Source organism: Bacteroidota bacterium (assembly GCA_020402865.1).
Lineage (GTDB): Bacteria > Bacteroidota > Bacteroidia > Palsa-965 > Palsa-965.
Map to the genome: position 1 here is coordinate 5,001 of JADBYT010000026.1, position 115,343 is coordinate 120,343.

At 48.4% G+C, this 115,343-nt stretch carries 107 protein-coding genes and 2 rRNA genes (2 of these 109 cut by a window edge); 69 read left to right on the plus strand and 40 right to left on the minus strand.

Features of this window, described 5'->3' with window-relative positions; genetic code table 11:
* The 3 genes from IM638_16090 to IM638_16100 form a co-directional block, all read left to right on the plus strand.
* Window positions 1-2,262 (plus strand): 23S ribosomal RNA (locus tag IM638_16090) (it extends 554 nt beyond the left edge of the window).
* 56 nt (window positions 2,263-2,318) lie between these two features.
* Window positions 2,319-2,430: ribosomal RNA gene (rrf, locus tag IM638_16095) — 5S ribosomal RNA — on the plus strand.
* A 239-nt stretch (window positions 2,431-2,669) separates the two neighbouring features.
* The gene (locus tag IM638_16100) at window positions 2,670-4,505 is read left to right on the plus strand and encodes a hypothetical protein (GenBank protein MCA6364556.1); all 1,836 of its coding nucleotides are present in this window, start codon (window positions 2,670-2,672) and stop codon (window positions 4,503-4,505) included.
* A 90-nt stretch (window positions 4,506-4,595) separates the two neighbouring features.
* Here IM638_16100 and IM638_16105 read toward each other — a convergent pair whose 3' ends face one another.
* From IM638_16105 to IM638_16115, 3 genes are all read right to left on the minus strand, one after another.
* Window positions 4,596-5,825: a cysteine dioxygenase family protein gene (locus tag IM638_16105; protein MCA6364557.1), complete on the minus strand. Its 1,230-nt coding sequence runs from the start codon at window positions 5,823-5,825 to the stop codon at window positions 4,596-4,598.
* A 183-nt stretch (window positions 5,826-6,008) separates the two neighbouring features.
* On the minus strand, window positions 6,009-7,268 hold the full coding sequence (locus tag IM638_16110) for a 3-deoxy-D-manno-octulosonic acid transferase (protein MCA6364558.1): 1,260 nt from the start codon (window positions 7,266-7,268) through the stop codon (window positions 6,009-6,011).
* 7 nt (window positions 7,269-7,275) lie between these two features.
* Complete coding sequence (locus tag IM638_16115) at window positions 7,276-8,034, minus strand: hypothetical protein (protein MCA6364559.1); 759 nt, start codon at window positions 8,032-8,034, stop codon at window positions 7,276-7,278.
* Window positions 8,035-8,199: 165 nt separating this feature from the next.
* On the opposite strand from IM638_16115, the gene IM638_16120 reads away from it, so the two are divergent.
* The 12 genes from IM638_16120 to rfbB all read left to right on the plus strand — a co-directional run bounded on the left by IM638_16120 (window position 8,200) and on the right by rfbB (window position 18,065).
* Window positions 8,200-9,321: a DegT/DnrJ/EryC1/StrS family aminotransferase gene (locus IM638_16120; GenBank protein MCA6364560.1), complete on the plus strand. Its 1,122-nt coding sequence runs from the start codon at window positions 8,200-8,202 to the stop codon at window positions 9,319-9,321.
* Between the two features lie 24 nt (window positions 9,322-9,345).
* Complete coding sequence (locus IM638_16125) at window positions 9,346-10,659, plus strand: UDP-glucose/GDP-mannose dehydrogenase family protein (protein ID MCA6364561.1); 1,314 nt, start codon at window positions 9,346-9,348, stop codon at window positions 10,657-10,659.
* Between the two features lie 9 nt (window positions 10,660-10,668).
* Window positions 10,669-11,658, plus strand: coding sequence for an SDR family oxidoreductase (locus IM638_16130; GenBank protein ID MCA6364562.1), 990 nt, complete (start codon window positions 10,669-10,671; stop codon window positions 11,656-11,658).
* Window positions 11,655-12,041, plus strand: a complete 387-nt coding sequence (locus IM638_16135) for a hypothetical protein (GenBank protein MCA6364563.1) — start codon at window positions 11,655-11,657, stop codon at window positions 12,039-12,041. Before IM638_16130 ends, IM638_16135 begins: the two co-directional genes overlap by 4 nt.
* A gap of 93 nt (window positions 12,042-12,134) precedes the next feature.
* Entirely contained in the window at window positions 12,135-12,548 is a 414-nt protein-coding gene (locus tag IM638_16140; protein ID MCA6364564.1) for an STAS/SEC14 domain-containing protein, read from the plus strand.
* 183 nt (window positions 12,549-12,731) lie between these two features.
* Window positions 12,732-13,121: a hypothetical protein gene (locus tag IM638_16145; GenBank protein ID MCA6364565.1), complete on the plus strand. Its 390-nt coding sequence runs from the start codon at window positions 12,732-12,734 to the stop codon at window positions 13,119-13,121.
* A gap of 144 nt (window positions 13,122-13,265) precedes the next feature.
* Window positions 13,266-13,592, plus strand: a complete 327-nt coding sequence (locus IM638_16150) for a hypothetical protein (protein MCA6364566.1) — start codon at window positions 13,266-13,268, stop codon at window positions 13,590-13,592.
* Between the two features lie 3 nt (window positions 13,593-13,595).
* Window positions 13,596-14,018 carry a hypothetical protein gene (locus IM638_16155; GenBank protein MCA6364567.1) on the plus strand — a complete coding sequence of 141 codons (423 nt, stop codon included), beginning with the start codon at window positions 13,596-13,598 and terminating at the stop codon, window positions 14,016-14,018.
* Window positions 14,019-14,070: 52 nt separating this feature from the next.
* Complete coding sequence (locus IM638_16160) at window positions 14,071-14,658, plus strand: N-acetyltransferase (GenBank protein MCA6364568.1); 588 nt, start codon at window positions 14,071-14,073, stop codon at window positions 14,656-14,658.
* Complete coding sequence (locus IM638_16165) at window positions 14,655-15,683, plus strand: Gfo/Idh/MocA family oxidoreductase (protein ID MCA6364569.1); 1,029 nt, start codon at window positions 14,655-14,657, stop codon at window positions 15,681-15,683. The genes IM638_16160 and IM638_16165 overlap by 4 nt, the downstream gene beginning before the upstream one ends.
* Before the next feature lie 23 nt (window positions 15,684-15,706).
* Window positions 15,707-16,993, plus strand: coding sequence for a nucleotide sugar dehydrogenase (locus IM638_16170; GenBank protein MCA6364570.1), 1,287 nt, complete (start codon window positions 15,707-15,709; stop codon window positions 16,991-16,993).
* A 19-nt stretch (window positions 16,994-17,012) separates the two neighbouring features.
* Window positions 17,013-18,065, plus strand: a complete 1,053-nt coding sequence (gene rfbB / locus IM638_16175; protein ID MCA6364571.1) for a dTDP-glucose 4,6-dehydratase — start codon at window positions 17,013-17,015, stop codon at window positions 18,063-18,065.
* Window positions 18,066-18,126: 61 nt separating this feature from the next.
* Here the strand turns inward: rfbB and IM638_16180 are convergent, their stop codons facing one another.
* Together IM638_16180 and IM638_16185 are read right to left on the minus strand one after the other, a co-directional pair.
* On the minus strand, window positions 18,127-19,185 hold the full coding sequence (locus IM638_16180) for a YceI family protein (GenBank protein ID MCA6364572.1): 1,059 nt from the start codon (window positions 19,183-19,185) through the stop codon (window positions 18,127-18,129).
* Between the two features lie 111 nt (window positions 19,186-19,296).
* Complete coding sequence (locus IM638_16185; protein MCA6364573.1) at window positions 19,297-20,448, minus strand: AraC family transcriptional regulator; 1,152 nt, start codon at window positions 20,446-20,448, stop codon at window positions 19,297-19,299.
* 319 nt (window positions 20,449-20,767) lie between these two features.
* Here IM638_16185 and IM638_16190 point away from each other — a divergent pair, with 319 nt between their 5' ends.
* The 3 genes from IM638_16190 (at window position 20,768) to IM638_16200 (ending at window position 23,842) form a co-directional block, all read left to right on the plus strand.
* Window positions 20,768-21,109, plus strand: coding sequence for a type II toxin-antitoxin system RelE/ParE family toxin (locus IM638_16190; GenBank protein MCA6364574.1), 342 nt, complete (start codon window positions 20,768-20,770; stop codon window positions 21,107-21,109).
* A 67-nt stretch (window positions 21,110-21,176) separates the two neighbouring features.
* Entirely contained in the window at window positions 21,177-21,467 is a 291-nt protein-coding gene (locus tag IM638_16195; GenBank protein ID MCA6364575.1) for a helix-turn-helix transcriptional regulator, read from the plus strand.
* Between the two features lie 98 nt (window positions 21,468-21,565).
* The gene (locus tag IM638_16200) at window positions 21,566-23,842 is read left to right on the plus strand and encodes an RNA-binding transcriptional accessory protein (GenBank protein MCA6364576.1); all 2,277 of its coding nucleotides are present in this window, start codon (window positions 21,566-21,568) and stop codon (window positions 23,840-23,842) included.
* Between the two features lie 28 nt (window positions 23,843-23,870).
* Here IM638_16200 and IM638_16205 read toward each other — a convergent pair whose 3' ends face one another.
* Window positions 23,871-25,199 (minus strand): T9SS type A sorting domain-containing protein, encoded by a 1,329-nt coding sequence (locus IM638_16205; protein ID MCA6364577.1) that lies wholly within the window; start codon window positions 25,197-25,199, stop codon window positions 23,871-23,873.
* An 81-nt stretch (window positions 25,200-25,280) separates the two neighbouring features.
* Between IM638_16205 and IM638_16210 the strand changes: the two genes are divergently transcribed.
* Window positions 25,281-26,027 (plus strand): capsular biosynthesis protein, encoded by a 747-nt coding sequence (locus IM638_16210; protein MCA6364578.1) that lies wholly within the window; start codon window positions 25,281-25,283, stop codon window positions 26,025-26,027.
* Window positions 26,028-26,034: 7 nt separating this feature from the next.
* On the opposite strand, the gene IM638_16215 is transcribed toward IM638_16210, so the two are convergent.
* From IM638_16215 to IM638_16225, 3 genes are all read right to left on the minus strand, one after another.
* On the minus strand, window positions 26,035-28,467 hold the full coding sequence (locus tag IM638_16215) for a TonB-dependent receptor (GenBank protein ID MCA6364579.1): 2,433 nt from the start codon (window positions 28,465-28,467) through the stop codon (window positions 26,035-26,037).
* A 200-nt stretch (window positions 28,468-28,667) separates the two neighbouring features.
* The gene (locus IM638_16220) at window positions 28,668-29,153 is read right to left on the minus strand and encodes an outer membrane beta-barrel protein (GenBank protein ID MCA6364580.1); all 486 of its coding nucleotides are present in this window, start codon (window positions 29,151-29,153) and stop codon (window positions 28,668-28,670) included.
* A 41-nt stretch (window positions 29,154-29,194) separates the two neighbouring features.
* Complete coding sequence (locus tag IM638_16225) at window positions 29,195-31,093, minus strand: TonB-dependent receptor (GenBank protein MCA6364581.1); 1,899 nt, start codon at window positions 31,091-31,093, stop codon at window positions 29,195-29,197.
* Between the two features lie 190 nt (window positions 31,094-31,283).
* On the opposite strand from IM638_16225, the gene IM638_16230 reads away from it, so the two are divergent.
* On the plus strand, window positions 31,284-32,447 hold the full coding sequence (locus IM638_16230; GenBank protein MCA6364582.1) for a sigma-54-dependent Fis family transcriptional regulator: 1,164 nt from the start codon (window positions 31,284-31,286) through the stop codon (window positions 32,445-32,447).
* A gap of 10 nt (window positions 32,448-32,457) precedes the next feature.
* Here the strand turns inward: IM638_16230 and IM638_16235 are convergent, their stop codons facing one another.
* On the minus strand, window positions 32,458-32,985 hold the full coding sequence (locus tag IM638_16235; protein ID MCA6364583.1) for a septal ring lytic transglycosylase RlpA family protein: 528 nt from the start codon (window positions 32,983-32,985) through the stop codon (window positions 32,458-32,460).
* A gap of 130 nt (window positions 32,986-33,115) precedes the next feature.
* On the opposite strand from IM638_16235, the gene IM638_16240 reads away from it, so the two are divergent.
* The 4 genes from IM638_16240 (at window position 33,116) to IM638_16255 (ending at window position 37,698) form a co-directional block, all read left to right on the plus strand.
* The gene (locus tag IM638_16240) at window positions 33,116-33,847 is read left to right on the plus strand and encodes a polyprenol monophosphomannose synthase (GenBank protein ID MCA6364584.1); all 732 of its coding nucleotides are present in this window, start codon (window positions 33,116-33,118) and stop codon (window positions 33,845-33,847) included.
* 88 nt (window positions 33,848-33,935) lie between these two features.
* On the plus strand, window positions 33,936-35,006 hold the full coding sequence (locus tag IM638_16245) for a PD40 domain-containing protein (protein MCA6364585.1): 1,071 nt from the start codon (window positions 33,936-33,938) through the stop codon (window positions 35,004-35,006).
* A 17-nt stretch (window positions 35,007-35,023) separates the two neighbouring features.
* Window positions 35,024-36,253: a M20/M25/M40 family metallo-hydrolase gene (locus IM638_16250; protein MCA6364586.1), complete on the plus strand. Its 1,230-nt coding sequence runs from the start codon at window positions 35,024-35,026 to the stop codon at window positions 36,251-36,253.
* Window positions 36,254-36,354: 101 nt separating this feature from the next.
* Window positions 36,355-37,698, plus strand: a complete 1,344-nt coding sequence (locus IM638_16255; protein MCA6364587.1) for a dihydroorotase — start codon at window positions 36,355-36,357, stop codon at window positions 37,696-37,698.
* Window positions 37,699-37,757: 59 nt separating this feature from the next.
* Here IM638_16255 and IM638_16260 read toward each other — a convergent pair whose 3' ends face one another.
* The 7 genes from IM638_16260 to IM638_16290 all read right to left on the minus strand — a co-directional run bounded on the left by IM638_16260 (window position 37,758) and on the right by IM638_16290 (window position 44,697).
* Complete coding sequence (locus tag IM638_16260; protein ID MCA6364588.1) at window positions 37,758-38,255, minus strand: DinB family protein; 498 nt, start codon at window positions 38,253-38,255, stop codon at window positions 37,758-37,760.
* A 143-nt stretch (window positions 38,256-38,398) separates the two neighbouring features.
* On the minus strand, window positions 38,399-39,886 hold the full coding sequence (locus tag IM638_16265) for a hypothetical protein (GenBank protein MCA6364589.1): 1,488 nt from the start codon (window positions 39,884-39,886) through the stop codon (window positions 38,399-38,401).
* 186 nt (window positions 39,887-40,072) lie between these two features.
* On the minus strand, window positions 40,073-41,218 hold the full coding sequence (gene dnaJ / locus IM638_16270) for a molecular chaperone DnaJ (GenBank protein ID MCA6364590.1): 1,146 nt from the start codon (window positions 41,216-41,218) through the stop codon (window positions 40,073-40,075).
* Between the two features lie 34 nt (window positions 41,219-41,252).
* Window positions 41,253-41,822 carry a nucleotide exchange factor GrpE gene (gene grpE / locus IM638_16275; protein ID MCA6364591.1) on the minus strand — a complete coding sequence of 190 codons (570 nt, stop codon included), beginning with the start codon at window positions 41,820-41,822 and terminating at the stop codon, window positions 41,253-41,255.
* A 158-nt stretch (window positions 41,823-41,980) separates the two neighbouring features.
* Window positions 41,981-42,652, minus strand: coding sequence for a TlpA family protein disulfide reductase (locus IM638_16280; protein ID MCA6364592.1), 672 nt, complete (start codon window positions 42,650-42,652; stop codon window positions 41,981-41,983).
* Between the two features lie 47 nt (window positions 42,653-42,699).
* Entirely contained in the window at window positions 42,700-44,019 is a 1,320-nt protein-coding gene (gene murA, locus IM638_16285; GenBank protein ID MCA6364593.1) for a UDP-N-acetylglucosamine 1-carboxyvinyltransferase, read from the minus strand.
* Between the two features lie 9 nt (window positions 44,020-44,028).
* Window positions 44,029-44,697 (minus strand): DUF4290 domain-containing protein, encoded by a 669-nt coding sequence (locus IM638_16290; protein ID MCA6364594.1) that lies wholly within the window; start codon window positions 44,695-44,697, stop codon window positions 44,029-44,031.
* A 212-nt stretch (window positions 44,698-44,909) separates the two neighbouring features.
* Between IM638_16290 and IM638_16295 the strand changes: the two genes are divergently transcribed.
* A complete protein-coding gene (locus IM638_16295; GenBank protein MCA6364595.1) occupies window positions 44,910-45,800 on the plus strand; it encodes a lysophospholipid acyltransferase family protein in 891 nt (296 codons plus the stop codon).
* Here the strand turns inward: IM638_16295 and IM638_16300 are convergent.
* The 4 genes from IM638_16300 to IM638_16315 form a co-directional block, all read right to left on the minus strand.
* Entirely contained in the window at window positions 45,791-46,735 is a 945-nt protein-coding gene (locus IM638_16300) for a phosphatase (protein ID MCA6364596.1), read from the minus strand. The two genes, IM638_16295 and IM638_16300, sit on opposite strands and share 10 nt — an antisense overlap.
* A 63-nt stretch (window positions 46,736-46,798) precedes the next feature.
* Window positions 46,799-48,169 carry an ABC transporter permease gene (locus tag IM638_16305; protein ID MCA6364597.1) on the minus strand — a complete coding sequence of 457 codons (1,371 nt, stop codon included), beginning with the start codon at window positions 48,167-48,169 and terminating at the stop codon, window positions 46,799-46,801.
* 17 nt (window positions 48,170-48,186) lie between these two features.
* Window positions 48,187-49,152 carry an ATP-binding cassette domain-containing protein gene (locus IM638_16310; GenBank protein ID MCA6364598.1) on the minus strand — a complete coding sequence of 322 codons (966 nt, stop codon included), beginning with the start codon at window positions 49,150-49,152 and terminating at the stop codon, window positions 48,187-48,189.
* Window positions 49,153-49,375: 223 nt separating this feature from the next.
* Window positions 49,376-51,148 carry a T9SS type A sorting domain-containing protein gene (locus tag IM638_16315; protein ID MCA6364599.1) on the minus strand — a complete coding sequence of 591 codons (1,773 nt, stop codon included), beginning with the start codon at window positions 51,146-51,148 and terminating at the stop codon, window positions 49,376-49,378.
* 405 nt (window positions 51,149-51,553) lie between these two features.
* On the opposite strand from IM638_16315, the gene IM638_16320 reads away from it, so the two are divergent.
* From IM638_16320 to gldN (IM638_16340), 5 genes are all read left to right on the plus strand, one after another.
* A complete protein-coding gene (locus IM638_16320) occupies window positions 51,554-53,275 on the plus strand; it encodes a hypothetical protein (GenBank protein MCA6364600.1) in 1,722 nt (573 codons plus the stop codon).
* 77 nt (window positions 53,276-53,352) lie between these two features.
* On the plus strand, window positions 53,353-54,699 hold the full coding sequence (locus IM638_16325) for a 1-acyl-sn-glycerol-3-phosphate acyltransferase (protein MCA6364601.1): 1,347 nt from the start codon (window positions 53,353-53,355) through the stop codon (window positions 54,697-54,699).
* A gap of 132 nt (window positions 54,700-54,831) precedes the next feature.
* The gene (gene gldN / locus IM638_16330; protein MCA6364602.1) at window positions 54,832-55,728 is read left to right on the plus strand and encodes a gliding motility protein GldN; all 897 of its coding nucleotides are present in this window, start codon (window positions 54,832-54,834) and stop codon (window positions 55,726-55,728) included.
* 72 nt (window positions 55,729-55,800) lie between these two features.
* A complete protein-coding gene (gene gldN, locus IM638_16335; protein ID MCA6364603.1) occupies window positions 55,801-56,616 on the plus strand; it encodes a gliding motility protein GldN in 816 nt (271 codons plus the stop codon).
* Window positions 56,617-56,831: 215 nt separating this feature from the next.
* Complete coding sequence (gene gldN / locus IM638_16340) at window positions 56,832-57,785, plus strand: gliding motility protein GldN (GenBank protein MCA6364604.1); 954 nt, start codon at window positions 56,832-56,834, stop codon at window positions 57,783-57,785.
* A gap of 107 nt (window positions 57,786-57,892) precedes the next feature.
* Here gldN (IM638_16340) and IM638_16345 read toward each other — a convergent pair whose 3' ends face one another.
* Genes IM638_16345 through IM638_16355 form a run of 3 tightly spaced genes read right to left on the minus strand, consistent with a single transcriptional unit; the run spans window position 57,893 to window position 61,181 of the window.
* Window positions 57,893-58,564 (minus strand): DUF2461 domain-containing protein, encoded by a 672-nt coding sequence (locus IM638_16345; GenBank protein ID MCA6364605.1) that lies wholly within the window; start codon window positions 58,562-58,564, stop codon window positions 57,893-57,895.
* Between the two features lie 41 nt (window positions 58,565-58,605).
* Entirely contained in the window at window positions 58,606-59,751 is a 1,146-nt protein-coding gene (locus IM638_16350) for an AI-2E family transporter (GenBank protein ID MCA6364606.1), read from the minus strand.
* A 53-nt stretch (window positions 59,752-59,804) separates the two neighbouring features.
* Window positions 59,805-61,181: a hypothetical protein gene (locus tag IM638_16355; protein ID MCA6364607.1), complete on the minus strand. Its 1,377-nt coding sequence runs from the start codon at window positions 61,179-61,181 to the stop codon at window positions 59,805-59,807.
* A gap of 144 nt (window positions 61,182-61,325) precedes the next feature.
* On the opposite strand from IM638_16355, the gene IM638_16360 reads away from it, so the two are divergent.
* From IM638_16360 to IM638_16475, 24 genes are all read left to right on the plus strand, one after another.
* Entirely contained in the window at window positions 61,326-63,275 is a 1,950-nt protein-coding gene (locus IM638_16360) for an ABC-F family ATP-binding cassette domain-containing protein (protein ID MCA6364608.1), read from the plus strand.
* A 175-nt stretch (window positions 63,276-63,450) separates the two neighbouring features.
* Entirely contained in the window at window positions 63,451-64,503 is a 1,053-nt protein-coding gene (locus IM638_16365; GenBank protein MCA6364609.1) for a hypothetical protein, read from the plus strand.
* A 1-nt stretch (window position 64,504) separates the two neighbouring features.
* Window positions 64,505-65,266: a hypothetical protein gene (locus IM638_16370; GenBank protein MCA6364610.1), complete on the plus strand. Its 762-nt coding sequence runs from the start codon at window positions 64,505-64,507 to the stop codon at window positions 65,264-65,266.
* Window positions 65,267-65,605: 339 nt separating this feature from the next.
* On the plus strand, window positions 65,606-66,025 hold the full coding sequence (locus IM638_16375) for a hypothetical protein (protein ID MCA6364611.1): 420 nt from the start codon (window positions 65,606-65,608) through the stop codon (window positions 66,023-66,025).
* 193 nt (window positions 66,026-66,218) lie between these two features.
* A complete protein-coding gene (locus IM638_16380; GenBank protein ID MCA6364612.1) occupies window positions 66,219-67,079 on the plus strand; it encodes an ATP phosphoribosyltransferase in 861 nt (286 codons plus the stop codon).
* The gene (hisD, locus tag IM638_16385; GenBank protein MCA6364613.1) at window positions 67,079-68,371 is read left to right on the plus strand and encodes a histidinol dehydrogenase; all 1,293 of its coding nucleotides are present in this window, start codon (window positions 67,079-67,081) and stop codon (window positions 68,369-68,371) included. Before IM638_16380 ends, hisD begins: the two co-directional genes overlap by 1 nt.
* A 3-nt stretch (window positions 68,372-68,374) precedes the next feature.
* Window positions 68,375-69,427, plus strand: a complete 1,053-nt coding sequence (gene hisC / locus IM638_16390) for a histidinol-phosphate transaminase (protein ID MCA6364614.1) — start codon at window positions 68,375-68,377, stop codon at window positions 69,425-69,427.
* 47 nt (window positions 69,428-69,474) lie between these two features.
* The gene (gene hisB / locus IM638_16395) at window positions 69,475-70,608 is read left to right on the plus strand and encodes a bifunctional histidinol-phosphatase/imidazoleglycerol-phosphate dehydratase HisB (protein ID MCA6364615.1); all 1,134 of its coding nucleotides are present in this window, start codon (window positions 69,475-69,477) and stop codon (window positions 70,606-70,608) included.
* Window positions 70,609-70,927: 319 nt separating this feature from the next.
* Window positions 70,928-72,304: an anthranilate synthase component I family protein gene (locus IM638_16400; GenBank protein ID MCA6364616.1), complete on the plus strand. Its 1,377-nt coding sequence runs from the start codon at window positions 70,928-70,930 to the stop codon at window positions 72,302-72,304.
* Between the two features lie 4 nt (window positions 72,305-72,308).
* Window positions 72,309-72,890: an aminodeoxychorismate/anthranilate synthase component II gene (locus IM638_16405; protein MCA6364617.1), complete on the plus strand. Its 582-nt coding sequence runs from the start codon at window positions 72,309-72,311 to the stop codon at window positions 72,888-72,890.
* The gene (gene trpD / locus IM638_16410) at window positions 72,887-73,891 is read left to right on the plus strand and encodes an anthranilate phosphoribosyltransferase (protein ID MCA6364618.1); all 1,005 of its coding nucleotides are present in this window, start codon (window positions 72,887-72,889) and stop codon (window positions 73,889-73,891) included. Before IM638_16405 ends, trpD begins: the two co-directional genes overlap by 4 nt.
* Window positions 73,888-74,700: an indole-3-glycerol phosphate synthase TrpC gene (gene trpC / locus IM638_16415; protein MCA6364619.1), complete on the plus strand. Its 813-nt coding sequence runs from the start codon at window positions 73,888-73,890 to the stop codon at window positions 74,698-74,700. The genes trpD and trpC overlap by 4 nt, the downstream gene beginning before the upstream one ends.
* Before the next feature lie 14 nt (window positions 74,701-74,714).
* Window positions 74,715-75,362 carry a phosphoribosylanthranilate isomerase gene (locus tag IM638_16420; GenBank protein MCA6364620.1) on the plus strand — a complete coding sequence of 216 codons (648 nt, stop codon included), beginning with the start codon at window positions 74,715-74,717 and terminating at the stop codon, window positions 75,360-75,362.
* A complete protein-coding gene (trpB, locus tag IM638_16425) occupies window positions 75,340-76,530 on the plus strand; it encodes a tryptophan synthase subunit beta (protein ID MCA6364621.1) in 1,191 nt (396 codons plus the stop codon). The genes IM638_16420 and trpB overlap by 23 nt, the downstream gene beginning before the upstream one ends.
* Window positions 76,523-77,323, plus strand: a complete 801-nt coding sequence (locus tag IM638_16430) for a tryptophan synthase subunit alpha (protein ID MCA6364622.1) — start codon at window positions 76,523-76,525, stop codon at window positions 77,321-77,323. Before trpB ends, IM638_16430 begins: the two co-directional genes overlap by 8 nt.
* Window positions 77,301-78,317 (plus strand): 3-deoxy-7-phosphoheptulonate synthase, encoded by a 1,017-nt coding sequence (gene aroF, locus IM638_16435; protein MCA6364623.1) that lies wholly within the window; start codon window positions 77,301-77,303, stop codon window positions 78,315-78,317. The genes IM638_16430 and aroF overlap by 23 nt, the downstream gene beginning before the upstream one ends.
* Window positions 78,314-78,910 (plus strand): imidazole glycerol phosphate synthase subunit HisH, encoded by a 597-nt coding sequence (hisH, locus tag IM638_16440; GenBank protein MCA6364624.1) that lies wholly within the window; start codon window positions 78,314-78,316, stop codon window positions 78,908-78,910. Before aroF ends, hisH begins: the two co-directional genes overlap by 4 nt.
* Complete coding sequence (hisA, locus tag IM638_16445; GenBank protein MCA6364625.1) at window positions 78,907-79,644, plus strand: 1-(5-phosphoribosyl)-5-[(5-phosphoribosylamino)methylideneamino]imidazole-4-carboxamide isomerase; 738 nt, start codon at window positions 78,907-78,909, stop codon at window positions 79,642-79,644. The genes hisH and hisA overlap by 4 nt, the downstream gene beginning before the upstream one ends.
* Before the next feature lie 5 nt (window positions 79,645-79,649).
* Window positions 79,650-80,414, plus strand: a complete 765-nt coding sequence (gene hisF / locus IM638_16450; GenBank protein ID MCA6364626.1) for an imidazole glycerol phosphate synthase subunit HisF — start codon at window positions 79,650-79,652, stop codon at window positions 80,412-80,414.
* A gap of 6 nt (window positions 80,415-80,420) precedes the next feature.
* Window positions 80,421-81,125, plus strand: coding sequence for a hypothetical protein (locus IM638_16455; protein MCA6364627.1), 705 nt, complete (start codon window positions 80,421-80,423; stop codon window positions 81,123-81,125).
* 5 nt (window positions 81,126-81,130) lie between these two features.
* Window positions 81,131-82,018: an alpha/beta fold hydrolase gene (locus IM638_16460; GenBank protein MCA6364628.1), complete on the plus strand. Its 888-nt coding sequence runs from the start codon at window positions 81,131-81,133 to the stop codon at window positions 82,016-82,018.
* A gap of 2 nt (window positions 82,019-82,020) precedes the next feature.
* Entirely contained in the window at window positions 82,021-82,620 is a 600-nt protein-coding gene (locus IM638_16465; protein MCA6364629.1) for a bifunctional phosphoribosyl-AMP cyclohydrolase/phosphoribosyl-ATP diphosphatase HisIE, read from the plus strand.
* Between the two features lie 173 nt (window positions 82,621-82,793).
* Window positions 82,794-85,133 carry a TonB-dependent receptor gene (locus tag IM638_16470; protein ID MCA6364630.1) on the plus strand — a complete coding sequence of 780 codons (2,340 nt, stop codon included), beginning with the start codon at window positions 82,794-82,796 and terminating at the stop codon, window positions 85,131-85,133.
* 6 nt (window positions 85,134-85,139) lie between these two features.
* Window positions 85,140-85,940, plus strand: coding sequence for a DUF4249 domain-containing protein (locus IM638_16475; protein ID MCA6364631.1), 801 nt, complete (start codon window positions 85,140-85,142; stop codon window positions 85,938-85,940).
* Window positions 85,941-86,008: 68 nt separating this feature from the next.
* Here the strand turns inward: IM638_16475 and IM638_16480 are convergent, their stop codons facing one another.
* The 7 genes from IM638_16480 to IM638_16510 form a co-directional block, all read right to left on the minus strand.
* On the minus strand, window positions 86,009-86,398 hold the full coding sequence (locus IM638_16480; protein ID MCA6364632.1) for a hypothetical protein: 390 nt from the start codon (window positions 86,396-86,398) through the stop codon (window positions 86,009-86,011).
* A complete protein-coding gene (locus IM638_16485) occupies window positions 86,395-86,742 on the minus strand; it encodes a DUF2304 domain-containing protein (protein MCA6364633.1) in 348 nt (115 codons plus the stop codon). Before IM638_16485 ends, IM638_16480 begins: the two co-directional genes overlap by 4 nt.
* A 57-nt stretch (window positions 86,743-86,799) precedes the next feature.
* Window positions 86,800-87,393 (minus strand): transferase hexapeptide repeat family protein, encoded by a 594-nt coding sequence (locus tag IM638_16490; GenBank protein ID MCA6364634.1) that lies wholly within the window; start codon window positions 87,391-87,393, stop codon window positions 86,800-86,802.
* Window positions 87,394-87,549: 156 nt separating this feature from the next.
* Window positions 87,550-88,752, minus strand: a complete 1,203-nt coding sequence (gene hflX / locus IM638_16495) for a GTPase HflX (GenBank protein ID MCA6364635.1) — start codon at window positions 88,750-88,752, stop codon at window positions 87,550-87,552.
* Between the two features lie 65 nt (window positions 88,753-88,817).
* Window positions 88,818-90,086 (minus strand): hypothetical protein, encoded by a 1,269-nt coding sequence (locus tag IM638_16500; GenBank protein MCA6364636.1) that lies wholly within the window; start codon window positions 90,084-90,086, stop codon window positions 88,818-88,820.
* Window positions 90,087-90,308: 222 nt separating this feature from the next.
* Window positions 90,309-90,638: a cytochrome c gene (locus IM638_16505; protein ID MCA6364637.1), complete on the minus strand. Its 330-nt coding sequence runs from the start codon at window positions 90,636-90,638 to the stop codon at window positions 90,309-90,311.
* Between the two features lie 13 nt (window positions 90,639-90,651).
* Window positions 90,652-91,110, minus strand: coding sequence for a cytochrome B (locus IM638_16510; protein MCA6364638.1), 459 nt, complete (start codon window positions 91,108-91,110; stop codon window positions 90,652-90,654).
* Between the two features lie 163 nt (window positions 91,111-91,273).
* On the opposite strand from IM638_16510, the gene IM638_16515 reads away from it, so the two are divergent.
* From IM638_16515 to IM638_16525, 3 genes are all read left to right on the plus strand, one after another.
* Window positions 91,274-94,351, plus strand: a complete 3,078-nt coding sequence (locus tag IM638_16515; GenBank protein MCA6364639.1) for an amidohydrolase family protein — start codon at window positions 91,274-91,276, stop codon at window positions 94,349-94,351.
* A gap of 13 nt (window positions 94,352-94,364) precedes the next feature.
* Window positions 94,365-95,687 (plus strand): amidohydrolase family protein, encoded by a 1,323-nt coding sequence (locus IM638_16520; GenBank protein MCA6364640.1) that lies wholly within the window; start codon window positions 94,365-94,367, stop codon window positions 95,685-95,687.
* 80 nt (window positions 95,688-95,767) lie between these two features.
* Window positions 95,768-96,154 (plus strand): hypothetical protein, encoded by a 387-nt coding sequence (locus IM638_16525; protein MCA6364641.1) that lies wholly within the window; start codon window positions 95,768-95,770, stop codon window positions 96,152-96,154.
* A 5-nt stretch (window positions 96,155-96,159) separates the two neighbouring features.
* Here IM638_16525 and IM638_16530 read toward each other — a convergent pair whose 3' ends face one another.
* From IM638_16530 to IM638_16540, 3 genes are read right to left on the minus strand one after another with little or no spacing between them, the layout of a single operon-like run.
* On the minus strand, window positions 96,160-96,879 hold the full coding sequence (locus IM638_16530; GenBank protein ID MCA6364642.1) for a pyridoxine 5'-phosphate synthase: 720 nt from the start codon (window positions 96,877-96,879) through the stop codon (window positions 96,160-96,162).
* 35 nt (window positions 96,880-96,914) lie between these two features.
* On the minus strand, window positions 96,915-98,180 hold the full coding sequence (locus tag IM638_16535; protein ID MCA6364643.1) for a cation:proton antiporter: 1,266 nt from the start codon (window positions 98,178-98,180) through the stop codon (window positions 96,915-96,917).
* A 21-nt stretch (window positions 98,181-98,201) separates the two neighbouring features.
* Window positions 98,202-99,083, minus strand: a complete 882-nt coding sequence (locus IM638_16540; protein ID MCA6364644.1) for a universal stress protein — start codon at window positions 99,081-99,083, stop codon at window positions 98,202-98,204.
* Window positions 99,084-99,305: 222 nt separating this feature from the next.
* Between IM638_16540 and IM638_16545 the strand changes: the two genes are divergently transcribed.
* From IM638_16545 to IM638_16565, 5 genes are all read left to right on the plus strand, one after another.
* On the plus strand, window positions 99,306-100,001 hold the full coding sequence (locus IM638_16545) for a DUF4386 domain-containing protein (GenBank protein MCA6364645.1): 696 nt from the start codon (window positions 99,306-99,308) through the stop codon (window positions 99,999-100,001).
* On the plus strand, window positions 99,998-100,426 hold the full coding sequence (locus tag IM638_16550) for a hypothetical protein (GenBank protein MCA6364646.1): 429 nt from the start codon (window positions 99,998-100,000) through the stop codon (window positions 100,424-100,426). Before IM638_16545 ends, IM638_16550 begins: the two co-directional genes overlap by 4 nt.
* Window positions 100,427-100,604: 178 nt before the next feature.
* Complete coding sequence (locus IM638_16555) at window positions 100,605-101,336, plus strand: acyl-CoA desaturase (GenBank protein ID MCA6364647.1); 732 nt, start codon at window positions 100,605-100,607, stop codon at window positions 101,334-101,336.
* 11 nt (window positions 101,337-101,347) lie between these two features.
* The gene (locus IM638_16560; protein ID MCA6364648.1) at window positions 101,348-102,142 is read left to right on the plus strand and encodes a DUF1295 domain-containing protein; all 795 of its coding nucleotides are present in this window, start codon (window positions 101,348-101,350) and stop codon (window positions 102,140-102,142) included.
* Window positions 102,139-103,170, plus strand: coding sequence for a class I SAM-dependent methyltransferase (locus tag IM638_16565; protein ID MCA6364649.1), 1,032 nt, complete (start codon window positions 102,139-102,141; stop codon window positions 103,168-103,170). The genes IM638_16560 and IM638_16565 overlap by 4 nt, the downstream gene beginning before the upstream one ends.
* On the opposite strand, the gene IM638_16570 is transcribed toward IM638_16565, so the two are convergent.
* From IM638_16570 to IM638_16590, 5 genes are all read right to left on the minus strand, one after another.
* Window positions 103,167-104,303, minus strand: a complete 1,137-nt coding sequence (locus IM638_16570; GenBank protein MCA6364650.1) for a hypothetical protein — start codon at window positions 104,301-104,303, stop codon at window positions 103,167-103,169. The two genes, IM638_16565 and IM638_16570, sit on opposite strands and share 4 nt — an antisense overlap.
* Window positions 104,304-104,609: 306 nt before the next feature.
* Window positions 104,610-106,235, minus strand: coding sequence for a PD40 domain-containing protein (locus IM638_16575; GenBank protein ID MCA6364651.1), 1,626 nt, complete (start codon window positions 106,233-106,235; stop codon window positions 104,610-104,612).
* A gap of 103 nt (window positions 106,236-106,338) precedes the next feature.
* Window positions 106,339-107,088: a menaquinone biosynthesis protein gene (locus IM638_16580; protein MCA6364652.1), complete on the minus strand. Its 750-nt coding sequence runs from the start codon at window positions 107,086-107,088 to the stop codon at window positions 106,339-106,341.
* Between the two features lie 29 nt (window positions 107,089-107,117).
* On the minus strand, window positions 107,118-107,933 hold the full coding sequence (locus tag IM638_16585; protein MCA6364653.1) for an EI24 domain-containing protein: 816 nt from the start codon (window positions 107,931-107,933) through the stop codon (window positions 107,118-107,120).
* Window positions 107,934-108,008: 75 nt separating this feature from the next.
* On the minus strand, window positions 108,009-108,743 hold the full coding sequence (locus tag IM638_16590; GenBank protein MCA6364654.1) for an alpha/beta hydrolase: 735 nt from the start codon (window positions 108,741-108,743) through the stop codon (window positions 108,009-108,011).
* A 161-nt stretch (window positions 108,744-108,904) separates the two neighbouring features.
* Between IM638_16590 and IM638_16595 the strand changes: the two genes are divergently transcribed.
* From IM638_16595 to IM638_16625, 7 genes are all read left to right on the plus strand, one after another.
* Entirely contained in the window at window positions 108,905-109,258 is a 354-nt protein-coding gene (locus tag IM638_16595) for a 30S ribosomal protein S6 (protein ID MCA6364655.1), read from the plus strand.
* 27 nt (window positions 109,259-109,285) lie between these two features.
* Window positions 109,286-109,555, plus strand: coding sequence for a 30S ribosomal protein S18 (locus IM638_16600; protein ID MCA6364656.1), 270 nt, complete (start codon window positions 109,286-109,288; stop codon window positions 109,553-109,555).
* A gap of 20 nt (window positions 109,556-109,575) precedes the next feature.
* Window positions 109,576-110,025: a 50S ribosomal protein L9 gene (locus IM638_16605; protein MCA6364657.1), complete on the plus strand. Its 450-nt coding sequence runs from the start codon at window positions 109,576-109,578 to the stop codon at window positions 110,023-110,025.
* A 146-nt stretch (window positions 110,026-110,171) separates the two neighbouring features.
* Window positions 110,172-111,407: an ABC transporter permease gene (locus IM638_16610; protein MCA6364658.1), complete on the plus strand. Its 1,236-nt coding sequence runs from the start codon at window positions 110,172-110,174 to the stop codon at window positions 111,405-111,407.
* Between the two features lie 120 nt (window positions 111,408-111,527).
* Window positions 111,528-113,795 carry an aconitate hydratase gene (locus tag IM638_16615; GenBank protein ID MCA6364659.1) on the plus strand — a complete coding sequence of 756 codons (2,268 nt, stop codon included), beginning with the start codon at window positions 111,528-111,530 and terminating at the stop codon, window positions 113,793-113,795.
* 77 nt (window positions 113,796-113,872) lie between these two features.
* Window positions 113,873-114,847, plus strand: a complete 975-nt coding sequence (locus tag IM638_16620; GenBank protein MCA6364660.1) for a hypothetical protein — start codon at window positions 113,873-113,875, stop codon at window positions 114,845-114,847.
* The gene (locus tag IM638_16625) at window positions 114,844-115,056 is read left to right on the plus strand and encodes an RNA-binding S4 domain-containing protein (GenBank protein MCA6364661.1); all 213 of its coding nucleotides are present in this window, start codon (window positions 114,844-114,846) and stop codon (window positions 115,054-115,056) included. The genes IM638_16620 and IM638_16625 overlap by 4 nt, the downstream gene beginning before the upstream one ends.
* 90 nt (window positions 115,057-115,146) lie before the next feature.
* Here IM638_16625 and IM638_16630 read toward each other — a convergent pair whose 3' ends face one another.
* On the minus strand, window positions 115,147-115,343 hold the final stretch of the coding sequence (locus tag IM638_16630) for a choice-of-anchor D domain-containing protein (protein ID MCA6364662.1). 5,971 nt of this gene lie beyond the right edge of the window; 197 of the gene's 6,168 nt are visible here — the last part of the coding sequence; the start codon falls outside the window, past its right edge — the gene reads right to left on this strand; the stop codon is at window positions 115,147-115,149.

The window sequence follows — 115,343 nt, forward strand, 5'->3', positions numbered from 1 at the left end:
AAGCGGTCGGAGTCCGCCTTTGGCGGATGACGGCGTGCCTTTTGCATAATGAGCCTACGAGTTACTCCTGACTGGCGAGGTTAAGTTCTTATTTAACGGAGCCGAAGCGAAAGCGAGTCCAAATAGGGCGATTAGTCAGTCGGGGTAGACGCGAAACTTTGTGATCTATCCATGGGCAGGTTGAAGTTCTGGTAACACAGAATGGAGGACCGAACCCGTTGACGTTGAAAAGTCTTGGGATGACCTGTGGATAGGGGTGAAAGGCCAATCAAACTGAGAGATAGCTCGTTCTCCCCGAAATGTTTTTAGGAACAGCCTCGGATATAGAAGTATGATAGAGGTAGAGCTACTGATTGGGCTAGGGGGCTTCACCGCCTACCAAACCCTGACAAACTCCGAATGCTATCATATATCTCCGGGAGTGAGGCTGCGGGCGCTAAGGTCCGTGGCCGAGAGGGAAATAACCCAGATTAGCAACTAAGGTCCCTAATACATAGTTAAGTTGATCAAACGAGGTGGGATTTCTATAACAGCCAGGATGTTGGCTTGGAAGCAGCCATTCATTTAAAGAGTGCGTAACAGCTCACTGGTCGAGAGATCCTGCACGGAAAATAATCGGGCATCAAACTATGAACCGAAGTTCTAAACCTCTGCCTTTGGCAGAGTGTGGTAGGGGAGCATTCAAATCTGCATCGAAGGTGTGGCGCGAGCCATGCTGGAGCGATTTGAAAAGAAAATGTAGGCATAAGTAACGATAATTAAAGTGAAAAACTTTAACGCGAAAAGTCTAAGGTTTCCTGATCAACGTTAATCGGATCAGGGTTAGTCTGGTCCTTAGGAAAACCCGAAAGGGGTATCTGATGGAAAGAAGGTTAATATTCCTTCACCTGCTATACATTAAAAGTGACGCAGGGACGTGGTGGTTGCGTACAGACGGATGTGCGCCTGAGTGGAGTCTTCGGACAAAGCGAAATCATAAAATCCCTGCCAAGAAAAGCGAGTATAGCAGCCAGTACCGGAATCCGACACAGGTAGACGGGATGAGTATTCTAACGCGCTCGGGTGAGCCGTGGAGAAGGAACTAGGCAAATTGACGCTGTAACTTCGGGATAAAGCGTACCGTCTCTGACGGTCTCAGTAAATTGGTTCAACCAACTGTTTAACAAAAACACAGGGCCCTGCAAAAACGTAAGTTGACGTATAGAGCCTGAAACCTGCCCGGTGCTGGAAGGTTAAGGAAGGGTGTTCGGCGCAAGCCAAAGCTCCTGACTGAAGCCCCAGTAAACGGCGGCCGTAACTATAACGGTCCTAAGGTAGCGAAATTCCTTGTCGGGTAAGTTCCGACCTGCACGAATGGTCTAATGAGTTGAACACTGTCTCCTCCACGAGCCCGGTGAAATTGTAGTATCGGTGAAGATGCCGGTTACCCGCCACGGGACGGAAAGACCCCGTGAACCTTCACTACAACTTTGCATTGATTTTGAGCAACAAATGTGTAGGATAGTTGGGAGACTATGAAGCAGCATCGCCAGGTGTTGTGGAGTCATCGTTGAAATACCAACCTTTTGTTGCTTAGAACCTAACCCGCCAAAAGCGGGGACATTGCATGGTGGGTAGTTTGACTGGGGTGGTCGCCTCCTAAAAAGTAACGGAGGCTCGCAAAGGTACCCTCAGTACGGTTGGTAATCGTACGCAGAGCGCATTAGTAAAAGGGTGCTTGACTGTGAGACAAACACGTCGAGCAGGAGCGAAAGCTGGCTAAAGTGATCCGGTGGTTCTGCATGGAAGGGCCATCGCTCAAAGGATAAAAGGTACTCCGGGGATAACAGGCTGATCTTACCCAAGAGCTCATATCGACGGTAAGGTTTGGCACCTCGATGTCGGTTCGTCACATCCTGGGGCTGGAGAAGGTCCCAAGGGTTCGGCTGTTCGCCGATTAAAGTGGCACGCGAGCTGGGTTCAGAACGTCGTGAGACAGTTCGGTCCCTATCTGTAGTGGGCGTTGGAGATTTGAGAGGGCCTGACTCTAGTACGAGAGGACCGAGTCGGACAAACCTCTAGTGTACCTGTTGTGCCGCCTAGGTGCAGCGCAGGGTAGCTACGTTTGGTTGAGATAAGCGCTGAAAGCATATAAGTGCGAAGCTCGCCTCAAGATGAGATCTCCCTGAAGAGCCGTTAAAGACTATGACGTTGATAGGCTACAGGTGTAAAGGCAGTAATGTCAAAGCCGAGTAGTACTAATTGCTCGATCGGCTTTCTTTGGTGCCCACTTTTGGTGTATTTTCTTCCAATATGTTTTTTATAGAATTGTAAAGATTCATGGTGGCTATAGCATCGGTGATCACCTCTTCCCATATCGAACAGAGAAGTTAAGCCCGATTGCGCAGATGGTACTGCCCTACAAGGTGGGAGAGTATGTCGCTGCCAGTTTTAGATAGAAACCCCGGTCATTTGACCGGGGTTTCTTGTTTTATACCTTTTTCTGTTTTTACGTCTTTCCGTTACAATTGCTATTGCCTATTTTTGCTCTTCATACTATGAATATCTCCCGATCCCGACTGCTATTTCATCTTTTCATTTTCGGGATAGCTTTTTTCTGTTCCGTTTCGGCGTTTGCTCAAACTCCTGTAAATAATCGCGTACCGAAAAAAGACACAATTTCGATCCCTGTGGATTCAACCAAGCATTTTCGTTTTCGCGAAGAAATGTTTGTGGCGGGGGGCGTAATTCCTGAACTTACCCCAATCAAAATAAAACTTGATAATTTTCAGTTTACAGGATTCCGGCATCTGACTCTGGGTAACTTAGGAGCACCTTCTCTATTACTTCAACTTCCGGGCGTGCCGTTTGAAGCATTCAGAAGCCGCAACAGCAGTTTTTCGTATTTCGGGTACTTTAACTTTAACCGTGCATATTATACCTCGGTAAAGCCTTATACATTAATCCGTTACGTAGTAGGGCAGCGAAGGGCAAGTGAAACGGAAGTACTTCACGCTCACAACTTTGGCCCTAATTGTAACATCACTTTTGGTTTTTTACGTCAACGGGCTGAGGGATTTTATAACAGGCAGGCCACAAACAACACAAGCGTCAGACTAAATGGTTGGTATTGGTCGCCGGCAAACAGGTATGCTTTGACGGCTGATTTTTACTGGACAGGTCACGATGCCCAGGAGAACGGAGGAATTCGGTCAGTTTCTTCGTTTGAAAATACGCAGCAGCTCGATCGAAAGCTGGTGGCTGTGAACTTGTTTGATTCAGAAACAAGGCAGCGAGAAAGAAGTGGACGAGTGAAGCAGTATTTTGCTTTTGGAAAAGTTGTGGATACACTGGTTTTTCGTGGCGACAGCCTTGATGAACGTGATACGGTAAAAATTAAATATAGAATCAGACCGCGGACAGCATTTACGCATACACTTCGTTTCAGTGATGAGTCGTGGTGGTTTTCTTCGGGAACTTCTGATACTGCATATTTTGATGCTGTTTTTCGCGATAGTGCTCAAACGCTTGATTCAACCGGTTTGTGGCGGTTGAGTAATGCAATTGCAATTGAGCTTTTTCCTGCCTGGAAGCAAACTATTTTTCCTATATCGGGTTCGGCAGGACTCCGGCATGAAATAGGGAGGCTGCGAAACGACACTATCCGGCATGATTTTCAGAATGTATTTCTGGAGGCTGTAGCGCGGATTGCAGATAAAAAGTCATCTATGCTGCGAATGATAGAAGCTGGAGGCTGGTATGGTTTGGCCGGAGAGAACGCCGGCGACTTTAAGTTTTCAGTGACTGCAGCAGATCGGACTATTTTATGGAAAAAATGGGTGCTTCAGGCTTCGGCAGATGTGTCGCAAACTTTACCCGTTTTTTTGACGCGGCATTTTTCGGGTAATCATTACCGCTGGAAAAATGAATTTGTGAAGGAAGGTGTACTTCGAGCCGGCCTCTCGGCTATGTATGGTACAAAAAACTTCTCGTGGGTACAGCTTGCTGCCGATCTGTTCAGTTACAGCCGTCCGGTGTATTTTAACAGTAACAGTATGCCGACTCAGCTCAACGGTTCGATTCAGGCATTGCAGGTGTCGCTTTCACATTTGTTGAACCTGAACGCGTTTCATATGCGTGGCTCGATTACGTGGAATAATTTGCCTGAAGCAGCAGTAATCAGACTGCCGGAGTTTGTGGTGCGTCAGTCGTTTTATTTCGATTTCAGGCTGTTTAAACGGGCACTGCAAATGCAGGCAGGTATTGATGCCGAATGGTTTTCCGGCTATTTAGCTCAGGCCTACAATCCCAATCTGGCGCAGTTTTACCTGCAAGACAGCCAGGAAATTGGTAATTATCTTTATTTCGATCCGTGGCTAAGTATTCGTATAAAACCGGTTCGTGTGTTCATTAAAGCTGATCATGTGAATGCTGGTTTATTTGGCCGTAAATACTATATCGCGCCGTTATATCCACACAATGATCTGGCATTGCGCTTTGGGATTTCGTGGGTGTTTAACGATTAAAATATTAGTATTTATTCACTGATACAGATTTTCAAAAATCATTATCCAAAAAAAACGTCCGGTAAAATTCTGCCGGACGTTTTTTGTATTTCACACAATTTTTCTGTTTAGCCATTGTTCTCTAATTATCTCCCTGAATTGCATAAAGTCGCAGTCTGAACCGGGCGTATAGCTTTCGATTTTCTCTTCGGCACCGATGTAGTCAAAGAATCCGTAATGCCCGGTGTCGTCTGCATCATACATATAACATTGTATGGTTATACAGGTTGGGCCCTGGGGGTTAGGATTAATGAGTTGGTGAAACTGATTTAGAGTGGGACTAATCCAGGTGATATCGTCTTTGCGAAAAACAGCACCTTCGGGGTTGTAGGTTTTTGCTGCACCGAGATAGGCGTAGAGATGTACTTTTATTTCGCCATGAAGTACTCTGATCAACGCGTTAGCGCCGGCATGGTTGTGTATGCTGCTGAAACTGCCGGGAGGCCACACTTCCATTACATAGGGAATTCCAGGCGACTCACCGCCGTTCTGACCAAGTGTGATGCGGAGATAGATTTGTTTGGAAAGTCCGGCCGGCTTTTTATCGCTTTTATCTTTCAGTGTTTCATAACACCAGCAGCCGGGGGTGGCAATGTTGTATTCAATGGCTTCTGCAAAATCAGGGAATTCTTCATCATTTAGAATAAATTTTTCCCCAGCCACATTTTCATACAACTTCTGTCCGATGCTGTTCAGATTTGCTTTGGGCATAAATGCCGACGTAGCGATATCTTTCATGGTCAGCTCATCCATGCCTTTTACCTTTAGCGGTACATTTTGCTGAACCGGATCGCGGAGCAGGCGCAACGGTTGTATGAATGCCGGATTGAAATTGTAGTCGGAAAGGCTTTGAAGAAATGCGCCGGTGTCTTTGGACGGGAAAAAATATTCGAACATCATCGTTTCGAGCCGGGCCTCACCTACTCCAAAGCGGTAACAATGATTGTTTGCATCAAGACTTACCCACCAGAATGCGTTTTTATCTGTAGTTAGTCCTTTGGCTGTTTCGAATAAAACCTGTGTGTTTTGTGCTTTGTAGCGCAGCAGTTTGATAAAGCCGATATTTAGAATGAGTCGTAATCCTTCGGTGTTATCGGTATTACTGAAAGATAGTTCGGTAGAAAAGCCTGGTGTTACTGGTGTTTTAAATTTGAAGATAAGCACACCCTGCCCGGCAATCAGGAATTTATTGGCAGCGCCGGGAGCTGATGCGCGCAGCGTCTGTGGTTGTCTGAAACGTACTTCGCGTGTAATACTCTGGTTGGGATTGGAATGTGACATAATTGGGTTATTGTGTTTAAAACAGACGATAAAGAACTAAAAAAATACACTTTTTCTTTCAGGTAGTTTTACCTGAAAGATGAGGGAATTGAATTTGAAATTGTAATTGAAAAGGAGGGGGGCTCGGAACGTGTTATCTGCAACCGGTATTTTCTTGCTGAACGAACAGGGATAAAATTCAGGCTATACCATTTTTTGTAGTTGAGAAAGAGCGAGTTGTGTAGCGCCTTTATGTTGCTGGACGTAATGCCCGGCTTTTTTTCCGGCCTGAGAAGAAAATCCGGTATCGGAGAGAATTTCGGCTAATATTTGCTTCAGCGAGTTTTCATCATTCACGGCAAAGCCGCCACCACAGCTAAGCAGCCCTAATGCTTCGTTAAATTTCTGATGTCTTGGGCCAAAAATTACGGGCACATTCCACACCGCGGCTTCGAGGGTATTGTGAATGCTTTTGCCAAAACCGCCGCCAATGTAGGCGGCTTGACCAAAGCCGTATAGTGCTGACAGCATGCCGATATTATCAACAATAAGAACGGTTGCTGAGGTTGCTGTTTGAGGCGTGGCTGCTGAAAAGCGGATGATGGAAGCAGGGGGGAGTTTTTCCTGAGCAAGCAGTTTTTCGATTTGCTGCAAATGTGTTTCGCCCAGTTCGTGCGGGGCGATGAGGAGTTTCCATTTTGAGAGTAAGTATGGTGCCAGTGCCGGGATGAGCAACTGTTCATCGGCAGGCCAGGTGCTGCCGGCCACAAACACGCTGGCATTTGCCGCAAAGGCTTCGGCTACCGGGATGCTGCGCGATTGAGCGGCAATATCAGCCACCCGGTCGAATCGCGGATCGCCACCGCGACTGAGGTGTGTAATGCCAATTCCACGCAGCAGTTTTTCCGATTGTTCATCCTGCACAAAAACGTGTGTATATCCCTGCAGCGCCTCTCTGAAAATGCCGCCCCAGGGCTTAAAAAACGCCTGCGAAGGCCTGAAAATGCCAGCTACAAGAATGTGTGGCACCTGGCGTGCGCGCAATTCATTGAGGTGATTGAGCCAGAATTCGTATTTGATGAAAATGGCCGCTTGTGGTTTTACCAGCTCTGCAAATTTCCGGGCATTGGCAGGCGTATCGGCGGGAAGGTAACAGATGATGTCGGCCCCGGTATAGTTTTTTCTTACTTCGAATCCGGAGGGGGAGAAAAAAGTGAGTAACAGCCGGTGGCCGGGCTTTTCGCGGCGCAGTGCTTCGAGAATGGGGCGGCCCTGCTCAAACTCACCAAGCGAAGCGCAATGCATCCAGATTACCGGCTCATCGCTGCCTGCGAGTTTGGCGGCAAGTTGCTGTTGCCAGTTGCGGCGGCCGTTTACCCAGAGGCGGGCTTTGGGTACAAACCATGCGGCAATGCCAATGGCTGCGCGGTAAAGCAGAATGCTAAGCGTGTACAGTGCCCGCATAAAGAAATCAGTAGTAGTAGTAATCGCGTGCCGGGCGGCGGTAAATTGGAATGTTCCAGCCCACACGTATGCCCCAGAGCAGGTCAACCCGCTGCTGCGTATCGGGCCGCATCAGATCATAATCCCACGAACGCATGCTGCGTGTGAAGCCTTGCATACATTCAATGCCAGCAAAAAAGTTAACCCGCTTCTTACGCCCCTGAAACCAGTAGCCCAGAAATTCCTGCGTAAGAAACCCGCCGGTAAGACGATCATAGCCTTTCAGGTATTGGTCGCTGAGCGGAGGCGTAAGGCTGCCGTTGTCGATGATGCGTATGCGATGCTGGATATAGCCTACACCGCCGGTAAGCATGAGGCCTGAGTTTTTATTAAGACCAAAAGCTTTCGGGAAAATTTTACCTGCAGAAATGCTGAGAGTAAATCCGCGCTGGTAAAGCTGCACATCGGAGTATTTTCCTTCTTTATTTATTACCAGTCCGTCGCTGGTGGCAATACTGTCGAGGATGCCGGTTTCTCTAAGGTTTTGTCCGAACATATAGCCCCATTGCATCCCGAACCAGTAGTTTTTTTTTGTTTTGCCCCAGAACGATGCACCTGCACTGGAATTATTGCCAAAACGCAGGGCAAGATCACCTCCGGGCATTTGTGCGGCATACGAAAAGCCGAAGCCAACACAGCTTACTGTGGAGTCTTTAACATTTTGCTGGGCCTGTGCCGCTGAAAAAGCGGTTAGTGCCATAAGCGTTAAAAGCAGGTGTCGGATCATTGTTTGTAAAGATATGCAAAAACGCATCCTGAAAGGGAAGTAAGCACCTGCGGGCGGGCGAAAATGCCTATCTTCGTGCCGTTTTCCGCAGTTGAAATAATGGCGGAAAGGTAAATCATCGTTCACGTTATTGCTACCGGCATTATGCAACAGGCAACGAAAAAAATACAAATGGTCGATTTGCTCGGCCAGTATGAACATATACAGGCAGAAATTGATGCTGCAGTTCTCGGTGTTATCCGTTCTTCGGCTTACATCAACGGGCCTGAGGTAAAAGAGTTTAAGGCCGAACTGGAAGCCTATCTCGGTGTAAAGCACGTAATTCCCTGCGCCAATGGTACCGATGCCTTGCAAATTGCCATGATGGCGCTTGGCCTCAAGCCGGGCGATGAGGTAATTACTGCCAACTTCACCTACGTAGCCACTGCCGAAGTAATTGCCCTGCTTGGCTTAACGCCGGTACTGGTTGATGTATATCCCGGCACGATGGATATTGACGTGGAAGCCATTGAGCGTGCCATTACACCCAAAACCAAAGCCATTGTACCCGTGCACCTCTTTGGTCAGTGTGCCGATATGGAACGCATAATGAAACTGGCCGAAAAGCACAACCTCTTTGTAATTGAAGATACTGCTCAGGCCATTGGTTCAGATTATACATTCAGTGACGGGCGTAAAGCCAAAGCCGGCACCATTGGTACAATTGGCTGTACATCGTTTTTCCCTTCAAAAAACTTAGGCTGCTACGGCGACGGCGGCGCCATTTATACCCACAGCGACGAGCTGGCCGATAAAATGCGCATGATTGCCAATCACGGCCAGAGCGTGCAGTATTACCACGATTCAATTGGTGTAAACTCGCGTCTCGACAGTATTCAGGCAGCCATATTGCGTATCAAGCTTCGTCATCTCGATAACTATGCTGCCGCACGTAACCGCGCAGCAGCGTGGTATGATTCGCACCTGGGCAATCATCCTAAACTCACCATTCCGGCCCGTGTTAAGCACAGCGATCATGTATTTCACCAATATACGCTTCAGCTGAAAGGCACAGATCGTCAGGCTTTCCGCGATTTTATGGCTGAGCGCGGTATTCCTACCATGATTTACTATCCGGTGCCGCTGCATTTGCAGAAAGCATACCGCGATGAGCGTTACCGCGAAGGTGATTTTCCGGTTACCGAACAACTTTGCGCTTCGGTAGTATCCCTCCCCATTCATACCGAACTCGACGAAACCACACTGCAGTTTATTACCGACAGTGTGCTTGAGTTTGTGAACCGATAACTGACACTCCTTTTACAGAACGATATGAATATTGCAGTAGTAGGCACCGGCTATGTCGGTCTGGTTACCGGCACTTGTCTGGCCGAAACCGGAAATCATGTAATCTGCGTGGACATTGATGCCGCTAAGGTGGAGAAGATGCGCAACGGTATCATTCCCATTTACGAGCCGCACCTTGATGTGCTTTTCGAACGTAACATCAAACAAAACCGGTTGCAGTTTACCACTAACCTGGAGCAGGCTATTGAAAAAGCGCAGATTATTTTTCTGGCGCTGCCCACCCCTCCGGGTGAAGACGGGTCTGCTGATCTTTCCTACGTATTGGGCGTGGCAAAACAGCTGGGTAATCTGATGAAGGAATACAAAATTGTGGTGGATAAAAGCACTGTGCCTGTAGGTACGGCCGAAAAAGTACACGCCGCCATTGCCGAAAACTGTAAAACCGATTTTGACGTGGTTTCGAATCCCGAATTTCTTCGTGAGGGATTTGCAGTAGATGATTTCCTGAAACCGGATCGTGTGGTGATTGGTACCAGCAGTGAGCGTGCCCGCAAACTCATGGAAGAGCTTTACAAGCCATACGTGCGTCAGGGCAATCCGATTATTTTCATGGACGAAAAATCGGCTGAGCTTACCAAGTATGCTGCCAATGCATTTCTGGCCACCAAGATTACATTCATGAACGAAATAGCCAACCTCTGTGAGCGTGTTGGCGCTGATGTGGATAAGGTGCGCATTGGTATTGGCTCTGACGATCGCATCGGTAAACGCTTTTTGTTTCCCGGCATTGGTTACGGCGGAAGCTGTTTTCCGAAAGATGTGCAGGCGCTTGCCCGCTCAGCTTCTGAAGTAAATCAGGAAATGCGCATTCTGGAAGCTGTAATGAGCATTAACGAAAAGCAAAAAACAATTATTCTGCCCAAGCTCAACCGTTATTTCGATGGTAACCTTAGCGGGAAGAAAATTGCCATCTGGGGCCTGGCGTTTAAGCCGGATACAGATGATATACGCGAAGCTCCGGCGCTGTACATAATTGACGAGTTGCTCAAAGCCGGCGCTTCAGTTGCTGCTTATGATCCGGAGGCAATGGATAATGTAAGCAAACAGCTGAACGGCAAAATTGAATTCGGTATGGATGAATATGCCGTGCTGCAGGGCGCTGATGCATTGGTTATCTGCACCGAGTGGAGCCTGTTTCGCACACCCGATTTTGCACGCATGAAAGGACTGCTGAAAAATGCTGCCATTTTTGATGGCCGTAATCTTTACGGACTTGATCAGATGGAAGAAAACGGATTTTATTACGCCAGCATCGGCCGCGCCGTTGTACTCAACTAAGCATTACGTATGAGCACTCACCGCAAACGTGTATTAATTACCGGTGCCGCCGGTTTTCTGGGTTCGCACCTCTGCGACCGTTTCATTGCCGAAGGGTGTCATGTAATTGGCATGGACAACCTCATTACCGGCGATCTGAAAAACATCGAACATTTGTTTCATCTTGAACAATTTGAATTTTATCATCACGATGTTTCAAAGTTTGTACATGTCCCCGGTGAGCTCGATTACATATTACACTTTGCTTCTCCCGCAAGCCCGATCGACTATCTGAAAATACCAATTCAAACGCTCAAAGTAAGCTCGCTGGGCACACATAACCTGCTTGGTCTTGCGCGGGTGAAGAAAGCGCGAATTCTGGTGGCTTCTACTTCTGAGGTTTATGGCGATCCGATGGTGCATCCGCAAACCGAAGATTACTGGGGCAATGTAAACCCGATTGGCCCGCGCGGGGTATATGATGAAGCCAAGCGATTTATGGAAGCCATGACAATGGCTTATCACACCTATCACGGCTTGGAAACACGCATTGTCCGTATTTTCAATACTTACGGGCCCCGTATGCGTTTAAACGACGGACGTGTATTGCCGGCGTTTATCGGACAGGCGCTGCGCGGCGAAGACCTTACCATTTTTGGCGACGGTACGCAAACCCGCTCGTTTTGCTATGTGGATGATCTGGTAGAAGGTATTTACCGCCTGCTGATGAGCGATTGTGCCGAACCGGTTAACGTGGGCAATCCGCAGGAAATAACCATCAGCGACTTTGCCGAAGAGATCATTAAACTCACCGGGACTTCACAAAAAGTAGTCTATCATCCGCTACCTCAGGATGATCCGAAACAACGCCAGCCCGATATTACACGTGCCCGCAACCTGCTTGGCTGGGAACCCAAAGTGGACCGTGCAGAAGGCTTGCGCCGCACGTATGCCTATTTTAAAGGTCTCAGCCACGACGAACTTTACAAAAAAGATCACCGGCAATTTGATAAAAAGTGAGCAGAGTACTTCTTACCGAAATGGCCGAAGTGACACTGCACGAGAATAATATTCTTCGGGTAAAACTTCTGGTGGACGATGAAATCACCTTAGACATGCTCAAGCGTTACAAGGCGCAGGTGTTCGAGTTTTTAGGCCCTGATCTTCGTTGTGGTGTGTTGCTCGATACACGGGATGTTTCACTTTACAGAATAAAACCGGAAGTACTGGCTTATCAGTCGGATAATGAATTTTCGAAATTTCAGACCGGTATGGCAGTGATTGTCAATAATCGTGTGGTGAAACAACTTTTTGCAATGTACAACCTGATGTACAGGCCTACTGTAATTACTAAGGTTTTCCGTGACGAAGAAACCGCCATTGATTGGTTGACGAGTTTGTAATTCTGCATGTAATTAATTTTTCAAGGTATTTCAGTTGGGTTGATGTTCTTGTTTTCATCATCTTTGTATGAAAATAAAAATCTCCCATTACCAATGACTAATTCCGGGCATGCTGTTTTTCGAGCTGTTTTTGCTGATGTAAAGACAGAAGAGAACGGATTGTTACATGTTCAGGTGAAATTTGAGGGTGAACTCACCAGAGAAATGCTGCTCGAACATAAACAGATTATTTTCGAGCGCACCCGTCACGTTATCGCTGCAGGCGAAAAACTAGGTGTGTTATTTGATGTCAGGCAGATTTCGGTGCTGAAAATTCCGCAAACGGTAATGAAAGAAAACGCCACAGAAGATCCGTTTCTTGAGCTACAGAAAGGGGTTGCTTTATTGGTAAATTCCAAACTTTTTCAGCAAATAGCTACTTTTTACATTCGCATTTACAGGCCTTCAGTGGCCACGCGTGTTTTTACCGATGAAGCAAATGCCCGTCAATGGTTACTGAACCTCTAATCTTTCCTCCAATTTTCTTCAGTCCCTTTTTTGCAGCTTGTTTCCGGTCTGAATGTCGTCCCGGCGTTCCCAGTGAAAATTTTATCGGTGGTTTTTGTTAGCTAATCGAAATAATACGCTCACCGGGGAGTTGCGGTTATACTTTTGCGCCATAAAATGTCCCCCATGATACCTAAGGTTACAATGAAAAGCATTGACATTCAGACAAAAGAGCATTCGGCAGGTACACTAGGGATTGTGTTGAATTTCGACGAAGAACTAACACCGGATTTTGCCGAATTTTTGGGGCGGGAAGTGTCGGAGCGGGTAAGGCCGGCTTATTCCGGACTGCTGATCGAAACGGGCGATACACTTTTTCTGACCATTGATAATGTGGTGGTTCAGAATCTGATTCACCAGCTTGCGTTGCAACAATTTACCCGTGGAGTAGCTGTGGTAAGCCAAAGCCGAATCACCCGTCAATTGTTGAGCGGGGTTCTTTTACGGAGCATTACTCCCGTGCCGATCAGGGTTTTTTCAGACACGATTTCTGCATTTGACTGGCTTGAAAACCGGACCCTACTCTTTCAATAGTCGGTGCGTTCTTTGCGCTGGTCGATTGATAATTGTCAGCAATCGAACTGTATTGAAAACCGCAGGAAAAGGAATTGAATTTGATAAGGGTAGGCAATGAGGCGAAATCAACAAGCTAAGGATATACCCACATTTTATACAGATATGGCCGAAGTCAGTGTAACCGGTGGCATACTAATGGTCAGAATACTGGATGAGCAGCCGGATAAAGAAGCCATTGTAAGGCATTGCCGCATATTAAACGGAAAGCTGAACGGGGTAAATTATCCGGCAATACTTGATTTGCGTTATCTTGAGAATATAGCTGATCTCAAAATCGATGATTTTCTTTGCTTTGAGAAAGCTGTTTCATCGGAAGTGATAATCTTGGTAAGGACAGCTGCAAAGGCGTCTGGATGTAGTATTTTCACGGTTTGTGAAAATGAAAGTGATGCCATTGGCAGGCTCCGAAAATCTGTGCAATTTGACTGAACTATGCAGGAACTGATTTACAATGAGCACGCATTTGTTGTGAAGGGTAGTTATTCATCGCTGATGGCTAATGTAACCTGCTATGAAAACCGGCTGTTGCATGTAAAAGTGGTGCTTGATGCGGAGCTTACGCTGGATATTATTAAGGCACATAATCAGATGTCTGTTGAGTATCTGGGAGAATGCGTTTTTGATGTGTTGTTTGATATACAGGATGTTTCGTTGTTCAGGGTGCCCAATAAGGTGTTGCGCTACTGGGCCGAGCCCAATGAATACAGCCAATACGTGGGTAAAATGGCGATATTGGTAAAAAGCAAACCACATATGCAGCTGGCTAATTTTTACATCCGTTTTTTCAGGCCGGTGAACCCGAGTCGTTTTTTTACTGAAAAGGACAAAGCACTGAGCTGGATTTATGGCGGTTAAATAGCATTCTTTTGTGCTGAAAACGCCTATCTTTGAACCTCTTTGGTAAACTATGGAAAAAGAATGGTATGCCCACCCCACAGCCGTTATTGATGAAGGTTGTGTAATTGGCAAGGGATCCAAAATCTGGCATTTCTCGCATCTTATGCCCGGCTGTGTGCTGGGCGAAAACTGCAACATCGGACAGAACGTGGTGATTTCGCCTGAAGTAATTCTGGGGCGGAATGTGAAAGTGCAGAACAACGTTTCCATTTACACGGGTGTAAGCTGTGATGATGATGTGTTTTTGGGCCCTTCGTGCGTTTTCACCAATGTGGTTAATCCGCGCAGTGCAGTTAACCGCCGCGGACAGTATTCGAAAACCCACGTGGGGCGCGGCGCCAGTATCGGGGCTAATGCCACGATTGTGTGCGGCCATGATATCGGCGAGTTTGCTTTTATCGGCGCAGGTGCGGTAGTTACCAAAACTGTTCCGGCTTATGCGCTGGTAGTGGGTAACCCTGCACGGCAAATGGGCTGGATGAGCGAATATGGCCACCGCCTTGAATTTAACACCGAGGGGATTGCTGTTTGTCCGGAAAGCGATGAACCGTACAAACTCGAAAACGGCGCCGTGCGCAAACTGGGAAAAGCCTTATGAGTGAACCAATAAAATTTGCCGTAGTAGGCCAGGGGCATATCGGAAAACGCCATGCCGAAATGGTGCGCCGAAATCCTGATACCCGCCTGGTGGCCGTGTGCGATGTAATGCCGAAAGAACAACTGGGGCTTGCCGGCATTGAAGAACCCTGCTATCAGTCGATAGACGATTTGCTTGCCGCACATCCCGATGTGGAAGTTGTGAACGTGTGTACACCCAATGGTTTGCATTCCTCACATGCACTCAAAGCACTTTCGGCCGGCCGCCATGTAGTGGTGGAAAAACCAATGGCGCTGTCGCGCCGCGACTGTGAGCAGATCATTCACACTGCGCTCGACAAGCATAAACAGGTTTTCTGCGTGATGCAAAACCGGTATTCGCCACCATCCGTGTGGATGAAAGACGTGGTGGAAAACAAGATTATTGGTGATGTGTATATGGTGCAGCTAAACTGCTACTGGAACCGCGATGCCCGCTATTACAAAGCCGGCTCATGGAAAGGCAAGCAGGATCTTGACGGCGGCACCCTGTTTACACAGTTCTCGCATTGGATTGATTTGCTCTACTGGCTTTTCGGCGATATCGACAATATACAGGCCCGCTTTGCCGATTTCAATCATGCCGGGCTTACCGAGTTTGAAGATTCGGGTTTTGTAAGTTTCCGTTTCGTAAACGGCGGTATGGGCTGCATCAACTTTTCTACTGCGGTTTGGGACACCAACCTCGAAAGCAGTATTACTGTGGTAGGCAGCAAAGGCAGTGTAAAAGTAGGCGGTCAGTATATGGATAAAGTAGAATACTGCCATATTGATGGCTATACATTGCCCGAACTCGCGCCCACCAATCCGGCCAACGACTACGGGTCATACAAGGGCTCTGCCAACAACCACCATTACGTAATTCAGAATGTGGTTGATGCGCTTCGCGGGAAAACGTCTATTACTACCAATGCACTCGAAGGCCTTAAAGTGGTAGATATGATAGAACGCATTTATGCCCTGCGCGGGACCGACCGTAAATCCTGATTTTAATGAGCAACACCATGAGCATTTATAACGATATTCTGAATAAAAAAGCCAAAGTAGCCGTAATTGGTCTTGGTTATGTGGGCCTTCCCATTGCCCTTGCTTTTGCGCGTAAGGTAAAAGTGATCGGCTTCGACATTAACGCCTCACGTGTGGCGATGATGAAGAAGGGCGTTGATCCCAGCAATGAACTTGCCAAAGAAGATTTCAAAGGCTGTGACATAGAGTTTACTGCCTCGCCCGATAAACTGCGGGAAGCACAGTTTTTTATCATTGCTGTGCCCACGCCTATTGACGAACACAATCTTCCCGACCTCAAGCCGCTCATCGGAGCTTCAAACACGGTTGGTAAAGTGCTCAAGAAAGGTGATTATGTAGTGTATGAGTCCACGGTTTATCCAGGATGTACTGAGGAAGACTGTATTCCGATTCTTGAACGTGAATCGAAGCTGAAATTCAAAACGGATTTCAAAGTGGGTTACTCGCCTGAGCGTATTAATCCGGGCGATAAAGAGCATACCATTACCAAAATTCTTAAAGTGGTATCGGGTTGTGACAAGGAAAGCCTTGATAATATTGCAAAGGTTTACGAAATTATTGTAGAGCCGGGTACACACCGTGCTCCCAGTATCAAAGCTGCTGAGGCCGCCAAGATTATTGAGAACACCCAGCGCGACGTGAATATTGCACTGATGAATGAGCTCTCGATTATTTTCGGGCGTATGGGGATTAATACGTATGATGTACTTGAAGCCGCCGGCACCAAGTGGAACTTTCTGAAATTTTCGCCCGGGCTTGTGGGCGGGCATTGTATAGGAGTGGATCCTTACTACCTCACATACAAAGCGGAAGCGCTGGGCTATCATGCCCGTGTAATTAATTCGGGACGATATGTAAACGACTCGATGGGTTACTATGTGGCCAAGAACACGGTTAAAAAAATTATTGCAGCCGGTAAAAATATTTCAAAGTCGAAAGTGCTTGTAATGGGCGCCACGTTTAAGGAAGACGTGAGCGACATCCGCAATTCGAAAGTGGCTGATATTGTAAAAGAGCTTAAATCGTTTGGGGTAACCGTACATGTGGCCGATCCTCATGCCGATAGTGAAGAATTGAAACATGAATACGGTTTCGGACTGAACAAAACCGGCAAAGGCTACGATGGCGTTATTCTGGCAGTAAGTCATAAGGAGTATAAAAACCTTGATGAAAAGTATTTTGCATCACTGCTTTCGCCCAAAGGGGTTGTGGTAGATGTGAAAGGTATGCTGCGCGGGAAAATCCGCAAACTCAATTACTGGAGCTTGTAACAAAAAATAAGTCACGGAAATGAAAAACGTACTTGTTACCGGAGGAGCCGGATTTATCGGGTCGCATGTAGTTAGAAGGCTGGCGAATGCCTATCCTGATTATCATATTGTAAATCTGGATAAACTCACTTATGCCGGAAACCTTGCCAACCTGAAAGATGTGGAAGGCCGCACAAACTACACCTTTGTGCGTGGCGATATTGTTGACGGTGCTTTTGTGCAGGAATTATTTGCCAAGTACGATTTCAGTTTTGTGGTTCACCTTGCGGCTGAGTCGCATGTGGACCGGTCAATCTCAAACCCCATTGAGTTTGTAATGACCAATGTGGTAGGTACGGTTAATTTGCTGAATGCGGCCAAACATCACTGGCAGGGCAATTACGAAGGCCGCCGGTTCTATCATGTTTCTACCGATGAGGTGTACGGCTCGCTTGGCGATACCGGTATGTTTACCGAAGAAACCCGCTACGACCCGCACAGTCCTTATTCGGCATCCAAAGCAAGCTCCGATCATTTCGTGCGTGCTTATCACGATACCTATCAGCTTCCGGTGGTGCTTTCAAATTGCTCCAACAATTACGGCTCACATCATTTCCCCGAAAAACTCATTCCGCTTGCCATTCACAATATTGTAAACCGCCGGCCCATTCCGGTTTACGGCACCGGCGAAAATGTGCGCGACTGGCTTTGGGTTGAAGATCATGCCCGCGCCATTGACGTAATTCTGCACAAAGGTAAACTGGGCGAAACCTACAACATTGGCGGCCACAATGAGTGGAAGAATATTGATCTGATACGTTTGCTTTGCAGTTTGCTTGATAAGAAACTCAACCGCAAAGAAGGCGAATCGGCCAGTCTGATTACGTTTGTAAAAGACCGTGCCGGGCATGATATGCGATATGCTATTGACGCGTCGAAACTGAAAGACGAACTTGGCTGGGTGCCCAGCGTAACGTTTGAAGAAGGCCTCGATAAAACGGTTGACTGGTATCTTGCCAATCACGATTGGTTGCAAAATGTGACCTCGGGCGATTACATGAATTACTATGAGCAGCAGTATGTAAAGCGTTAAACGTTTCGTACTACATGAAAAGCGACAACAGGTGAATTCCTGTTGTCGCTTTTTATTTTGGTTATTTCGAGCTGGCCGAAAGTATAAACTGAATTTTCATTTCGTTTTTAATGGCCTGGTCGCCGAGGCCGCTGAAGAAGGAGGATGAATTGTATTTCACACCCCATCTGGTACGGTCTATGATAACTACGGCGAGTAGTTGGGTAAGCCCCGGATAGTTCATTACGCGGGCATTAAATGTAATCGGCTGTGTATTTCCGCAGAGCGTGAGGTTTCCGCTAAGCCGGCAGGAATCATTGTTTAATGCTTCAGATTGGCTGAGTACGAAGCGGGCTTCGGGAAATTTTCCGGTATTGAAAAAGTCGGGGCTTTTGAGGTGGCTGAGCAGGTCGGTGTTGGAGTGATTCATTGCCTGCATATTCATCACGAGTTCGCCTTTTACGGGCAGGTTGCCGTTGAAGCTGCACCAGCCGCTTTTTACAGGTAAGCTGCCCGTGAGGCTGTAGTCGCCCACTTCGCCGTAGCCGGTCCAGATGGCGGTGCTTTTGGCGGGATCGAAAGAGCTCGCGGCAGTGTCGTTTGCCCCGGCGGGTGCAAGTGTGGCTTCGGTTTCGATAAGTGCGGTGCCCTTGTAACGTTTGCCGTTTTGATCTTCGGCAATGTAGAACCACAAGGCATCGCCGCCGGTTAACACTTCCTGCCGGCGCCAGCTGGCCGGGTCAATGTAGGTAACGCCGGCTTTGAGTATGGCACCGGGGCAGTTGTAGGTTTTGGCAAATTCGTCGGGCGTCATGGTGATGCGCAGGTACCAGCCTTCATCGGTATATACATAGCTGCCATACTCAATGAGTTTGAGGTCGCCTGCAACGGCTGTAACGGAGGTGTTGTGTTTCCAGATATACATGCCGTTTTCGAACACCGCCGGCGTGGGATTCGGATCATGTCCGCCGATAAGGCCAACCGGCAGGCCGCGAAGTTTTTTGGGGAGGAGCCGGTTTGGTTCGGTATCGGTGGTGTCGATGCCGGGATTTTTGGCTGTGGTTTTTGGTTGGAGACTATCGCCGCAGGCATTAAAAAGCAGTGAGGCAAAAAGCAGGGCGGAGGAGAAAATGAGTTTCATTTCGGTTGCTGATTTAGGGTGAATGACCGTGGCAAAGGTGCAATGCCCGCAAACAGCAATCGCCTCAGAACAGGATCTGAGGCTTTGGGCTAATTGTCTGATAATGAATAATCAGGAATGAATTGAGACGAATTCGCCCGGCGTTTTTCCGGTTTGCGCGCGGAAAACACGGTTAAATGTGGCCTTTGAATTGAAGCCGGCATCGAGCGCGATGGCCAGCAGTGTATGTTGTTTGTGCTGCCCGTTTTCGATTTGCCGCATTACCTCTTTTACCCGGTATGCATTAACAAATGCCTGAAAGGTTTGCCCGGTGCCACGGTTAATGGTGGAAGAAACCAGTTTGGCCGGCTGGTTAAGTTGCCGCGCCAGTTGATAAAGTGATAATTCGGGATTGAGAAACGGTTTTTCGGTTTCCATCAGGCTGATGATTCCGGCCAGCAGTTCTTCATTGACCCGCAGCGGTTCGGTTTTATCTGCAGCCGGAATATCCATATCCACCACCAACCCCGGCTCATCTTCCAAAAGCTGCGGCAACGTTTCAGTTTGCACATGTGTGTGTATTACCGAAATCTGGTTTTGTCTGATACTGAACCAGCACACACCGAGCAACATAATTCCCTTTACAAGATCAGAAGGAAGAATAATACTGTTTATTCCGGTAATTTGCTGCGCAATGCGCCAGCCGGCACCGGCTACCAACAGCAGGAAAACCCCGGTTAACAGTTTGCGTAATGCGGAAAGCGAAATCTTATCTGTATCCGAAAACTGGTTTTCCACCCGCTTTTTCCAACGCACCAGCTGTAATAGCGATAAAATGAGGTAGCCGGTAAGCTGTAACTGATAAATCCAGAAATACACCTGATTCCAATACCATTCAATTTTCTGCCAGAGCTGCCATTTGGCCTCCACATCAAGCGAAAAAGCATAGCATTCGAACAGAAACACGAAAGCAACCGGCAGCAGATGAAAGGCAATGAACAGCTTTTTGCCACCGGTAAGTTTATGCACATACCACCAAAGCAGCGGCCCGATTGCAAAACGCAGACTTACGGGCAAGAAGTACAGTTGCGGATTTGCATCATACACACCACCCGCCAGCAAGAGATTATGAAACAGGCCGCCCGCCACAACCAGCTGCACCGCGGCAAGAATACGGTTTGCTGCTTTATTGCTTTTGTTTAAAAGGAGCACAGGTACCGAGAGTAAACCGGCGGCAATTACAAGAAGTAAAAAAACAGTTTCTGTATGTAAGGATAATGTCATGTGCGGCCAAATTACTCATACCATCCGAATTAATATACACCCTACCCGCACGTGTAAGGCTGAACGTCTGTTGAAAAGTAAACAGCCTTAAAATTGGAGCAGATATGAAATTTGAAATACTTTCGCGGCCTTGAATTGAATCGTACAATTTATTTTTTACTTGTTTATCACTTGAAAAGATGGTTACTCAAAGACGAAAGATGCACAGCGAGACGAAAAAATAATCCATTGTAAATTATTGGGTTAGGCCTTAAGGGCTGAGGAAAGAGTGTTGAATTTTTAAAAAAAATTGTTTCCTTATGGGGAAACTTGTAATTTTATGGAGAAAAGGAAGTTCAGGGTGGAGTTTCTGGATGAAGCTGCCTCATTTTTGGAATCTTTGGACAGGAAGGCGCGGGCAAAGATTATTTACAACATTACAAAAGCGCAGTATGCAAACGACCAGGAATTATTTAAAAAGCTAACGGATGAAGTCTGGGAGTTCAGAACACTGTATAACCAAACCTGCTACCGGATGTTTGCCTTCTGGGATAAGCGAAACGGGACAGATACGGTGGTTATTGCTACACACGGCATGGTAAAGAAAACAATGAAAGTGCCCGGTGGAGAAATAGACAGGACTGTGCGCTGGATGCGTGTTTATTTTGAGAAGAATAAATAACACGTACAGATTCTGCACAATAACTAAGAATGACAGTTTGAATTAACTATACATTGAAATGGCAAAATTGAAAACTCATACCCTCGAAGCAATTACCGATAAATATATTGGTAAGCGGGGCACTGTGCGTCGTGAAGTATTCGAATACGAGCTTCGTCTTGATCTGCTTGGTCAGGCGGTGCGCGATGCGCGTAAAAAGCGCAATCTTACACAGGAAGAACTCGGGCGTCTGGTGGGCGTGCAAAAGGCACAGATTTCGAAAATTGAAAACAGTACGAAGGATGTGCGTCTGGAAACGATTATGAAAGTATTTGCTGCATTGGATGCTCAGGTGAGTTTTGTGGTGAAACTGGCCTGATTTTCAGCACAGAAACTTATTCACACGGTGTTGATTTTTACTTGTGCGGCGGCGGGCTCCGGGCGCTTACCTTTGCGGCTCAACCATATTCATTTTACATGTCATCAGAAGTTTTAGACCGCCTGCTGATCCGTAAGCTGGCTGCGCAGATGGGTGTGCAGCCGGGGCAGGTAAGCGCCACAGTTACCTTGCTTGATGAGGGTGCCACAGTACCTTTTGTTTCGCGCTACCGGAAGGAGATGACGGGCAGTCTCGACGAAGTGCAGATTGCGGCTGTGCGCGATGGTATTGCACTTTTGCGCAGTACCGAACAGCGCCGCGCATTTATTCTCGAAACCATAGAAGGGCAGGGGAAACTTACTGATGAACTTCGCGGCAAAATTGAAGCGGCAGAAACCATGCTTCAGCTTGAAGATTTATATCTGCCTTACAAGCCCAAGCGCAAAACACGTGCTACCGTGGCCCGCGAAAAAGGGCTGGAGCCGCTGGCGCTGATGCTGCTTGAGCAAACCAATTTTGATGTGGATGCCGAAGCCGCAAAGTATATTGATGCTTCAAAAGAGGTGAACGACTCAGATGAGGCGCTGGACGGTGCACGTGATATTCTTGCCGAGATGTTCAGCGAAGATGCTTCGGCGCGCGAAAGTTTGCGTAAACTTTTCCGCGAGGAGGCACTGGTCCGAAGCCGTGTGGTAGCAGGCAAAGAGGAAGCCGGCGAAAAATTCCGCGACTATTTCGAGTGGGATGAAAAACTCATGCAGTGCCCCTCGCACCGTATGCTGGCCATGCGTCGCGGCGAAAACGAAGGCGTGCTCATGCTTGATATTGCGCCCGATGCCGACCACGCCATCGAACTGCTTGAAAAGCTGTTTGTGAAAGCACGCAACAAAGCGGCCGATCATGTAAAAGCGGCTATCAGCGGCTCATACAAACGCCTGCTTCAACCCTCGCTCGAAACCGAATTCCGTCAGCTTACCAAAGAAGCGGCCGACATCAAAGCCATTGAAGTGTTTGCGCAAAACCTGCGCGAACTGCTGCTGGCCTCGCCGCTGGGGCAAAAAGCCATTCTTGCCATCGACCCCGGCTTCCGCACAGGCTGCAAAGTAGTGGCGCTCGACCGGCAGGGCAAGCTGCTCGATAATGATGTAATCTTCCCGCATCAGTCGCAACGCGAAAAACAGGAAGCGGAAGACACACTCTTCCGCATGCTGGCCAAACATAATATCGAAGCCATTGCCATTGGCAACGGCACCGCCGGCCGCGAAACCGAAGAGTTTGTGCGAAGCATTGCCGAACTGCCCAAAGAAATTGCGGTGGTAATGGTAAACGAAAGCGGCGCATCCATTTACTCGGCGTCTGATGTGGCCCGCGAAGAATTTCCCACATACGACGTTACCGTGCGCGGAGCCGTGTCTATTGGCCGCCGTCTGGCCGATCCGCTGGCCGAACTCGTGAAGATTGATCCAAAGTCAATTGGCGTGGGGCAATATCAGCACGATGTGGATCAGCCCATGCTGAAGAAGAAACTCGACGAAGTGGTGGAAAGCTGTGTAAACGGCGTGGGCGTAGAGCTTAACACCGCCAGCAAACAGCTTCTGGCCTACGTATCGGGCATTGGTTCGGCGCTGGCTAAAAATATTGTGGAATACCGCAATGAAAACGGCCCGTTCCGCTCACGCAAAGACCTGCTTGATGTGCCGCGCCTCGGCGAAAAAGCTTTTGAGCAGGCAGCCGGCTTTTTACGCATACGCGGCGGCAAACATCCGCTCGACAGCTCGGCGGTGCATCCTGAGTCGTACCACATTGTAGAGCAAATGGCCAAAGACCTCGGCTGCGAACTTGCTGATTTGCTCGGTGATAAAGAGCTGCGCAAAAAAATCGAGCTCAAAAAGTATGTAAGCGATACCGTAGGACTTCCTACTCTCACCGACATCATCGCCGAGCTTGACAAACCCGGCCGCGATCCGCGCAAAGAATTTGAAGTGTTCAAATTTGAAGAAGGTGTGAGCGAAATCAAACACCTGCGCGAAGGTATGCGCCTGCCCGGTATCGTAACCAACGTCACCAACTTCGGGGCGTTTGTAGATATTGGCGTGCATCAGGACGGGCTTGTACACATCAGCCAGCTGGCAGATACGTTTGTGGACGATCCGAACCGTGTGGTGAAAGCCGGTCAGAAAGTGATGGTGACTGTGGTGGAGGTTGATGAAAAACGCAAACGTATTGCGCTGTCAATGAAAGGCGAAAAGCCGGCAGCTAAATCACCTCCCGCAAAACCGCAAATCAAACAAACACCTCCACCTGCCGGGAAGAAAAAAGACAAGGGCAACGACTGGCAGGATCAGCTGGAAGCGCTGAAGAATAAGTTTAAATAACACAAAGCGGAGCAAGTCTCCGCTTTTTTTATTGCACAATGAATTTGTGATTAGTTTGCAAGCCCGATGAATAGGTTATCGTAGCCACATAGTGGCCCGGAGGAAGCGCGTTCAGGCTGAGTTCGGTTGCGTTTGTTCCGTTTATACGTGCTGTGTTTACAACACGGCCTGAAATGTCGCGGAGGGTAATTGCAGAAAGTGTTTCGTTTGAGCGTATGTAAATTACATCGGTTGCGGGAACCGGGTAAATTAGCGTATGTGGTGTGATGGAATACGCCTGATGGCTAAAGCCGGTATAAAATGTACTTCGTGCAAGACCAATATCCCACGAGTAATTGGTGAGATTGGGAAACACGGTGCTGTCGCGTCCGGTGTAATACATGAACAACTCGCCGGTTTGAGCATTGTACATTACGCCCGGATGTGCAGCCCAGTAGCGATCCCAGCTGCCCGGACCGCCAAGCGGTAATACAGGGTTGCCCACATATTTAATCCAGTTAATGCCATCAGTAGAATGAGCCAGACCGGTAGTGAAATTTTCAATTGTCCAGCTGTTAATCATCGAATACCACATGTAATATTGGTTGCCGATTTTGAGTACTGACGGTTCGGCCACGGCAGCCGAATCGGGGCTGTAGCCTGCACCCGCAACCAGCACAGGATTGGGATATTTTGTCCAGTTAATCCCATCGGTAGAGGTGGCGTAACCGATGTTTCCCTTTCCGTCGGTAGGCTGATTGTTTGGGTAGCCATCGGGTGAGGCGAACCAGAGCTTGAGTGTATCCCCATCGCGCAGCACACTTACGTTTGAAATAAGCAGGTTGTTCCAGTCGCTTGCTGTTCCGGCGGTGAGCACGGGATTTCCGGCATACTTTGTCCAGTTTATTCCGTTGGGTGAAGTGGCGTAGCAAATTTTGTAATTCCCTGCACTGAGCGATGTGTCGTTCTGTTTTCCGGCATACCACATGCGGTATCGTTCGGCGGGAGGTGCGGCAGTATCATAAATTACATTGGCGGTTTCCACGCCCCAGTGGTCGGGCGCATTTACGTTGCTGCTGCTGCGGTCGAGCACCGGATTGGCTGCAAATTCATTCCAGCTTATACCATCCAGCGACCAGGCATAGCCGATTCGGACATGTACCACAGTATCACCGGGCGAAAGCCAGCCAGCCCCTGAATACCAGAGTTTAAACGTGTCATTGACAAGCAACGCACAGGCATCGGCTGTGGCCACGCCATCCCAGTTCGGGTACACCGCTGAGCGGGGCAGCACAGGCAGGGCCTGTTTTATCCAGTTAAACTGAGCCTGCAAGGCCAGTGAAACCATACAAAGTAAACAGACGAAAACCGGCTTCATGTTCACAATTTACAAATCATTTATTCAAACTCACCGCAAACATTTCTCCTATCTTTATCCACATACCCTTAACGTTTGCCGATGAACTTTTTCAGCCGCATATTCAGCAAACCGGATCCGGTAATTGCAGCCGATTTATCAATAGTTGGTGTGGACATGCATTCGCACTTTATTCCGGGTATTGATGACGGAGCCAAAACAATGGAAGATACGCTTCAGATGTTGCGCGGCATGCAGGAGTTTGGTTACCGCAAAGTAATTACCACGCCGCACATCATGAGCGATTTTTTCCGCAATACGCCCGAAATAATTCTTGGCGGACTTGAGCATGTGCGAAAGGCTGCGGCTGCAGATGGATTAAGTCTGGAGATTGATGCCGCGGCAGAGTATTACGATGATTTTGACCTCGACAAAAAATTAGATCAGGAAAAACTGCTTACGTTCGGTGGCAATTACCTGCTGTTTGAAGTATCGTACCTCAATGAGCCGCAGAATATAAACAGTTTGATTTTTCGGTTCATTACAAACGGTTATAAGCCGGTACTGGCTCATCCCGAACGTTATCCGTTCTGGTACCGCCGGCTTGATGTGTTTGAGGAGATGAAAGAAAAAGGCGTATTGCTTCAGCTGAACATCAATTCGCTCACCGGGCATTATTCGCCCGATGCAAAAAAAGTAGCCGAGCATCTGATAGATAAAAACATGGTTGATTTTCTCGGCAGCGATTGTCATCATGCCGGGCACCAGCAACTCATGCAGCGCGCCGTGCGCACCAAAGCGTTACACAAACTGCTGGGCAGCGGTCTGCTGCGCAACAACCAGCTTTAAAACCAGATCAGTCTTTCTTTCCGGCACGTTTCTGAATTTCTTCCGATGCACTCTTGTATTGTGTTTTGCGAGCCGCTTTAGCATTGCCAAAATTATAGCTCACCCGCAGCATCACCCGACGAGATTCCTGTTTGTTGATGAGAAATACATTTTGATTCTGATAATTTACCCGAACACGGGTATTTGAAGTATAGAGAATGTCGCTTGCATTCAAACTCGCATTGAGTTTTTTATTGAAGAATGATTTTGAAACACCAATATCAAGATAACCCTGACGCTCAACCTCAAACATTCCATACAACAATCCGGTTTGTAGAAATCCTGAAACCTGGACTTTCCATTCGTTTGGCAGTGAAATAGTATGTTGTTGGTAAAAATTCCACATTACACTTTGATTGTTCAGTACTCCGCCAAAAAGCTGTGATTGATAATCAAGATAAACACATGATACATTATTTTCAATTATCCACGACTTACCGATTGGTACACCAAACCCGAGATTTGCCCAGGCATTGGTAACCTGATTAAGGTTTGTGGTAGTTTGAAATGTAGCACCGGTTGAATCATTTTGATCAGTCACATCCATTATGCCATCGAACGTTCTGCTTGCTCCTACAGTAGTAAAAATGAAATCCATAAAACTATGTGTGGCTTCAACCGTATGCGCAATTTCGGGTTGGAGGTACGGATTACCGACACGGTAAGTAAATTGATCGAGATAGTACAGGAACGGATTCAGGTTTTCGTAATCCGGCCGGTTAATGCGGCGGTTGTAGGAAAAGTTAACCGTGTTTTTGTCATTAAACTTATGGGTAAAATACAAGCTTGGAAAGAGTTGTGTATAGGTACGCTTCAGATTTTGTCCGGTAGTGGGCGATTGTCCGTCGGCAGTAGTTTGTTCTACCCGCAATCCGACCTGGATTTGAGTTTTCCCGAAATCGGCAGCACCTTGCGCATAGGCCGCATTTATCTGCTCTTTATAAATAAACCGGTTTGAGCGGGTCGTGTCGTTTTTCCAGCTTCCGTTATCATAAATATCAAATAAAAGATTGTTATCGGTTTCCACAAAGCTACTCTTCAGGCCGGTTTCAATTTTATATTTTTTGCCAATCGGATGTGTGTAATCAACTTGCGCCACGTAAATGTTAATATCGGTTTCGGCCAGGTTTTGCTGATAAAAAGGTAACCCGATTTCATTTCCCGAATTACCATAAAAGTGAGAGTTGAAATCAGCATGTCCGTAATTCCTGTATCCCAATATATCAGCACTGACATTAAGTTCACGACCTGTTGTATCGAATACATGATTGTACCACAAACCTCCGCGTAAATTGAAGTTTCTGTCGTACATATTGTTCAGCTGCTTCAATACAAAAGCCGAGTCCTGATTCTCTAATGAAATGTTGGTAACGTTGTCTGTAATGTCGGTTCCGAAGAAATGATTTGTACTTAACTGGATGCCAAAAGTATTTGCATCATTGGGTTTGAAGTCGAAACCTGTTGTAATTGCATGTGAAAAAGGTTTGTTCTTTTCGGCTGAGTTTTGTTCAAACAATGTTACATCGTTATCATACGGTACAGTGCGTTTGATATAGGTTGAATCTAAGCTGTTCCAGTTTGCAAAATCATACCGGGCATAGAAGTTTGCTTTGGGCATTCCGTAATTCATGGAAAAGCCTGCAGTCTCTTTAAGTACGCGGCCATATCCGGTACCTACGCGAACCCGTCCGTTCAACCCTTGCTGAGTCCCTTTTTTTGTTACAATATTAAGTATGCCGGAGTTCCCTTCGGCATCATACTTTGAAGAAGGATTGGTAATAATTTCCACGCGCGACACATCGGCGGCGGGCATATTTTCGAGGAACTGTTTGAGCTGATCGCCAGCCAGATAAGTGGGTTTCCCATCTACATATACCTGTACCCCTGAGCGTCCTTTCATGGTAATCACTCCGTTTTGATTAACGGTAACGCCCGGCACTTTCTGAATCAGGTCGAACACGGTGCCGCTCATTCGTACTGGGCTGTTCTCTACATTCATGATCAGCATGTCGGCCTTTTGTACAAACAGTGGTTGTATGGCAGTTACGGTTACTTCATTCATATTCACTGCAGCACTGAGTGTAATGGCCGGAATGTTTATTTCGGGCGTGGCCGCCTCCACCTCAAAAGGGCCATACCAGTTTTTGGCATAGCCGGTGAGCATTGTAGTGAGCAGAAATTTCCCCGGTGCGATACCTTCCATCGCAAAACTCCCGTCGGCAGCCACAATAGCACCTTTTACAAGTGATGAATCGTTGGCACTGAGCAGGGTAACTACGGCAAACTCGGCTGGTTGCTGTTCGGCGGTTTGGACTGTCCCTTTAAGTGTAGTGCCGTTTAAGGCGCCAAAAGCCTGTACATTTAAAAAGCACAGTGATAATAGGAGGAAAACTGATTTCATGTGTGTGCGTTTGGGAAAACGTGAATCAGCGGCCGCATGTTAGTTACACTCAGGCCGCTGTTTCATGAGACGCACAAAGATTGACAGATGTTACAGCTAAATAAAGAAAAATTATGTTAACGGTTTTCAAATTGTACAGGTGGCGCAATTCAACAGAAATAGCCATTGCCTGCATTTGATTTTCCTTTCAGGCTGCCCTTTTATAAACCCCCGCGTTGCAGAATATCGTCGGCTGTGCCTTTATACAATGACCGCCGCGCTGCTTTTTCATTGCCAAATGTCCAGGTTAAACGTGCCAGCACGTAGTTGTTCTCATAGCGGCTGGCAATGAAGGTGTCCTGATTCATATATGTAGAGTAAGCACGGGGAAAGTTTGTAACGAAGATATCATTGGCATTTATGGTAAGACTGAGTTTGTTTTTCAGAAAAGAAGTAGAGAGCCCTGCATTAACTCCGCCCCTTGTTTTTACGTAATAGGTGCCGTATTGTATGGGTGTACTGAGTGAGCCTGAAAGCTGAAGTTTGATGTTAAATGGTAATACGAATGTTTGCTGCACATTGAAGTTCCACATGCTGCTTTCCACATCAAGTGTTCCGCCAAACAGCTCAGACTGAAAAGAAAACCAGTTAAACGAAACGGTGCCTTCCACCATCCAGAATTTGGCAATGGGTAGTCCGGCACTCATACTCATATAGGCATTGTTTATAGTTTGGAGGTTTGAGGTGGTTAAAATGATGGTAAGCAGTGAATCATTCTGTCGGCAGCTTCGGATATGCCATTTAAGGTATGACTCAGGCCAACTGATGTGAACAGAAATTCGTTGAAACTGTGACTGATTTCGCCGTTCCATGAGGTTTCGGGTTGTAGAAACGGGTTGCCCACACGGTAAGTGTATTGGTCGAGATACATCCGGAAGGGATTCAGATCATCATACTCAGGCCGGTTGATACGGCGGGTAAGCGAATAGGTGATGTTGTGTTTTTCGTTGAGGGTATGTGTAAGAAAAATACTTGGAAAAAGATTACCATACTTACGTGTCTGCCGCTCACCGGTAGTTGGTGAATTAGCGTCGGTTTGGGTGTATTCGTAGCGCAGGCCCAATTGTAGCTGTAGTTTACCCCAATCGGCATAAAACTGGGAATAGGCGGCGTGAATATTTTCCGTGTAAATAAAATTATTGGAGCGTGTGGTGTCTTTCTGCCAGCTGTTGTTTTGAAGGATATCAAATACCAGCGAGTTGTCGGTTTTTACCGAGCTTGATTTCATACCGGCTTCGAGTTTGAATTTTTCGTTAATCGGATGTATGTAGTCAATTTGCCCGACATAAATTGCCATATTCATTCCGGTGAAGTGGCGTTGAATAAAAGGGGCTGAAATTTCGGAGCCGGTGAAATTTAAATAGCGGCTGTTGTAATCCCCGTTTCCGTTGTAGCGGTGAAAAATTGCATCGCCGCTTATTGATAGTTCGCGGCCAAGTGTATCGAGCGTATGTTTAAACCACACACCGCCGCGCAGGTTCTGATGATCGTCGAATGTGTTGTTTAACTGATAGAGTTTGTAGGCAGAATCCTGCACCAATTGCTGAATGTCGGTATTGTTGGTTGTCCTGTTATCGGCGGTAAAAAGGCTGCCTCTGGCCTGAAAACCGAAGGAGGTACGTTTGCCCGGTGTAAAATCAGCGCCAAGAATGAGTGCGTTTGAGAAGTTTGTGTTATCGTTGTCAGCGTTGCCGTTAAATGTATTTCTTTCGCCGTTAAATTGAATTACACGGCGGCTGTCGTAAAGCGAGAGCGAGTTCCAGTTTGAGAAATGATACCTGGCATACAGATTCGTTTTAGGCATACCATAATTTACGGCTATTCCTGCGCCTGATTTGGCCCGCCGTCCGTACCCGCAGGTAAGTGATGTGCGGCCGTTAAACCCCTGCCGGCTTCCGGTTTGTGTAATAATGTTCAGGATGCCGGCACTGCCTTCGGCATCGTATCTTGCCGAAGGGTTTGAGATGATTTCGATGCGAATGACTTCTGTGGCGGGCATGGCTTCGAGAAATTGTTTGAGCTGATCGCCGGCAAGGTATGCGGGCTTTCCGTCGATGTAAATTTGCACGCCGCTGCGGCCTTTTAGCGAGATATTGCCGTTCTGATCAGCCACCACGCCGGGCACTTTTTGTATCAGGTCATATACAGTGCCGCTCATTTTTACCGGACTGTTTTCCACGTTCATGATCAGCATGTCGGGCTTTTGAATGAAAAGCGGCTGCACGGCCGTTACGGTTACAGGGCCCAGATCGGCTGAGGTGGCAAGTGTAATCAGCGGAAGCCGTAAGGATGCCTGCCCGTCGGAAATAACCAGCGGTACTGACCAGTATTTGGCAAAGCCGGTAAGCGAAGCCGTAAGCAGGTAATTTCCCGGCATTAACGCATCGAGGGCGTAACTTCCCGCGGCATCGGTTACATCGCCTTTTACGAGCGAAGAGTCTGAAGCGGCAAGCAGCATCACGACTGCCATTTCTGCCGGTTTGCCGTCGGGTGTATGGATTTGTCCGGATAAAGAAATGCTGGTGTGTTGGGCACTGACCGATACGGGTAAAAGCAGCAGAAAAAGAAGGCGAAGGTGGTGTGGCATTTTGGTCGGTTTTGAAACTGCGACGTTTCATTTTTTTTAGATGTTACAGTCTTAAACCGCTTTTTTTAAATTATTTGAGGCTAAATAGTTAGGTCAGGCTGGCTGTTTGTTGCAGATTGTGAGTAAGGGGCAAAAAACGATAGCTGTTGTTTACAGCCGTTTGTTATTTTTACACGATTCAATTCAAACTATGGCCCGTATTCTCATCATCGACGACGAAAAAAGTATTCGCCGCACACTTCGTGAAATTCTGGAGTATGAAAATTTTAAGGTAGAAGAAGCGGCCGACGGGCTGGAAGGGCTTACTATGGCCCAGAAAGAGAAGTTTGATATTATTCTCTGTGATATCAAGATGCCGAAGATGGACGGCATGGAGGCGCTTGATAAGCTGATGGAAGCGGCGGTGGATGCACCTGTAATTATGATTTCGGGCCACGGCAACATTGAAACGGCAGTGGAAGCGGTGAAGAAAGGTGCGTTTGACTTTATTCAGAAGCCGCTTGATCTGAACCGCCTTCTGGTAACGCTGCGCAATGCGCTCGATAAATCGAAGCTGGTTACTGAAACACGCACCCTGCGCAAGAAGATTTCGAAAACGTTTGATATGATCGGCGAGTCGAAAGGCATTGCCGAAATCAAGGATATGATTGAGCGTGTGGCGCCCACTGATGCGCGCGTGCTCATTACCGGCCAGAACGGCACGGGCAAGGAACTTGTGGCGCGGTGGCTGCACGAGAAAAGCAGCAGGGCAGGGGCACCGCTTATTGAAGTAAACTGCGCCGCTATTCCCTCTGAACTCATCGAAAGCGAATTGTTTGGCCACGAAAAAGGCGCATTTACATCGGCTGTGGCCCAGCGCAAAGGCAAGTTTGAACTGGCCGAAGGCGGCACGTTGTTTCTTGACGAGATCGGCGACATGAGCCTTTCGGCGCAGGCCAAGGTACTCCGCGCATTGCAGGAAAATAAAATTACCCGCGTGGGCGGCGACAAGGAAATTAAAGTGAATGTGCGCGTGGTGGCGGCCACCAACAAGGATCTTAAACAGGAAATCCTTAAAGGCAATTTCCGCGAAGATCTTTACCACCGCCTCAGCGTGATTCTCATTCACGTACCCTCGCTCAACGAACGCATTGACGATATTCCGCTGCTGGCCGACCATTTCCTTAAACTTATCAGCGATGAGCATGGCACGCAGGCCAAACCCATTAGCAAAGAGGCCATCAAAGAACTTCAGAAAATAAACTGGACCGGCAACATCCGCGAATTCCGCAACGTGATGGAACGACTTCTCATTCTCTGCGACAAAACCATTACCGACAAAGATGTGCAGGCGTATGCCCGTCCGCGCGGCTAAGGCTATACATTTACTTCTTTGCAGGAGCGGCAGCCGGTTTGGCTGCCGTTTTTGGTTTGGCTGCCGGCACTTTTTTCTTTTTGTAAATTGGGGCGGTGCCCACCACTTCAAGCCTTACGGGTGTGAGGCCGGCACGCAGGAAATTGAGCTGCCGTGCAGCCCGTGGTGTTAAATCAATGCAACGTTTGGAGTTTTGCGGCAGGCGGTCGGTAATTTTCACAATTACCACCGAGTCGTTTTTGAGGTTGGTTACCTTAACCAGTGTGCCAAACGGCAGCTTTTTATGGGCCGCCGTGAGGCTGTCAACCCTGAAGATTTCGCCGCTGCTGGTGTACCGGCCTTCGAATTTCTGTCCGTACCAGCTTGCAATGCCGGTTTCTTGGTAAGAGGTATCGGCTGCGGCAGGTTTCGGTGCTTCAGGCTTCAGGCTGTCGGCCGCCACACTTGTAACTGAGTCTGTTTTCGGGCGCAGCGAATCGGTCTGGGCAGTGAGAATGAGGGCCGGAAGCAGGGCGAAAAGGCAAAAAATCAATCGCATTGATACAAGTTACTGTTTCTTTTTGGCTTCATTCGCATTATTTATGCCAGAGATTCTTCCTAAAACTTCCAAAGCCGTTGGAGGTTATGGGTTCGTCTGTTATCTTCGCTGATTCAAAATTGCTGTCAAGTTGCCTGAACGCATTGTCATAATTCCCACTTACAACGAAAAGGAAAACGTTGAAAAAATGATCCGCAAAGTGATGGGGCTCGACGGAGGCTATCATTTGCTGATTGTTGACGACGGTTCGCCCGACGGCACGGCCGATATTGTGAAGCGGCTGATGCTGGAATACGACGGACGTTTGTTTATTGAGGAACGCAAGGGCAAACTCGGTCTGGGCACGGCCTACATTCACGGTTTCCGCTGGTCGCTGGCAAAAGGCTACGAATACATTTTTGAGATGGATTGCGATTTTTCGCATAATCCTGACGATCTGAACCGTCTTTTCGGGGCCTGTGCACAAGGAGGTGCCGATGTGGCTGTGGGGTCGCGCTATGTAAAAGGCGGTAAGGTGAAAAACTGGCCCATGGGGCGCCTGCTCATGTCGTACTTTGCTTCCGTGTATGTACGCATGGTGCTTTGGCTGGGAGTAAGCGATACTACAGCCGGCTTTAAATGCTACAAACGTCGTGTGCTTGAAACAATCGACCTGAGCGCAGTGCACTTTGTAGGTTATGCATTTCAGATTGAAATGAAATACACCGCCTACAAACTGGGTTTCCGCATTGCCGAGGTGCCCATTACGTTTATCGACCGTCAGGAAGGTGTGTCAAAAATGAGCACCCGCATTTTCCGCGAAGCTTTTCTGGGTGTACTTCAGATGCGTTTCCGCAGTTACAGGCCAGCCGCCAAAGGCTGAATTCACTGAGTTTTATCAGTTAAGGCATTTTTAAGCCCGCCTGTTCCGGCACGAGCCTTATCTTTGCCGCATCAATCACCTTTTCAATATGCGTAAACTTGCGTTTGCCCTGCTGGCGCTCATCCCGGCAGTGCTTTTTACCGCTGGCAAAAAGCCGAAAGTTTCAATAGATAACCCCCAGGAAAAGCACCTGCGCAATTTGCGCCAACTCACCTTTGGCGGTGATAATGCCGAAGCCTATTTCAGCCCCGATGGCAAATGGCTCACCTTTCAGAGCAACAAAGGCATTCCTTGCGACCAGATTTTTGCCATGAACGTGAAGGCTGCTGCTAAGGACAGTCTCTACAGGCCGCTGCAAATCAGCAATGGCGACGGCCGCACCACCTGTTCGTATTTTATGCCTGATGGAAAGCACATCCTCTTTGCCTCTACACACGTGGGCGGCAAAACCTGTCCGCCTTCGCCCAACCTTCGTCAGGGCGGCAAATACCTCTGGCCGGTTTACGACAGCTACGATATTTTTGTGGCCGACCTCAAAGGCAATATCGTAAAGCAACTTACCAATGAGCCGGGCTACGATGCCGAAGCCGTACTCTCGCCCAAAGGCGACAAAATCCTTTTCACCTCTACCCGCAGCGGCGACCTCGAACTCTGGACCATGAACATTGATGGCAGTAACCCGAAGCAAATTACTTTCGGGCTGGGCTACGATGGTGGCGCATTTTTCTCGGCCGACGGCAGTAAAATTGTGTTCCGCGCTTCACGCCCGCAGTCGGAAGAAGACATAAAAGAATACAAAGACCTGCTGGCCCAGGGCCTTGTGGCACCCACCAACATGGAAATTTATACCTGCAACGCCGATGGCTCAAATCTCAAGCAGATTACCAAACTGGGCAAGGCAAACTGGGCGCCGTTTTTCTCGCCCTCCGGGAAAAAAATTATTTTCAGTTCCAATCACGCATCACAGCGTGGCTACGATTTTCAGCTTTACATGGTAAATGCCGAAGACGGAACCGGCATGGAACAAATTACGTTCGAAAGCATTTTTAATTCATTCCCCATGTTTTCGCCCGATGGAAAGAAACTGGTATTCTGCTCGAATCGCCGCAACTGGGGAACGCGTGATACGAATGTATTTATTGCCGACTGGGTAGAATAATTTAACACCACCGAATGATGAAACACACCGCACTCACCATTTTCGCGCTGCTTTTTGCCGTGGCTGTGTCTGCTCAGGACATCAGCGCCGAGCGCATCCGTAAAGACGTAACCTATCTCAGTGCCGATAAGCTTAAAGGGCGCGGCACCGGCAGCAAGGGCGAGAAAAAAGCGGCAAAGTATATTGCAAAGCAGTTTAAGGAAATTGGTTTGCAGCCCAAAGGCACCGATGGCTTTTATCAGACATTTACCTTCCGCAAAAACTCTAATCCGCACGATACTTCTACTGCCAATGTAAAAGAACGCAGCGGCAAAAACGTGGTTGGCTTTCTCGATAACGGAGCTGCCTACACCATTGTAATCGGTGCGCATTACGATCACCTCGGCCTCGGGCATGATCACAACTCGCTGGAGGCAAATCCCGACGGCAAAATTCACAACGGAGCTGATGATAACGCATCGGGCACAGCCGGTGTACTTGAGCTGGCGCGCTATTACACAGGCAATAACGTGAAAGAGAAATACAATTTCCTGTTCATCTGTTTCTCCGGCGAAGAACTCGGCCTGATCGGTTCAAAGAAGTTTTGCGAAAATCCTACCATCGACCTCAAAACGGTGAATTACATGATAAACATGGATATGATTGGCCGTTTGAACGATTCCACAAAATCACTCATCATCTACGGCGTGGGTACTGCGCCCGACTGGGTGCCCATGATTAACAGTTTTCGCTCTGTGTTCCGCATTAAGCAGGACAGCTCCGGAATCGGGCCCAGTGATCAGACTTCATTTTACCTTAAAGATATTCCCGTGCTGCATTTCTTCACCGGCCAGCACAGCGATTATCATAAACCTACCGATGATGCGGCCAAAGTAAATTACACCGGCGAGAAAATGGTGCTTGAATACATTGTCAACATCATCGCCCTCACCGACAGTAAGCCCAAACTTCAGTTCCTTGCCACCAAAAGCAACATGACCGCCACGCCGAAAATGAAAGTGACAATGGGTATCATGCCCGACTATGCGTGGGAAGGTAAAGGGGTGCATGTGGATGGAGTGACCGATGGTCGTCCGGCGGCAAATGCAGGAATCAAAAAAGGCGATATCATTCTCCAGCTTGGCGATACACCTGTAAACAACATGATGGATTACATGGCCTGCCTTGCGAAGTTTGAAAAGGGAAGCACCATGCCGGTACTGATAAAACGCGGCGAAGAACTACTCACGCTGCAGGTGAAGTTTTAACACTGCAGTATCTGGTGGCTGAGCTTGCAGGTGGCTGAGTCTCCGCAAGCTTGAGGGAATCGAAGCTACCGAAAAAGTATAAAGTAAAAAGTTCAAAATTCATGAATACAACGTATCTCATACAGCGTGCAACAGTAGTTAACGAAGGCCGCAGTGTGGTGGCCGATGTGCTTGTGCGCGACGGGAAAATTGAAGCCGTATCGGAAGCGCCGCTCAGTGCAGATGGTGCGGAGGTGATTGATGCCGCCGGGTTGCATCTTTTTCCGGGCGTAATTGACGATCAGGTGCATTTCCGCGAACCCGGGCTTACACATAAAGGCGATTTATACACCGAAGCAAAATCGGCCGTGGCTGGTGGCGTTACCTCTTATATGGAAATGCCGAATACGGTTCCATCGGCGGTAACGCAGGAGCTGCTTGAACAGAAGTATCAGCGAGCTGCCGATGTATCGCTTGCCAACTATTCGTTTTACATCGGCACTACCAATACCAATATTGATGAACTGCTGAAAACCGATCCGGCTTCGGTATGCGGCGTGAAAATTTTCCTCGGTTCATCAACCGGCGATATGCTGGTGGATAATGAAGAAGCACTCGAACGGATTTTCCGTGAGGTGAAAATGCTTATTGCTGTGCATGCCGAAGATGATCCGATGATTAAGCAGAACATGGCGGCTTACAAGGAAAAGTATGGCGATGATATTCCTTCAAAATATCACCCGCTTATCCGCAGCCGCGAGGCCTGTTATGCATCGTCATCCAAAGCCGTGGCGCGGGCAAAGAAATACGGCACACGCCTGCATGTACTGCACATTTCCACCGCCGAAGAGTTAGACCTGTTTGACAACAGCAAGCCGCTGCGCGAGAAAAATATCACCTCAGAGGCCTGTGTGCATCACCTCTGGTTTTCGGCCGAAGATTATGATGCAAAAGGCAACTACATTAAATGGAATCCGGCCGTTAAAGATGCGGCCGACCGCGAAGCCATCTGGCAGGCTGTGCTCGATAACCGCATCGACGTAATTGCCACCGACCACGCGCCGCACACCATTGAAGAAAAGGAGCAGCTTTATGCCAAAGCCCCTTCGGGCGGCCCGCTCATTCAGCACACGCTGGTGGCCATGCTCGAAGCGGCGCGCAACGGCCGCATCAGCCTCGAACGTGTGGCCGAAAAAATGTGCCACGCCCCCGCCGATTTATTCCGCATCGAAAAACGCGGCTACATCCGCCCCGGCTACTGGGCCGATCTGGTGCTGGTAAACCTCAATGCCCCGTGGACAGTGGAAAAAAGCAACCTGCACTACAAATGCGGCTGGTCGCCGTTTGAAGGCACCACGTTTCACAGCCGCGTGGAAAAAACATTTGTAAGCGGGCACCTTGTCTATAACAACGGCGCATTCAACGAATCGAAAAAGGGCATGCGTTTGCGCTTTGAAGTGAAGTAACGCATACGTATAAAATTGCAAAACGGGTTTGAGCAAATTGCCTCAAACCCGTTTTTGGTTTACATGCCTGTATCATCCGCGCTCGGCCCGTAGCTGCCGGGAAGCGGAATATTCAGCAAACGCAGATACACACCAAGCTGCGCGCGGTGATGAATAATCTGGCTCATGCTCATACGCATCATTTCCCATTTTGCACCTTTGCTCAATTCCATATCGCCATGGCGAAGAATCCAGATTTGTGTCAGATCAATGTCTTTCCCGTTTTGCAAGGCCTGCATTGCTTCGGCAATCTGCTCTTCAGCAAACCGCATAAGTTCACTGTTGCTGTCAAACACATTCGGTACATAAGGAGAAACCGCAAAATCAAGACCATCATTAAGCAAACTCATGGTAATCCAGCCCGGAAGTTCGGCTACGTGATTGGCCAGATTGCCCAATTTCATGCTCTTCTCATGCGGTGCCCAGTTGTTTTTGTCGGCAGGCACCAGCGCCAGCATTTTGCGGGTTGTTGCGCATTCCTTTTCAAATTCGCGGGTAAAGGCTTCAATAAAATTCATAGTGAGTGGTTTTGTTTACTGCAAAGATTATACTGGGGTGTGACTACAGTATGTCAGCAGACATTTACCAATATTTTAAAACGGGTTTCGGGTATGCAAAAAAGGCAAAACAACACTGCAATAAGTAAAGTTATGAAGATGTACTACCGGGCATTCTTAACGCGATAAAGCCTGAACTGACTGGTGCGAAATAGTTGTTCAAATGCAGCCGTATCTTTTAAAGGATAATTTCTGATGGGATCGGTATTGAGCGAATTGCCGGTTAAATAGTATGCGGCTTTCAATCGCGTAAGATCATTTTTTATTTCTTCATCGGAAGCTGTCGGGCTGAGCGCAAACGAATGCGCGTGTGTATAAAGTGCAAGCGCACGTGGTTTATCAAAAGCCACAATACATTTTGCCGGCAACGTAGAATTGATGTAACGAAACAATGAATCGGCCTCTGACGTTTGCGGCCCGTCTATTACAACCGCTTCTGTTTTTATTATTTTTTCAATTTCATAATTGTATGAAAACAGAATCAGCGCCCCGGCAATCACGGCAATCCATTTGTTTTTTGTAAGGTTAAGGTTTTGCAGATTTTTACGCAGCGCAATTGCGGCAAACAAAAACAGGATGAACAGCACCGGATAAATAAAGCGCATGCCCTGATGCCCCGAACGATGCAGGAATATCATAAGCAGGTAGCTTGCAGTGTAAATAAGTAAAATTGATTTCCTGTCTTTCTGAAAAGTATAACACATGCCCAGTATAGCGAAAACCAACAGCGACGAGGAGGTAAGAATACCAATTGACGAGTATTCCTTCATGTCATACCACCTGAACATCCACGATAGCTGGTGTACGGTGTAGGAAAAATGGTCGTTCACCATTTTCCAGTATTCAGCCTGCTGGCCGGCAAGTTTATAATTCACCACAGTGGGGAAAAGTGTGTCGATGGCGAAATACACTGCAAGGCCGGCCAGCAGCGCAATAAAAGTGTGCTGATGCAGTTTGAACGAAAACTGGCGCCAGTGTTTATCAAGGAAAAAACGGTGAAGGACAAACACAAATAATAGCGGTAAACCAGCCATGCGTATATGAATAGCCAGCGCAATCAGTACCACAATCAATATGTTTTTTAACAGCGTTTGTTTTTGAAGCATCAGCCAGATGCTCAGCATGGAGAGAAACGTAAAAGGCAGATCAGAAACAATTTCGGTTTTAAACTGCAGAAGCAGAGGGTTGTAGGCAAGTATAATTGTGATTATCCATGCCGACACAAAAGATAATGACGTACGCAACAAAAGAAACCCCGTAAAGCAGCACAATACCCAGAACATCGTGAGGTATAAATTCAAGCTTGCCACATCAAGTCCGTTGAAATAGATAAGCGGGGCAAGCAACAGCGGAAAGCCGGGCGGATAAGCCTGCGGGCCGAGGTCGGGATTATTCTCGTTGAAAATATAACCGGTTTCGTTTTGCGATTGTCCGGTTACTATATTTTTGGCCTGATGCAGATATTGTGCAAAATCATCGCCCCAGTCGCAGCTTGTTTTGATGTTTATGAAAAACAACGGCACTAAAGAGAGCAGCACAACACAATATCCGATAAACCGGTTTCTGTTGAATGTGGTGAAAAAGGATGACATGCTTTGTCTTTGTGCTTGCTGATGCGTTGGTTAAAAGTACTATTTCTGCGCTGCTCCTGATAAGTCCGGAGTGTTTTTTGTGGTGTGCCTTATGTGGTTTCGCGTGGGAGTTTGTTGCCGCTGTGCAAGGTGTAAAAAAGAAAAGCCCGCAAACGCAGGCTTTTCGTGATTGATGATTGTGTGTGATTAGTCAAACATCTCTTTCATGCGGTCGAAGAATGATTTTTCTTTCTTACCGGCTTTGGGCTGGAAGTTGGGCGAATCGCGGAGTTTTTCCATGATTTTCTTTTCTTCCGAGGAAAGATTGGTGGGTGTCCACACAAAAAGTGTTACACGTAAATCGCCGCGGATGTAGCCGTTCAGGTCGGGCAGGCCTTTGCCTTTGAGGCGGATTACTTTGCCCGAAGGTGTGCCGGCGTCTATTTTAACGCGGGCTTTGCCTTCGAGTGTGGGGATTTCTATTGTGGCGCCAAGTGCAGCGTCGGCAATGCTTACGTAGTGTTCGTAGTAGAGGTGGTTGCCGTCGCGGTTGAAGTGCGGGTGTTCGGCTTCTTCAATTACAATAATCAGGTCGCCGGGCACGCCGCCGCGCGGGGCTGCATTGCCTTTGCCGTTCATGCTGAGCTGGATGCCGTCGTGTACACCGGGTGGTATGCGCACGGATATCACTTCTTCGCCGCGCATCACACCGTCGCCATGGCAGCTGCGGCATTTGTCGGTTACGGTTTGTCCTTCGCCGTTGCAGGTGGGGCAGGTGGTGGTGGTTTGCATCTGCCCCAGCATGGTATTCATAAGCCGGGTTACCTGGCCCGTGCCGCGGCAGGTGTTACACGTGCTGATGCCGGTTTTGCTGGCCGCACCGGTACCGTCGCATTTGTCGCAGCTAACGTGTTTGGCTACTTTGAGTTTTTTCTCGGCGCCGGTGGCAATTTCTTCGAGTGTGAGTTTCACTTTCACCCGCAGGTTAGAGCCTTTCTGCACCCGTCGTCCGCCGCGACCGCCACCGCCAAAACCACCGCCAAAGCCGCTGCCGAAAATATCGCCAAACTGGCTGAAGATGTCTTCCATGGAGAACCCGCCTCCGGCGCCGCCACTGGCGGCACTGCTGCCCACGCCGGCATGCCCGAACTGGTCGTAACGCTGGCGTTTTTGCGGATCACTCAGCACTTCGTAGGCTTCGGCAGCTTCTTTAAACTTTTCCTCGGCGGCTTTATCTCCCTCGTTTTTATCGGGGTGATATTTAATAGCCAGTTTGCGGTAGGCTTTTTTAATTTCCTCCGCATCGGCCTTTCGCCCTACACCGAGCACATCATAATAATCACGTTTCGACATGGAAACTGGTTCTAAAAAAATCAGTACTGCGCGCTTAGCTGCCTACAACCACTTTGGCGTAGCGGATTACTTTTCCGCCCAGCAGGTAGCCTTTTTCCACCTCATCCACCACCTTGCCTTTGAGTTCGGGGGCGGGGGCAGGAATTTCGGTAATGGCTTCGTGAAACTCAGGATCAAACGGCTGGCCGCCGGCGTTCATGGCTTCGAGGCCCTGCTGGGTAAGTACATGGTGGAATTTCCCGGCCACCAGCTGCACGCCTTCGGTTACCGCAGCCAGATCGGTGGCGGTGGCGTTGTTGCGCACGGCGCGGTCGAAATCGTCGAGCACGGGCAGGAGTTTTTTAATTACTTCTTCGGCAGCCGTTTTGCGGAGCTCGAGGTTTTCCTTTGCCGTACGGCGGCGGTAATTGTCAAACTCCGAGTACAGGCGCAGGTATTTATCATTCAATGTGGCCACCTGCTGTTCGAGTTCTGCAATACGCGCGGCATCGCCGGTAGCTTCAGGTGTTTCAGGCATTTCCACAGGTTTTTGTCCGTTTTCGGCAACGGTTTCGGTAGCAGGTGTTTCCTGCTGTGCTTCTTTCGGGTCGAGATTTTCGCTCATGGTCAATCAGAAATAAACAAACATTAGCCCCATTGGCTAAGTACTCGGCTTCGCCGGGGCAAAAAACAAGCCATGCGGGGAATTCCCGCCAAACTGGCAGTAAATGGCCGGAAAGGAATGTTTTTGTGTCAGTTTTGCGGCTCAGCCCTTAGTAACTGTTACTTAGTGGCTTTTGCCACGGAAGCACGGCGTTTGAGCGCGCCTTTTACTTTGGCGCGGTCGGTTTCAAGCTGTGTGCGGATGGCGGCCGAAAGCGCATTGCCGCGCAGGTTCTTGGCCAGAATCACGCCGTTGCCGTCAATAAGCACGTTGGTAGGAATAGAACGTACACCGTAACGCACGGCAGCCGCATTGCCCCAAAAGCCCAGATCGCTTACATGATAAGGCCATGATAGCTTATCGGTAATGATTGCTTTTTCCCAGGCCTCTTTGTTTTTATCGAGCGAAACACCATACACCGTAAAGCCTTCCTGCGCACCCGCAAAAACCGAGTCCTTGTAAGTGTTGTAAGTTTGCACCACGTTGGGGTTTTCGCCCCTGCAGGGGCCGCACCACGAAGCCCAAAAGTCGATGAGGACTAATTTGCCGCGCAGCGAACTAAGCGGAATGAGTGAGTCTTTCGGGTTTTTCTGTTCAATATTAGGAGCAATATTGCCCACGTTAAGCCCTTCCACGGCGGTGGCAGGCGGCGTGTAGTCGGGCATGGCGGTAATGGGCTCCTCGGTTTTTTGGCCTCCGTCTTTGCCAAATTTACAGGCTGATACAGCCATCGAAATTCCTGCCATAAGTACGGCAGCTGCGGTAAGACGGATAAACGGATTCAGCTTCATGGTAAAAACGATAAAAAGTATTACTGCAAGTTACGGAAGTTTTGGCGTTACATCGATACACCGTCGTGGCGCACAATGTCGGCACCGAGATTGCGCAGGCGGCCGTCAATATTCTGGTAGCCGCGGTCAATCTGCTCGATGTTGTGAATGGTGCTTTTCCCTTTGGCCGAAAGCGCCGCAATAAGCAGCGATACCCCGGCGCGGATGTCGGGCGAAGTCATGGTTACGCCGCGCAGCTGGTGTTCGCGGTTCAGGCCGATGACCGTGGCGCGGTGCGGGTCGCAGAGAATAATCTGCGCGCCCATGTCGATGAGCTTATCCACAAAAAACAGGCGGCTTTCAAACATTTTCTGGTGTACCAGCACGCTGCCTTTGGCCTGCGTGGCGGTAACCAGCACAATGCTCAGCAGGTCGGGCGTAAAGCCGGGCCAGGGCGCATCGGCAATGGTGAGGATGGAGCCGTCTATGAAGGTGTCGATTTCGTAGCGGTCCTGCGCCGGAATAAAAAGGTCTTCACCACGGCGTTCCATTTTAATACCGAGGTGGGCAAACACATCGGGAATCACACCAAGCTCATCATAAGCTACATCCTTAATGGTGATTTCCGACTGGGTCATGGCGGCCAGGCCAATGAAGCTGCCTACTTCAATCATATCAGGCAGCATGCGGTGTGTGGTGCCGCCGAGTTTTTCAACGCCTTCAATGGTGAGCAGGTTGGAGCCGATGCCTGAAATTTTGGCACCCATGCGGTTCAGCATTTTGCAAAGCTGCTGCAGATAAGGTTCGCAGGCGGCGTTGTAAATGGTGGTTACGCCTTCGGCCAGTGAGGCGGCCATTACAATATTGGCCGTGCCGGTTACCGATGCTTCGTCGAGCAGCATGTATGCCCCTTTGAGGCGCTTGGCTTCGGCTTTGAAGAACTCGTTGGTGGCGTCGTACTCAAATTTTGCACCCAGCTTTTCAAACCCGATAAAGTGGGTATCCAAACGGCGGCGGCCGATTTTGTCGCCACCGGGTTTTGGAATGTAGCCACGGCCAAAACGTGCCAGCAGCGGCCCCACAATCATAATTGAGCCACGCAGCGCTGCTCCTTTTTTCTTGAATTTTTCGGAATTGATATAGTCAATATCAATGTCGTCGGCCTGAAACGTATAGGTTTCGTGACCGGTTTTCTCCACCTTCACGCCCAAATCGCGCAGCAGGTCGATGAGTTTATTTACATCAATAATATCGGGGATATTGCTGATGGTTACTTTTTCTGGGGTGAGGAGAACCGCCGAAAGAATTTGCAGGGCTTCGTTTTTGGCGCCCTGAGGAATTACTTCGCCCGAGAGGCGTTTTCCACCGGTAATTACGAATGAGCTCATACGCAGCGATCAGTACTTGCCTTTTTTCTTCTTGTTGTTGTTTTTCTTCTTGTTGGTGGCAAACTGCGGCTGCTGGTTGGCAGGCACCGCATTGCGCGGAAGAATATCATTGGTGTGAAGGAATTTGAAATCTTCGGCCACCTTTAATTGCCCCTTGCTCAGCATGTCAAGCTGTTCAATAATCAGCTGGTCGTTCACTGAATCACGGTTCCAGTTCAGGTAATGTTTTTTCATTAACTGCGCCAGCTGGCCGGTAAAGATTTCGCGGTTCTTCGGATCTTCTTCCTTAATGGCCTTGCGCACCAGATCCTCCAGAATTTTGCCGTAGTGGCGGAAGCGGATATCGCTTTGCGGGTAAGCCACACGTTCGGGCGGAGCGGCAAGCACATTGGCCTCCGGCTTGGGATAGGGCGAATCCACATCAAGCTTGTAATCCGACATAATATGCAGGTGATCCCAGAGCTTGTGTTCGTAATCCTGATATTCTTTAAGCTGCGGATTGAGCAGCGCCATTGCTTTGATAATTGTGCGCGCACAACGGTTGCGCTCGTTGCGGTCTTCAATAGTCAGACAAATGTCAATCATGCGCTGCACACTGCGCCCGTACTCCGAAATAACCATCGGCGGAAGGTCGGTATTGTACTCCATCCCCGTGGCGTTCAAATTTGATTCTTGCATGTAAATTGTGATAAGAAATTGCTGTGGTCGTGAGGAAATTCGGCAGACCGTGTCAAAAATAGTCATTTTGGATGGTTGCACGGTTATTTTTGAGGAATATAATGCCTGTTTTGGGGGGAAATAACGGGAGAAAGTAATCGCCGCAGGCAGATACTTGCGGTGTAAATTAGTTTTGGCATTTTTGCAGTACATTTTTAACAGCCGGATTACCCATGCAGGCCATCAGCTATTATCTTTTACTTCCCTTACTGTATTTCATTTCCATCCTTCCGTTTCCCTTGCTTTACGGTTTGTCGTGGGTGGTGTATGTGATGTTGTTTTATGTGTTTGGTTACCGGAAAAAAGTGGTTTATTCCAATCTGCGAAATTCATTCCCTCAAAAAACGGAAGAGGAGATTAAACGGATTCAAAAAAACTATTTTAAGTTTCTGGCTGATTTGCTGGTGGAAGTATTTAAGTCGCTTACTATTTCCAATGCGCAGCTTGCCAAACGTTGCAGTTATACGCCCGAAACTGCGGTGTTACTAAATCGCCTTATAGAAAAGAATCAGAATGTGGTAATTGTTCTTGGACATCATGGCAACTGGGAATGGGCCGCCACATCTTTCGGTATTACGCAGAAACATAAACTCTGGGGCGTATATGTGCCGCTTAAAAACAAGTATTTCAATAACATGGTGGTGCGTATGCGCTCACGTTTCGGTACAGGTTTGATTCCGATTAAAGAGAATGCCGAGTACATTGAGCGGCTCAGCAAGACCAATAATTTTGCACTCGGACTAATTGCCGATCAAACACCCCGGCCCGAACGAGCGCACTGGATGACCTTTTTAAATCAGGATACTCCCGTGTATCTTGGGGCTGAGAAGTTTTCGCAGAAATTAAATTACCCGGTTGTTTATATGAGCATTACCCGTGTGAAGCGCGGGTATTACACCGTGGCAGGTGAGCTGCTGATTGAAAATCCGGGCGATTACAAGCCGGGTGAAATTACCGAGATTCATACCCGACGGCTTGAGCAGGATATTATCCGCGATCCCGATGTGTGGGCATGGTCGCATAAGCGGTGGAAGCATAAGCGGCCAGCGGCAGCTCAGCCCTGATTTGATCTGAACATTGAAATCGTTTCCCACAACGCACCTTCCTTCAGCGCGTAAACAGAAAGCCGCATGTGCTTAAGTTCAAGCTGTTTCAGTACCGTTTCCACGAGCAGGGTGGATACCACAATCATGTCCACACGCATGGCTACAAGGCCTTTCATATCCAGTCGTTCGGCCTTGGTCGATTGCAGCAGCCGGCGGTGAATGAAATCGACTTCGCTGAGCGAAAAAGTGTATTCTGTAATGCCTTCGAACACTGCGGGTGTGTGAAATTCCCACGCTACCATTTCGGCCAGCGAATCGAATGAGCCTGATGCACCGATGAGTTCCTGCGGCTTGTGCAGGGCGGCGGCATCAAACAGTGGCTGCAGCGCATTGCAAAGGAATAGCGAAATGGCTTCGTGCTCGGCGGCGGTGAGCGGATCAGACGGCGCAAAGGTATCGAGCAAACGTGCGGCACCTACTTCAAAGCTGTGTTTCCAGCGTATGCCGGCTTCATCGGCAATGATAAACTCCGTACTGCCGCCGCCTATGTCCATAATCAGCGAGGGTGTGCTGTGAAGCTGCACGGCCTGCTTTACGCCTTTGTAAATGAACTCGGCCTCGCGGCTGCCGGAAATGATTTCGATGTTTATGCCAGTTTCGGCTTTTACGGCTTCGGCAAATTCTTTTCCGTTTACCGCATTGCGCACCGCCGAAGTGGCGAAAGCCAGCACCCGCTCCGTATCAAGCGACTGAATGACGGTGGCGTAATTTCGCATGGCGTTGATGCCGCGCTCAAATGCGGGCGGGGCTATATAGCCTTTATTTATGCCGCCTTCGCCCAGTTTCACAGGCACTTTTTCGTTGTAAATAATTGAAAAAGCATTGCCCGCTCCCGTATCGGCTACCAGAAGATTAAATGTGTTTGTACCTAAGTCGATAACGGCAACGCGCATAATCAGTTTGTGTGTGAAATAAGGCGATGCGTGAAGGTACGATATTCACGCATGTTGCACCACTCAGCCGCGCCAGAACAACCATTTTGCCAGTTCACGCCAGCTTGCCTTTTTGCCATACATGAGGATCCCCACACGGTAAATCCGCGCAGCAATCATGGTCATAAACAGGAACGAGGCAAGCAGAATCAACATCGAAAGCAGCAGTTCGGAAACACTCACACCGTTGTATGGCAAACGAATAAGCATCGATACCGGTGAGGTGAAAGGAATCATCGAAAGCCATTGCATAGCCTGCCCGTTCGGATTGTTCATTGCCATGCCCGACGAGGCCATGGCAATGACAAGGGGAATGGTGAGCGGCAGTGAAAACTGCTGCGTATCGGTTTCCGTATCGCTTGCAGCGCCCACTGCAGCAAACATTGCTGCATACATGAGGTAACCGAAAATAAAGTAAAACACAAACGCCATCAGTATCAGTCCCCATTGGATTGAACGAATAGTATCTATCGTTCCTTCAAGCGTTTCGTTTACTGAAATAGGTAAGGCGTCACTGTTCTGCATGGTTGGAGCAATGGCCGTGGGATTTAGCTGGGCCTGTGTTACATCCATACGTTTGTCGTTTACTTTGTTGATGATGGGCATGATGATAAGGAACGAAAGAAGCGCCCACACCAGAAACTGGGTAAGTCCCGCCATTGCCGTGGCAATAATCTTTCCGGTCATCAACTGGAATGGTTTCACAGACGAAACAATGATTTCTACAATACGTGTGTTTTTCTCTTCGAGTACACTGCGCATCACCTGCACGCCAAAGAAAAGCACGTAGAAATAGATAATAATGCCAAAGCCAATGCCGGTTATCGCTTTAATGTCGCTTTTGCTGACATCGCCCTTTACGTTGCTGTACACCATAATCTGCCGTTTCATCTCCTCAATTTTATCGTAAGACAGTGTACTGTCGGATTTAAAGATGAACTGGCGGTATGATTCGCTGAACAGTTTGGAGATATGATTAATGGTTTGCTGCCCGGGCTCGTTTTTAGAAAACAGCGTCACATTGTAAGATGCTGCGGTTCCTGTTGAATCACATGCGCCCATGAAACTGGCCGGAATCACAAGCAGTGAGGTTTGTTGCGAGTCGTTAAACAGCTTTTTTACTTCGTCCAACGGTTTTTCTGCAAAGCGTGTGTCGAAATGCAGATTAAACGTATCGCGGAACATTTTTTCGTAATTGAAAAGCTGTCCGCATCCTGCAGCTACCTGATCTACTACCACAATGCTTCGCGGATCGCTGGGCAGTGTGCTGAGGTAAGAAGGGAGAATGACCGTTGCGGCAAACAACAAGGGTGCCACAATACTCATAATGATGAACGTTCTGTTCTTAACCCGGTTCAGGTATTCACGAACAATGATAATGCCGATTTTTCCCATAACTAGTCGGGGTAAGATTATTCCGTGTAGTTGCTTTTTGTGCCAGCCACATTGGTATCGAGGCCGTTTGTTTCGTTCACTTTTCTGATGAACACATCGTTCATGGTAGGCAGTACTTCCTGGAAGCCTGTAATTTCGGCTGTACTCATCACGGCCTGCAGAAGCTGGTTGGGCGTGGTATTGCCCAGCAGTTTAATGCGCACCTGTTTGTGTTCTTCGTCTTCGTGCTGAGATATGAGTTCGGCACCTGTCCACATGGCATTGGTAAAGCCCATGAGGTTACCTTTAAACGATATATCCCACATATTCATGGCAAACGAACGGCGGATTTCTTTTACCCGGCCTTCGAGAATGTTTTTCGATTTGTTGATGAGTGCAATATGGTCGCATAGTTCTTCCACTGAGCCCATGTTGTGGGTGGACAGAATAATGGTTGCACCGCGTTCGCGCAGGCGCAGCAGCTCGTCGCGTATAAGTTGGGCGTTGATAGGATCAAAACCGCTGAAAGGCTCGTCGAGAATGAGCAGTCGGGGTTCGTGCAGCACGGTTACAATGAACTGAACTTTCTGCTGCATGCCTTTAGAAAGTTCCTCGACTTTCTTTTTCCACCAGCCTTCAATGCCAAAGCGTTCGAACCACTCGCGCACACGTTTTTTTGCTTCTGCGGCGCTCATTCCTTTGAGGCGGGCAAGATATACGGCCTGTTCGCCCACGGGCATTTTACGGTAGAGTCCGCGCTCTTCGGGCAGGTATCCAATTTGCCGCACATGTTCGGGCGCCAGCAGCCTGTCTTCAAAAAGCACATGGCCGCTGTCGGGGCCGGTAATCTGGTTAATGATGCGGATGAGTGTAGTTTTGCCGGCTCCGTTGGGCCCCAGCAATCCGTAAACGCAGCCTTCGGGCACGGTAATGCTCACATCGTCGAGTGCCGTGTGGCTGGCATAGCGTTTAGTAATGTTCTTTGCAGTCAGCAAATTGCTCATAGACTGCAAAGGTAAGCACACAAGCGCATACCGATTACATCATTTTATATTACGTTTCACAAATTCACATCTTCTCAAGTAAAAAAAGAACACCTTCGAAACTGGCGTTCCGAAGGTGTTCAGGATTAGTTTCCGGCATGTAGTGTGTGGATCCACCCCGGAAACCTGATGCAGGCAAACATCAGTTAAATATACGCCTTTATGCTATCCGGGTCAAGTGCGACTAGTCTTTAATGAAAGATTTTTTCATCACTTCGCCCGTGTGTGTGCGGATCACCACAAAGTAATTGCCGGGAGCCAGTCCGCTTACGTCGGCCTGCCATGAACGGCTGCTTTGCTGTGTGCCGGTAGCTACTTCCTGTCCGGTTGCATTCATGATGCGCACCTGAGCGGCATTGGCATTCGCCACCACAATGTTAATTTGCGAAGATGCCGGGCTCGGGAAAATCTGAAGTGCATCAGGCTGAACCGAAGTGCCTCCGTCGCTGTTACCAATGCGCAGCGGCTGGATAATGTTACAGGTCTCTACTTTGAAGCATACTTTGTCTGAGCAGCGGTCAATTACATTGCCGGCGGCGTCATACACACATACAATCACTTCAATGCAGGCTTCCCAGCTTCCCTGCGGATATACGTGCGGCGGAATGGTTGTGCTGGAGAAACTTGGAGTACCGTCGCCATAGTCAATCTGATAACCGCAAACTGAACCGCCGGTAGCCACTGAGAAGTCAGTGAAGATGATTTCCGACGGATTGTTGCGGTTGCACTCCCAGCGTACTTCGGGAATTACACCACACGGAGGCGGCGGGCAGGCTTCTACTTCGTAGCAGATACGGTCGCAGCAGGTTTCGCCATCAGAACCACGGCTTATGATGGTGAGACATACTTTGTAGCTGCCGGCAGCAGCATAGGTATGCAGCGGGTTTTGCTGGTTTGAGAAGGTACCATCACCAAAATCCCAGAACCAGGATACTACCGGCGATACACCGTTGTTTACACCCTGAAACTGAATCGGGTTGCAGCCGTCCCATTTGAAATCAGGCTTTGCTTCGCAAGGATAGGTGCAGGTTTGTCCGCAGTTTGATTGCCAGTAGAGGCCTGTTACTGCGTAGTTGTAGCAATCAAACTGTACGTTATTGCCAAATGTGGCAGCAGCCTGACCGGCAGCTACCGTGGTGGGCACATCCACCCAATCCCACCAGTCTTCCTGTGCCGGAATGCCGGTAACACCGTTTATCTCAAGCTGTGAACCGAGACCCTGAAGGTCGCCGATGCCTACAAAAGCACGGGCATTGAAGCCGCCGGTTCCGCACACGGTGAAGCCATTCATGGTAGTCACCATGGGTACACCCAAGCGTACAATGGCACCGTCCCAGATTACCAGATCGCCGGTAAATGTAGCGGTGGGATCGCTGTAAATGATTACCAGTGTGGCGCCGTCAATGTCGTTCGGCGGGCCTACCGGGAACCCGCTCAGGGTGTAGTTGCCGTTGGCAGCTAAACCATTCGGCACAGAACCGGTAAGGTCTGCGCGATACGTGTGTGAGCCGTTGTAGCCCCAGCACTTATCCACATCGCTTCCTACCAGTACAGAAGGCGCAATGGCTAAACCGCCCGGACCGTTTTTGGTAATGTTAAATCCGGCTCCGTTGCCCGATGCATCAGACCAAACAAATGCACGCTCAATAATGGCTGTGGCCGGAATGCCGGCAATGGTAAATATGGCCGGTTGCGGAACACCTGCCGGGAAGAAACGCTGTCCCAGCCGTTGTTTGGCAAATACATAGTTCAGGCCGCATTTGCTGTCCTGATAGGCTACGCTGTGCGAGCCGTTGCCATTGAGCGGAATCGGATTGCCGGGAGCCGCCTGTGTGCTGTTGCCCGGTTTTGCCGGATAGGGTTGTGTGTTGGCCTGCGTTGTAACTCCGTTTTGCGCGCCGAGCTGAATGGCGCCAAACAGGAAGAGGCCTGCAAGCAGTTTGAATGTAATTTTCATGGGTTCTGTTTTTGGTGTTAGGCAAACCTAATACATGAATTATCACTATGGTATGTCTGAAGTAAATCGGTGAATAAATAATAAATATTCAATGTTTTCAAGTGATTACCTGATTGAAAACAGATGTTATGATAAATAGTATGTGTGTTTATGAACAGATTTAGTTATTAATATTAATGGTATATACAGCGATTTATCGGGATTATTCATTTGTAAATAATTGCAAGATGGTAGGATGGTAGTTTGTAGAATAATAATTATTTATCTGAATTGTGCTTTTGAAGTAAATTATATAGTGTGTTAATATTCGTGTAACGATAGGGTGATTTGGGGCTGCTGTTTGCCTGCGGAGTAATTACCGGGAGCAAAAAATGTGTATTTTCAACTAAACACCTCAATTCAGAAATGGTTAAAACAGCATTTCGTATATGTGTGCTGCTTGCACTGGTTGTGATAACCGGTGCCGGGCGCTGCCGTGGCGGCAAAGGGAACAACGATTTACTGGTTCGCCTGTACTCCAGAGCATACGTAGAGCCACAGCCTTTGCGTCAGCCGGCCGAGCCGGTTTATGAACCGCTTCTGGGCAACTGGAACCTGATGAACGACAGGCCGTTGCGCATCAGCCGCTCAACGTCAAATACTTACGAAATGCGTTTCGTGAGTCCGTACCTCAGCGAGCGCGATGTGGTGTATGAAGCGCATATCACCACGCTGGGCGGTGTGCGCTACCTGAACATGAAGAGTTACATGGATAACTACATGTTCTTTCGTGTGCCGGCCATTCAACATCCCGAAGCTGTGCTGTATATGCTCGCCGAAGCGGCAGCTGAATACAAAGGAGAAATGCCACTTACCACTTTTCTGCAAAACAATGCACGGGGTATTGATACGGCTTCGTACTGGGAAAAATTAGTAATGCGGCGTATTACAGCCGGTGGCGCTGATTCGATGCAGCGTGAACTGCATCGCAGCGAAGTGAACTCAATACGCTACTATACGCTTTTTGCGGAGCGCTATCCGGCCGACGCCGGGCTTATGAAGCTGAAAAAAGAAGTGGCACGCAAAGAAATTGCCGAAGCCACTACCTTTAAAGACCTTGTGGCTGTGGCCGAATTTGATGCCGCCTTTGCCGATAGCGTGCGCACATTGGCACGGCGGCGTTGCACAAGTGTGAATTGGTGCATCGACTATATCAGTTACTACAAAAATTCGCCCGATCAGGCCGCCATTGCCGATACGGCTTTTTTGCTTCAGAAAACAACCGAAGAGGGTTTGCGCCTGCTCGAATTTTTTCCGCAGCACCCCAAAGCAGCGCGGGCTGCATTTATAATTGCCGATGCCGAATTGGCTGCACAACCGGAACCGGGAGAGGTTGATGATTTTGAGTTGCTGTATGCCCGCACACCGGCAGTATTAAGTGCAGGCAGGCGCATCGTGTTAACCGAATGGCTAACACTCGACTCGACTTGTTTCTTTGCCAGTTCGCACCTGCTTACTTCTGCCGGAAAGCTGCAGCTCGACAAATTGCTTGCCTATATTTCTCCCGCATCTGGCTCACAGCCCGAAAGCAACGATTTGTTTGCCATACTCTACGCACCCGATCATATTGCAGGCCGTACGCAATATACTTCGCTGCATCTGGCGGCCAATCGCTGCAAGGCAGTAAACGATTATCTCGCCCCGAAACTTCCGGCCGGAATGAAAATTCATTTCATTCCCGGTATCCACGACAGCGGGGGCGAAAACGGAATTACTCAAAATCAACGCGACTATGGTCGTTTCACCATTCGCAGTAAAACTGCCGAACCCTGGCGAGCCGGCTTCTTCAAATACACAATCAATAATTCCGGTGCGCAGGCTGTGCCAAACGGCGAAAGAGACTACCCTGCCGCCAAACTCATCCGCCTGCCCGAAATTGAACAACAGATTTTGCAGGAATTCACCGCCGAGGCCGCCCGCTACCGCAGCAAACAACCCTACCGGAAAGTGATCCCGCCCAACTACTGGAAACCGGAGTATGCCACCGAACAGCCCGGCTTTGCCGAGTTTCAGCAGCAGTTGAAGGCGGCAGCCAAAAAGGCGAAGGTGAAAAAGAAACGGGTAGTGTTGTTTTGTGTGGAGGAGTGAGCATACTCACTGCTTTGCTTTAACAAAAGCCGCTTCCTTCGTATCTTCGCTTTTCAATCACGCACCAACTCAATCCTGTGCAGCTTCTTTTTCATCTCTGGCTCAAGCATACGCTTCACTTTCTGGTAGGCTTCTTTTACCGCTACTCGCGCCGCCTGCATGTTACCGGTCACGAAAACGTGCCGCACGGCGTGCCGTTGCTGCTGTGTTCCAATCACCCCAATGCGTTTATGGATGCCATAATTGTGGGCATGACCGTGAAACGCCGCTCGTGGTTTCTGGTGCGCAGCGATGTGTTCCGGAAAAAATGGATGGCCGCCGCGTTTGAGTTTATCGGGATGCTGCCCATTTACCGCCTGCAGGAAGGGGTGGAAAATCTGGCAAAGAACGACGAAACCTTTGCGCGCTGCACGGCCATGCTTGAGCGTAAAAAGGCCATCATTATTTTCTCCGAAGGCCTTTGTATTCAGGAGCGCCGCCTGCGCAAACTGAAAAAAGGTACCGCACGTATTGCTTTTACGGCCGAGGAAGCAAACAACTTTCAGCTGGGTCTGCAAATTGTGCCAGTGGGCATCAACTATTCTTCCACACCGTGGAAATTCCGCACCACCGTGCATGTGCGTTTTGGTAAACCGTTTGCCGCAGCCGATTATGCCGAGGCTTACCGCGAGTCGCCGGCAAAAGCGGTAAACCAATTTACGCGCGAACTCGAAACGCGCATGGCAAAGGAAATTGTAATCATCGAAAATTCTGCCGATGATGAACTTGTGGCCGGACTCGAAGAAATGTTTCTGCGCGAACGCACCCGCGAAGCCGGCGGCAATCCTTCAAACCAATGCGACACACATTTAACTACACTTAAAATTGCAGGCTTTGTGAATGAACTTTCGCGCACACAACCCGAAAAGGCCGAAGCACTGCGCATTCAGGTGAAGGATTATTTACAACGGCTTAAAGACCTCGGCATCCGCGACTGGAACCTGCGTCCTTCGTCGATCGAAAAAATGGGTGGCGGCGATGTACTTGGCGATGCGGCTTTCTTTACACTCGGCTTTCCGGTGTGGGTGTTTGGTGTAATTACCAATTACATTCCCTACAAAGTCCCGTATCTCCTCACGCAAAAAATTGTACGCAATATTGAGTGGCATGCTTCCATCAATGCCACAGTGGGCGCGTTTCTCTGGCTCATCTGCTGGGGGCTCGAAAGTCTGGCGGTAGCTTTGTTGTTTCGCAACTGGTGGCTGCTTGCTGCCTTTATGGTGGCCATGCCGCTGAGCGGTATGTTTGCGCAGTATTATTATGTGCGCATCCGCCGCTCGAACGGAAAATCGGCACTGCTTCGGGCTATGCGAAAGAACAAAGCCGAAGTGCAGGCGCTGGTTGATTTACGCAACGAAATTGACCTTGAAACGGCCTTTTCATAATGCTGTTTTGTATTGTAACTGGATGGAAACCAGTGTTTCGTAAATTATTTTACAAAGCAACGTCACTTTCACACTTTCCGGGCTTTATGGTTTCGAAACCGCAGAAAACTATTCTGCACAGCACAAGAAGCCATGAACGCACAAGCCTTCGTTATTCCAGCCGGCCGCAGCATTGCTGCATTTTATCTGCTCGTTGTTTTTCTGCTTACCTCGCTTTCGCTGCATGCGCAGGTGCTTATGCCCGATAATTTTTATGTGCGCGAAAATGTGCAGAACAAGCGTGCCGTACCTTATGTACACGAACGCGAAGCCGATATTATGTGGTCGAAACGCGTGTGGCGCACGATTGATTTACGCGAGAAATTCAATCATCCGCTCTATTATCCCGAAACACAAATAAACAACCGCCGCAGTTTGTTTGATGTGGTGAAACGCGCCATCATTGCCGGCGATCTTACCGCTTTCGATAATGCCGCACTCGACGATGAGTTTACCACGCCCATGTCGCCCGCCACCACGCGCGAACTGTTTAACGCGGGCTACTGGACGGTGCAGGAAGATCCCAATGAGCCGGGTACGTATGACAGTGTGTGGGTAGCGCAACCGCTTGAATCGCGTATGATTAAAGCGTGGTGGGTGAAAGAAGACTGGTTCTGGGACCGTCAGCGCGGAGTGATGGATGTGCGCATTGTGGGCATTTGTCCGTTGCAGGAAAAACTTGCTCCGGCTGTGGAAGGAAGCAGCGAAAGCGGTGAAGTGATTGGCTACAAGGCACTGTTCTGGATTCATTTTGATCAGCTTCGTCCGATCCTTGCCAAAGAAGAATGCTACAACACCCGCAACGATGCCCAGCGTTTGAGCTACGACGATGTATTCCGCAAACGCATGTTCAGCAGCTACATTCATAAAGAGTCGAATGTATTTGACCGGAGTGTGGGCAGCTATGCCACAGGACTGGAAGTACAGTTTGAATCAGAGCGTATCAAGAACGATATTTTCATCAACGAGCACGATTACTGGCATCTTTAATCCCGGCAGCCGGGGCGGTACATACTTCCCCGGCTGTTTTTTCCGTTTTTCATTACTTAACCTTTCTCCCCGATGAAAATAGCTGCTGTACTTTCCCTGTTCGGTTTTGTAATGCTTTGCAATCGTTCTGAAGCGCAAACTCATGCGTATGACGGACCTTCGCAAATGCAGCATCGTAAAAGCGTGAGTTGTTACCCGACCACGGATAAAGACCTGATGTGGGCCAAGCGGGTGTGGCGCACAATGGATCTGCGCGAGAAATTCAATCACCCGCTTTATTTCCCGGAAACACCGGTGCAGGGCCGCAGCAGTTTGTTTGATGCCATTAAAGCGGGAATGCTGAGCGGTGAAATAAACGGGTACGATGTAAATGATAACGGGGTGATGTTTTCGGTGGAGCTGAGTAAGGGTCAGGTGCAGCAAATTTTCAATGGCAGTTCAGAGTCGGTGCGGAACAATACGCTTGAGCCGTTTGAGGATGCGCCGGTTACTTCGGCCGATGTAAAAGCCTGGTGGATGATGGAAGACTGGTTTTTTGATAAACAGCGCAGTGTAATGGATGTGCGTATCAGAGGCATGTGTCCGCTTCGCGAACGTAAAACAGCAACCGGGCAGGTGAGAGGTTATCAGCCTATGTTCTGGCTGTATTTCGATCAGGTGCGTCCGGTGCTTGTGCGCTTTGCATATTTCAATTCAAAGAATGATGCGTCAGGTTTAAGTTATGATGATGTGTTTCAGAAGCGCATGTTTTCAAGCTACATTCACAAGGAACTGAATATGTACAGTTCAGGCACTGAAATGGTGGTGAAAGGTATGGATGCGCAATTAGAGGCTGATCGTATCCGTATTGGTCTCTCAACGATGGAGCACGATTTCTGGAATTACTGAAAGAGATCGTGTCTTTTGCGGCGGCCGGTGCCTGCTTCTTTTTTTGGGAGCAGGCCCGGTTGTTTTTTTGGGGGGATGAAAAAAACTTTTTCCATTCACACACCAATTCCGGCACGATATTCGTTTATTATAAACAAACACCCGATATAAACCGCGCATGAAGCACTTGTTTACCAGTTCAAACTACCTAACCATTGTGTTTGAGCGTTTGTGGTATGAAAAGCAATCGTTCTGTATTCAGGCCGTCGCGGGTTTTTACGTGGCACGAAAAGTGGCGGCCGTTTGCGCATGAGCTCCGGTTTGCGCTCCGCGTAATTTTGTTTTTTGCCTTACTCTTTCTCGCTTCGCACCTTTGGGCGCAATCACCTCCGCCCTGCGATCCGCCTGCGCCCTCACGCATTATCTCGCCCGAAACTACCGGTGCTACTGCCACACGCCGCCCGGCTCCGTTGCCGTACGTGCGTGAAGCGGATGTAATGTGGTCGAAACGGGTGTGGCGTACGCTCGACATGCGCGAGAAAATGAATCATCCGTATTACTATCCCGAAACACCGCACAACGGACTGATGAGTCTTTTTGATGTGGTGCGCAGCGGGGTGCTGGGCGGCTGCATCACTGCATTCGACAATCCGGCCATTGATGATGAGTTTACCACCAAAATGAGCGCCGAAGCTGTATCGGGACTGCTGAACAGTGTGGATTATCTGGAAGTGGAAGATCCGAATAATCCGGGCACCTATCGCATTGATACGATACGCACCACACTGCAAACATCAGAAATTATGGCGTGGTGGGTAAAGGAAGACTGGTTTTTCGATAAGCAGCGCAGTGTAATGGATGTGCGCATCATCGGGCTTTGTCCGCTGCAGGCCAAGCGCGATCCGCAAACGGGCGAAGTAATGGGTTACAAGCCGTTATTCTGGGTGTATTATCCGCAATTGCGCCCGCTGCTGGTGAAGCATGAAGTATTTCTCGGGCAAAATTTTTTCCCGCGCCTGAGTTTTGATGATATATTACTGAAGCGTTTTTTCAGCAGTTATGTCCACAAGGAATCAAATGTGTACGACCGCACCATAAACGGCTACACACAAGGGCTTGATGCGATGTATGAATCGGAACGCGTAAAGGAAACAATACGAAATTACGAAAGCGATTTGTGGCATTACTGATGTGCCATTTAAAATACCGACTGCCCGGAAGCGAAAGGAAACTACATTTTGGGAACGCAGAACGGCAGCAAAAAGGGCGGATGTGATTCCGCCCTTTTCTTTTGTAATTAGTCAATAGCCCGTTGCAGAAAACTCAGGAACGGGTGCATGGCTTTGCAGGCAGCAATGGCGTTTTTGGTGAAGTTTTTATGCATCACTTCTTCATCGCTGAAGAGGTGTGAGAGGGTGAAGCTTTTGTATTTCAAAAACTCCACAGCCGGATTATCGGGTGTGTAGCCTTTGGGCGGACGGCTGAGTGTGTAGCCTTCGTCGTTGTCTAAGCCGGCGTAGAATTTTTTAAAGTTTTTGTCTTTCAGCAGTGCTTTAAATTCGTCGAGGTTATAGTCAATTTCCTGACGGATTTTTGCAAGCTGCGGCGCTTCGGGCATCCACATGCCACCGGCTACAAAGCTGTTTCCGTCGGGCTGAATGTGTATGTAGTAGCCGGGCGTTGGCGCCATTCGTCCGCCAGGATTGATGCTTGCGCCGAGATTATTTTTGTACGGTGCTTTGTTTGCCGAAAAGCGCACATCGCGGTAAATGCGAAACATGGCTTTGCGGGCTTCAAGATCATCGCCAATTCGTTTATCGAATGTGCGGATGCCGGCAATAATTTCGGCCACATTGGCTTCTACATTGTCTTTAGCGGTGGTATAGTGGGCTTTGTTTTTTTCAAACCACTCGCGGTTGTTGTTTTTATTGAGCTTTTTAAGAAAGCTGAGTGTATCAGTGTGTATCATAACCAGTGTGTATGGTTGTTGATTTTTATTCGGTGCAGATGTTATTCCTTTTCATGGTTACCGGGTTCGGCTTCCGGGTTGGTTATTTCTTCAAGATCGTCGGTAAGGCGCTGCACGAACTGATAGCCGCTGAAGAATTCTTTCGCAATAATTCGAAGAACCGTGTATGCCGGAACCGCTACCACCATACCGCCAATACCCGCTAATGTGCCTGCAATAAGAATTACGATGAAAATTTCTATCGGATGCGCTTTTACCGAATTGGAGAATATGTAGGGCTGCACCAGAAACCCGTCGGTAAGATTCATGGCTACAAACACCGCCATAATTTTTCCCGCAAGCGGCAGCATGCCTGTGTAGAAATCGAGATTAAGATTGGTGGTAATGCCGATAATTACTGCAAATGCACCTCCGATTAATGGACCTACGTACGGAATAATATTCATTACACCGGCAAACAACCCGATAATAATAGCATTTCGTACACCCAGCAAAGCCATACCGATGCTTACAAAAGTGGCTACAAACAGAATGTCGAGCAGCACGCCGGTAAAGTATTTCGTGAGCAGGATGCGCGTATCGCCGAATACGTTATACATCTGCTGTTTGTATTTTTTAGGCACAAGCAGCATCAGCGTATCGAAAATTGCGGTGCCGTCTTTCAGAAAAAAGAACGTGAGGAATGAAATCACAAAGAAGCCGGTAATAAGGCTTCCGAGCGTAGAGAAAACAGAGTTAGCCAGTGTTGACACTTTGGTAAGGCCCAGAAATGCGGTAATCTGTTGCTGTACATACTGCTCAAGCGTTTGTTGTTCAGCACCAGTATTCTGCTGCACCTGTGAAAAGGCCGTTTCGAGTTGGGTGAGTGGTTCGTGCAGTGCTTTTTGCAACTGGTTGCTGTCAACTGTGGAAATAATTTTTACTTCATCAATAATTAACGGAATAAAAATTGCCACAAACGCACCGATTACTGCATACACAGAGAACAGCAGAATTAAAGCCCTGAGCGAACGCGGAATTTTCTTGTTTTTGAGTTTGATCCGTTCCAGGTATTTATCGAGCGGAGTTACAACCATAGCAATTACTGCTGCAATAATTACGTACAGCAAAATTGAGCGCAGGTACCAGCAGGCTGCAATTACAAGTGCGGCAATGAGAAATATAAAAAGAGGATGTTTTCGGATCACAATTGCGTATTTCTGATAAAGTTAAGAATATGATGTGAAGATAGGTGCAACGGTTAGTATAAACGCCTGAGTGTGGCGGGGGCTTTTTGACTGAGGTGCTTACGCAGCCAGAAGAGCGGGAAACGATTGTAAAAATGAGGCTGGGAAAGCGCCTGGGATAATTCATCGGTAATTTCTAACCTTGTGTTAACATTGTCATCAGTGGCTAGTTTTTCAATCAGTGTAAGCAGTAATTTGGTTTCGGGCTCGGCAGTTTTCTTTACGGCGGGATTTTGCTTTAGTTTTTTGAGTTCGCCGCTAATATTGAGAGCTCCCTGCTGCACCAGATTGATGCAGAGTTGGGCAAGAGCCGTTTCCGGTGTTTGGCCTGATGCATTTTTGATACGCTTTTGTGCTTGATCAGATTCATTGCAAAGCAGCAGGGCGTATATGCAGGGGAGAAAATTATCATTCAGTTTTCCGAGAATGTGAGCAGCTTCCTTGTATTCTTCGAGGAGGAAAAGGCATTGCCCGTACTCGTCAATTACATTTTGCTGCGCATAGTAATCGGTAAATTCCGGCAGTTTCAGCAAACGATCAAACAACAGCCGGGCTTCGTCGAAGTTGCCTGTGGCTTGCGTGGCAGATGCCATCACAAAATAAAGGTCGGGTACATCTGTGCTTCGGTTGATGAGGGGCGAGTTTACCTGCTCAAGCTGCAGCAGCGTTTTGATGGCAAGTTGTGGTTGTAAAGCCGGTTCGGCCTGAAGTGTTTGAACAAACAGTCTGAAATAGTTTACCACTTCATCGCTGCCGTGTTCGCTGCCCGCATTATGCAGGTGAGGAACCGCAATGCCTTTTTTGCGTGTATGCCAGGCTACGAGTGCGTGACGAGCATACAGTGCTTCACTCCGGCGGCGTGCCTGTGTGCGGATCAGCTCAAGTTCGGTAAACATGGCTTCAGAGGTATCAGCCAGTTTTCCGGGCTTTCCGGCGTATCGGATCAGGTTGTATTCACTGTAAACATGCAGGAGTTCAGCTTCGGCTTCCACATCGCCCGCGTCTTGTATGCGGCCAAGCAGTTCGTCGAACGCTGCCCTGAACGCCGCATGTTGTCCGGCTTTCATCATCCTTCGGAGCAAGGATGTTTTTTTGCGGATATACAGAAACTCGTCCTGCTGCTGTTCAAGCAGAAAATTTTCAATTTCGGTATGAAGCAGCCGGAAAAGGTTGCGGATGAGATAGTCTTTATCTCTCGTCCAGGCTTGTTCAAACACCCTTGCAAATGCTTTTTTCTTGTCTGCCGGTTGTCCCGACTCAAGCTGGCGGATAAGAATATCATAAAGCCGGAGTTGCTGAATACTGCCCGTTTCGCGGAGTATGCGTCTGAAGGCATTACGTTCAGGCACACTCAGCAGGGCTATCCGTTCGGCAACTTTATAGTCGGGCATACGAAGTACTGCATTTGTTTCAAATATAGGCTTTACTGTTTATTTCTGCTTCTTGCGCAGCCACTGCATCAGCCATTTCGTTTTTGCTTTTATCGCCGCAATCTTCCGTAAACGCCTCAAAATCCCTACCTTTGCGGCCGTTCCATGATTTCAGTAAACAACATCACCGTAAGTTTCGGCGGCACTACGCTGTACGACGATATCTCTTTCCTCATCAACACCCGCGACCGTATTGGTCTGGCGGGCCGCAACGGTGCAGGAAAATCAACCATGCTGCGCATCATTGCCGGCGAGCAGCGCCCCACCACAGGCGAAGTGGCCCGCCCCAACGAATGCACCATCGGCTATCTGGCACAGGATCTTGTGGCCACGCTGGGCAAAACCGTGTTCGACGAAACCGCTACTGCTTTCCGCGAACTCCGCGACCTTGAAGCGCGTGTGGAATTTATCGGCAACGAACTCGCTACACGCACTGATTACGAAAGCGATGCGTACATGAACCTCATTCATGAACTCACCGAAGCCAACGAAAGGCTGCACCTGCTCGGCGGCGAGTCGATGGATGCGCAGATTGAACAAACGCTTTTCGGTCTCGGCTTCGAGCGCAAGGATATGAATCGCCTCACCGACGAGTTCAGCGGCGGCTGGCGTATGCGCATTGAGCTTGCAAAAATTCTGCTGCAAAAGCCGAATGTGCTGCTGCTCGACGAGCCCACTAACCACCTTGATATCGAATCCATTCAATGGCTCGAAAATTTCCTGAAAGATTATTACGGCGCGGTTGTGCTCGTATCGCACGATAAAGCGTTTCTCGATAATATTACTACACGTACCATCGAAATTTCGCTCGGTAAGGCATTCGATTACAAAGCCAACTATTCGCGCTACCTCGAACTTCGCAAAGAACGCCGTGATACGCAAATGGCTGCGGCCAAAAACCAGCAGAAGTTTATTGATAAAACCGAGCAGCTTATTGATAAGTATCGTGCCAAAGCCAACAAGGCTTCGTTTGCGCAGTCGCTCATTAAAAAGCTCGACAAGCTTGAAATTATTGAGGTTGACGATGAAGACAACCTTTCTATGCGTTTCCGTTTTCCGCCTGCGCCCCGTTCGGGCAAAGTAGTGGTGGAGGCGCAGCGCGCAAAAAAAATGTATGGCGAGAAAACCATCTTCGCCGATGTGGATGTGATGATTGAACGCGGCGATCGGATTGCACTTGTGGGGCGTAACGGCGAAGGTAAGTCCACTTTCAGCCGCCTCATTATGGGAGAAGCCGCTACCGATGGTTTTGTAAACGTAGGCCACAACGTAAACATCGGCTATTTTGCGCAGGATGATGCCGATACGCTGGACGGCGACAAAACCGTGTTTGATACCATCGACGAAATTGCGCTTGGCGATGTACGCAAGCAGGTGCGCGGCATTCTCGGGTCGTTTCTGTTCAGCGGCGATACCGTGGACAAAAAAGTAAAAGTGCTTTCGGGCGGCGAACGCACACGCCTTGCACTTTGCCGTTTGATGCTGCAGCCCTACAACCTGCTGCTGCTCGACGAACCTACCAACCACCTTGACATGCGCTCGAAAGAAGTGCTTAAAGGTGCGCTGATGAATTACGACGGTACGCTCATTGTGGTATCACACGACCGCGATTTTCTTCAGGGACTTACCGGCAAGGTGCTTGAGTTCAGAAGTGGCCGTGTAAAAGAATACATCGGCGATGTGTACGACTTCCTGCGCGACAGGAAGATCGACAACTTTGCAGCGCTTGAGAAGAAAGACAATCCCTTTGTAAGCCAAACGCCCAAAGCCGAAACACCCAAGGCCGAAGCCGGCGAAAATGCCGCTCAGCGCGAGCAGAAGAAACTGCAGGAAAAAGAACTCCGCCAGATCAAAACCCGCGTAGCCCGTCTTGAAGAAGAAATCGGTAAACTCGAAGCCGAAATAAAAGTATTCGACGAGCAGCTTGCTGATCCCGAAAAGTATCAGAAACTCATTAACGATAAAGCTGCATTTGCCGAATACGAGGCGAAACGCAAGCGGCTGGATAATGTGATGAACGAGTGGGAAGCGGCTTTGCTGGAACTGGAAGGGTAAGCGAGTAGGTTGATTTTCGTTTCTGTATATAAATCGTCTTCCATTTGGGAGACGATTTTTTTTGTGCAGTATTTGTAAATTTTAATTTTCTTTTTAAAATTAAATTATTCAATTGTAAACGTTTTTATTCGATTAAATCGCATTGGTTATTCTAAATTGTCTTAAAACAAAAATCATGAAAAATATTCGATTATTTTTTCTGCTGTTTGCCGTGTTTTTGATCGGTATTCATTCCTGTCGTAAAGAACCTCAAACTCTAAAGAATAGCAAAGCCAATCTGTCAAGACAAAGCAATTGTCAGATTGAAGTAAGTTCAGTGTGTGGCAATACCATGCTTTCGTTTCCTTCCCAAGCGGCTTATGACTATGCTTACGATTGTTTGTTTGAGGAGTACGAAACCTGGAACGACAATTTCGATGCTCAATATGCAAATCTGAACGACGAAGATTTGAACGATCTGATAGAAGCCACCGGCTGGGAGGAAGAACAAACACTCATTGATTTTGAAAACAGTCAGGGGCTGTATTCCCTTCGCACAAAACTTCGTGCCGATGAATTGGTGTGGCTTGCCACCGGCACGTTCGACCCGCTTACCGATCCTAATAATCATTATGTGGATGATCCGGTAGAACAGGCGTTGCTTAACGATAAAGGGATGATTATGATTGACGGGGAAATATTTATTTACCGGGAAGATGGTTCTATTTACCGAATCACCAATGGTGATTGTAATCTGGCATTGAGTGTGGCTACGGATCCGGCTTCGGTGAGTGATCCGAATGTGGTGGTGGTTGCTGCTGCAGGTAATTCTACCGATGAATGTAAATCTGAAGCAAGAAATAACCGCGATACTGTTTGGGGAGCCGATCCTAATAAAATGTATAAGTGGTATTTGAAATTCAAAAGAGGGGGAACTCAGTCGATAGCGTGCGCTAAAATTGTTAATTTTAAAAGAAAAAGTAACACATCTGACTGGAAAAAATTCAGAACAATGTGCGATGTGGAAGTGAGCGGTTATGCTCGACAAGCGGACTCTTGCGGAACTCAGGAGGAATTTAGTGTAGGTTGCCCTCGTGTGCTTAGGACACAAAATTATTGTGCGCCTAAAAAACGAATAAGGAGAACCGGAAATTCAAAACTTGGCAGAATCGCTAAGATTAAAAGACTGGATGTTGCCGGATATTATGAGGCCGGTGGTACAGTTTCACGCAGATATCTAACGTGGTAAAATGAGTAAATTGTGGTGTTCTCCTTTCTTTTTGTTAGTGATTTTGTCTGGAATGTCAACTTTTCTTAACGGACAAACATTTGCTCTGGGTTTAACAGGTGCAGGAGGCATGGTATCTAAAACGAAGCCTGTAACTGCGAATGGAATTTTTGCTCCACGCCTCACACAACCATTGATTGCACAGGGTGGCATTTATTTGCAGGTTGATCTTGCAGATGTTTTTTTTATAAGATTAAGCGGGCAGTTTACGGCTGTTCAATATGGAGTAAATGTTGAATTTGATCCGTCATTGCAACCGGAGGTGCCTTTTAAAGTTAATTCCGAAAATAGATTTTGGCTAAACGGTTTGCAGCCCGAATTGCGAATTGGATATTCTTTTCCCCTGAATTCGCAACGTAAACTTTTTTTAATGGCAGGATTTGGTCGCAGATTCAATTATTCAACAGCTAATGTATATTCATTTGTAATGGGGCTTCCTTCGGGGCAGGGATTGCTCTGTTATGAGGAAACATTCGATAGTAACGAAAGTCGTGTACCTGTTTTGTCTTTTGGTTTAGAATATCCAATCACGCTAGGTGTGAATTATACGATTTTTATAGGTTTGGAGTATCAATATGCTCGTTCTTCTTCAAGTCAGGTGAATTATGAATTTTTTCCAGCACGATCAGTTAGTTATTCTTCAGGTAATTATGGAATATCACCTCACCATGCAAGTTTACGTCTGTCATTACCGGTTCTTTGGTGGAAGAAAAAAACAGATTGATTCTATTTTGAGGCAAGAAGCATCCTCTCTTTGATCTTTGACTTGATTGTTATTTGTGACAATAAGTGAGGTGGGAGTTGAATGCATTGTTAGGAATGATTTATTCGGAATCTCTTATTGAAAGGGTCTGGAAAAGCCGTTGTTGATTTTCTTTTGTGATAACTATTTGTAAAGTATGTATAGTACTAATAGTATCTTGGATACTGATGTTTCAGGTGTTTGATGCCTATTTTTGCATCAAACAAAAACACATGAAAACAAAAGTTTTGATATTGTTTTTTTACCCTGTTTACAGGCGTAAATCTTATCCACGCACAAGACTATAAAACTGCAATAGGTGTGCGTGGTGGTTTTTACAACGGATTAAGTGCGAAGCACTATCTGAACAACAAACTTGCTCTCGAAGGTTTGCTCACCACACGCTGGTATGGTTTTATGGCAACCGGATTTATTGAAGGATCGCGGCAGTTAAAGGTTGAGCGTTTACGCGCGTATGCCGGTTTGGGTGCGCACGTTAGTTCGTGGAACAGCGCGTATTACTATTCCTACAATAGTCCTTACTACAACAATGGCCGTTTTCTTACATTCGGAGCCGATGCCATTTTGGGTGTGGAATACACCACCGAAGTATTGCCGCTCAATTTTGCGCTTGATCTGCATCCGCTTGCAGATTTTACCGAATATGGTATGAATCTTTACATTGATGTAGGCCTTTCGATACGCTGGGTAATGCGCAATGCCGACGGGAGCCGGAATTAATTTTAGCGGTATAATTTGGAAATTACAATCAACCTCCTAATTTTGCATCCGCATACCATGCAGGCACTCGTTCACATCCATCATCATCACGCAACCGCAACGCGGGTGGCTGTGCATTGATGGTTCTGAAGGAGAATCTCATTTAAAGCCCACCCGCAAGGTGGGCTTTTTTATTTTCAATCCAATCGAACTTATGTCAGCAAAACTTCGCATTGCCATTCAGAAATCAGGCCGTCTCAATGAAGACTCCATTCGCCTCTTGCGCGAATGTGGCATTGAGTTTAACAATGGTCAGCAAAAACTAAAAGCCGAGGCGCACAATTTTCCGCTCGAAGTATTTTTTCTGCGCGATGATGATATTCCGCAGTATGTGGAAGATGGCGTGGCTGATATTGGTATAGTGGGCGAGAACGTACTGCTTGAAAAAGGCCGTAAAGTGAAACTGATAGAACGGCTTGGTTTCGGGAAATGCCGTTTATCGCTGGCTATTCCGCGCAACGAAAAATACAAATCGGTAAACGATCTCGACGGAAAACGTATTGCCACTTCGTATCCCAATTTGCTGAAACGTTTTCTGAAAAAGCAACAAATCAAAGCCGAGATTCACGAAATAAGCGGCTCGGTTGAAATTGCGCCGGGCATTGGCCTTGCTGATGCCATCTGCGATCTGGTGAGTTCGGGAAGCACGCTTCTCACCAACGGCTTGCGGGAAGTGGAAACTGTGCTTCAGTCTGAAGCGGTGCTGGTGGCTAATGCAAATCTCAATGAGGCACAACAGCGGATTCTTGAACGTTTGCTGTTTCGCTTGCATGCCGTGCGCAAGGCCCGGCACAACAAGTATATTTTGCTCAATGCGCCTGATGAACAATTACCCGAAATCATTTCACTCATTCCCGGAATGAAAAGTCCTACCATTCTGCCGCTTGCCAAAAAAGGCTGGAGTTCGGTACATTCGGTGATACAGGAAGATGAGTTTTGGGATAGTATCGAACGCCTCAAAGCCGCCGGGGCAGAAGGAATTCTGGTGGTGCCCATCGAAAAAATGATCTTGTAATGCAGTTGCTCATTAATCCGTCTCCCGCGCAGTGGCCCGAAATTCTTGCCCGGCCTGAAACCGATGCGCTGCAGCTTGAACCAGCCGTGCAGGGAATACTTGATGCCGTGCGCGCCGAAGGTGATGCCGCTGTAACACGTTTCACTGAAAAGTTTGATGGTGTGAAACGCACTGATTTTCGCGTACCGGACGAAGCGTTTGAAGAAGCAGCCCGCTTGCTTGGCGATGATCTCAAGGCTGCCATTCGTCTTGCCGCCCAAAATATCCGCACCTTTCACGCTGCACAGCTTGGCAACGAACCTGTGGTAGAAACCATGCCCGGCGTGTTGTGCAGCAGGCGCAGCGTAGCCATTGAGCGTGTGGGGCTTTACATACCCGGCGGCACAGCGCCTTTGTTTTCAACGGTGCTCATGCTGGGTATTCCGGCGCAGCTGGCGGGGTGCCGCGAAGTGATACTTTGCACGCCACCGCAGCAAAACGGCAACGTACATCCGGCGGTGTTGTATGCGGCGCAGTGTTGCGGCATCAGCAACGTGTTTGCAGTTGGCGGCGTGCAGGCCATTGCGGCTATGGCGTTTGGCACCGGAAGCATTGCGAAGACATACAAAATATTTGGCCCCGGCAATCAGTATGTAACCTGTGCCAAACGCCTGCTTGCTCGTAACGGTATTGCCATAGACATGCCTGCCGGGCCTTCGGAAGTGGCTGTGCTGGCCGATGATACGGTGCCAGCATCTTTTGTGGCGGCTGATTTACTTGCCCAGGCCGAACACGGTGCAGATAGTCAGGTGCTGCTGGTGAGTACAGATGTAACCGTACTCGAAAACGTGCAGCGCGAAATTGCCACACAGCTGGCACAACTTCCGCGCCGAAGTTTAGCCGAAGCCGCGTTGCAGCACAGCCGTTTTGTTGCTGTGCCCGATGAGCGCACGGCCATGCAGCTGCTCAACAGCTATGCGCCCGAACACCTTATTCTTGCCTGCCGTAATGCCGAACAGCTTTGCAATGAGGTTGTGAATGCAGGCTCCGTGTTTGTGGGCGCATGGTCGCCGGAGAGTGTGGGCGATTATGCATCAGGCACCAACCATACACTGCCCACCAACGGCTTTGCCACAGCATGGAGCGGTGTGTCGGTTGACAGCTTCGTGAAAAAAATAACGTTTCAGCAGCTTTCTCCGCAAGGCCTGCAGCAAATTGGCCCTGCCGTAGAGCAGCTGGCCGAAGCCGAAGGGCTACAGGCGCACCGCAATGCCGTTACGGTAAGGCTCAACTACTTATCTTCATTGCTTTAAACTATGTCCGACTTCAATTTTCAGCAACTGCTGCGCAGCAATATTCGTAATCTGGTGCCTTACTCTTCAGCCCGGGCTGAGTTTAAGGGCAAGGCATCTGTATGGCTTGATGCCAACGAAAACGCCTGGGGATCGCCGGGAAAAGAGGCATACAACCGCTATCCCGATCCGATGCAGATGAAGCTGAAACAAAAACTCAGCAGCATCAAAGGATTATTGCCCGATTGCATGTTTATCGGAAACGGTAGCGATGAGGCAATAGATCTGCTCTATCGTGCCTGCTGCAATCCCGGTAAAGACAATGTAATTGTTTGTCCGCCCACCTACGGTATGTACGAAGTGAGCGCAAACATTAATGATGTAGAAGTAAGAAGCATTCCTCTGCTTCCCGATTTTCAGCTTGATCTCGAACGTATTTCGGAGGCTGTAGATGAACACACCAAACTCATCTTCCTCTGTTCGCCAAATAATCCCACGGGTAATTGTCTCGAGAGAGAAGATGTGGAAATTGTGCTGAATAATTTCAATGGTTTGGTGGTGGTAGATGAAGCTTATATCAATTATGCCCGTTACCGCAGTTTTATCCCTGATTTAACTGAATATCCGAATCTGGTTGTGTTGCAAACACTTTCTAAAGCATGGGGGCTTGCAGGTTTGCGTGTAGGTATGGCATTTGCTTCGCCGGAAATAATTGAAGTGCTTAACCAGATCAAACCGCCTTATAATATAAGCGAAGCCACACAGCTACTTGCCCTGGAAGCATTGGAGCACTATACGCTGGTGAATACCCAGATCAAAAAAACGGTGGAGGAGCGTGAAATTCTTGTACAGCGTATTGCAGGATTATCGTTTGTGCAAAAAGTATATCCATCGGATGCTAATTTTCTTCTGGTAAAAATGGACGATCCCAAACGCGTGTACAAATTGCTGGTAGATGCCGGTATTGTAGTGCGTGACCGCTCGTCGCAGCAGGGTTGCGAAGGTTGTTTGCGAATCACTGTAGGTACACCGGAGGAAAATATGCGACTTATGGATGCGTTGAAAGCAATGGAGTAAACCACCGGATATACAATAACCAGCACTGAATCCATATCATTCATTACATGAAAATGAGTAACCAGAAAAAACGTATTCTCTTTATCGACCGTGATGGTACGCTGATTAAAGAACCACCTGTTGATTTTCAGATTGACAGTTTTGAAAAACTGGAATTTCTTCCCGGAGTGTTTACGTGGCTGGGAAAGATTGCGCGTGAACTTGATTTTGAACTGGTAATGGTAACCAATCAGGATGGCTTGGGCACGGCTTCATTTCCTGAACATACATTCTGGCCGGTACATGAGTTGATGATGAAAACGCTTGCCGGCGAAGATATTCAGTTCAGGAGTGTGCATATTGATGTGAGTTTTGCGCACGAGGGAAAACCTAGCCGAAAGCCGGGTACTGCAATGCTTGTGGATTACCTGAACGGCGAATTTGATCTTGAAAATTCGTTTGTGATCGGTGATCGCATTACCGATGTTTTGCTGGCAAAAAATCTTGGCGCACAGGCAATATTCATCCGCAATTACGATTCGCCCGAAGGGCATGAGCCGGATATTGCGCTCACAGCCACACACTGGCGTGATATTTACGATTTTCTGCGCATGCCTGACCGTAAAGTGACGCACGCGCGTAAAACGCTTGAAACCGATATTCAGCTTACGCTCAGTCTCGATGGAACCGGTATTTCTTCAATAAGCACCGGCATAGGCTTTTTTGATCACATGCTTGATCAGCTTGCGCGACACGGCATGATCGATCTCACGCTCAAAGCACAAGGTGATTTGCACATCGACGAGCATCACACCATCGAAGACACTGCAATTGCACTTGGCGAAGCCGTGAACAAAGCACTGGGCGATAAACGCGGCATTGAGCGTTATGCCGCCGAACGGATACTGCCTATGGATGATTGTCTGGCACAGGTAGCTGTTGATTTTGGTGGCAGACCCTGGCTGGTGTGGGACGCCGAATTCAAACGCGAGAAGATTGGCGATTTCCCGGCAGAGATGTTTATGCACTTCTTCAAATCCTTTAGTGATGCGGCACGATGCAACCTGAACATCAAAGCGGAAGGGCAAAATGAGCATCATAAAATCGAAATTATTTTCAAAGCATTTGCCAAGTGCATACGTGATGCCGTGCGCCGTGACCCCCGGAACAATAAATTGCCAAGCACCAAAGGCATGCTGTAACCCTTGCAAATAAAGCGAAATGAAATTTTTTTGAGAATAAATTTGCTTTTCTCGAAATCGTTCCCAAATATTTGCAGCATGAAAATGAATCTTTCAATCAACAAACATTGGTGGCATACGTCGGAGTACTCCAACGTGTGACATTGTGTTTGCTGATGGTAATCATATACCTGAAGAGACCCGCTCACACAGCGGGTCTCTTTTTTTTTGCTCTATCGCACCAGTCAATAATTCTAAAAATAAAATGACGAAAACTGACGAACAAACCACTGCTTTTTTTGCCGCTCAGCATGAGAATTTACTCATCACTGTGTGGCCGATGCAGGCTGATATGTGTACGCCGGTAAGCGCACTGCTAAAAATGCGCGATCGTTGCAATGGCGTTTTACTGCTCGAAGGCAATGAACGTATAGCCTCCGGAGGAAGTCATTTTTCCTTTCTTGCGGCCTCTCGTTTGGCTGAAATTAAAATACAGAACGGAAGCGTGTATTATCAGCAGGATGGTGAGGCACCTGTTGTGCTGGATGTGGAAAAGATCGGGTCGGTTCAGGATTTGCTGAATGTGTTCCGCATGAGTTTTCCTGAGCCTGAGTTCTCACAGCCTGTGCCGGCAGGTGCTGCCGGACTATACGGATATGCAGGTTTTGAGGCGGCAGCACTGTTCGATGAAGCAAATGTGTGCATCAGTTCTGATAGTATTCCGGAGCTTCGCTATGCCGCTTATCGTTTTGTACTGGTGTTTGATCATTTGCAGCATACACTTTCGCTCATCGAAATCCGTCAGAAAAACGAGCCTTCCAGAGCCGCTGAAATAGAACAGCTTTTACAGCAGCAGGATGTGCCGCGTTTCCGTTTTACTACCGAAGGCAGCGAGTTGGCTGATATGAGCGAGAGCCGTTATCTGGAATGTGTGGAAAAGGCACAGGAGCATTGTAAGCGCGGCGATGTGTTTCAACTTGTGCTTTCACGGCGTTTTTCGCAGGCCTTTTCGGGCGATGAGTTCAATGTCTATCGTGCGTTGCGGGCCATTAATCCGTCGCCCTTTTTGTTTTATGCTGATTTTGGCAACTATCGACTCTTTGGCTCATCGCCCGAGGCGCAGCTGATGATTAAGGATAACCGCGCAGTTGTTCATCCGATTGCGGGTACATGTAAGCGCACGGGAGATGCGGTTGCCGATAAAGCTGCTGAAGAAAAACTCCTTGCCGATGCAAAAGAAACTGCTGAACATGTAATGCTTGTTGATCTTGCCCGCAATGACCTCAGCCGGAGTCTGAAAAATGTAAAGGTTGATGTATTCCGCAACGTGCAGCAGTTTTCACATGTACAACATCTGGTATCGGAGGTGAGCGGCGAATTGACACCTCAGCTGAATCCGTTTCAATTGCTTGCCGATACATTTCCTGCAGGCACATTAACCGGCGCTCCGAAAGTAAAAGCTATGCAACTTATTGCAAAGTATGAAGCATCGCCCCGAAGCTGGTATGGAGGATGTATTGGTCAGGCCGGTTTCGACGTCACATTCCGGCAAGCTATACTTATCCGAAGTTTTCTCAGCTACCGCCAGCAACTCGAATACCGTGCCGGTGCAGGTGTTGTTGAGGCTTCGCAGCCAGCCGCTGAACTCGACGAAATAAACCGGAAATTGCAGGCGCTGCGTCTGGCTATGGTGCAGGCTTCCACGTTAAACAACTGATCGTATGAACCGCATTCTCGTTTTTGATAATTACGATTCATTTACCTACAATCTCGTGCATCTGGTGGAAACACTTACCGAAGCACCGGTGGATGTGGTACGTAATGATAAGTTGCCCCTGGAAGATGCTGACGCCTACTCACACATTATTCTCTCGCCCGGTCCGGGCATTCCCGAAGAAGCTGGCGCTTTACTGCCATTAATAAAAAGGTATGCCGGACAAAAAAATATGCTGGGTGTTTGCCTCGGCCATCAGGCTATTGCCGAAGCATTGGGCGGTAAACTAATCAACCTGGGAAAAGTATTTCACGGGGTGGCCACCCCTGTAAGCACCGCGCAAAATGCAGGCTACCTTTTCCGTGATATGCCTCACACATTTCTTGCCGGCCGCTATCATTCATGGGTTGTGGATGAACAAACACTGCCTCCATCACTTCGTATTACTGCCCGTGATGAATCAGGACAAATTATGGCGTTTGAACATGAACAATACCAGCTTGCCGGTGTACAGTTTCATCCTGAATCGATTCTTACTGAGTACGGCGCTGTTATACTTCGGAATTTTATAAATGCACCTTCACGATGAAAAATGTTCTGAATGAGTTGTTTGCCGACAGGCAGCTTACCGAAAAAGAAGCCGAGCTGCTTATGCTTTCCATTGCGGATGGTGATGGCACGGATGCGCAGCTTGCTGCACTGATGACAGTATATAAAATGCGCAGCATTACTCCTGATGAACTTCGTGGTTTCAGAAATGCACTGCTTCAAAGTGCTTTAACTGTTAACTTGGATGCTTCGGATGCCATTGACGTGTGTGGCACCGGCGGCGACGGAAAAAATACATTCAATATTTCTACGCTTGCCGCCATTGTTACAGCTGCTGCGGGCGTTAAAGTTGTAAAGCATGGTAATTACGGAATTTCGTCGGTGTCCGGCTCTTCGGATGTACTGCAAATGCTGGGCTACCGGTTTACGAATGAAACAGATGCATTAAGCGAACAGCTCGGTCAAAACGGAATTTGTTTTTTGCATGCGCCGCTTTTTCATCCGGCTCTTCAACGTGTAGGAGAAATTCGCCGGCAACTGGGCTTCCCTACTTTTTTTAATTTATTGGGCCCGCTTGTCAATCCGGCCCGTCCGGGCGCTCAGGTAATGGGTGTAAACAGCAAGGCACAGGCAAGGCTTTGTCACTATCTCGCACAGCAGCAGGATAAGCGTTATTTCATCGTTCACTCATCCGACGGCTACGATGAAATTTCGCTGACGGCCTCTTTTTATCTCTATTCTCCACAGGGCGATCAGTTGCTGGAGCCTGAAGAGTTTGGAATGAAGCGCAACCGGCCGGAGGATATTGCCGCAGGTTCATCACGCGATCAGTCGGCACAGTGTTTTTTGAATATTCTCAACGGGAAGGGAACACCGGCACAGGAAAATGTGGTTGTGGCAAATGCTGCTGTGGCGCTGGTATGCGGTAATGCGGTGAGCAGCTTTTCAGAAGGGATATCAAAAGCACGTTGGGCGTTGCGTTCGGGCGAGGCGCTGAGAAAATTAAACAGAAGTATTCAACTTTCAAGAAAAGAGGCATGAGCATACTGCATAACATCATTGAAAAAAAACGTGACGAAGTGAATGAGCGCAAAGCCCTTTATCCGGTTGCGCTGCTCGAACGGAGTTTATATTTCTCCACGCCTTGCGTTTCACTCACACATTACCTTCGTCGTAGCGGTAGTTCGGGTGTCATTGCCGAATTCAAAAGACGGTCACCTTCGCGTGGATGGATTAATCAGTATGCCGATGCGGCAACGGTGAGTGTGGGGTATATGCAAAGCGGTGCGGCTGCACTGAGTGTGCTCACCGACGAAAGTTTTTTCGGCGGCTCTTCAAAAGATCTTGAAGTGGTGAGGAGTTTTAATTACTGTCCGGTCCTTCGTAAGGATTTTATTATTGATCCGTATCAGGTAATAGAAGCGCGCTCGATCGGGGCTGATGCAATACTGCTTATTGCTGCCGCACTCGACCGTGTACAGGTATCGGAACTTGCTGCTGCAGCTGCCCAACTTGGCATGGAAACGCTGCTTGAAATTCATTCGGCTGATGAGCTTGACCGTATTGTGGATGGGATAAGTGTAGTAGGGGTAAACAACCGTTCGCTGAAAGATTTCAGTGTGGATATAAAACGTTCGCTGGATCTTTTCCCGGAGTTACCAGCATCGTTACCGAAAATTTCGGAAAGCGGTTTGTCCGAACCGTGGCAGGTAAATCACTTGCGTGAGGCTGGTTTCGACGGTTTCCTGATCGGCGAACAATTTATGAAGTCGCCGGATCCGGTTCGCGCAGCTGCCAGTTTCATTACCCAGTTGTCACACAAGCAGCAGTTGGAAAACGTGTTGAACTAAACCCGGTTTACGTTATGAAAGTTAAAGTATGCGGACTGCGCAATCGCGCAGACATCCTTTCTGTTGCCCAAAGCGGAGCTGATTTTATCGGTTTTAATTTCTACGCCCAGTCGTCAAGGTATGTGCTTCCTGCTCTTGATCCTTCCTTCTGCGCTACGTTGGGTAAATTATTTCCTGATGTAAAGAAGACAGGCGTGTTTGTGAATGCAAGCGAAGAAGAAGTGGATGCAACCATTGCTTTATTTGGGTTAAATGCCGTGCAGTTTCATGGTGATGAACCTGAGGCCTATTGCCGTTCGTTCATGTCTTACATTACGGTTATTAAAGCTGTTCAGGTAAAGTGTGCAGATGATATTACCGGATTAGCCCGCTATGCGAAGTGTTGTCATCTGTTGTTACTCGATACAGCTTCGGTACAGCGGGGTGGAAGCGGGGAGAAGTTTAACTGGGAATTGCTTTCGGACTACTCTGCAAATATCCCGTTTATACTTGCAGGCGGTATCGGGCCTGCTGATGCGGATGCTATTCATTCTCTTGCACATCCGATGCTGGCAGGGGTAGATATTAATAGCCGCTTTGAAATTTCACCCGGACAGAAAGACTGTCCGGCCATTACCAAATTCATCAAACAGCTTCACAATGCAAACATTCGCACAGCCTGATACCAAAGGCTACTACGGAAAGTTTGGTGGCGCATTTATTCCTGAATTGCTGCGTGCAAATGTGGAAGAGCTGCGTGAAAACTATCTCGCTATCTTAACTGACAATGACTTTTGCAGGGAACTGGATGAATTGCTTTCACAGTATGTGGGACGCCCTACTCCGTTGTATGAAGCCCGGCGACTTTCGGCTGTTACGGGTTATCGTGTGTTTCTGAAACGCGAAGATCTTTGCCATACCGGTGCACATAAAATTAACAATGCCGTAGGGCAGATTCTTCTTGCGAAACGACTTGGAAAAAAACGCATCATTGCCGAAACCGGAGCCGGACAGCATGGCGTGGCCACAGCTACCGTGTGTGCGCTTGCGGGTTTGGAATGTGTGGTGTATATGGGTGCAACGGATATTGCACGGCAGGCTCCCAATGTTGGGCGGATGAAGTTGCTTGGGGCAAAAGTGATTCCGGTACACAGCGGTTCAGCCACACTCAAAGATGCAACCAATGAAGCCATCCGCGATTGGATTGCCAATGCTGCAGATACACATTACATCATTGGCTCGGTAGTTGGGCCGCACCCGTATCCCGATCTGGTGGCGCGTTTGCAAGCCGTAATCAGTAAGGAAATCCGTGCACAGCTCGAAACCCGCACCGGTAATCCTTTGCCTGATGCAGTAGTGGCTTGTGTGGGGGGCGGAAGTAATGCGGCCGGAGCATTTTATCATTTTCTGGATGAGTTATCTGTAAAACTTTTTGCCGTAGAAGCAGCCGGCGAAGGCATACACTCAGGCCGTTCGGCCGCTACAACCGTGCTGGGGCGCCCGGGAGTGATACACGGTAGTTATACATTGCTCATGCAGGATGAATTCGGACAAATTACCGAGCCACATTCTGTTTCTGCCGGACTTGATTATCCGGGTATCGGCCCCTTGCATGCTTCACTGTGTGTAAACAACCGTGCCGTTTTTCTTTCGGCCACCGATCAGGAAGCCATTTCTGCTGCACAATTACTGATGCAAACTGAAGGTATTATTCCTGCACTGGAAACGGCGCACGCATTGGCTGTTCTCCACAGACTTCCGCTTGAGCCGGGCGCACTGGTGGTGCTTAATCTTTCAGGGCGCGGTGATAAAGATTTATCTGCATACCTCTCACAACTGCCCAATGAATAAACTGGACCAATTATTTCTGCTCACGCCGCATAATTTGCTTGCCGTGTATGCCACTGCCGGTTACCCTGATCTGAACAGTCTTGCCACCGTATTGCCTGCCTTGCAGGAGGCCGGAGCTGATCTGATTGAAGTGGGTATGCCTTTTTCTGATCCGGTAGCTGATGGTGACGTGATACAGCAAACCAGCGCAATTGCTTTGCGAAACGGTATGCACATGCAACTTATGTTTGAACAGCTGCAACAATTGAAAGTCAGCGTGCTTACGCCAATTGTATTAATGGGCTACATTAATCCGGTGCTGAGTTTTGGCATGGAAAAATTTTTGCAGTGTGCTTCGTCAGCAGGTGTTTCCGGAATTATCCTTCCCGATCTTCCTCCTGAAGAATACGAAGCCTCCTATCGTCATTTGTTTGCCCGATATGATCTTCATGCTGTTTTTCTGGTTACACCTTCCACACCTGATGCGCGCATCAGTTACATTGCATCACTGAGCGGCGGTTTTTTGTATGCCGTGGCAGAAGCTGGTGTAACCGGGTCGAAAAATACATGGCCGGCTTCACGCACCGAATACCTGAAAAGAGTTAAGCAACTCGCCGGTAATCTTCCTGTTCTTGCAGGCTTTGGCATACACAATCATCAGATGTTTACAGCAGTTTGCGAAGTCACTAACGGAGCCATTACCGGAAGCGCTTTTTTGCGTGCACTTGGAAAAGGCGATGATATACAAACCACTATTCACGCATTTGTTAAACAATTAACAGGTAGTTTCAATGATAGTTCAATTGAAAAATAACATCACATCTGCACAGGAAATGCAGGTGAAAAACGAAGTGAGTCTTTCGGGATTTTCACTGCGGGAAGTGGTTACGGCTTCGCAGCGTTATCTGGTTTGTATCGGGAGCAAGCCGGTTGATTTACGTCGCATTGGCTGTTTGCCCGGTGTGCGCGATGTGCATCGGGTAACAGATGCCAATCAGCTTGTTTCGCGTGAGTGGCGGGTGAAAGATACGGTGATTGATATGGGGGATGCATTACACATCGGAACAGGTGAATTCACACTTATGGCAGGGCCTTGTTCCATTGAATCGGAAGCACAGATTGCGGCAACCGTTCAGTTCCTTTCGCAGCAAGGCGTGCGTGTAATGCGTGGCGGTGTGTTTAAGCCGAGAAGTTCGCCGTATGCGTTTCGCGGATTGGGGATTGAAGGGTTGAAATTGTTTTCATCGCTTTGCCATGAGGCCGGGATAAAAATTGTGAGTGAAGTAATGCAGTCGGATCAGATTGAGCAGATGCAGCCTTATGTGGATATTTTTCAGGTAGGTGCGCGAAACGCGCAGAATTTTACGCTGCTTGATGCGCTTGGACAATGCGGGAAACCGGTATTGCTGAAGCGTGGAATTTCCGGCACGGCTGAAGAATTATTATCGGCAGCAGAGTATATTTTTTCCAACGGCAATGAATCCATCATACTCTGTGAACGCGGAATCCGCAGCTATGAAAAAGCCTATCGCAATACACTCGATCTGAATATTGTACCTGTGCTCAAATCGCGTACACATCTGCCTGTGGTGGTTGACCCTTCGCACGGTATCGGTATTCGCCGGCACATTCCGCAAATGGCGCTGGCTGCCGTAATGGCAGGTGCCGACGGGTTGCTGCTTGAAATTCATCCCCAGCCTGAAAAAGCAGCATCAGATGGCGCGCAAACACTTAACTTTGAAGAGGCCGCTTTGCTTTTTTCACAACTCAGGCAAGCGGTTGCTCTTCGTCAATCTTTTCAACTGTGAAAATTGTTCTCATCGACTATCGCGCCGGCAATGTGCAGTCTGTATTGTTTGCGCTTGAACGTTTGGGTGTAAATGCCACACTCAGTAATGATGCTGCCGAAATTGCCTCCGCCGATAAGGTGATTTTTCCCGGTGTAGGTGAAGCATCAACCGCAATGCAGGTATTGCATAAACAACAGCTTAATACACTTATTCCGCAACTAAAGCAGCCGGTGCTTGGCATTTGTCTGGGCATGCAGCTGCTTTGCCGGCATTCCGAAGAAGGTGATACGGCTGCACTAGGCGTGTTTGATGTGGATGTGAAACGCTTTGTTCCGCAACCGGCAGATGCTTTTCAGAAAGTTCCGCACATGGGCTGGAATACGCTTGATGTAATGCGTGGCCCCTTGTTTGAAGGTCTTCCTGAAAAGGCCGCAGTTTATTTTGTACATAGTTTTTACGCCGCACTTTGCACCGATACTGCTGCAGAAGCAAATTACAATATGCCTTTCAGTGCCGCACTTTGCCGCGATAATTTTTACGCCGTGCAGTTTCACCCCGAAAAAAGCGGTGAAGCCGGTGAACGTATCCTTCAAAATTTTCTACAACGCTGATGCAGATTATTCCCGCCATCGACTTAATAAACGGGGCGTGTGTACGCCTTGAACAGGGCGATTACAACCGCCAGACACACTATGCAGAAGATCCGCTTGAAATGGCAAAAGCATTTGAAGCGGCTGGTGTTACACGGCTTCATCTGGTAGATCTTGACGGAGCAAAAGCCGGGCGGGTAATCAATTTGCCGGTGCTCGAACGGATTGCCTCGCATACAGCGCTGCAAATTGATTTTGGCGGTGGTGTGAAATCGGCAACTGATGTGCAGCAGGTGCTTGATGCCGGCGCGCAATGGGTTGCTGTGGGCAGTATAGCCGTGAAATCACCTGAAACTATGCTTCAGTGGTTTCAGGAGTTTGGGGCATCGCGCTTTTTTATTGGTGCCGATGTGCGCGGCACACAACTGGCCGTGAGCGGCTGGCTGGAACAAACACAGGTTGAAATAGTACCGTTTATTCAGCAATATTTGCAGCTGGGAGCCGCTTCTTTTTTCTGTACCGATATTGCCCGCGACGGGCTTCTTCAGGGCCCTTCCGTTGATTTATACCGTATGCTGCTGGAAGAATGTCCCGGCCTTCAGTTAACCGCCAGCGGTGGCGTAGCCAGTGTAAACGATCTTAGCTTGCTGCAGGAATGCGGTTGCGTGGCCGCAATTACCGGGAAAGCCATTTACGAAGGCCGGATTACACTGAATGATCTGCAACGCTGGAACAGTAACGGATCCAATAGCTGATTGATATGCTTACGAAACGAATAATTCCCTGTCTGGATATAAAAGACGGCCGCACGGTGAAAGGTGTAAACTTTGAAGGACTTCGCGATGCGGGTGATGCAGTGGAACTGGCCGAGCGTTATTCACATGAAGGTGCGGATGAGCTCGTATTGCTCGATATTACAGCTACACACGAAAAGCGAAAGACCGTAGCCGGTTTTGTGCGTCGTGTGGCCTCGCGCATCAATATTCCGTTTACAGTAGGCGGCGGCATTACCACAGCCGATGATGTAGCCGCGCTGCTTGATAATGGTGCCGATAAAGTTTCTGTAAACTCGGCTGCATTTCGCAATCCGGCACTTATCGACGAGCTGGCAAAGCGTTTTGGCAGTCAGTGCGTGGTGCTTGCGGTTGATGCCAAAGCCGAAACCGACGGTATTGCCCGTGTGTATCTGGGTGGTGGCCGCGTGCCAACAAACACAGAGGCGCTGCATTGGATCCGCGAAGCGGTAAACCGCGGAGCCGGCGAAATCTTACTTACGTCGATGAATCACGACGGCACAAAATCAGGCTTCGCGCTTGAGCTTACACGGCAGGTTTCCAAAGCCGTAAATGTGCCGGTTATCGCTTCGGGCGGAGCGGGGAACATGGCGCATTTTTATGAAGCATTTACGCAGGGACATGCTGATGCCGCGCTGGCGGCCAGTCTTTTTCACTTTGGCGAATTATCAGTTCCCGCGCTGAAACAGTATCTTGCTTCGCAAAATATTCCTGTTCGTCTTACTCATTAATCTGCCATGCGTAAATTCATACCGCTGCTTTTGCTGTTTGGCTTGCTTGCTTCGTGCGCTCCCACACGTTATGTACGTCCGCTCGAACATAAAACACATGCTGCAGCTGCCAGCTTTGGTGGCCCTGTTATTGGTTTTGCCGGCGCAGTGCTGCCCATTCCGTTTACAAGCATTGGCTACGGCTATGGCCTGAAGCCACAACTTACCGGCTATGCCAATTTGCACACAACCAGTTTGCTGTTTGGTAATTTTCAAACCGATTTGGGTATTTGTACAAAACTCTGGAGCAGTTCTGATTCTCGGTTGCTGTTAACCGGAAATGCGGGAGTTAATTTCGCATTCAATTTTAAAAATGGCGATCCGCGTATATGGCCACAGCTTGATCTGAATGTAAGTTACACGTTGGGCAAAGGAAAAAGTTTTGTGTATGCAGGCGCCGGAAGCTGGTTTGAGTTTTCGAAAACCCGCGCCCACGAACAGCCGCAACCTGCGCAGGTTTTACTTTATCCGCAACTGGGTTTTCAGCTTGTGCGTACCCGGCTCAATTATACGTTTGAACTGAAAGGCCTGCAACTCGGCACTCCGAATACGCCCAATGTGGTAGATTATAAAGGAATAGGCGGTAACGGAGCGATTGGTTTTTACTTTGGCCTCACTTACCGCTTTGGCAAATCAGCAGAAGTTAGTACTACCACACCTGTAAATCTTTAAGCAAGATGCGTAAACAAGTATTCTTCTTTCTGCTGCTGCTTACCGGTTGTGCCCGGCTCGACAGCTCATTGTATAATCTTGGTGATAAAATCACAGAATATAAACTTGACAATTACACCGGCGAGCAGGATTTTATTCTTGATGCCTCATACGCTATTCCTGACAGTCTGATTCATCTGTTCACACTTGCTTCGCAGGGGCCGGATGAAACATCGGCTACAACAATTCATGCAATTTATATTGGCGATATTTCGCGCATTGCAACGGATACTGTAATTCTGTATTGCCACGGAAACAAATGGCACATGGATTTCTATTGGCAACGCGCCAAATTGCTGGCCAATACCGGGCATAAAAACCGGTTTGGGGTGCTTATGCTCGATTATCGCGGCTTTGGTTTGTCGGATGGCGAACCCACCGAGCAGGGTATGTATGCCGATGTGGATGCGGCACAACGCTGGCTTCGCGATAACGGACTTACTGGCGACAGGCTGATGATGTATGGGTTCAGTCTGGGCAGCGCGGCGGCCTGCGAACTCACTGCGCATCCGCGCACACTTACCCCGGCCAAACTTTTGCTCGAAGCGCCGTTTGCTTCTTCGGCAGTAATGGTGGCCGATGGCAGTCAGCTGAATATGCCGGCAACTTACTTTACCGATCTTGAAATAGATAATGCCGAAGAAATAAAAAACATTCAGCAGCCTTTATGCTGGCTGCATGGAACGAATGATAATTTTCTCAGCATTACTACACATGGCGAGGTTGTTTACAATAATCATAACGGTGTATATAAAGAAGCGCACCGCATTGATGGTGCCGACCACGGTGAAGTGCCCGCCAAAACAGGATTTCAGACATACAGCAACTTGCTGTTACAGTTTATTACCCGATAACAATGAAACCAGATTTTACTAAATCAGCCGACGGACTGTTGCCTGCCATTGTACAGGATGTGCGTACACGCCAGGTATTGATGCAGGCGTATATGAATGAAGAAGCATTTTTACTTACACAGCAAACCGGTTTGGCTACATTCTGGAGCCGCTCACGCAGTGCGCTTTGGGTGAAAGGCGAAACAAGCGGACATTACCTGCATGTAAAGGAGATGTTGATTGACTGTGACGGCGATTCTGTGCTCATAAAAGCGGAGCCTGCCGGGCCTGTTTGCCATACCGGCGCGCCTACCTGCTGGAATGAATTAAATGAACCTGATTTTCTTGCCAAGCTTGAAGAAATTATCCGTGAGCGGAAAAATGATCCATCCTCAACTTCTTATACCTCAACGCTTTTGGCGCGTGGCATAAATAAAGTGGCACAGAAAGTAGGGGAGGAAGCAGTTGAGCTTGTCATAGAAGCTAAAGATGACAACCGCGACCTCTTTCTGGGTGAAGCCGCTGATCTGCTTTACCACTATCTGGTACTGCTCACCGCCAAAAATTGCAGTTTGGCCGATGTGCTCGCTGTGCTTGAAAAAAGGCACAAGCCCAAACAGTAAAGGGTTTCGGCACGTACATTACGGTGACGTGAACTTTCCGTTTACCGATTTAGCCATTTCATTAGTTAAAAACGTAGTTCCGCATAAAGTACTTTTGTGCGGAACTTTTCATTTTAATTAGTCCAGATTACAATAAACAAAGTCGTCTAAACGACATCAACAACAAAACTTATATGCAAATACACTTCAAAAACCTGTTTACCGCTTTTTGTACTATGCTGAGTTTGTCGGCAATGGCGCAAAACAGCACAGTAAGCGGTGAAGTCAGAGACGCACTTTCAGGCGAATCACTTATTGGTGTGGTGGTGAGTGTGGCCGGAAAGCCGGCTGTCGGCGCTGTAACCAATGCTTACGGATTTTATTCGCTATCTGTACCAGCGGGCGAAACACAGCTTGTGGCACGCTACATTGGTTACAAAGCCGATACACAGCGTGTAAAGGTAAACGGTGCAATACGGGTAAATTTTAATCTTATTCCCGAAGGCAAGCAACTGGCTGCAGTGGAAGTGACTGGCGAAAAGGGCAATGAAAACCTTACCAAGCCCACTATGGGTACCACTAAACTTGATATGAAAGAAGTGGCAGCCATTCCGGTGCTCATGGGTGAAAAAGATATATTGAAAACAATACAATTGCTGCCCGGCGTAAAATCGGCGGGTGAGGGTAATGCCGGCTTTTATGTGCGTGGAGGCGGACCTGATCAGAATCTGATTCTGCTTGATGAGGCCACGGTTTACAATGCTTCGCATCTGCTGGGCTTTTTTTCAACCTTTAATTCAGATGCGTTGAAAGATGTAACACTGCACAAAGGCGGAATGCCTGCCGAATATGGCGGACGACTTGCCAGTGTGCTGGATGTTCGTATGCGCGATGGTAACGACAAACGTTTCGGTGCCGATGGCGGGATCGGTGCCATTTCGTCGCGCCTCACCATAGACGGGCCTTTGGTGAAAGACAAAGGTTCGTTCATCGTATCTGGACGTCGCACGTATGCGGATGTGTTTCTCCGGCTGTCGAACGATAGTAACCTTAACCAAAGTATTCTGTACTTCTATGATTTGAATGCCAAACTGAATTATCGCATAAACGATAATAACCGCATTTTTGTGAGCGGATATTTCGGACGCGATATTTTTGGTTTTGGAGAAGCGTTGAAATTTGACTGGGGAAATGCTACCGGAACGATTCGCTGGAATCATATCTTCAACGAAAAACTTTTTTCAAATACTTCCATCATTTACAGTAACTACGATTATGCCATTGACCAGACGTTTGGTTCAAACCAAATCGGCATCAAATCAAACATCCGCGACTGGAACTTTAAACAGGATTTTCATTACTTTCCGCGAAATGGTATGGCGCTGAAAGCCGGATTAAATGTCAACTATCACACTTTTCTGCCCGGGAAAGTGACCGTGGGAGAAGCCAGTTCTTTTAATCCGCTCGAACTCGATCTTCAGTACGCGCTTGAGTCGGCTGTTTATCTTCAAAATGAACATCAGGTTAATGAACGGTTTTCAATGAACTACGGCATCCGTATTTCGATGTTTAATGTGTTGGGGAATGGCAATGTATATACGTATGATGCAAATGGCGAAGTAACAGATACCACTTCATACCGTAAAGGCGAAATTGTGAAAACCTATTATGGTATAGAGCCACGCCTTTCGATGAGCTATTTGCTCAATGAGAAAAATTCGGTTAAAGTTTCCTACAATCGTACACAACAGTATATTCATCAGCTTTCCAATACCACTACCACATTTCCTACCGATTTGTGGATTCCGAGCAGTGTGAATGTGAAGCCGCAAATGGGTGATCAGATTGCGGCGGGGTGGTTTTCGAATTTTAAGGAAAACAGTTATGAGTTTTCTACTGAAGTATATTACAAGAACCTGACCAATCAGATTGATTACCGCAACGGTGCACAGCTTATTCTCAACGAAAATGTAGAAGGCGAATTGCTCTCGGGCAAAGGCCGTGCGTATGGCGTAGAGCTGCTTCTGCGCAAGCGTAAAGGTAAATTTACCGGCTGGGTAGGTTATACGCTTTCGCGCACGGAACGTAAGTTCGAAGGCATTAACAAAACAAACTGGTTTCCCGCACGTCAGGATCGCACACACGATGTGTCGCTGGTGGGTATTTACCAGCTTAGTGAAAAATGGACATTCTCTGCCGCGTTTGTGTTCTACACAGGCAATGCAGTTACGTTCCCGAGTGGCAGCTATGTGGTTGATGGTAACGTTGTGCCTTACTATACCGAGCGAAATGCCTACCGCATGCCCGATTATCACCGCCTTGATCTTGGCGCTACATTTTATCCGAAAAAGAAAAACAAACGCTGGAAGAATTACGAAAGCAACTGGAATTTCTCGGTGTACAATGCGTATGGCCGCGAAAATGCCTTTGCCATTCAGTTCCGGCAGGATCCAGATGATGCTTCGCGCATGCAGGCTGTACAGATTACACTTTTCCGCTGGATTCCTTCTGTTACGTACAACTTTAAATTCTAATCCGACATGAAACAAATTCTCTTCATATTTTCCATTGCGTCACTTTTGGTGTTAGGTTCTTGTGAGAAAGTAATCGACATTGACCTTAACAGCGCCGATCCGAAATTAGTGATTGAATGCTTGCTTACCGATACAACAGGGCCTTGTAAAGTATCACTCACACGTACGGTTGATTATTTCGACGGCGGAAACTCGCCCGGCGTATCCGGCGCTACGGTAGTGCTGAGCGACAATGCCGGAAATACTGAACAACTGAGCGAAGTTACGCCCGGCAATTATATTGCAACCACCATGCAGGGTACGCCCGGCCGCACTTATACGCTTAGTGTAACGGTTAACGGCACTACATACACCTCGCAATCAACCATGCAGCAGCCGGTGCCTATTGATACCATTTTTGCAGAGTACTTTCCGCCCTTGTTTGGTGCTGATGGTGGTTATGTAACTACTGCGCCGGTACAGGATCCGGCCGGTGTAGCAAATTTTTACCGGCAGCGTATTTTTATCAATGGTGTGCTACAGGATACTGCCGGTACTTATTTTCTTGCTGATGATTTATTTTCAGACGGGCGTTACGTGCAGTTCCCTTTGTTTCCGGTAATTGCGCAGCTTGGCGATACGGTAACGGTGCAAATGTGGCTGCTTGAAGAAAAGGCTTACCGTTATATCGAAGCACTTTCGCTTATTTCGGGCGGTACAGATCCTACACAGGCTGCGCCGGCCAATCCCGATTATCAGTTTACGAATGATGCGCTGGGTTATTTTATGGCCGCACCTGTGGTATCGCGCACGTTTGTGGTGCAGTAGTTCAATTGGAATTACATAAAACCGCCTGCACTCAATCAAGTGCAGGCGGTTTATTTATTGAAGAACGTTCAGATAACGGCAAGCAGAATTTTTCCGCACACGGCTTTTGCTACAGCCCGGGATCCCACAAAAAAAATGTAGAAGTGATAAAAGAAACTACGTTCACGCGGGAGGAAGAGATGTGCGTATTGCGGTTGTGTTTCTAAAATTGCACTCATGAGCAGAAGTTTTTGCCGCAATAAACTGCCGGGATGCGAAAGTGCACAGGCACTGTCGAGTAAGCCAAGGGTGCGTGGGTAGCGAAGTGCAAATGCTACTATTTTTTTGTCGCGTGTGGTGGCGTTTGATTCATTGCGCAGGCCGAGTGCTTTGGAGTAAAGCGCAATACTTGCGGCATCAGGCTGCTTGCCGCCGAGAAGATAGCGGCCCCAAATTGCGGCTTCAGCTTCGGGTGTCATTGCTTGTGTTGCTTGCGCATTTCTTCGCGCAGCAGTGCAATTTGCTGCGCCAGCGTTTTATTTTGCTCCTGAAGTTTTGACACAACTACCGAGAGATGAAGCAGGTAAATCAGTATCGCAAAAATGGCCCCTGTAAATACCAGATTGGGCGGATCAAACACGCCAATGAAATCAGCAATTACTTCGAGTCCCTGCCGCCAGAAAGCAAACGCAATAAGCAAGGCCGAGCATACAATCCAGATAATCGCATATTCCTCGCGCAAACGGCCACGATAAATGAGTCGCGCTATGAACGCCAGAAATGCAAAACTGGCAATGATGGCAAGCAATTGAACTCTCTCCATACACTTCAGTGTGAGGTGATACACAAACCTAATCATTTGCCGCCGAAGCAGCAATGCCTATTTACTTTCGTTCCAGGTTTTGTACACATCCTGCTGTGCCGGCCGAAACGGAGGTATGCGGCGCAGCGGCTCACATTCCTCCAAAGTATGATGCAGCTCGAAAGGCAGTTGCTGATACAATTCAGTGCCTTTTGTTTTCCAGCCAATCATTTCATCACTCACATCCTTCACAATCTTTCCGGGATTACCCACTACCACTTTGCGCGCCGGAATTAGTGTATCCGCCGCAATAAACGTGAGCGCCCCCACAATACATTCATCGCCAATCACCACATTGTCCATCACCACCGCATTCATACCAATTAAACAATTGCGGCCAATGGTGGCGCCATGAATAATTGCCCCGTGTCCGATATGTGCTGCTTCATGCAAACGTACAGTTACACCCGGAAACATATGAATGGTGCAGTTTTCCTGCACATTACAGCCATCTTCAATAATTATCTGTCCCCAGTCGCCACGTATCGCAGCACCCGGGCCCACATATACATTTCGTCCGATAATTACATTGCCCGTAACCGCAGCCTGCGGATGAATAAACGATGATTCGTGAACAACCGGGCGATACCCGTTAAATGCGTAACAAGCCATGTGAGATGAACTGATGTTGTGGATAGTGACTGATGAATTCGTGTTCGGGATTTGTATTTCCGGTAGCTTCGATCCCCGCAGAAAATGCGGGTACTTAGCCGCCGGGTTGGATGCTCACGGTGCCTGAGTTTATCGAAGGCACCGTGAGTAAAGTGTTCAGCTAAAATAGTCGAACTGATCGTATGGATGCCTTTTGGCGTGAATGGCTTTTACTTCACGGAAAAGCAGCTGACGGAATTCATCCACGTTTTCCTTGCTGGCGGCGGAAATAAAAATGCAGGGGTCGCTGAGTTTACTCATCCAGCTTTTCTGCAGCTCGGCCAGCGAAAGATTCTGATGGGCGGTGGGATTAAGCGGATCGGCATTGTGGGCGTTTTCGCGGTATGCATCAATTTTGTTGAAGACAAGAATGGTGCGTTTGTCCTTAGCGCCAATTTCGGCCAGCGTTTCGTGAACTACGTTAAGCTGGTCTTCAAACTGCGGATGTGAAATGTCAACCACATGGAGCAATATATCCGCTTCGCGCGTTTCGTCGAGAGTTGATTTGAACGACTCTACCAGCTGGTGCGGCAGTTTACGGATGAATCCTACGGTATCTGAAAGCAGGAAAGGTAAATTGCCCACAACCACCTTTCGCACCGTCGTATCGAGAGTGGCGAAGAGTTTGTTTTCGGCAAACACATTCGATTTCGACACGAGGTTCATGATGGTTGATTTACCTACGTTGGTGTAGCCAACAAGAGCCACACGCACCAGCTCGCCACGGCTTTTGCGCTGTGTGGCCATTTGCCGGTCTATTTCCTTTAGCTCGTCTTTCAGTGCCGAAATGCGGTTGCGCACAATACGGCGGTCGGTTTCAATTTCCTTTTCGCCAGATCCGCCGCGTGTACCTGTGCCGCCGCGCTGCCGTTCAAGGTGGGTCCACATACCGGCAAGGCGTGGCAGCAGATATTGCCAGCGTGCCAGTTCAACCTGTGCCTTGGCATGTGCCGTGCGCGCACGACCGGCAAAAATATCGAGGATGAGCAGGTTGCGGTCAATAACCCGGCGCGCAAACTCCTTTTCCAGGTTGCGCTGCTGCGAGGGCGAAAGCTCGTCGTCGAAAATGAGGAGATCAATTTCGTTGGCTTCCACAAATGCCTTTACCTCGGCTACCTTGCCCGAGCCAATGTGCGTGCGCGGATCAGGATGATCCATTTTCTGCGTGAAACGTTTTACAGGCAATACGCCCGCCGTTTCCGCCAGAAAGGCCAGCTCATCAAGATATTCCTTTACCAGTTCATCGGACTGGCGCTTTTCACTCACGCCAATTAATACAGCCCGCTGTCCCGATCGGACAGTAGTTAACGATTCAATCAATGAAATTCAGATATTAATATTATTCCGACAAAAGTACTGTGAATAAGGCAAATGAGGAAGAAAAACTACAAGGGCTTGCGGTAAAGCGAAGTGTTTTGAAAAGTTTCTTTTTCGCGGTACTGAAACCATATCCAGCCAGCATGCATGCGTACATTTTTGGGATAGGGAAATTCAAGCACGATTTCATTACCCAACCGGCCGGTCAATAAATTTATTTGTTGCAGTCCTGAATGGCGTCCATCTGCCGTTAATAAGTAAGCCTGTTGTGTAATTTCATCCACAATCACTGCATCTGGTCTTTTATTCACCAGATTTATCGGTAGTTTGAATTTACGCACCAATGTGGCCTTATTGTCGTACACGTATGTGTCGCCGCTGCATAAATTAAAAATGTACACACTGTCATTAATGATATGCAGGCTGGCCGCTACAGGGTCTTTATAGAGAATAGCCTCAGTGAAAAATGGATCCGACTTTAACAGGAAGTCGATGGCTGGACTTCCCATACCCGATTGCATGATGCGTTCGTGATTTACACGGCGGTGCGCTTCATCTTCATACATCTGCGTTCTTACCGAATCGGTAATTGTAAGGATGCTTATTTGTGTGTTGGTGCGAATATTCAGCGCGGAATAAGAAACGGCCAGTTTTGAGGCTGCATACTTTTCATAAAAGTAATACGCACCGTTTTGCGCAGTAAGCGGAAGCAGTGTGGCGCGAAATGCATCGAGTGTGGATTCCTGAAACAGAATATTTATTCCGCTTTCATTTTTCAACAGGTCGATCTGAAGAGTTTGCGCAGCGCAAATTATATGCACATTGCCAAACGCATCTGTAAACAATCCCTTTGCCGGGTAAGGAACCGGAACCGATTTTACTGTTTTAAAGGTGCTGTCGAGCACAAACAGGATTGATTTTTCGGGCGAATTTTTATATCCGAGAATAAGCGTGAAACTACTACTGAACGCATAATCGAGTACCTGATGTGTTTTTGACTCGAAAATAATCATCGCCTGGTCTGATATCATTACTTCGCTTAACAAGATGTTTCGCGGATTTAGTAGAATGATGCCTGTTGCTGATTTAACCGGTATTTCAGTTTGCTGGTAATTAAGGTGTGAAATTTTCAGCAACATATCATTTTCTGAAATAGCAATACTGAATCGGCCAAGCGAATCGGAAATAGCAAGTTTATTGCCCGGTACCGACACGATCTGTGCTCCGGCAATATTGGCTGAATTTACAGCATCTTTCAGTGTCCCGTTTATTACCTGCCCGAAGAGCGAAAACGGGAGGATGGCAAGCAACAGAAGAAGGGGCGTTTTTTTATACATATCCGGCCTGTTTAATTATTTGCAGACGCAGGCTTTTCGAAATTCCATAAACAATTGTTGGATGTACTAAGTCAAATTGCCCGGTTTCTGTAAAACAAAAGCGTTACAGCCAGTTGCATGTGAATGCAGCTTGAATTGTGAATGCAGATGTACCTACTAAAAATGCAAAGCGACAGCAATCAATTCTTGCTGTCGCTTTGCGAATGAATAGTGTGAGCTGCTTTACTTTTTCAGCGTTTGCAGATAAGCTGCAAGCGAATCAATTTCAGCTGGTGTGAGTTCGTCTTTGTATGCGCGCATGGCTTTGCGGCCGTTTGTTATCACAGCAGCTGCACCGGCTTTATCAAGTGTACTTGTGCTCAGGTCGTATGCGCCGCCAATTGCGGCTTTGCCATCGTTGCCATGGCAAACCACGCATTTTGCAGCATACAAGGTTTGTGCATTTGCTGCGGGAGCCGGTGTTTGATTGTCTGGTGCAGCCTGCTCACTACCCGAACCGCAGGAAGCGGCCTGCAAGGCAAGGGCAATAAGGGCCGGTAGGAAAAGTTTCATACGGAATTATCGCTTAGAACCAGCCACGGGCAATGCCTTCGGCGCGGAAAGGCCAGGGAATCATGGCAAGAATGAGCAGCAGGCCGAGCAAAAACCAGATCGCTGTACGTTTGTGTTTGGCCACATCAGTGGTGGCGCGTTTGGCTGATGCGCTGCCAATGGTAACAAAAGCAATGGCCACCACCATGCCAAGCAGGTGCTCAAGCGCAAAAAAACGAAGCGCAGGTACTTTCATGGCTGCACCAAAATCGTTAAGTGCTTCACTCACGGTCGGACTCACGAAATAAAGAATCAGTCCGATTACCAGCTGAAGGTGCACACTGATTACGGTAAATGTAGCCAGCTTGCGGTCGAGCGGCTGATAGGGTTTGTTGCCCAGCCAGCCGGCAAGTGCTTTAAAACCGGCAAAAACAAGCAGAAGAAGTGCTATCCAGCGCAGTCCGCTGTGGGCATGGTCGAGTGCAGAATACATAGTGTGCTTTTTTTGGTGCTCCAAATGTAATCAAAACCCGCTTTGCGGCATCCTGCTTCAAATGCTTTTAATATACCGCTTTTCAGCTGTCAAAACCGTTCGTATGAACACCTTCCCAACACGCCGAAATAATGATACATTTGTTTCTTTCTCTCACGCTACAATGAAACACTTTATTACGGCTGCTGTATTTTGGTTTACGGCAATACTGGCACAGGCTCAGGTCACCACTTTCCCGGTTAACGGAGCACCCAATCCAAATCATAACTATGTGGCTTTTACCAACGCCCGCATCTTTGTAGATGCAGAAACGGTAATTGAAAAAGGCACACTGCTCATCCGCGACGGCTACATTGCCGATGCCGGTGCGGCTGTGGTTATTCCTGCCGGCACAGTGGTAATTGATTTGCAGGGCAAATGGATTTATCCCTCCTTCATCGATCCCTATACTACCTACGGTATGCCGCGTCCGAAAAGGCCCGAGTACGATCCGGCTCCGCAATACGAAGCAGCCCGCCCCGGTGCGTATGCTTGGAATGACGCGCTGAAGCCTGATAATGACGCCTATCGGCATTACACAACAAGCGCGGAAAATGCCGCCGCCTACCGGAACACCGGCTTTGGCACAGTAATGAGTTATTACCCTGATGGTATTGCACGCGGTACAGCCACATGTGTCACACTCAACGCTGATCAGGGCGATAACCGTTCGATGCTTCAGGATAAAGTGGCGGCCTGCTATTCATTTAGCAAAGGCACGTCACGGCAGGAGTATCCCGGCTCGCTGATGGGCGCCATTGCGCTCATGCGCCAGACCTACGCGGATGCCGCATGGTACAAATCGCTCAAAACAAAAACCGAGTACAATCATTCGCTTGATGCGTGGATTGGCATTCAGTCATTGCCGCAGATTTTCGAAACAACTGATAAGTGGAACGTACTTCGTGCAGATAAGGTAGGCGATGAGTTTGGCGTGCAATACATTTTTAAAGGCAGCGGCAACGAATATCAGCGCATGGAAGAAATGAAAGCCACCGGCGGGTCGTTTATTCTTCCGCTCAATTTCCCTGCTGCGTTTGATGTGGACGATCCGTTTGATGCGCGCATGATTGCCTATGAAGATCTCAAGCACTGGGAACTTGCACCGCTTAATCCCGGCGCATTTGAAAAATACGGAATCCGTTTTGCCCTTACGGCATCCGGGCTTGATGATAAAGGTGAGTTTCTGACCAATCTGCGCCGGGCCATTCTGTTTGGGCTGACTGAGAAAATGGCATTGCGTGCGCTTACCACTGTACCTGCCGAAATGCTGGGTATTGCCGACAGGGCCGGTGCATTGCGCAAGGGTATGCTCGCCAATTTCATTATCACCTCCGGTAATGTATTTGCCGAGAATACCGTGATTTGGGAAAATTGGGTGCGCGGTACAAAATATGTGGTGAATGATATGAGTAAAATTGATCTCCGTGGTTCCTATCAGTTAACCGTTGGTAATGATGCCGCGCGCAGTTTCAAAATTTCCGGATCACTCATGAAAATGAAAGGCTCGGTGCAAAATGCCGATTCTTCGAAAACTCCGGTAATGGTTGACCTTTCGGGCAATGCAATTACGCTGGTGTTCACGCCAAAAGGCATGGAGGGCGCCTACCGTCTCAGCGGCAGCGTGGATGCGGCTACCCGGCAAATGACCGGCTCTGCACAATTACCCGACGGGAAATGGATGAACTGGAGCGCAAAGTATGTAGCGGCTTACGACGAAAAGCCTTCCACACCGGATACCACCAACTGGTACCTGCCCACACTCGACGATGTGATCTATCCGTTTGCAGCATACGGCATGCCGCGCAACGATACCAGTTTTATTGATAAAATGAAACGTCGTTACGATGCGGTGCTGATCAAAAATGTAACGGTGTGGACAGGCACCGAAGGTGATACAGCCATGCCCGATATGGATGTATATATTACGGAGGGCCGCATTGTACGCATTGCAAAAAATATTGATGCGCCCAAAGGTGCATTCGCACTGGTGATCGACGGCACAGGCAAACACCTTACGCCTGGCATCATCGACGAGCACTCGCACATTGCTGTTGCGGGCGGAGTCAATGAAGGCTCACAGGCCTCAACCGCCGAAGTCCGCATTGGCGATGTAATTAATCCCGACGATGTAAATATCTACCGCCAGCTTTCAGGCGGTGTTACAGCATCGCAACTGCTGCATGGCTCTGCCAACCCGATTGGCGGACAGTCGGCGCTGGTGAAACTGCGCTGGGGCAGCAATGCCGAACAGATGAAAATTGCCGGCGCTACCGGGTTCATCAAATTTGCACTGGGTGAGAACGTGAAGCAGGCCAACTGGGGCGAATATCACACCATACGTTTCCCGCAATCACGCATGGGTGTGGAACAGGTGTATTACGACCATTTCACCCGCGCCCGCGAATATCAGAAGCAGTGGGAAGAATGGAAAAAACTTTCGCCCAAAGACCGCGAAAAAGCAACACCGCCCCGCCGCGATCTCGAACTCGAAACGCTGGTGGAAATTCTTACGCAAGCCCGTTTCATTACCTGTCATTCCTATGTGCAGTCTGAAATAAACATGCTCATGCACGTGGCTGATTCGATGGGCTTTAAGGTGAATACCTTCACACATATTCTCGAAGGGTACAAAGTGGCGGATAAAATGCGCAAGCACGGTGCCGGCGGCTCGTCGTTTGCCGACTGGTGGGCATACAAAATGGAAGTGATGGATGCGATTCCTCAAAATCCGGCCATTTTGTTCCGCATGGGCATTGTGGTAGCCGTAAATTCTGACGATGCCGAGATGGCCCGCCGTCTCAATCAGGAAGCTGCAAAGAGTATTAAGTACGGTGATCTCACCGAAGAAGAAGCGTTGATGCTGGTTACTTCTAATCCGGCCAAACTCCTGCATCTCGATAAACATCAGGGCCGTATTGCAGTGGGTATGGATGCCGATGTGGTGCTTTGGTCCGACAACCCGCTTTCCATTTATTCGCGCGTGGAAAAAACGCTGGTGGATGGAAAAGTACTTTACGATTCGGGCGATGATGCACGCCGTCGTGAAGAAATGGAAAAGGAACGGGCACGCATTATTCAGAAAATGATGCACGAAAAGGAAAACGGTGCTCCTACTGTGAAACCGCGCATGAAGCGGATGAAGGTATGGGATTGCGAAGATCTCGGAACCGAAAACGATTACCTGAATGATGCAGAATAAAAGAGCCTCACGTATGAAACGTATTTCACTTCTCTCTCTCTCATTTGCGCTGATGGCAGCTTTACCTGCACTGGCGCAGAAACCCGTTCCAGGCAAACCGCAAACCAAAAGTATTTTGCTCATGAATGGTGTGGCACATATTGGCAACGGCACCGTGATTGAAAATTCGGTAATCGGTTTCCGTAATGGGAAAATAGAACTTGTGGGCGATGCACGCACGGTACGCATCGACCGTTCGGCTTGGGATACCGTGGCCGACTGTTCGGGCAAACATCTTTATCCCGGTCTCATTGCGCCTAATTCCACACTCGGACTTACCGAAGTGGAGGCTGTGCGCGCATCCAACGATCAGTATGAAGTAGGTGGCTACAATCCGCATGTCCGCTCACTGATTGCCTGGAATACCGATTCGAAAATTATTCCCACCGTGCGTACCAATGGTGTGTTAATGGCACAGGTAACGCCGCGCGGTGGCCGGATTTCGGGTACATCAAGCGTGATGCATCTCGACGGGTGGAATTGGGAGGATGCTGTACATAAAGCGGATGATGGCATACACATTAACTGGCCGTCATATATTTCCTACAACTGGACAGAGCAAGGTCCCGGCGGATACGAGCGCAGCAAGCGTTATCTCGATCAGCGCCACGAACTGGAACAGTTTTTTACCGAGGCTAAAGTATATTGTTCGGTGCCAGCACAGCCCGAAAAGAATTTGCGCTATGAAGCCATGCGTGGCGTATTCAACGGTAGCAAAGCCATTTACATTCACGCCGACTATGTGAAGGAAATTACCGAAGCGGTTGCATTTGCACAGAAATTCGGTCTCAAACGCATGGTTATTGTGGGCGGTGCCGACAGCTGGATGTGTACTGCAGAATTAAAGGCGGCTTCGATACCCGTAATGCTCGGGCGCGTACACAGTTTGCCCCAAACCGATGGCGATGATGTGAACCAGTCATACAAAACACCGTCACAACTTATGAAAGCCGGTGTGCTTTTCTGTCTCCAGAACGCCGGTGATCAGGAAGCACATGGCACACGAAATTTACCTTTCCTTGCCGGTACGGCCGCCGCGTGGGGACTTTCGAAAGAAGAAGCACTGATGTCGGTTACGCTCAGCAGTGCGAAAATACTAGGTGTTGATGCGCAATGTGGTTCACTCGAACCGGGCAAAGACGCCACGTTGTTTGTGTCTGATGGTGATGCACTTGACATGCGTGGTAATCATGTGCGCGCCGCATGGATTCAGGGCAGGAGGCTGGATTTGAGAAACGAACAGACTGAAATGGCTGAAAAGTATCAGGATAAATATGGATTAAAGAAGAAACAGTAAATGGAAAGGCCACCTCGTAAAAAGGTGGCTTTTTTTGTGTTGGGGAGGACGAAAGGGTGAAATAGGAATTATATTTGGGGATGTGGTTGAAGGGCTTGAATGATGTAGTTGCATTTGTCAGGGAGCAACACCTTAATAATATTGGTTTTACTCCGGTTACCAATTTCCATACCTGCACTAATCCTTACACCGGCTACAAGGCTTTTACGCGCGTTGAGGCCGCAACGCTTAACCGTGCGCTTGAACAGGCCAAACTTATCTGTGCACAGGAAGGCAAATGCCTTTACCAGATTTGCATCGAGGTCTTCCACGAAATCACCTCTGCACGTCTTGAAGCCCTTGCACTTGGGCTTGATGCTCCTCCTGAGCCACCCTTCTATACCGGAGATCCCACGCTGTCTTTCAATTCCTCCTTCAAAAAAAAGCCTGCTCCCAAACGGAAACAGGCCTCCAAATGTGCGGTTTAGGCGGGTTACTTCCCCAATTCGCGCTGATACATCATTACCACATTTTCGAGCCCGAAATACAGGGCGTCGGCAATGAGTGCGTGACCAATTGAAACTTCCTGCAATGCGGGAATGTGTTGGGCAAAGTAGCGCAGGTTTTGCAGGTTAAGATCGTGCCCGGCGTTAATGCCCAGCCCAAGCTGCTGTGCACGTTGAGCGGCTTTAACAAACGGGGCAATAGCCGCTTCGCGGTTTTCGGTGTAGTGGTGGGCGTAGCTTTCGGTGTAAAGCTCAATACGATCAGTGCCGGTTTCGGCGGCGCCCTCCACCATTTTTTCGTCGGCATTTACAAAGATGCTGGTGCGTATGCCATGCTGCCTGAACAGCGCAATAATTTCGCGCAGGTAATCGCGGTGGGCGTGCGTGTCCCAGCCATGATCGGAGGTAAGCTGGCCCAGCGTATCGGGCACAAGCGTAACCTGATGCGGGCGTGTTTCGAGCACAAGGTCGATGAACTTTTGCTCGCGCGGGTTGCCTTCAATGTTGAACTCGGTGGTGATGAGCGGACGAATGGCCCTGACGTCGGCGTAGCGGATGTGGCGTTCATCGGGGCGGGGATGCACGGTGATGCCATTTGCGCCAAAGCGTTCACAATCTGCGGCTGCTTTCACCGGATCGGGTATGTGACCTCCGCGACTGTTTCGCAAAGTGGCAATTTTATTGATGTTTACGCTGAGGTGGATCATAGACAATGTGTCTGAAATTTTTGTGCAATTATGCGCTATGCTTTTGCGTTGGGCACACTCACTTCATCCACAAACCTGCGCATGAGCGGGCCGCTGGCAATGCTGGTAATGAGTGCCATTACAACCAGCGCCACAAACACAGGTTGCGAAATGAGTCCGGCTTCAAATGCCAGTTTACCCAGTATAATTTCCATTGCGCCGCGCGCATTGAGTCCAAAGCCCACGGCTATTGCATTGCGCTTAGACAGCCCCCCGATTCGTGCGCCGGCGCCGGCGCCAATTACTTTTCCGATAAACGCAATTACCAGCACCACGCCCACAATCAGCCAATCGAAATGCTCCACGAAATTTACCTTGAGACCGATTGACACAAAGAATAACGGCGCAAAGAAATTGGTTACAAACTGGTGAATAATTTCGCGCGCCTGTTCGCGCAGGTGAACCGAATCACCAATGGCAATGCCGGCAATAAACGCACCCAGAATGGCGTGCAGCCCGATACTTTCGGTAAAAGCCGCGCAAAGCAGGCAAAGCCCCAGACTAAGCGCCAGCACGCCGCCCGGCCACGATAAACGGGTTTGCACCCAGGGCAGTACCCTGTCAATAATGCGCCGGCCAATAAACAGCATAAACGCACCAAAGGAGAGGATGTACAAAATGGTATAACCCACATCGCCCTTTGCCCCCCCCATGCCGCCAACAGAAAGGATGAACGAAAAAATAAGCCAGCCCACCAGGTCGTTGAACATGGCAGAGGCAATAATGATCATACCGATGTTGGTGCGGAACAGGTTCATGTCCATAAGAATGCGCGCAATAACAGGCAGCGCGGAAATAGACATGGCTGTACCCATAAACAGGGCAAAGAGAAAATGCATTTGTGTGCCGGCCGCACTACCAAACCATTCGGGAAAATACCAGGCTACACCAAAGCCGGTGGCAAAGGGCAAAAGCATACTGCCAAGCCCCGTGCTGATAGCGGCGCGGCCCTGCCTGAGTACGGTGGCCAGCTGCACTTCCATGCCCGCCACAAACAACAGCATAATTACCGAAAGGCTGAAAATGCCGTCGAGTGCAATGGATACATGCTCGTTTGTTTTGAGCGGAAAAAGATAGGCCGAAATGCCGGGTGCAAAAGTGCCGAGAATAGTAGGGCCGAGAATGATGCCTACCATGAGTTCGCCCATTACCATTGGAAGTTTCCATCGCTTACCAAACTCGGCCAGAATACGCGAGAGAATAAGCATGGTGCTGATGGCCAGCAGCAGCGTAATCAGATCAGAGTGGGTGAGTTTTGCCATAAACGCGCTGCCGGAGCAGCATCAGGAAATACGCGAGTGAACAATGAGTACGTTGCAGGGAAGATCTTCGAGTATGTATTCCATATCGTGTGTAAAGATGCGGTCGATGAGACCATACTTTACATCGGGTGAGTTGATCACGAGCAAATCGGCCTTCTTGGTTTCTGCAAACTGCCGAATGGCAAAGCCGGGTTTACCTTTTATGATTTTCTCGGTAATTTCTATGTCGCCCTGCTTGCGGCAGCGGGTCACTATGGCGTGCATGCGGTTGGCTTCATCGTCGGTAAACTCACGTTTAATTTTCGACGCCTCACCTGCGGTGCTGTTGCCGGCCATGGTCATCGCCAAGCCGGGCTGATGAACCTCGGTAGCCACCACAATGTCTTTGCTGCACACATGCTCGGCAAAGTAAATGGTGGTGTTGATGGTGTGAATGGTTTTGGGACTTTCCACCGAATTCACCACAAGCTTTTTAAATACAGAACCTTCGGCTTTGGGCTCGGTAAGCAACAGCACCGAACATTTGGCTTTTCGCGAAATGCTGCGTGCCACTGAACCGAGGTAGAAACGAAACATGTTTTCCTTGCGCATGGCGCCCAGCACCAGCAAATCCACAATGTTCAGTTTGCAAAGTTCAAGCAGTGTGGATACAGGATCGCCTTCGCTCCAGATAATACGCACACGCTGCTCGTCAATGCCTAAACGATCTATGAGCTCGTCGAGCCTTGCCTCCTTCGTGCGGGTGCGCTCACCTATGTGCATAAGCAGAAGCTGTGCGTCAAACACCTGCGCCAGTTTCCACGATTCGCCAAGCACTCCTTCCAGTCGCGGCGAGAATGCCAGCGCCACCCCAATAGTTTCAAACGGATACGACGGGCGGCGTTTCAGTTTCTGGTAGTCCATATGCAAAGATAAGAACTTAAGCTCAGTGCTAAGTTTTTGATAGTTAGTTGTTTGTGTTGTAGCGGCCTTGCGCCGCCCGAATGCGGCCTGTAACCTGAGCCAGCTTGCCCATTTTACAAGCGGTATTGAATCATAATCATAACCTAAACATTAGTATCCGTGTTGTGAAAAAAAGCTGTAACAAATGGCCCGTTCATTCGTCACATAAGATAACATCACACCATGTCTGAACGAAAAACACTTTTACGAACAGCCGGGATTCTCTATCTGCTTGTGGTTGTTTCGGGAATGTATGCACTGGCTTATGTTCCCTCACAACTCATCAATAGAAGTAATCCAGTAGCCACATTTGAGCAGATCAGCGGAGAGGAAACATTATTCAGGTCGGGAATTGGCGCGGCGATTGTTTGTTATGCGGCATTTGTGTTTTTGCCCATTGTGCTTTATCACCTTTTCAAAACGGTAAATAAATATGCCGCTCAAGCCATGTGTGTACTTGCGTTGCTCAGTATTCCGCTTTCCTTTTCCAATCTTACCACCCGTTATACTGTTCTTTCGCTTCTCGAACAACAAAGGGAAACACTGGGAGATGTATCGCAGTTTGCTGGTCAGATCATGCAGCAACTTTCGCTATACGATACCGGAATTCTGCTTTCCTTGTTTTTCTGGGGGAGCTGGCTGCTGCCGCTCGGTTACCTTTTTTACAAATCCGGTTTTACACCCAAATTTCTTGGTGTGTTGCTGGTGGCCGGAGGTTTAGGGCATCTTATCAATTTTTTCGGCCACACACTTCTGGTTCATTATGCTGAACTGGGTGTGTCAAAATACATTAAACTGCTTCCGGCCGTGGCCGAAATAGGCACCTGTGTCTGGCTTTTGGTTGCAGGATTTTCAGGATTTAAAAAACAGGCTGTATGAATGACCATCCGGAAGAAGTGAAAGTAAGCATCCGTATCAAGCTGTCGGCGTTATGGACTTCGGTAATGTTCTTATATATCTATGGCGATTATTTTGAATTGTATGTGCCGGATAAAACGGCCGGCCTGTTAAGTGGCGATAATATGCTGAACACGCCTGAAAAACTTTTTCTGGCGGCAGCACTTCTTACGTTGCCTGCATTAATGATATTCCTCACACTGCTGTTGCCTTCGCGTTTATCGCGCGCACTGAATATCGGTGTGGCTGTGTTTTTTACCTTATTTACATTGCTGGTGGGTAGTGTTTCCATTTCACACTGGCGTGCTTTTTATGTGTTTCTCGCCTTGCTCGAAAGTGTGGTCACTTCACTTATTGTGTGGCAGGCCTGGAAGTGGGGAAAACGCCCTGATCCTATTTTAACGTAGTCATGTACTGCATGAACGAGCGTTTCGGAGCTTGTTTATGAGGTTGTATTTCAATGGTTTTGATGTTTAATGGATAAGTCATTCAACTATTTGAGTGATTTGCTGTTGAAAGATTGTCGGCTTAAAAAAACCGAACTGTTCTGGAAACCGTATCTTTCGCATAGCATCACCAATCAGAATGGCCGTTTTCTTCTTTCTGGCAGCGCACTGGTTTCTGTCGCTGTTCTGCCAAACATTTTTTCTGCATCGTTACGCCTCGCACCGCATGTTTTCGATGAGCAAAGGCTGGGAGCGTTTTTTTTATCTGTTTACGTTTATCCTTCAGGGATCGTCGTTCCTTAATCCGCGTGCATACGCCATTATGCACCGTATGCATCATGCCTACAGTGATACAGATAAGGATCCGCACTCGCCGCATTTTATACGCGATGTGTGGGGGCTGATGATGAAAACCAAACGCATTTACCATGATTTTGTGCGCTATAAAACGCAGCCTGAACCCATCTTCAACAGTCATTATCCAACATGGCCTGCGCTTGATAAATTATCTGACCGCTGGGATGTGCGCATTGGTTTTGGTATTGCTTACACATTGTTTTATGTGTATTTCGCCACGGCATGGTGGCAGTTTCTGTTACTTCCGGTGCATTATCTGATCGGGCCGGTGCAGGGGGCTATTGTAAACTGGTGCGGGCACAAATACGGTTATTCGAATTTCGATAATGACGATCATTCCAAAAATTCGCTCCCGGTTGATTTTCTGCTTATGGGCGAACTCATGCAGAACAATCACCACAAAAGCCCCAACAGTCCGAACTTTGCCAAGCGGTGGTTTGAAGTTGATCCTACCTGGCCGGTGATGCGCTTGCTGCACGTACTTCATATTATCAAACTCCGCCGCACGGCATAAATCACTTCGATATGCAAATTCTGTTTATGCTTCTTGCAGCTACAGCCGCCTGCTGTGTGGTGATGTGGCTGGTGTGGCTCTGGCAAAAACGCATTGCCAATGCGGGCGTGGTAGATATTGTGTGGTCGTACAACTTTCCGCTTATTGCAGTTATTTATTTTGTAATGGGCGATGGCTGGTTTGAACGACGTGCGCTGATTGCGGTGATGGTAGTGGTGTGGGGAATTCGCCTCGGCACGTATTTGTATATACGTGTACTCGGTCATATTCATGAAGAAGATGGGCGTTACAAGCAACTGCGTACCGACTGGGCGCCGAATTTTGAATCGAAGCTGTTCTGGTTTTACCAGATGCAGGCCGTGTCGAATGTATTGCTTTCGGTGCCTTTTTTGCTGGCCAGTCTGAACCCTGCAGCAGCCTTTCATCCGCTCGAAATTACGGGCGCTGCAATCTGGTTGCTGGCTATTCTTGGTGAGGCTGTGGCCGACAGGCAGCTGCAGAAGTTCAAAAGCAACAAAGCCAACAAGGGCAAAGTATGCGACGCAGGCCTTTGGGGCTGGTCGCGGCATCCGAATTATTTTTTCGAGTGGTGCATCTGGCTGGGCTATTTTGTATTTGCCTGTGCATCGCCCTGGGGCTGGATCAGCATTATTTGCCCGGCAATAATTCTATATCTGCTGCTGCGGGTTACGGGCATTCCCATGAACGAGGAGCAAAACCTGCGCTCGAAACCCGAAGCGTACAAAGCCTATCAGCAGCGGGTAAGCAAGTTTATTCCGCTTCCGCCCAAAAAAGCCGGTGTATGAATATCGACAGTCTGCTTGAACGGAATCTTTTGCCTGATGCGCTTATCCGCGCGGGCATTCGCAAACTGCTGCGCCAGCGTTTGCGCGATGAAAAGCGTCCTACGCCCGATGCGCAGTATGCCCATTTCATGCAGCAGCTCGAAGAGTTTTCGCGCAGCCCGGTGGCCGTAGAAACCAAAGCCGCCAATGAGCAGCACTACGAAGTGCCCACTGCTTTTTATCAGTACTGCCTCGGCCCGCATCTCAAGTACAGCAGCGGTTTCTGGAAACCCGGCACCACCACGCTGGCGCAGGCCGAAGAAGACATGCTGGCACTCACCTGCCAGCGCGCACAGCTCGAAAACGGCCAGCATATTCTCGAACTTGGCTGCGGCTGGGGTTCGCTTACACTTTACATGGCGGCCAAATTTCCGCAAAGTAAAATCACTGCTGTCTCCAACTCGCGCACACAAAAGCAATACATTGACGCCACCGCTGCGCAACGCGGTCTCACCAACATCACCATCATCACTGCCGACATGAACGTGTTTGCCACAGAATCCGCGCAGTTCGACCGCGTGGTTTCGGTAGAAATGTTTGAGCACATGCGCAACCACGGCCTCCTCCTCGAACGGATCTCCGGCTGGCTCAAACCCGGCGGCAAACTCTTCGTACACATCTTCACCCATAAAGCATACACCTATCTCTTCGAGGCGAAAGACGAAACCGATTGGATGTCGCGCTACTTCTTCACCGGAGGCATGATGCCGTCTGACCATTACCTGCTTTACTGGAACAAACACCTGCGCGTAACCTCACACTGGCGCGTAAGCGGCGAGCATTATGGTAAAACAGCCGAAGCATGGTTAAAGAATATGGATGCGCGTAAGGCTGATATTTTGCCGTTGTTTGCAGAGACTTATGGGAAAGAGAACGTGACGAAATGGTGGGTGTACTGGCGCGTGTTTTATATGGCCTGTGCCGAGTTGTGGAATTTTGAGAAAGGGGAGGAATGGTTTGTGAGTCATTATTTGTTTGAGAAAAATTAATTAGATGTACTACTCTTTGTAGCATTATTTGTTTTGTTCTCAATTAGCCAATTAGCTTTGTGAAATTCTTTGAGCATCCGTCTTTGAAGCGGCATCCCTTTTTTCTTTAGACTCTCTATTTGGTCAACAAAAACAGGTGTGAGTTCTATTTCCGGATCTTCATCAGTTTCTCCCCGTGTAATATAAAGGTCAGTCGTTTCATAACGATTTTTCGTTTTGCTTAATTGATAAATTGTACGATAATGCGCCTTGTTAATGATGATATACTCAGCAGAATCTCCTGAGAATTTCAAAGTATAGCTATAGGTGATATTAAGTTTATTGTCGTTCGAAAAAGAAACTTCGCTGTCTATTTCGGTAGATGCTGAAAACTCATTATCTGACATTGCATATATCCAATGAGAGTTACCGACAGTAATTTGTTCCGACATCTGAATGGGTATTCCACTTATTAATTTATAATAGGTGTGATAAATTGCCGTGTAACCTGTTCCCCAGCCAAAGCTGGGTACGGCCCAGTAATCTGATTTTTCAATTCGTTCAATTGGTGCCGGCCAAAAATTTCTGTTGATGGCTGAAACTGTACCTGCAAGTGTGTAACGTTCTCCGTCGTTGTGATAAATCATATAGAAATGTTCCCAATGCCTGTCACGAATTATTTCAATAACCAGCTCTTTTTTCCGGTCGTTATTCAGGTGTATTTCCTGAAAACAGATTGGTGCAACTGTATATTCCGAGTCAATCATCAGCCATTGATATTGATCGTTAAGAAATGTTTCATTGCAAACCAAAAGATCGATCTCTTCGCGCTTTACAGGCGCAGGATAAATAGGCTTTTCGTTTGCCGTATCACAAAACGTTTCAATAAATGCCTGTACAGAAGCATTGCGGATATATTGTGCGGCGGAATCAATTCGGCTGTTGCTGTCCACCAGAAACGTATCCCCGCCCAGCAGGTAGCCGGAAGTTCTTTGCACAGAATCTCTAAGCAATGTCACATAAAGTGTATCCTTCCACTTCGGATTGACAAACCGGATTTTCTCAGGTGTGGAGGATTGCGATTGTGTTGTTGCCTGTTCTTCGCCACAGCGTACAAGCAAAAAGGGGAGAAGTGTTATGAGTAGCCAGCGCATGAAACGAAGCTACTTTGGGAAATGTTCGTTTCAGTGGTCGCTTGTAGAACTGTGCGGGTGTTTTGAATAAGTGTAGTTTCTTTGGAAAAGTTGCAAACTTTTCCAAAGAAAGCATCCGGTTTATCTCGTCTTCGACGAGGTAAACCGGATGCAGCTACACAGCTACAGCGAAGCTGTAGCTGCGGAAAGTTTACTTCCGGCTTTGCCGGAAATAAACTTTCCGCAAAAGTTGTTCAAGTCTGTGACTTGAACAAAACAAAAACGGCTTCCCGAAGAAAGCCGTTTTCAATTATTCGCATAAGCACTTTATTCCTTATAAATAATAAAATGTTTTACCATTTCAAAAGTACCGCCTTCTTTATCGGCGGGAAGGCTGATGGTTTCTTTAACCACTTTATAGCCCGGCATTTCAATGCGGATTTCATAGGTGCGGTCGCCTTCAAGGGTTACATTATAGTTGCCTTGCGGTGTGGAAGCCGACGAAGTAACGAGGTTGCCGTTTACATCATATACTTTCACTTCTACAGCCATGGAAAGACCATCGCCGTTGTAAATGGAGCCAAGCAGATTACTCATGATCGGGCCTTCTTTTTTCTTGGGCAGCAGTTCAGTCATGTCCACCATCCAGATGTCGCGTTCACCGAGCCCGCCGGGGCGGTCGCTGTCCACGTAAGCAGAACGGCCGTCGGCAGAGATGAGGAACATACGTTCGTTGTGCGGCGTGTTAATGGGGTAGCCTACGTTTACGGGTGTGGTCCACTGGCCGTTTTCAAAACGTGTCATAAAAATATCATAACCGCCCATGGTGCTGTGGCCGTTGGAGCAGAAGTAAAGCGTTTTGCCATCGGGCGCGGGATAAATGCCGCCTTCGTCATATTCCGTATTTACCTGCGGACCAAGGTTCACCGGGTCGCCCCATTCGCTTTTGCTTTTGCGTTTGCACATCCAGATATCACTGCGGCCCATTCCGCGCTGTCCTTTCCAGGGCAGATCCTGTCCGCGTTCACTCATGAAATACATGGTGTTTCCATCGGGCGAAAGCACGGCGCCGTCTTCAAAGTAGCTGGTGTTGATGCCGGTGCCCATGTTTTTCGGGTTGCTCCATTTGCCGTTGTTGTTGCGCTTGGAGAAATAAATATCGCCGCCGCGTGCCTGATCGGCATTGTTTACATAAATGAAAAGCTGCTTACCATCGGGCGAAATGCTGCACGCGGCATCGTGTCCGTCGGTATTAATTGCGCCGGGAGCCAGATCGGCAGCGCCCCATTTCATAGCGGCTGAGTCCCATGTGCTCAGGTAAATATCTTCGAAATATTTATTGTCGCCTTCTTTGTCTTTTTCAGAGGTTTTGCCACCGGGCCGGCGCGAATTGAAAATCATGGTTTTGCCATCAGCCGTAATCGACGGACGTTTATCATCGTATGCGCTGTTGATGATGGTGCCGGGATTGGTAACGGTTACTTTTTTTGGCGAGGCCATGAGTGTTTTTGCCGTCTGGCACTGATTGAGGTAATAATCAATTTCCTTGCCTTTGGCGGGCGATGTATTTCGCGATTTTGCGGCAGTAAGTTCGGTAATGGCTTCGTCGAGTTTGCCCTGCATCTGGTAAATACGGCCGAGCATGAGACGGATATCGGGGTGACCGTCGGCGTTTATTGATTTTGCTTTTTCAAATTGTGTGAGCGCCTGATCGGTTTCGCCCATTGCGAAATAGCACTCGCCGATGTGGAAAATTACGGAAGCGTCGTTCGGGTTGTTGGCGAGCACTTCTTTATAAAGGTTGAGTGCTTTTACATAATCGCCGCCATTAAAGGATTGCGAGGCGGCAAAGAGTTTTACTTCGTCGGCGCTCTTGGTTACCACAGATTGTGCGCCTGATGAAAAGGGCAGCAAAAGAAACAGGGCGAGGGTAAGATGTAACAGGTGCTTCATAGATTCGGATAAGTGCGAGGATGTAAACAAATATAGCAGTATGTCGCTAAGTGGAAAAGCAAACGCCGGTTTTTTATCTGGCTGTTGCCGTAACTCCTCTTTTCTACGCTAAATGCGGAAGCTTGGTCAGCTTATGCAGGAAGATTTCGAGGGCTTGCTGCTTTTGTTCGGTAAACGGATAGCTGATGCAGTTTTTCAGGTAGTGCGCAATGTCAAAACCGGGATAATCTTTTTGTGCGTGAATGATTACTTCGTCCATTTGCGCAATACCAAGCTGCAGGGCGGAAGTAAAACGGCTTGTAAATGAGGCATCAAGCGGTTTGTTACTTACCCATGCGGCAAACACAAACGGCAGGCCCGTAAGTGCTTTCCACTCGGCGGCCAGGTCGTATTCGTAGTTGTGTGTATGATTTAGACTAAAAGTGCGGTCGCCGATCACAACGCCGGCTGTAGTACCTTTTATTTCGGTTTCGAAGCCGGGCCGGGCCGCCTGCCAGCGCGGACTGATGTGCCAATGTTCGGCAGCCAGTACGCGGGCTAAGTTTACAGAGGTACGGCTCTGGTAGTCGAGCAGCACGGTTTCAATTTCGTGCAGCGGCACCTCGCTGTAAAGCATCACTGATTCAACCGCACCCTCGGCGCCAATACACCAGTGCGGCAAAATATGCGCCTCGGGCAGTGCCGGAATGGTGGCTACGGGAACCAGACCAATATCGGCTTCGCCGCTGCGCAGCTTTCGTGCACATTCGGCCGGAATATCAACTGTAATTTCCACACCGGGCAATGCAGCCTGGCGCAAACCATGTAAAAACGGACGGGTGTTGAGGTACGAAACGGCAGAAATGCGCAGCATATCAGTTTAACAAAGATGCAGCATAAATGTTAAACTGTGCGCAGCGTGTGCGCCTGCCCCTGCTGCTGATCGTTTTTGGCTGCTTCAAGCACCGCCAGCGTAGCCGCCACGCACGAAAGCACCGGCGCAATGCTGATACCCAGAAACGGAATCCAAAGCAATATCGAAAATACGAAACCATTGGCTATGGCTATGCCTTTGTGCCTGCGCGTAAAACGCACACCCTCACTTATTTTCATCCGGCGGCGCTCGTACGAATAATCCATCATGCTGAAACCGAGGAAATACCAGGCCACAATTGCCTGAAACGCCTGAAGCGGCCAGTAAAGTGCCCAACCCAGCAACGGAATAAACACCACAAACAAACACCCCAGCCAGATAGCCAGTTCCAGAAACATGTTGCGCAACGTGATCAAAATGCCCCGAAGCATATCGTGCAGCAGCTGACCAAAATTAAACGGAATGGTAGTGCCGGTTACAATCTCATCAATACGCTCAGACAGCAGCGCAAGTATGGGTGAACAGATAATCAGCACAATATACTTGAGCATGCTGGTGAATAAGTAAATAAACAATGCTTTGAAGATGCCGCTGATCAAAAAACTAAGCCCGACACGCAGCCAGTCCATCGAGTCGCTCCACTCCCCGTTCAGCCCGATCAACGCAATGATCTTGTCGGCCACAAGTCCGCCCAGATAGAATGTGGACGAGAAGCCCGCCACGCCCATTACCACAGCAATGAGCAGCGGCCACAGAAAATACAGCCAGAGGTTATGTTTGGCAATAAACTCAATCGCTTTGATGTGCGACGAAAACCCAATTCCGAGATCTTTGAAAAAAGCCATGAAGCGAAAATAATTTTATTTCACACTATTCGCATCATTTGTCTGCTAATGAAGACGAACTGTTAACAATTGTTTTCATCTTGCGGCCTGACTGCTTCGCAGAATATCCAGCAGCAACGCATTCAGTTCCTTGCCGCGCGTGAGTGTCATCATGTGCGAACCGCCTTCAATTACATAGTCGGCCCGGGTGTGTCTGATTGGCAGGGTATGGTCGTTGCTGCCATGAATGTGAATGATGGACGAATCGGCTGTGGTGCGTTGCCAGTTTACAATCATATCAACCGTGCGTTTAAGGTAGAGCGGATTTTTGGCCCGCAGCATTTGCCTGAATGTGCGGGCACGGTGCCGCCGGTCGGGCTCTACCACGGGTTGCAGGATGCGCGCACCGCCTTTTACCAGCCGGGGAGGCACCAGCCGGTTTATTTTTACATGATGCTGAAAACGATAGCGCACCGGTAATTCGCTGCGGCATTTGGCGCTCGAAATAATAATTACCCGCTGCGGATGCATCGTTTCAGCCAGTTCGGTACAAATCATCCCGCCCAGCGATACACCTATAAATATATACGGGCGGGTAGTGTCGATGCTTGGGCCAATGAGCCGGGCATATTCGGGTAAGCTCATTCCCTTTTCGGGAACAGGGTAGGTAACCGGTATGCGCTCAAAGGTTGAATCGAGCACGATTTCGCTAAAAATCCGCGCATCCGAACCCTGACCCGGAAACAGATAGACGCGGGTTTTGGATGTTTGTGCGAAGCTGTAAGTATTTGTAATGCAGAATAGTAGCGATATAATTAGGGTAAAGCGCATAGGGTTAGTATGTTGGATAATGAGTAAATTTAAGCCGGAAAAGTTTTGCGGGAGATAAAAAATGACGATTCGGGGCGTAAGAAATGAAATGCACTTGCTGGTTTAGGAGAAATACCTATCTTTGCCGTCCCTAAAAGTAGGGTAACTAAAACTAAACCAACATGTACAACTACGAGACCGTCTTCATTTTGACTCCCGTTTTGTCTGAAGATCAGGCAAAGGAGGCGGTGGGCAAGTTTCGCAAATTGCTCAATGATCAGAGCGCGAAAATTGTTCATGAAGAAAGCTGGGGCCTGAAAAAGCTGGCTTACCAGATTCAGAAAAAATCAACAGGTCACTACCACCTGATTCAGTTCTCTACCGAGAACAATCAGACCATTCACGACCTGGAACTTGCTTTCAAACGCGATGAGCGCATCCTGCGTTTCATGACCGTTGCGCTCGACAAGCATGGTCTTGCCTACAGCGAGAAACGTCGCAACAAGGCAAAAGCTAAGAAAGAAACCGCCGCTTAATCATCAACCGCTAAAACTGGATTCAAAATGGCTGAAGCAAATGCTGAAATCCGCTACCTGAACCCGCCCACGGTTGAGGTAAAGAAGAAAAAATACTGCCGCTTTAAGAAAGCCGGTATTAAATACATCGATTACAAAGACGCCGACTTCCTTCTGAAGTTCGTGAACGAACAGGGTAAAATTTTACCGCGCCGCCTCACCGGCACCTCGGTAAAATACCAGCGCAAAGTGTCGCAAGCTATTAAGCGTGCACGCCACATCGCTCTGATGCCCTACGTAGCCGATCAGTTGAAATAATTGAAAAGGAGGAACAGATCATGGAAGTCATCCTGAAACAAGACGTAAAAAACCTGGGCTACAAAGACGATGTAGTTGTAGTAAAACCCGGTTTCGGCCGTAATTTTCTGATTCCGCGCGGCATGGCCATTCTGGCCGATGCTACCGCGAAGAAAGTACACGCCGAAAATGTACGCCAGCGTGCGCACAAAGAAGCAAAAGTTCGTGAAGAAGCCGAAAAACTGGCTGGTAAACTCAAGGATATGCTCGTGAAAGTTGGCGCTAAAGCCGGCGAAAACGGCAAAATCTTTGGCTCGGTTACCGCCGTTCAGCTGGCCGACGCACTCCGCAAACTGAACATCGAGATTGATCGTCGCAACATCACCATCGAAAACGAAGAAAACGTGAAAACCCTCGGCACCTATCAGGCCAAGGCCCGCATCCACAAAGACGTGGCTGCCACATTCAGCTTCGAAGTGGTAGGCGAGTAATCGTTACTGAACACTTTGTTCTGAGTTTGTTTTGATATTTCCGCCCCTGTGGCTGCTTTCGCAGAAACAGGGGCGGTTTATTTTTGTCAATTGGCCGAGCCTTGTTTTCACGTACTTTTACATCCTAAATACGTGCCGCCATGCGAATGCCCGTCAGGGAAAACATCAGTCTTGCACTTTCTTCCATCAAAGGGCAAAAACTGCGCACCATACTTACCATGCTCATCATTATGCTGGGCATTATTTCGCTGGTGGGCACGCTTACGGCAGTTGATATTCTCAAGGCTTCCATCAGCAACAATTTTGCAAGCATGGGCGCCAATACCTTCACCATCCGCAACCGAGAAACCACCGTGCGCATTGGCCGCAGCGGCAAACAGCCCCGGCGATACCGGGCCATTACCTATCAGGAAGCTGTGGAGTTTACCGAACGATTCAACTATCCGGCCACCGTTTCGGTTTCCACGCTGGCTTCCATGGCGGCCACCATCAAATTCGGCTCCGAAAAAACAAATCCGAATATCCGCGTTTTCGGCAGTGATGCCAATTACATTTTCACCGCCGGCTACGAAATAGCCAAAGGCCGAAACTTCTCGCCGCAGGAAGTAAGGCAGGGCGACCATGTGGTTATTCTCGGCAGCGAAGTGGCAAGCACCATTTTCACCAACCGCCAGGATCCCATCGGACAGGTGGTAACCGTAGGCAGCAACAAATACCGCGTTATCGGCGTGCTCAAATCAAAAGGCAACAGCCAGGGGATGGGCGGCGATAAAATTGCCCTGCTGCCGGTAGAAAACGTGCGTCAGTATTTCTCGTGGCCCAACATGTCCTACACCATCAGCGTGCTTGCCCGCAGCGCATCACAGCTCGAACCCACTATTGGCGAAGCAACCGGCACATTCCGCATCATTCGCAAAGTGCCCGTGAGCGACGATGAAAACTTCGAAATCACCAAAAGCGACAGTGTGGCCGCCTCACTCATCGACAACCTGAGTTATCTTACACTGGGCGCTACATTCATTGGCATTATCACGCTTTTCGGCGCCGCTATTGGTCTGATGAATATTATGCTGGTGTCGGTAACCGAGCGCACCCGAGAAATCGGGGTGCGTAAATCGCTCGGCGCCACGCGGTGGATTATCCGCAACCAGTTTCTGGTAGAAGCCATTGTGATCAGCACCATTGGCGGCCTGGTGGGTATTTTGTTCTCGCTGATACTCGGCTTTGTGATGGCCCTTTCCATGAGCGGTACATTCATTGTGCCCTGGTTCTGGATTTTATCGGGCATGGTTATCTGTTTTGTGGTGGGTGTGCTTGCCGGTTTATATCCTGCGCAGAAAGCGGCGCGACTTGATCCGATAGAGGCGCTGCGGTACGAGTAAATTCCTGTTAAAAATCAGCAAATACGCAGAAGCGGAGCGGATTTTCGTTCGCCGCTCGAAAACGAATTTGTACCTTTGGAATCCATTCAAAAACAGAATTAACCACACAAGAAAACCGCTATGTTGTTCGATCTCGACATGATCAAGGCCGTGTATGCCGCACTGCCGGGTAAAGTGGAAGCCGCCCGCAAACTTGCAGGCCGTCCGCTCACGCTTACAGAGAAAATTCTTTACGCTCACCTCACCGAAGCTCTTCCCGCGCAGCCTTACACAAGAGGCAAGGATTATGTTGATTTCAATCCCGACCGCGTAGCCATGCAGGATGCCACCGCCCAAATGGCCCTGCTGCAGTTTATGCAGGCTGGCCGCAAACAGGCCGCCGTACCTTCTACGGTTCACTGCGATCACCTCATTACCGCCAAAGACAGTTCGGCAAAAGATCTTGAGCGTGCCGTGCAGGTAAATAAAGAAGTGTATGATTTCCTCTCTTCGGTATCGAACAAATACGGAATCGGCTTCTGGAAGCCCGGCGCAGGTATCATTCACCAGGTTGTGCTCGAAAATTATGCGTTTCCGGGTGGAATGATGATTGGTACCGACTCGCACACCGTAAATGCCGGTGGTTTGGGGATGATTGCCATTGGTGTGGGTGGAGCTGATGCGTGTGATGTAATGGCCGGCTTGCCCTGGGAACTTAAAATGCCGAAAATCATCGGTGTGAAGCTTACCGGTAAACTCAACGGCTGGACATCGCCCAAGGATGTGATTCTGAAAGTAGCCGGTATTCTCACCGTAAAAGGCGGTACCGATAAAATTATCGAATACTTTGGCGAAGGCGCCGAAGCCATGTCGTGTACCGGTAAAGGCACCATCTGTAACATGGGTGCCGAAGTGGGGGCCACCACTTCAACCTTCGGTTATGATGCCTCCATGGAGCGTTACCTGCGCGCTACAGGCCGCGAAGCTGTAGCCGATGCCGCCAACGCTGTGCGCGCACACCTCACCGGCGATGCCGAGGTGTATGCCAATCCCGAAAATTATTTCGATCAGGTAATTGAAATTAACCTGAGCGAACTTGAGCCGCATGTAAACGGTCCGTTTACGCCCGACCGTGCTACCCCCATTTCGCAGATGCGCGCCGAAGCCGAGAAAAACGGCTGGCCGCTCAACCTGCAGGTAGGTCTTATCGGCTCCTGCACCAACTCATCCTACGAAGACATTGCCCGCGCGGCATCACTCGCCAAGCAGGCGGCCGATAAAAAACTCAAAGCCAAAGCCGAATTTACCATTACACCCGGCTCTGAACTGGTGCGCTATACCATAGATCGCGACGGCTTCATCGGTATCTTCAACTCTATTGGCGCAAACGTGTTTGCCAACGCCTGCGGCCCCTGCATCGGTATGTGGGATCGTCACGGTGCCGATAAGAAAGAGAAAAACTCCATCGTTCACTCGTTCAACCGTAACTTCAGCGCCCGTCAGGACGGCAACCCGAACACACATGCGTTTGTGGCTTCGCCCGAAATTGTAACCGCGCTTGCCATTGCCGGCGATCTCGGCTTTAACCCGATTACCGATACACTCATTAACGAAGAAGGCGTAGCTGTAAAACTCGACGCGCCCACCGGCGATGAGCTTCCGCGCAACGGTTTCGATGTGGCTGATGCCGGTTATCAGGCGCCTGCTGCTGACGGCAGCAGTGTTGATGTAATCGTGTCGCCCGAATCACAGCGTTTACAACTCCTTGCGCCCTTCGCCGCGTGGGAAGGCACCGACCTCAGCGGTCTGCGTCTGCTCATCAAAGCCAAAGGCAAATGCACCACCGACCATATCTCTATGGCCGGTCCCTGGCTCAAATACCGCGGCCACCTCGATAATATCTCTAACAACCTGCTCATCGGCGCTACCAACTTCTTCAACGAGAAAACAAACAGCGTGAAGAACGCACTCGATGGAAGCTACGATGAAGTGCCGAAAGTGCAGCGTGCCTACAAAGCACAAGGCATCGGCTCAATTGTGGTGGGCGACGAAAACTATGGCGAAGGCTCTTCGCGTGAGCATGCGGCCATGGAACCGCGTCACCTCGGTGTGCGTGCCGTGCTGGTAAAATCATTCGCCCGCATTCACGAAACCAACCTCAAGAAGCAAGGCATGCTGGCGCTTACCTTCGCCAACACTGCTGACTACGATAAAATCCGCGAAGACGACCTGATCGACATCAAAGGCCTCACCAGCTTTGCGCCCGGTCAGCAACTCACCATCGTACTCAACCACGCCGATGGAAGCAGCGAGGAGTTTGCCGTAAACCACACATACAACGCTCAGCAAATTGAGTGGTTTAAAGCAGGCGGCGCGCTCAACATCATCCGTGCAAGTGTAAAAGCCTAACGCTTTTCACACCATTAGAATAATCCGGTCAGCCTCTGCAAAAGTTGTGGAGGCTGACTTATTTAAACCCCCTTTGCATGAAGTTACTCGTTTCGATTCTGACGCTTGCACTGTTTGCCTCCTGTGCTACCAAACCCGGCCTCAGTCCCCGTATCAAAATAAATGTGGGCGATACGTACAGCGTGAAGCTGAATGTGGAAATGAAAAACCGCAGCCGGTTTATGATTATCAATGGCGGAACTGAAAAACAACGGTTTTCACTTGATACCGATTGGAAGGTAGAACGGATTGAAGATGATTCGGTATATATTATCGCGGGAACAATAGGTAAAGTAAATCTTCACCTCGATAATAAAAAGGAGGTCAATCTGGGAATACCCGACTCACTCAAAAACAACATACAAAGAATACCGCTCGATACCGTACTATTGAAAATGAACGGCGCCGCATACCAGTTCAAACTCAGCCGGCATGGCGAAGTAACTGAAACCACCGGAGCCGATTCGGCCATATACAAGGCTTTTTTATTGGCCTATGGTGCTGAAGTTTCTGATTCAGTATTCAGAAACGAATTTAAAATGCTGAAATCATTCTTTGGCAGTGAGTCGATGAATGATTACCTGCAGCAGCTTTTTTCGGCGCATCAGTCGGCTGTGGTATGGAGAGACGGTGATGAATATGAAAACGAGATAGAGCTGAATAAATATGTGGAATCCATTGATCAGGGTATTACATTTTATTGTCTGAACGAATGGGAGTGCAAAGGCCGCAACAAACAAAACGGCGATGTGATACTCAATGCAAAAGGGCGTTTCTCCGAGCGCAGCCGCAATGAAGAAAAGCGAAGCCAGATTGGTGTGAATTTAAAAGCCGAAGGCGAACAGCAGGTTGGGGTGGCTTTCGATACGCTCTCCTTTATGCCCCGTGGTGCCGAAATTATTCAACAATACAAAATGAGTCTGGGCGTGAATAATATTATATTCAATGTAAGTATAGGCTCAGTGGATGTAAACCGGAAAATTGTATTTCAATTAACTCACACTGCAAGATGAAAAAAGAAGTATTTGAAATTGAAGGCGATTACATTGAACTCATTCAGCTGCTCAAAGTGCTGAATATTGCCGAAACAGGCGGTCAGGCCAAATGGCTAGTGGAAGAAGGATCGGTAAAAATGAACGGAGAGGTTGAATATCGGAAACGTGCCAAGTTGCGTTCCGGTGATGTGGTGGAAACCAGTGGCCGTAAAATTGAAATTAAATAGAGCTAATCAACTTACAGAAGTAGTTCACAATACAGAATAAAAAAACGGCGCCGGAATTGTTCCGGCGCCGTTTTACATTTTTACAATGTACTATTTCTGTACAACCACACGCAGCACTTTTACCGAATTACCATCGGTGATGCGCACATTGTAAATGCCGCTTTCATAGGTGCTGATGTCCGTATTGCGGTTGTCGCTGGTCATGGTGAATGCATCTACCACCTGGCCCAGGCTATTGAAAATTTCAACGCTCACAGCATCGCCGGGTGTATAGCCGAGGGTCAGTG

What these genes read in the sequence shown, in the direction of transcription:
- IM638_16110 (MCA6364558.1), bottom strand. Translation starts at nt 7,268, where the DNA reads ATGCGGGCACTGTACACGCTTAGCATTCTGCTTTACCGCGCAGCCATT.
- rfbB (MCA6364571.1), top strand. Translation starts at nt 17,013, where the DNA reads ATGAAAAACGTACTTGTTACCGGAGGAGCCGGATTTATCGGGTCGCAT.
- IM638_16470 (MCA6364630.1), top strand. Translation starts at nt 82,794, where the DNA reads ATGCAAATACACTTCAAAAACCTGTTTACCGCTTTTTGTACTATGCTG.
- IM638_16305 (MCA6364597.1), bottom strand. Translation starts at nt 48,169, where the DNA reads ATGGGAAAAATCGGCATTATCATTGTTCGTGAATACCTGAACCGGGTT.
- hisF (MCA6364626.1), top strand. Translation starts at nt 79,650, where the DNA reads ATGCTTACGAAACGAATAATTCCCTGTCTGGATATAAAAGACGGCCGC.
- IM638_16620 (MCA6364660.1), top strand. Translation starts at nt 113,873, where the DNA reads ATGAAGTTACTCGTTTCGATTCTGACGCTTGCACTGTTTGCCTCCTGT.
- IM638_16600 (MCA6364656.1), top strand. Translation starts at nt 109,286, where the DNA reads ATGGCTGAAGCAAATGCTGAAATCCGCTACCTGAACCCGCCCACGGTT.
- IM638_16580 (MCA6364652.1), bottom strand. Translation starts at nt 107,088, where the DNA reads ATGCTGCGCATTTCTGCCGTTTCGTACCTCAACACCCGTCCGTTTTTA.
- IM638_16550 (MCA6364646.1), top strand. Translation starts at nt 99,998, where the DNA reads ATGAATGACCATCCGGAAGAAGTGAAAGTAAGCATCCGTATCAAGCTG.
- IM638_16255 (MCA6364587.1), top strand. Translation starts at nt 36,355, where the DNA reads ATGAATACAACGTATCTCATACAGCGTGCAACAGTAGTTAACGAAGGC.
- IM638_16615 (MCA6364659.1), top strand. Translation starts at nt 111,528, where the DNA reads ATGTTGTTCGATCTCGACATGATCAAGGCCGTGTATGCCGCACTGCCG.
- IM638_16215 (MCA6364579.1), bottom strand. Translation starts at nt 28,467, where the DNA reads ATGAAATCAGTTTTCCTCCTATTATCACTGTGCTTTTTAAATGTACAG.
- gldN (MCA6364602.1), top strand. Translation starts at nt 54,832, where the DNA reads ATGAACGCACAAGCCTTCGTTATTCCAGCCGGCCGCAGCATTGCTGCA.
- IM638_16605 (MCA6364657.1), top strand. Translation starts at nt 109,576, where the DNA reads ATGGAAGTCATCCTGAAACAAGACGTAAAAAACCTGGGCTACAAAGAC.
- IM638_16455 (MCA6364627.1), top strand. Translation starts at nt 80,421, where the DNA reads ATGCGTAAATTCATACCGCTGCTTTTGCTGTTTGGCTTGCTTGCTTCG.
- IM638_16380 (MCA6364612.1), top strand. Translation starts at nt 66,219, where the DNA reads ATGTCAGCAAAACTTCGCATTGCCATTCAGAAATCAGGCCGTCTCAAT.
- IM638_16265 (MCA6364589.1), bottom strand. Translation starts at nt 39,886, where the DNA reads ATGTCATCCTTTTTCACCACATTCAACAGAAACCGGTTTATCGGATAT.
- IM638_16585 (MCA6364653.1), bottom strand. Translation starts at nt 107,933, where the DNA reads ATGGCTTTTTTCAAAGATCTCGGAATTGGGTTTTCGTCGCACATCAAA.
- IM638_16245 (MCA6364585.1), top strand. Translation starts at nt 33,936, where the DNA reads ATGCGTAAACTTGCGTTTGCCCTGCTGGCGCTCATCCCGGCAGTGCTT.
- IM638_16235 (MCA6364583.1), bottom strand. Translation starts at nt 32,985, where the DNA reads ATGCGATTGATTTTTTGCCTTTTCGCCCTGCTTCCGGCCCTCATTCTC.
- IM638_16610 (MCA6364658.1), top strand. Translation starts at nt 110,172, where the DNA reads ATGCCCGTCAGGGAAAACATCAGTCTTGCACTTTCTTCCATCAAAGGG.
- IM638_16540 (MCA6364644.1), bottom strand. Translation starts at nt 99,083, where the DNA reads ATGGACTACCAGAAACTGAAACGCCGCCCGTCGTATCCGTTTGAAACT.
- IM638_16430 (MCA6364622.1), top strand. Translation starts at nt 76,523, where the DNA reads ATGAATAAACTGGACCAATTATTTCTGCTCACGCCGCATAATTTGCTT.
- grpE (MCA6364591.1), bottom strand. Translation starts at nt 41,822, where the DNA reads ATGAGCGAAAATCTCGACCCGAAAGAAGCACAGCAGGAAACACCTGCT.
- trpC (MCA6364619.1), top strand. Translation starts at nt 73,888, where the DNA reads ATGAGCATACTGCATAACATCATTGAAAAAAAACGTGACGAAGTGAAT.
- IM638_16520 (MCA6364640.1), top strand. Translation starts at nt 94,365, where the DNA reads ATGAAACGTATTTCACTTCTCTCTCTCTCATTTGCGCTGATGGCAGCT.
- IM638_16130 (MCA6364562.1), top strand. Translation starts at nt 10,669, where the DNA reads ATGAGCACTCACCGCAAACGTGTATTAATTACCGGTGCCGCCGGTTTT.
- IM638_16570 (MCA6364650.1), bottom strand. Translation starts at nt 104,303, where the DNA reads ATGCGCTGGCTACTCATAACACTTCTCCCCTTTTTGCTTGTACGCTGT.
- murA (MCA6364593.1), bottom strand. Translation starts at nt 44,019, where the DNA reads ATGAGCTCATTCGTAATTACCGGTGGAAAACGCCTCTCGGGCGAAGTA.
- IM638_16475 (MCA6364631.1), top strand. Translation starts at nt 85,140, where the DNA reads ATGAAACAAATTCTCTTCATATTTTCCATTGCGTCACTTTTGGTGTTA.
- IM638_16220 (MCA6364580.1), bottom strand. Translation starts at nt 29,153, where the DNA reads ATGAGTGCCGGACTACCCATTGCCAAATTCTGGATGGTGGAAGGCACC.
- hisB (MCA6364615.1), top strand. Translation starts at nt 69,475, where the DNA reads ATGAAAATGAGTAACCAGAAAAAACGTATTCTCTTTATCGACCGTGAT.
- IM638_16165 (MCA6364569.1), top strand. Translation starts at nt 14,655, where the DNA reads ATGAGTGAACCAATAAAATTTGCCGTAGTAGGCCAGGGGCATATCGGA.
- IM638_16465 (MCA6364629.1), top strand. Translation starts at nt 82,021, where the DNA reads ATGAAACCAGATTTTACTAAATCAGCCGACGGACTGTTGCCTGCCATT.
- IM638_16590 (MCA6364654.1), bottom strand. Translation starts at nt 108,743, where the DNA reads ATGCGCTTTACCCTAATTATATCGCTACTATTCTGCATTACAAATACT.
- IM638_16345 (MCA6364605.1), bottom strand. Translation starts at nt 58,564, where the DNA reads ATGATACACACTGATACACTCAGCTTTCTTAAAAAGCTCAATAAAAAC.
- IM638_16280 (MCA6364592.1), bottom strand. Translation starts at nt 42,652, where the DNA reads ATGAAGCTGAATCCGTTTATCCGTCTTACCGCAGCTGCCGTACTTATG.
- IM638_16190 (MCA6364574.1), top strand. Translation starts at nt 20,768, where the DNA reads ATGGAGAAAAGGAAGTTCAGGGTGGAGTTTCTGGATGAAGCTGCCTCA.
- IM638_16355 (MCA6364607.1), bottom strand. Translation starts at nt 61,181, where the DNA reads ATGCCCGACTATAAAGTTGCCGAACGGATAGCCCTGCTGAGTGTGCCT.
- hisD (MCA6364613.1), top strand. Translation starts at nt 67,079, where the DNA reads ATGCAGTTGCTCATTAATCCGTCTCCCGCGCAGTGGCCCGAAATTCTT.
- IM638_16105 (MCA6364557.1), bottom strand. Translation starts at nt 5,825, where the DNA reads ATGTCACATTCCAATCCCAACCAGAGTATTACACGCGAAGTACGTTTC.
- IM638_16185 (MCA6364573.1), bottom strand. Translation starts at nt 20,448, where the DNA reads ATGACATTATCCTTACATACAGAAACTGTTTTTTTACTTCTTGTAATT.
- IM638_16160 (MCA6364568.1), top strand. Translation starts at nt 14,071, where the DNA reads ATGGAAAAAGAATGGTATGCCCACCCCACAGCCGTTATTGATGAAGGT.
- IM638_16365 (MCA6364609.1), top strand. Translation starts at nt 63,451, where the DNA reads ATGAAAAATATTCGATTATTTTTTCTGCTGTTTGCCGTGTTTTTGATC.
- trpB (MCA6364621.1), top strand. Translation starts at nt 75,340, where the DNA reads ATGCAAACATTCGCACAGCCTGATACCAAAGGCTACTACGGAAAGTTT.
- IM638_16565 (MCA6364649.1), top strand. Translation starts at nt 102,139, where the DNA reads ATGAATATCGACAGTCTGCTTGAACGGAATCTTTTGCCTGATGCGCTT.
- IM638_16200 (MCA6364576.1), top strand. Translation starts at nt 21,566, where the DNA reads ATGTCATCAGAAGTTTTAGACCGCCTGCTGATCCGTAAGCTGGCTGCG.
- IM638_16420 (MCA6364620.1), top strand. Translation starts at nt 74,715, where the DNA reads ATGAAAGTTAAAGTATGCGGACTGCGCAATCGCGCAGACATCCTTTCT.
- IM638_16290 (MCA6364594.1), bottom strand. Translation starts at nt 44,697, where the DNA reads ATGCAAGAATCAAATTTGAACGCCACGGGGATGGAGTACAATACCGAC.
- IM638_16555 (MCA6364647.1), top strand. Translation starts at nt 100,605, where the DNA reads ATGGCCGTTTTCTTCTTTCTGGCAGCGCACTGGTTTCTGTCGCTGTTC.
- IM638_16480 (MCA6364632.1), bottom strand. Translation starts at nt 86,398, where the DNA reads ATGACACCCGAAGCTGAAGCCGCAATTTGGGGCCGCTATCTTCTCGGC.
- IM638_16515 (MCA6364639.1), top strand. Translation starts at nt 91,274, where the DNA reads ATGAAACACTTTATTACGGCTGCTGTATTTTGGTTTACGGCAATACTG.
- IM638_16155 (MCA6364567.1), top strand. Translation starts at nt 13,596, where the DNA reads ATGCAGGAACTGATTTACAATGAGCACGCATTTGTTGTGAAGGGTAGT.
- IM638_16250 (MCA6364586.1), top strand. Translation starts at nt 35,024, where the DNA reads ATGAAACACACCGCACTCACCATTTTCGCGCTGCTTTTTGCCGTGGCT.
- IM638_16485 (MCA6364633.1), bottom strand. Translation starts at nt 86,742, where the DNA reads ATGGAGAGAGTTCAATTGCTTGCCATCATTGCCAGTTTTGCATTTCTG.
- IM638_16205 (MCA6364577.1), bottom strand. Translation starts at nt 25,199, where the DNA reads ATGAAGCCGGTTTTCGTCTGTTTACTTTGTATGGTTTCACTGGCCTTG.
- IM638_16500 (MCA6364636.1), bottom strand. Translation starts at nt 90,086, where the DNA reads ATGTATAAAAAAACGCCCCTTCTTCTGTTGCTTGCCATCCTCCCGTTT.
- IM638_16320 (MCA6364600.1), top strand. Translation starts at nt 51,554, where the DNA reads ATGGTTAAAACAGCATTTCGTATATGTGTGCTGCTTGCACTGGTTGTG.
- dnaJ (MCA6364590.1), bottom strand. Translation starts at nt 41,218, where the DNA reads ATGTCGAAACGTGATTATTATGATGTGCTCGGTGTAGGGCGAAAGGCC.
- IM638_16510 (MCA6364638.1), bottom strand. Translation starts at nt 91,110, where the DNA reads ATGTATTCTGCACTCGACCATGCCCACAGCGGACTGCGCTGGATAGCA.
- IM638_16405 (MCA6364617.1), top strand. Translation starts at nt 72,309, where the DNA reads ATGAACCGCATTCTCGTTTTTGATAATTACGATTCATTTACCTACAAT.
- IM638_16145 (MCA6364565.1), top strand. Translation starts at nt 12,732, where the DNA reads ATGAAAAGCATTGACATTCAGACAAAAGAGCATTCGGCAGGTACACTA.
- IM638_16525 (MCA6364641.1), top strand. Translation starts at nt 95,768, where the DNA reads ATGTGGTTGAAGGGCTTGAATGATGTAGTTGCATTTGTCAGGGAGCAA.
- IM638_16545 (MCA6364645.1), top strand. Translation starts at nt 99,306, where the DNA reads ATGTCTGAACGAAAAACACTTTTACGAACAGCCGGGATTCTCTATCTG.
- IM638_16530 (MCA6364642.1), bottom strand. Translation starts at nt 96,879, where the DNA reads ATGATCCACCTCAGCGTAAACATCAATAAAATTGCCACTTTGCGAAAC.
- IM638_16140 (MCA6364564.1), top strand. Translation starts at nt 12,135, where the DNA reads ATGACTAATTCCGGGCATGCTGTTTTTCGAGCTGTTTTTGCTGATGTA.
- IM638_16310 (MCA6364598.1), bottom strand. Translation starts at nt 49,152, where the DNA reads ATGAGCAATTTGCTGACTGCAAAGAACATTACTAAACGCTATGCCAGC.
- gldN (MCA6364603.1), top strand. Translation starts at nt 55,801, where the DNA reads ATGAAAATAGCTGCTGTACTTTCCCTGTTCGGTTTTGTAATGCTTTGC.
- IM638_16490 (MCA6364634.1), bottom strand. Translation starts at nt 87,393, where the DNA reads ATGGCTTGTTACGCATTTAACGGGTATCGCCCGGTTGTTCACGAATCA.
- IM638_16505 (MCA6364637.1), bottom strand. Translation starts at nt 90,638, where the DNA reads ATGAAACTTTTCCTACCGGCCCTTATTGCCCTTGCCTTGCAGGCCGCT.
- IM638_16225 (MCA6364581.1), bottom strand. Translation starts at nt 31,093, where the DNA reads ATGCCACACCACCTTCGCCTTCTTTTTCTGCTGCTTTTACCCGTATCG.
- IM638_16315 (MCA6364599.1), bottom strand. Translation starts at nt 51,148, where the DNA reads ATGAAAATTACATTCAAACTGCTTGCAGGCCTCTTCCTGTTTGGCGCC.
- IM638_16625 (MCA6364661.1), top strand. Translation starts at nt 114,844, where the DNA reads ATGAAAAAAGAAGTATTTGAAATTGAAGGCGATTACATTGAACTCATT.
- IM638_16400 (MCA6364616.1), top strand. Translation starts at nt 70,928, where the DNA reads ATGCAGGCTGATATGTGTACGCCGGTAAGCGCACTGCTAAAAATGCGC.
- IM638_16260 (MCA6364588.1), bottom strand. Translation starts at nt 38,255, where the DNA reads ATGAATTTTATTGAAGCCTTTACCCGCGAATTTGAAAAGGAATGCGCA.
- IM638_16370 (MCA6364610.1), top strand. Translation starts at nt 64,505, where the DNA reads ATGAGTAAATTGTGGTGTTCTCCTTTCTTTTTGTTAGTGATTTTGTCT.
- IM638_16595 (MCA6364655.1), top strand. Translation starts at nt 108,905, where the DNA reads ATGTACAACTACGAGACCGTCTTCATTTTGACTCCCGTTTTGTCTGAA.
- IM638_16150 (MCA6364566.1), top strand. Translation starts at nt 13,266, where the DNA reads ATGGCCGAAGTCAGTGTAACCGGTGGCATACTAATGGTCAGAATACTG.
- trpD (MCA6364618.1), top strand. Translation starts at nt 72,887, where the DNA reads ATGAAAAATGTTCTGAATGAGTTGTTTGCCGACAGGCAGCTTACCGAA.
- IM638_16125 (MCA6364561.1), top strand. Translation starts at nt 9,346, where the DNA reads ATGAATATTGCAGTAGTAGGCACCGGCTATGTCGGTCTGGTTACCGGC.
- IM638_16115 (MCA6364559.1), bottom strand. Translation starts at nt 8,034, where the DNA reads ATGATCCGACACCTGCTTTTAACGCTTATGGCACTAACCGCTTTTTCA.
- IM638_16360 (MCA6364608.1), top strand. Translation starts at nt 61,326, where the DNA reads ATGATTTCAGTAAACAACATCACCGTAAGTTTCGGCGGCACTACGCTG.
- IM638_16535 (MCA6364643.1), bottom strand. Translation starts at nt 98,180, where the DNA reads ATGGCAAAACTCACCCACTCTGATCTGATTACGCTGCTGCTGGCCATC.
- IM638_16210 (MCA6364578.1), top strand. Translation starts at nt 25,281, where the DNA reads ATGAACTTTTTCAGCCGCATATTCAGCAAACCGGATCCGGTAATTGCA.
- aroF (MCA6364623.1), top strand. Translation starts at nt 77,301, where the DNA reads ATGATAGTTCAATTGAAAAATAACATCACATCTGCACAGGAAATGCAG.
- hisC (MCA6364614.1), top strand. Translation starts at nt 68,375, where the DNA reads ATGTCCGACTTCAATTTTCAGCAACTGCTGCGCAGCAATATTCGTAAT.
- gldN (MCA6364604.1), top strand. Translation starts at nt 56,832, where the DNA reads ATGAAAAGCAATCGTTCTGTATTCAGGCCGTCGCGGGTTTTTACGTGG.
- IM638_16575 (MCA6364651.1), bottom strand. Translation starts at nt 106,235, where the DNA reads ATGAAGCACCTGTTACATCTTACCCTCGCCCTGTTTCTTTTGCTGCCC.
- IM638_16230 (MCA6364582.1), top strand. Translation starts at nt 31,284, where the DNA reads ATGGCCCGTATTCTCATCATCGACGACGAAAAAAGTATTCGCCGCACA.
- IM638_16300 (MCA6364596.1), bottom strand. Translation starts at nt 46,735, where the DNA reads ATGCGCGTTGCCGTTATCGACTTAGGTACAAACACATTTAATCTTCTG.
- IM638_16560 (MCA6364648.1), top strand. Translation starts at nt 101,348, where the DNA reads ATGCAAATTCTGTTTATGCTTCTTGCAGCTACAGCCGCCTGCTGTGTG.
- IM638_16460 (MCA6364628.1), top strand. Translation starts at nt 81,131, where the DNA reads ATGCGTAAACAAGTATTCTTCTTTCTGCTGCTGCTTACCGGTTGTGCC.
- IM638_16295 (MCA6364595.1), top strand. Translation starts at nt 44,910, where the DNA reads ATGCAGGCCATCAGCTATTATCTTTTACTTCCCTTACTGTATTTCATT.
- IM638_16180 (MCA6364572.1), bottom strand. Translation starts at nt 19,185, where the DNA reads ATGAAACTCATTTTCTCCTCCGCCCTGCTTTTTGCCTCACTGCTTTTT.